Source organism: Cellulomonas palmilytica (assembly GCF_021590045.1).
Classification (GTDB): Bacteria; Actinomycetota; Actinomycetes; order Actinomycetales; family Cellulomonadaceae; genus Cellulomonas; species Cellulomonas palmilytica.
In genome coordinates, this window is sequence record NZ_CP062221.1 from 1,545,530 (window position 1) to 1,660,872 (window position 115,343).

The window sequence follows — 115,343 nt, forward strand, 5'->3', positions numbered from 1 at the left end:
CGCTGCCTCGTCTACTGGTTCCGCGACCCGCGCTACGCCGTCGCGCTCGCGATCGTGCCGTTCACGCCGGTGATCCTGTGGGTCGTGTCCCGCGGCGGGAGCAACGACCTGGTGCTGGCCTCGGGTGTGCTCGCTGCGTTCGTGGTCGGGTGGGGCGTGAGCGCCGACGTGTCGTACGACGGGTCGGCGTTCTGGATGCACGTGAGCGCCGGGGTGCGCGGCGTCGTCGACCGGCTGGGTCGCGTCATCGCGTCGGGCGTCGTCGGGGTCCCGCTCGTGGTGCTCGTCGTCGTGGTCACGGCGGTGCTCGCGGACCGGGCCGACGCCGTGCCCGCGCTGCTCGGTGCGGCCGCCGGCGTCATGCTCACGTCGTACGGCGGCGCGAGCATCGTCTCGGCGCTGTTCGTGCAGCCCGTGCAGCAGCCGGGCGAGAACCCGTTCCAGACCAAGCAGGGCGCGTCGATGTCCACGGTGCTCTCGCAGACCGCGGGCTGGCTGCTGGTGCTCGTCGCCGCGTCGCCGCCCGCGCTGCTCGCCTGGTTCGCGATCTCCCGTGCGTCGGCCGTGCTCGGCTGGGTCGCGCTCGTCCTCGGGGTCGTGCTCGGCGCGGTGTGGCTCACCGTCGGCGTGCGCGTCGGCGGGCGACTGCTCGACCGCCGCGCACCCGTGCTGCTGCAGCGCGTCATCGCGTTCGAGTAGGCCCCGGTCGGGCGCGGGCGCCCGCGCCCGTAGACTTGCCGCCCGTGGCACTCACCATCGGCATCGTCGGCCTGCCCAACGTCGGCAAGTCCACCCTCTTCAACGCCCTGACCCGCGCGCAGGTGCTCGCCGCGAACTACCCGTTCGCGACGATCGAGCCCAACGTCGGTGTCGTGCCGCTCCCGGACGAGCGCCTGACGAAGCTCGCCGAGGTGTTCGGCTCCGAGCGGATCGTCCCCGCGACGGTCTCGTTCGTCGACATCGCCGGCATCGTCAAGGGTGCGTCCGAGGGCGAGGGCCTGGGCAACAAGTTCCTCGCGAACATCCGCGAGGCCGACGCGATCTGCCAGGTCACGCGCGCGTTCGCGGACCCCGACGTCGTGCACGTCTCGGGCCAGGTGAACCCGAAGGACGACATCGAGATCATCTCGACCGAGCTCATCCTCGCCGACCTGCAGACCCTCGAGAACGCGATCCCGCGGCTCGAGAAGGAGGTCCGCGGCAAGAAGACCGACCCCGAGGTGCTCGCCGCCGCGCAGCGCGCCAAGGAGGTCCTCGAGACCGGCACCACGCTGTTCGCCGCGGGCCTGCGCGACGACGAGCACGTGCGCGCGCTGCAGCTCATGACGTCCAAGCCGTTCATCTACGTCTTCAACACCGACGACGAGGGCCTCGCGGACACCGCGATGCAGGACGAGCTGCGCGCGCTCGTCGCCCCCGCGGACGCGATCTTCCTCGACGCGAAGTTCGAGTCGGAGCTCGTCGAGCTCGACGAGGACGAGGCGCGCGAGATGCTCGAGGCGAACGGCCAGGACGAGGCGGGCCTCGACCAGCTCGCGCGCGTCGGCTTCCACACGCTCGGCCTGCAGACCTACCTGACGGCCGGACCCAAGGAGGCCCGCGCCTGGACGATCCGCCAGGGCTGGACCGCCCCCCAGGCCGCGGGCGTGATCCACACGGACTTCCAGAAGGGCTTCATCAAGGCCGAGGTCATCTCGTTCGACGACCTGGTCGAGGCAGGCTCCGTCGCCGCCGCCCGCTCGGCGGGCAAGGCCCGCGTCGAGGGCAAGGACTACGTGATGGTCGACGGCGACGTGGTCGAGTTCCGCTTCAACGTCTAGCCCCGCCCGGCGGGACCGAACGGTCGCCGCGGGCCCGTAGGCCCGCGGCGCGCGGTCAGACGGGCTGCTCGTCGCTGACGGGGTCGTCGGCCTGCTCGTCGGACTCCGGGGTGGTCGTCCGCGCGCCGCCGAGCCGCAGCGTCGTGAGGAACCCGACGACGAGCGCGACGACGGCCACCCACGCGGCGACGGAGACGCCGAGCGTGAGCGCCTCGCGGGCGGCGTCGGCGATCGCGGCGGACGAGGGTTCCTGCGACAGCGGTCCGATGAGCCCGCCGGAGCTCCCGGCGATGGCGTCGACGAGACCGTCGACCTGCTCGCCGGGGCCGAGCAGCGACGTGAGTCGGGACTCCGTGGACGCGCGCAGGGTGGTGAACAGCGCGGTCCCGAGGATGGCGATGCCGAGCGCGGACCCGACCTGCCGGGAGGTGGATTGCGTGGAGGACGCCTGGCCGGACTTGTCGACGGGCACGTCGGCGAGGATCAGCTGCGTGAGCTGCGCGGTCGCGAAGCCGACGCCCATGCCGTAGACGAGCAGCGGCACGCTCGTGACCCACAGCGACGAGCCGGGGCGGATGAGCAGCGCGAGCGAGGCGAGCGCGCCGATCTCGAGCCCGATGCCGAGGCGGACGATCTGCACGGGCGCCATGCGCTCGGACAGCGAGTGCACGCCGCCGCTCGCGAGGAAGGACCCGATCGCCAGTGGCAGCAGCGCGAGCCCGGCGTGCAGGGCGTCCATGTCCCGCACGTTCTGGAACCACAGGGGCAGCGACAGGATCAGGCCGAACTCACCGAGCGACACGGTTAGCGCGGTGATGTTGCCGTTGCTGAAGGAGCGGATGCGGAACAGCGTGACGTCGAGCAGGACGGACCGGCCCGCGGTCACGCGCGCCTTCTCCCACACGACGAGGAGCGCGAGCACGACGACGGCGACGACGAACAGCGGCGGGATGATGCTGAAGCTGCCGAGGCTCGCCGACGCGCCGTCGGCAGCCGACCACCAGCCGTAGGAGCGGCCCTCGATCAGGGCGAAGACGAGCACGCCGAACCCGAGCACGGACGCGGCGGCGCCGACCCAGTCGGTGAAGCGCTCGGCGCCGGGCTGCCGGGACTCCTGCACCGCGTACAGCAGGCCGACGATGACGGCGATGCCGAACGGCACGTTGATCCAGAACGCCCAGTGCCACGAGAACGACGAGGTGAGCCACCCGCCGAGCACCGGGCCGACCGCGGCCATGGAGCCGATCGTGGAGCCCCACACGGCGAACGCGATGCCGCGCTCCTTGCCGCGGAACGTGGCGTTGAGCAGCGCGAGCGTGGTCGGCAGGATCATCGACCCGCCGACTCCCTGCAGCGCGCGCGCCGCGATGAGCCACGCGCCGGACGTCGCGAACGCGCACAGGATGCTCGCGCCGATGAACACCACGAGCCCGATGAGGAGCAGGCGCCGCCGGCCGATCCGGTCGCTCGTCGTCCCCCAGACCATGAGGAGGGCCGCGAAGACCAGGGTGTAGACCTCCTGGACCCACTGCACCTGGGTGGTGGACAGGTCGAGGGAGGCGATGATCTCCGGCATCGCGACGGAGACGATGGTCGCGTCCATGACGATGAGGGCGACGCCCACCGAGATGGCGGCGAGGCCCCACCAGCGCAGGCGGTGGAAGCGTTCGGTGTCGACGGTCACGACGACTAGCGTACGACTTCCCGACACTGTGTCGGTAACTCTGGCCGATCGAACGGCCGACGATGCGTGGCGAGCGGCGTGCGTCAGGCGAGGTGGCGACGCCAGAACGGGTCGTCGGACCAGCCTGACGGCACACCCATGCCCGCGAGGTTCATCGCGGGTCGGGGGGCGACCAGGTCGTGGAGCCTCACCGCCCAACGGCTGCGCGGCGAGACGGTGTCCAGCACGGCCTGCAGGGAGACGAGGACGGGGTAGAGGCGCTGACGTGACCGCTCTGGCAGGGGGCCGTCGAGCCAGGAGATCCGGTCGGACGCCGGGATGACGGGATAGACCCCGAGCCCGACGTTCCACAGCCGTCCGTGGTGGGCACAGACGTTGCGCACTCGTACGTACGTCTGCAGCCATGACTCCAGGACCGGCGCTGTGAGCCCGAGAACCGCCGCGACGGCTGTTCGATCGGATCGGCGTGCAAGGTTGCGGTAGACGGTGCTCAGCTGGCCGATGGTGAGCTCTTCGACCATCACCCACGACGGCGGCAGCTCGGGCGATGCGTACGTGGTGAGGTAGTGCTCGAGCGATGGACGAGGGCGTCGCCGTGGCGTTCGGCCTTGGCCCCGAGCTGCTTGTCGCACCGGTCGCGCACGTCCTTCAGGAGGTTCGCGTGTCGCGACCGGTCGCGGAAGTGGTGCGGGTCGACGTACCAGTGCGGATCGCTCTGGGGTCTGCTGCACGGATAGGTGACACCTGACCTGTGGTGCCGAAGGGCACCGCTGGAAGGATGTGCACCGTGCCCAGGCCCTATCCCCAGGAGTTCCGCGCGGACGTCGTGGCGGTCGCTCGTCGCGGCGAGGCTCCGATCAAGCAGATCGCGGCCGACTTCGGCATCGCCGAGTCGTGTCTGCGGAACTGGCTGCGTGATGCGGACGTCGAGGACGGCAACCGCCCCGGCGTGACGATCAGTGAGTCGGCCGAGCTGCGTGAGCTGCGACGCCGCAACCGGCTCCTCGAGCAGGAGGTCGAGGTGCTGCGCCGTGCGACGGCCTACCTGTCCCAGGCGCACCTGCCGGGAAAATGATGTACCCGCTCGTGAAGGAGCTCGCCGGTGACGGGATCCCCGTCGCGGTGACGTGCCGGGTCCTCAAGCTCGCCCGACAGCCCTACTACCGCTGGCTCGCCGCCCCGGTGACCGCGCACGACCTGGACGAGGCATACCTGGCCAACGTGCTGTTCGACGCCCACGTCGACGACCCGGAGTTCGGGCACCGGCTCCTCGCCGACGAGGCTCACCGTGCGGGTCTGCGCGCGTGTGACCGGCGGGTCTGGCGAATCTGCCGGGACAACGCATGGTGGTCGGTCTTCGGCAAGAAGCGCGCCAGGAACGGCAAGAAGGCCGGCCCGCCGGCGCACGACGACCGGGTGCTGCGGATCTTCCGCGCCGATGCACCGAACCGGTTGTGGCTCTGGGACATCACCGAGCACGCCACGGCCGAGGGCAAGCTGTACCTGTGCGCGATCAAGGACGTCTACTCCAACCGGATCGTGGGGTACTCGATCAGCGACCGCATGAAGTCCCGGATCGCCGTGAACGCCCTGGCCAGTGCCGTGCAACGCCGTCGTGACGTGGCCGGTTGCATCGTGCACTCGGACCGGGGCAGCCAGTTCCGCAGCAGGAAGGTCCTGCGCGAACTGGACCGTCACGACCTGCTCGGATCCATGGGCCAGGTCGCATCGGCCGGGGACAACGCGGCCATGGAGAGCTTCTTCTCGCTGCTGCAGAAGAACGTTCTGGACCGCCGCCGCTGGGCCACCCGGGCGGAACTTCGCCTGGCGATCATCACCTGGATCGAACGGACCTACCACCGCCGCCGCAGGCAAGCCCGACTCGGCCGACTGACACCCATCGAGTTCGAGGCCATCATGACCACTCAGGTAGCACTCGCCGCCTGAGACCCGCTGTCACCTATCCGTGCAGCAGTCCCCTGCGTCGTCGACATGTGGTCGGTGAGCGCCGCGCGTACGGACACCTCCACGCGTTCGAGGGCATCCATCACGAGGAGGCGCAACGCGCGGTCGAAGACGTAGAGATCCAGGACGTCGTCGAACGCGGCTCCGGCGCGGAACCGGTGCTCGGCGCCTCGATCCTGGAAGGGGATCGTGTACGGCGAGAGCCGGTAGTACCCGATGTGTCGGAGGTACCGGGCGGCCTTGGTCTCGTCAGGGATCGCGAGCCCGCGCTCCTCGAGCCGGCCCACGAGTCCTTCGATGGTCATCGCAGGTTTGGTGTAGCGCAGCGAGCCTCGCGGTCGCACGGCCCTGCGAGCCGAATGGACCCCCTGGAGGACAGAGAAAATCCCCCAAGTGCGCTTCTGCGAGAGGCGTGGGGGATCTAGTGCGGCGAGGCTAGCACGGCGGCGAACCTGCGGGTGCGATATGGGCCTACGCTCGGTGGAGAAGCTGCGGAGGGGCGAGATGAGCAACGAGCGCGTGTTCCGGATGACGTTCGCGTCGATCTACCCGCTGTACGTGACGAAGGTCGAGCGCAAGGGGCGCACGGTCGACGAGCTGCACACGGTGCTGACGTGGCTCACGGGCTACGACGAGGCGGGGCTGCGCCGGGCGATCGACTCGGAGGTCGACCTGCGCACGTTCTTCGCGCAGGCCCCGGCGATGAACCCGAACGCGACCCTCATCACGGGCGTCATCTGCGGCTACCGGGTCGAGGAGATCGCCGACCCGCTCATGCAGCAGCTCCGCTGGATGGACAAGCTCGTCGACGAGCTGGCACGCGGCAAGAAGCTCGCCTCGATCCTGCGCGCGGAGAAGGTCGGCTGACGCGACGACGGGCGCCCGCGCGGGCGCCCGTCGCGTGCCGCGTCAGCTCGCCGCGCGCTTGACCAGGCTCGCGATCTGCGCCTCGACGTCCGGCGTCAGCTCGGTGACGGCGAACGTCGTCGCCCACATCGGGCCGTCGTCGAGGTTCGCGGGGTCGTTGAACCCGAGCGTGCCGTAGCGCGCCTTGAACTTCGACGCGGGCTGGAAGAACGCCAGCACCTTGCCGTCCTTCGCGTACGCCGGCATGCCGTACCAGGTGCGCGCGGTCAGGTGCGGGGCGTTCTCCTGGACGAGCCGGTGGATCGCCTCGGCGATCGCGCGGTCGTCGTCGGGGAACTCCGCGATCTTCGCGAGCACCTCCGCCTGCGCCTGCTCCGGGGTGAGCTTCTTCGCCGCGCGCGTCTCCCTGGCGCGCTCCTTGACCGCGGCCTTCTCCTCGTCGGTGAAGCCCGCGTCCTGCTCGTCGCGTCCCGCCATGGTCGTGTCCCTTCGTCGTCGGTTCACGGCCAGGCTAGGGACGACGAGCGGGCGCGTGCTTCTCGAATCCTGACCGGTTCGCGGCCCGCGCGATGGCGGCTCAGGTGGTGCCGTAGACCCGCGCGCGGTGGGCCGCGAAGCGCCGCCGTCCGACGAGGTGCCACACCACCCGTGCGGGCAGGGGCAGGTTGGTGCGCAGCCACCCGGCGCGCTCGGCGGTCGGCACCACGTCGAGGATCCAGCCGAGCTGCAGGAGCAGCCGGTCGCGCGGGACGGACGCCATGCCGTGCTCGTGCAGCGCGCCCCACTCGCGCTGTGACATGACGGTCGACGCGGTCGGCAGGATGGACGACTCCTCGTCGCCGAGGTGCGTCAGCAGCGTGTCGCGCACGGCGTCGAGGTGGTCGGCGACACGGTCGCGGTCGGCGGCGCTCGCGGTGGCCTGCCACGCGGGGACGGCCTCGTGCAGGTCGCGCAGCTGCTCGGCGGTCGTGGCGTGCTGCGCGCGCATCCGCCCGACGTGCAGCGCGCACGCGGGTGCCCGCTGCTCGAGCCTCTCCCAGAGCAGCTCGTCCTCGCCCGTGTGGTGGTGGTGCAGTGCGCCGGCGACCTCGAGCGTGTGCGCCGCGACGACCTGCGTGCGCGCGAGGTCGCCGTCGTCGACGCCGCGCACCAGGCCGGGCAGGTCGGTGAACGCGCGGCGGAACAGCGCGTGGATGGTCAGCATGTCGGACGTGTCGCAGCCGGGTCGGTCGTCCTGCGTCGCCCGCTGCCGAGTCGTGCGGGCGGCGGTCGGGCTCGTCGTCGGGGGAGTCATCAGGATCCTCGCATCACCGGTAAACATCTGACAGTGGTGACGACTATCGTGTGTCCCGTGCCGGACGTCAACACCCTCGAGCGGTGGACCACCCTCGGCGTCGAGCCGGGCGTCGCCCCCGGCGCGCTCGAGCGCGTCCGCGCGCTGCTCAACACCGACGACCGCTTCCACGGCGTCGAACGGCTGGCCGAGGCGCCCGCGGCGTGGCGCACGTTGCGCGACGCGCTGCGCGCGTTCGTCGTCGACGGGTCGGCCGACGCGCTCGACCGCGAGGCCTCGCGTCGCGCGCTCGTCGTCCGCGTCGGCGCCGACGGTCCGCGCCTCGTCCCCGTCGACGAGCACGACGAGGCCGCCGCGCTGCTGGCGACCGTGCTCGACGAGCACCGGGCCGGCCGCCTGCAACGGCTCAAGGCGTGCGCCAACCCCGACTGCCAGTGGGTGTACTACGACGCGTCGCGCAACCGCTCGGGCCGCTGGTGCTCGATGGGCGAGTGCGGCGACGTCATGAAGGCCCGCGCCTACCGCGCCCGCTCCCGCGCCTGAGCCTCCCACCCGTGAGCGCCGCTCGCGGTGCGCGTGTCGGAGGTGGGCGTCAGCATGGGGCGATGGAGACGCTGACGGGACAGCAGATCGCCGACGCGGGCCTGACGGGCTGGGTGTACCTGCCCGGCGGGCTGCACACCCGCATCGCCACGGGTGACTTCGCCGCGGGGCTCGCGCTCGTGAACCGGATCGGCGCCGCCGCCGAGGCGCAGGGCCACCACCCGGACGTCGACCTGCGCTACCCGTTCGTCGACGTGCGCCTCACGAGCCACGACGCGGGCGGCGTCACGGAGAAGGACGTGCGGCTCGCGCGGGACATCAGCGCGTTCGCCGCCGAGGCGGGGCACGCGTTGCGCGGGATCGAGCGCGCGGTCGTCGAGCTCGCGCTCGACAGCCCCGACCACACGCAGGTGCGTGCGTTCTACGAGGCCGTGCTCGCGTTCGCCGGGCGGGACGACGAGGTGCGCGACCCGGCCGAGGCGCTGCCGCCGGTCTGGTTCCAGCGGTCCGGCAGCGAGGAGCCCCGTCAGCGCTGGCACCTCGACGTGTGGGTCGACCCGAGCCAGGTGCAGCCCCGCCTGGACGCCGCGCTCGCGGCCGGCGGTCGGCTGGTCGACGACTCGCACGCACCCAGCTTCTGGGTCGTCGCGGACGCGCAGGGCAACCGCCTGTGCTTGTGCACGTGGCAGGACCGGGGCTCGGCGACCTGAGTCGACCCCGGCTAGGCGCGGCCGGGTACCCCGGTGGGCTGGTCGACGAGGCGCTGCTCGAGCTCGTCGTCGTCCGCGACGAACCACACGTGCCGGCCCCGGTTGGACTCGTGGACGTACCCGGCGAGCGCCTCGCTGGACCCGACCTGCTCGCTGACGTCGCCGACGACGACGAGGTGCAGGTGGTAGTTCACGAGCTTCTGCGCGATCTCCCCGGCGACGCGCGTGCTGAGGCGGAAGAAGTCGGGGTCGAGGCGCTGCGCGGGGACGGCGACGACGGACGCGTCGTAGCCCCACGCGTCGCCGACGAGGTCCGTCGCCTGCGCTGCACCGATCGCGGGACCGTCCGCGGGCAGCATGAGGACGCGACGGTCGCCGATGACCCGAACCTGCATGGCGTCACCGTAGCCGGTGGAACCGGTTCCGGCGACGACCGTCACCACCTCGTGACCCGCCCGTGACCCGCCTGTCGTCCAGGCGGGCCACGAACGCGTCATGAACCGGACATCACCGGCCGGGAACCGCTCAGGCCGTGATCGTGAAGCCCGCGACGAGCTGCCGTTCGCGGACCGACGACGGACCGACACGCAGCTCGAACGCGCCCGGCTCGACCACGCGGCGCGCGTGGGCGTCGACGATCGAGCACGCGGACGCCGGCAGCGCGAGGTCGACGACGACGCTCTCGCCCGCCGCGACCTCGACCTGGCGGTACGCCTTGAGCTCGCTCTCGGCCCACATGGTCGTCGTGACCAGGTCGGACACGTACACCTGCACGGTCTCGAGCGCGGGGCGCGAACCGGTGTTGCGCAGCGTGACCCGCGCGCGCACCTCGTCCGACGCGGTGAGTGACGGCGTGAGGACCTCGAGGTCGGCGTACTCGACGGTCGTGTAGCTCAGGCCCTCGCCGAACGCGAACGCGGGACGCTGCGTGAGGTCCGCGTACCGCGTGCCGTGCTGGCCGCGCAGCTGGTTGTAGAAGGTCGGCTGCTGGCCGACGTGCCGCGCGAACGTGATGGGCAGGCGTCCGGACGGCTCGACGAGGCCGAGCAGGATCTCGGCGATCGCCTGACCGCCGCGCATGCCCGGGTTGGCGGCCCAGACCACGGCGTCGGCGTCCAGCGCGGAGTCGGGCAGCACGTGCGGCTTGGACGCCACCAGCACGACGACGAGCGGCTTGCCGGTCGCGGCGAGCGCGTCGAGCAGCGCGACCTGACCGCCGATGAGCTCGAGCGTCGCGGTCGAGCGGCCCTCGCCGACGAGCTCGATGCGGTCGCCGACGACGGCGACGACGTAGTCGGACTCCTGAGCCGCGGCGACGGCCTCCGCGATGAGCGCCTCGTCGGGCTCGCACGGCATGACGACCTGCGGGCGCGGCTGCCCGTCGGGGAAGAACTCGCCCTCGGGGTCGGGCGCGAGCGTGAGGATGTCGGCGCCGCGCGCGTACGTGACGTCCCACCCCTCGGGGGTGCGGCGGCGCAGCCCGTCGAGCACGGTCTCGATCATGTGGCGCGGGTGGCCGTCGGGCAGCCAGTCCACCTGACCGGAGCGGCCGGCCCAGTCGCCGAGCTGCGCGTCGGTGTCGTCCGCGTTCGGGCCGACGACGAGCACGCGCTTGTGCTCGGCGCCCGCGGGGGCGACCGCGCGCTCGTCGTCGCCCGCGGTGCAGCCACCCGCGAGCGGCAGGACGCCCTCGTTGCGCAGCAGCACGACCGACCGGCGCGTGAGCTCGAGGTTGACGGCCTCGTGCTCGGGGACGCCGAGCACCTGGGCGATGCGCGCGTCGTCGGGGCGGCGCGGGTCCTCGAACAGCCCGAGTGAGAACTTGAGCGTGAGGATGCGCGAGACGGCGGCGTCGATCGCGGCCTCGTCGAGCAGCCCGGAGGCGACGGCCTCCTGCGCGCCCTCGAAGAACTGCGGCGTCGTCATGATGACGTCGTTGCCGGCCTTGACCGCAGCCGCGGCGGCGTGCGCGTAGTCGGGCTGGATCTGCTGCTCCCAGACCATGCGACCGACGTTGTCCCAGTCGGTCACGAGCGTGCCGGTGTAACCCCACTCGCCGCGCAGGACGTCGGTCAGCAACCAGTCGTTGACGGTGATGGGCGTGCCGTCCATCGACTGGTACCCGAGCATGAACGTCGCGCAGCCCTCGCGCGCGACGCGCTCGAACGGGGGCAGGAACCACGCGGTGAGCTTGCGGCGCGAGATGTCGGCCTCGGTCGCGTCACGCCCGCCCTGCGTCTCGGAGTAGCCGGCGAAGTGCTTGGCGGTCGCGAGGATCGCGGTCGGGTCGGTCAGACCGTCGCCCTGGTACCCCTTCACCATGGCCGAGGCGAGCTCGCCGATGAGGAACGGGTCCTCGCCGAACGTCTCGGACACGCGGCCCCAGCGCAGGTCGCGGCCGATGCACAGCACGGGGGAGAACGTCCAGTGGATGCCGGTCGCGGCGACCTCGACGGCCGTGATGCGGGCGGCGCGCTCGACGAGCCCGGGGTTCCAGGACGCCGCCATGCCGAGCTGGGTCGGGAAGATCGTCGCGCCCTCGAAGAACGAGTGACCGTGGATGCAGTCCTCGGCGATGAGCAGCGGGATGCGCAGCCGCGTGCCGGCGGTGATCTCGTGCGCCTCGCGCACCAGGGCGGGGGAGGTGTGCAGGATCGAGCCGACGTGCTGGTCCTCGATGAGGCCGCGCACGGAGCCGCGCGAGTCGAGCTGCATCATCTGCCCGACCTTCTCCGCCAGCGTCATGCGGCCGACGAGGTCGGCGACGCGCTCGGCGACGGGGAGCGTCGCGTCGAGGTAGGGCGCCGTGCCCGTCTCGGTGCGGCCGGCGGTCTCGAGGGGTGGGGTCACGACAGGTCCTTTACGACGGGGATCACGACGGCGGCGGCGCGAGCCGGTGGGTCCCGTAGCCGCACGACGAGCGTGCGGGAGCGATCCCACGCGGGCGAGCCTAACCGAAAAGACTTACCGCGTGGTAGGTGTGCGCACGCCTACCGGACGGGCTCGAGGACGAACAGGTGCAGGTCGCGGCCGGCGCGCTGCTCGTACGCCTCGTAGCCCGGCCAGGTCTCCCGCAGGCGGGGCAGGAGCACCCGTGACTCGGCAGGCGTGGCGAGACGCGCGGCCACCTCGTGCGTGGCCCCCTCGACGGTGACCCGGGCCCGCGGGTCGGCCAGCAGGTTGAGCGCCCACGCGGGGTGGTGGGCCTGGCCCCAGTTGGAGCCGAGCACCACCCAGGCGTCCTCGTGCCGCACGTGGAGCAGCACCACCTCGCGCGGCTCGCCCGAGCGGCGGCCGGTGGTCGTGAGCACGAGCTGCGGCAGGCGCGCGCGGCCGAGGACCGTCCACCGCCCGCCGGTCGCCCGCTGCAGGCGTCGGTCGAGCCGCGACGTCGCGCGGCCGAGCCGCGCGAACCAGCGGGTGCGTCCCGCACGGCGGGCGAGGTCGGTGAGGTTCACGCCCGCATTGTGCCGTCCTGCCGAGGCGTCGGCGGTCGGTCGTGTTGCCGGGACGTGTCCGGCAGGTGGCCGGTGTGTAACGGGGCCTTAACACATCGCGCGTGGGACCGTCGCCGATTTGACGGATGGTGGACAGCCTTCCCGCTGGAGAGAGGTGATTTTTCGGCATGAATCGCCGCCGCTGTCTCGAAAGTTGAGACGTACTGGTCAGTATCAATCGGGTAACGATCAGGGGTCGGCCGGGTCCCAGCCCGCTTTGCCCGAAAACGCTTGACTAACGTTGCGCCAAACCCTGGCGGTCTGCCTCACAGCCGTACCTCGTACGAGCGGTCCTGCGGACCTCCACCTTCCCTGGAGGAACATTGAAGATCAGGCGATCCCTGGCCGGTGTCGCGGCTCTCGCGACCACCGCGCTCGTGCTCACCGCGTGCTCCAACGCGCCTGGCGACTCGGACGACGACGCCACCGGCGCTCCGTCGGCCTCCGAGGCGGCCACCACCGGCGGCACGCTCACCGTTGCCGAGACGAACCAGTTCTTCTCGTTCAACCCGAACACGAGCAACGGCAACACGGACATCAACGCGAAGGTCACGACCTACCCGACGCGCGCGTGGTTCAACTACGTCGACGGGTCGAGCTTCGCCGCGGGCAACCCCGGTGTCGCCAAGGACGAGTCGTTCGGCACGTACGAGGTCGTCTCCGAGGACCCGCTGACCGTCAAGTACACGATCAACGAGGGTGTCGTCTGGTCGGACGGCGAGCCCGTCGACGCGGACGACCTGCTCCTGTCGTGGGCGGTCGACTCGGGCCACTACAACTCGGCCGACGGCAAGGTCTCCTACTTCGACTACGCCGGTGACACGGGCACGCTCGCGCTGACCGACTTCCCGGAGCTGGGTGAGGACGGTCGCTCGATGACCCTCACCTTCTCCGAGCCGGCCGCCGACTGGGAGTACGCGCTCGCCGCCGAGGCGCCCGCGCACGTCGTCGCCAAGAAGGCCGGCCTCGCGGACGGTCAGGCGCTGATCGACCTGTTCACCAAGCTCGCGCCGACCGCCAAGGACGCGACGGCCGACGACCCGGAGCTGCGCAAGGTCGCGGACTTCTGGAACACCGGCTTCGACTCCACGGTCCTCCCGAGCGACCCGGAGCTGTACCTCTCGTCCGGCCCGTACATCGTCTCCGAGGTCGTCGAGAACCAGTCCGTCACGCTCGTCCCGAACGAGAAGTACTCGGGCGACCTGACGCCGAAGCTGGACTCGATCGTCATGCGCACCATCCCGGACGCCACGGCGGCCGTGCAGGCGCTCAAGAACGGCGAGGTGGACGTCATCTCCCCGCAGCCGTCCGCTGACACGCTCGCGGCGCTCGAGGGCATCGACGGCATCACGGTCCACGAGGGCGACCAGCTCGCGTACGACCACGTCGACCTGACCTTCAACAACGGTGGTCCGTTCGACCCCGCGACCTACGGTGGCGACGAGGCCAAGGCCCTCAAGGTCCGCCAGGCGTTCCTCAAGGTCATCCCGCGCCAGGCGATCCTCGAGGCGATCGTCACGCCGCTCAAGGCGGACGCGTCGATCCTCAACTCGCAGCTCTTCGTCCCGGCCCAGGCCTCGTACGAGGACTCGGTCGCGAACAACGGGTCGGCCGACTTCCCGGGTGAGCCCGACGTCGCCGGCGCCAAGGCGCTGCTCGAGGAGGTCGGTGTCACGCCGACCGTGCGCATCCTCTACAACATCAACAACCCGAACCGCGTCAACGCCTACACGCTGATCGCGGCGCAGGCCACGGCCGCCGGCTTCAAGGTCGACGACCAGGGTGACGCCGAGTGGGGCTCGCGCCTCGCCGACGGCTCGTACGACGTCGCCATCTTCGGCTGGATCAACTCGGGTGTCGGCGTCTCCGGCGTCCCGCAGATCTTCTCCAGCACCGGTGGTGGCAACTACAACGGCTACAAGAACGCCGAGGTCGACCAGCTCGCCGCGACGCTCGTGAAGACGCTGGACCTCGACGAGCAGGCGAACATCCAGGAGCAGATCGACCCGCTCCTGTTCGCCGACGCGTACGGCCTGCCCCTGTTCCAGTCGGTCGGCATCGACGCGGTCGCCGACCGCGTGGGTGGCATCGAGGCCTACAACCCGAGCCAGTCGGGTGTCTGGTGGAACGTGTGGGACTGGACGGTCACCGACTGAGTCGGCTGACCTCCCCGGTATGACAGCCACCGGTGCCGGGACCCGGTCGTTCGGGTCCCGGCACCGGTGCGTCCCGGGGTCGTCGACGCACCGTCGACGACGGACCGGCGCGCGACGCGCGCTAGAGTCCCTCCTCAGAACGTCGTACTGACCAGTACGGCGGACCCGCCTTGAACGCGTCGCCCACGAGGCGCGGCGTTCCCGACCTTTGCGTCGCGACAGCGCGACGCCGACGCGGAGGCGTGCACCTCACCCGCGCACGCTCCCCACGCCCGAGAAGCGAGAATTGATGGCTTCCTACGTCTTGCGACGCCTCGGTGTGTCGCTGCTCATCCTGCTCGGGGCGTCGTTCCTCGTGTACCAGCTGGTCGCCGTGTCCGGTGACCCGCTGAGGGAGTACCGCGAGTCGAACCGCCCCAACAAAGAGGCCCTGATGCAGGCCCGCATCGACCTGCTCGACCTCGACACCCCCGCACCCCTGCGCTACTTCTCGTGGCTCAGCGGAGCCGTCAAGTGCGTGATCCCCGGTCAGTGCGACCTCGGCAAGACGCTCCAGGGCCAGGAGGTCACCGACGCGCTGAGCGCCGCGATCCCCTCGACGATCCAGCTGGTGCTCACCGCGACGATCCTCGCGGTCGTCATCGGCATCACGATCGGCATCGTCGTCGCGCTGCGCCAGTACTCGGTGCTCGACTACAGCGTCACGTTCATGACGTTCCTGTTCTTCTCGCTGCCGGTGTTCTGGGTCGCGGTGCTCCTCAAGGAGTTCGGCGCGATCGGCTTCAACGACTTCCTCCGGGACCCGTCGGTGAGCGTGACCGTCGCTCTCGCCGTCGGGCTGGTCGCCGGTGTCATCTGGACGGTCCTCATCGGCGGCTCGTGGAAGCGCCGCGGCATCGTGTTCGCGGGGTCCACGCTCCTCACCGCCGGCATCCTGTGGTACCTCGGCTGGTCGCAGTGGTTCAGCTACCCGGGTCTCGGGCCGGGCATCGTCGCCGGGCTCGGCGTCGGCATCGCGTTCGCGCTCACCGCGCTGCTCGCGGGCCTGCGCAACCGCAAGGCGCTGTACTCCGCGCTCATCATGGTCGGGCTCGCCGTCGTCGCGATGTTCGCGCTGCAGCCGCTGCTCGAGGACCCGTCGGTCTGGCTCGTCATCCTCCTCGGCATCGCCGCGGTCGGCGGCGGCCTGCTCGTCGGGCGCCTCATGGGCGGCTACGACCGCGGCCAGTCGATGAAGGTCGCGGCCCTCACCTCGTTCCTCGTCGCGGGCCTCGTGCTGCTCGACGGGTTCATGCAGGCGTGGCCCGAGTACTTCAAGCTCACGCGCGGCCGCCCGATCGCGACGATCGGCTCGGAGACGCCGAACCTCAACGGCGACTTCTGGATCACGGGCGTCGACAAGTACACGCACCTCGTCCTCCCGACGATCTCGCTCATCCTCATCTCGCTCGCCTCGTACACGCGCTACTCGCGTGCGTCGATGCTCGAGGTGATGGGTCAGGACTACGTCCGCACCGGCCGCGCCAAGGGCCTGCCGGAGCGCACGGTCGTCGTCCGGCACGCGTTCCGCAACGCGCTGATCCCGCTCGCGACGATCGTCGCGTTCGACATCGGCGGCCTGCTGGGTGGCGCCGTCATCACCGAGAACGTGTTCTCGTTCAAGGGCATGGGCCAGCTCTTCATCCAAGGCCTCGACCACCAGGACCCGAACCCCGTCATGGGCGTGTTCCTCGTCGTCGGCGTCACCGCGGTGACGTTCAACCTGGTCGCGGACCTCCTGTACTCCGCACTCGACCCGCGCGTGAGGGTGAAGGCATGACCGAGCAGACCACGGAGCGGATGACCGACTCCCTCGACTCCGGCGAGGTCGCGGCCGACCTCAAGGGCAAGAGCCAGGGCGCGCTGGTCCGCAAGCGCTTCTTCGGCCACACGGGCGCGATCGTCTCGCTCGTCGTCCTCGCGCTCGTCGTGATCCTCGCGCTCACCTCGGTGGGCATCGGCGGCTGGCACGGCTGGTGGAAGTTCCGCTGGACGGACACCCCGCCGCTGCAGAACGGCGGGCGACCCACGCTGAGCCTGTTCCCGTTCTCCCTGGGAGAGCACCCGTTCGGGCAGGACTCGGTCGGGCGCGACTACTTCGCGATGACGATGCGCGGCACCCAGATCTCGCTGCTCGTGACGTTCGTCGTCGGCGTCATCGCCGCGTTCGTCGGCGTCGTGTTCGGCGCGCTGTCCGGGTACTTCCGCGGCTGGGTCGAGGCGGTGCTCATGCGCCTGACCGACATGGTGATCATCATCCCGGTGCTGCTCATCGGCGCCGTGATCGGCTACAACACCAAGTCCGGTGTCGTCGTGCTCGGCCTGCTGCTCGGCCTGACGTACTGGACCGGCATGGCGCGGCTCGTCCGCGGTGACTTCCTGTCGCTGCGCGAGCGCGAGTTCGTCGACGCGGCCCGCCTCGCGGGCGCGTCCGACAAGCGGATCATCTTCAAGCACATCCTGCCGAACGCGGTCGGCGTCATCACGGTCAACACGACCCTGCTGATGTCCTCGGCGATCCTGCTGGAGACGTCGCTGTCCTACCTGAACATGGGCGTCAAGGCGCCGGACACGTCCCTGGGCCTGCTCATCAGCCAGAACCAGGCCGCGTTCGCCACGCGCCCCTGGCTGTTCTGGTGGCCCGGCCTGTTCATCGTCCTCATCTGCCTCTGCATCAACTTCATCGGCGACGGCCTGCGCGACGCGTTCGACCCGCGCCAGCGCAAGATCTCCCTGCGTCGCATGAAGGAGACGCCGCGCGAGGAGATCGACAACCGCCTCGAGGGCAGCCTGCTCGCCGCGAACGTCGCCACGCTCGGCGGGGTGCGCAGCGGGTGGGAGGTCGACGCTCCCGGCGGCCCGCTCGGGGAGACCCCCGGGGACGAGCACCGGTGATGCGCCCGGTCTCGCGGTGCACGCGCACGCACGCGGCGCGGTGCTCAGCCGACGAGCTGCAGCACCGCGCCCAGCGCGACGAGCGCGACCACCGTCACCAGGCCGGTCGTGTGCAGCTCGCGGCGCACCGGGACCTCGTCGGCGACGCCCAGCTCGAGCTCGCCGCCCTCGACCAGGCGCTCCCAGCGGCGGCGCGCCTCGGTCGCGACGACCGCGGACGGCGAGTGGCCGATCTCGCCGATGCTCACCGAGCGTGCGGGGTCGAACGCGGTGGCGTGCGCGTGCCGCAGGTCGACCGACGCGGCGCGCGTCGCGGCGTGCCGGCCGGGACCCGGGGCGGCGAACGCCTCGACCTTCCTGCCGGGCGTGACGAACGTGCACGTGAAGCGCGTGCGGATCTCGATGAGCGCCTCCCACGGCACGTGGTGCGTCACGAAGGGGTTCACCACGTGGATCCCCTCGTCGTCGAGGCGCACGTGCGGCAGGTAGGCCAGCAGCCACGTCACCAGTGCGGCGGCCGCGGTGAAGGGCACCGCACGCAGCAGCGCACCAGCACCCCCCTCGGCGACCGCGGCACCCGCGAAGCCCGCGACCACGAGCCACGTACCCCCCGTGATCCACGCCGCGCTGCGGGGCCGGAAGGTCCAGGTCTCGTCGTCGTCTCGCACGACCCCATGATCCCAGGAGCTCTGTCATGACCACGCCCACCACGACCCGCGAGCCCGTGCTGGAGGTGCGCGACCTGTCGGTCGACTTCGCGGTCGACCGCACGTGGGTGCCCGCGGCGATCAAGCTCAACTACTCCGTCGCCCCCGGCGAGGTCCTCGCGATCGTCGGCGAGTCCGGCTCGGGCAAGTCCGTGTCCTCGATGGCGATCCTCGACCTGCTGCCGCGCAACGCGCGCATCTCGGGCTCGATCAAGCTGCGTGGCACCGAGCTGCGCGGGCTGCCGAGCAAGCGCATGCGCGCGATCCGCGGCAACGACGTCGCGATGATCTTCCAGGAGCCGATGACCGCGCTGAACCCGGCGTACACGGTCGGCTCGCAGATCATCGAGACGCTGCGCCTGCACAGCGAGATGTCGCCCGCGCAGGCCCGCGAGCGCGCGCTCGAGCTGCTGTCGATGGTCGAGCTGCCGGACCCGGACAAGGCGTTCCGGTCGTACCCGCACCAGCTCTCGGGCGGCCAGCGCCAGCGCGCGATGATCGCGCAGTCGCTGTCCTGCGACCCGGCCCTGCTCATCGCCGACGAGCCGACGACCGCGCTCGACGTCACGGTGCAGGCCGAGATCCTCGACCTCATGCGCAACCTGCGCGACCGCCTCGACTCCGCGGTCATCCTCATCACGCACGACATGGGCGTGGTCGCGGACCTCGCGGACCGCATCGCCGTCATGCGGCGCGGCGTGATCGTCGAGATGGGCACGTCCGAGCAGATCTTCTCCGACCCGCAGCACCAGTACACGCAGGAGCTGCTCGCCGCGGTCCCGCACCTCGGCGGCCCGGAGATCGACCTGACGGCCGCGCTCGCGAGCGCGACCCACGCGGAGGACCTCGTCGTCGACGTGTCGCGCGAGGAGCTCGCGCGCCGCGAGGCCGAGAACGCGGCCAAGCTCGAGGCCGCGCGTCGCGAGGAGCGCGCCCGCGAGATGGCCGGCACCGAGCCGATCCTGCAGCTCAAGGACGTCGCGATCGAGTACCCCAAGCAGGGGCGCATGCCGGCGTTCCGCGCGGTCGAGGGCGCGAACCTCGTCGTGCGGCCCGGTGAGGTCGTGGGCCTCGTCGGCGAGTCCGGTTCCGGCAAGACGACGATCGGCCGCGCCGCGGTCGGCCTGCTGCCGGTGGCCGAGGGCACGCTCACGGTCGGCGACATCGACGTCTCGTCGAACGACCGCAAGACGATCGCGCGCCTGCGCCGCAAGGTCGGCATGGTGTTCCAGGACCCGTCGTCGAGCCTCAACCCGCGCCTGCCGATCGGTGAGTCGATCGGTGAGCCGCTGTACCTCGCGAAGATCGCCAAGGGTGGCGAGCTGCAGCGTCGCATCGAGGAGCTGCTCGACCAGGTCGAGCTGCCCCGCGCGTACCGCAACCGCTACCCGCACGAGCTGTCGGGCGGTCAGAAGCAGCGCGTCGGCATCGCGCGTGCGCTCGCGCTGTCGCCCGAGCTGCTTGTGGCCGACGAGCCGACGTCCGCGCTGGACGTGTCGGTGCAGGCCCACGTGCTCGAGCTGCTGCAGGAGCTGCAGGAGCGCCTGAAGTTCGCGTGCCTGTTCGTCACGCACGACCTCGCGGTGGTGGACCTGCTCGCGGACCGCATCGTCGTGATGCAGCGCGGCCGGATCGTCGAGCAGGGCTCGCGCGACGCGATCCTGCGCAACCCGCAGGACCCGTACACGCAGCGCCTCATCGCGGCCGTGCCGCTGCCCAACCCGGAGAAGCAGCGCGAGCGTCGCGAGCTGCGGGCGCTGCTCGCCGACCGCTCCTGACGCGCGGGTGACCTGCCCGTGACCCGTGCAGCGCAGGAGCGTGCGGCCGGTCGCCCTCGAGGCGGCCGCCGCGCGCTCCTCGCCGCTGCGGCGGGGTGTGCGGTCGCCCTGGTCCCGCTCGCGTGCTCGTCGTCGCCGGAGCCCGGGCCGGACCGGTCCGGCGACGCGGTCGTCACCGTCGGCGCCCCGTTCGGCTCGCTCAACGCGGGCACGCCCGAGGGCCGGCTGCCCGGGTCGGTGCTGGTGCGCGGGCTCGTGCAGGACGGGTTCGTCGCGCTCGACGCGACGGGCGCGGCCGTCATGGACCCCGTGTTCGGCACGGTCGAGAAGACGTCCGACGACCCCCTGACGGTCCGGTACACGGTCGGCCCCGACGTGCGCTGGTCGGACGGCACGCCCGTGACCGCGGCGGACCTGCTGCTCGAGTGGGCCGCCCGGTCGGGTGCGCTCGACGAGGTCGCGCCCGAGCTCGGCGAGGACGGCGAGGTCGTCAACCGCGACGCCCTGGACGCGGGCGTGGCGTTCGCGGCGACGTCGCGCGCGCTCGTGCACGTGCAGGCCGTCCCGGCCGTCGACGACGAGGGTCGCGTCACGTTGCGGTACGCGCAGCCGGTCGCGGACTGGCAGGTCGCGCTCGACGTCAACCTGCCCGCGCACGTGCTGGGCCGCACGGCGCTCGGGGTCGAGGACGCGCAGGAGGCGGCTGAGGCGGTCGTCGCAGCCGTGACCGCGCCCGCCGAGCACCACGACGACCTCGTCGCGCTGTCCCGCACGTGGCGGACCGCGTTCGACGAGGACGCCCTCGCGGCGAGCGCCGCCGACGCGGTGACGACCGGCCCGTACGCGGTCGCGGCCGTGACCGCCGGCGGCGTCGAGCTCGTGCGCAACGAGCACTACGCGGGATCGCGGCCCGCGCGGTTCGACTCGGTGCGGGTGCGCACGGACCTGCACCCCCTCGACCAGGTCGAGGCGCTGGCATCCGGTGAGGTCGACGTGGTCGCCCCGGTCGCGACCGAGGACGTGCGCGACGCGCTCACGGACGCCGAGGCGGACGTCGTCACCGGCGGTGACGCGGCGTGGCAGCTCGTCGCGCAGACCGCGGGCACGGGACCGCTCGCGGGCGCCGATCGCGCCCCGGCCGTGCGACGCGCGTTGTGGCTGACCGTCCCGCGCGAGCAGGTGGTGACCGACGTCGTCGCGCCGCTGTGGCCCGACGCGGTCGTCGACACCGCGGTGCTGGCCACGGTGGGCGAGGGTGCCGGCGGTGCGGTCGCGACCGCCCGGCCCGACCCGGACTCCGCCGCGACGCTGCTCGCGGACGCGGGGGTCGACACGCCCGTCGCGGTGCGGGTGCTCGCGAACACCACCGACCCGCTGCGCGAGCAGACGGTCGCGCTGCTCACCGACGCGGCCCGCGCCGCGGGCCTCGAGCTGACGGCGTCCACGGCCGACCCGACCACGGCGCTGTGGGCCGAGCCCGACGCGTGGGACGTCGCGCTCGTGCCGACCGTTCAGGACGAGCTCCCCGTCGCCTCCCTCGTCGGCCGGTGGGGGACCGACGGCACGTCGAACGTGACCGGCTGGTCCGACGAGGCCACCGACGCGGCGCTCGCGGCGCTCGCCGCGCAGACCGACCCCGCCGGGCTCGCCGCGGGACAGGCCACGCTCGCCGCGCGGCTGGTCGAGGCCGGTGCGGTGCTGCCGCTCGTGCACGCACCCGCGCTCACGGCGACGCGCGCCGAGCCGGCCGAGGGGGCACCGCGGGTGGGCGAGGTCCCGCTGCTGCGGCTCTCGCGCGCCGACCTGACCGACTGGTGGTCCTGGGCCACGCAGGCCTGAGCCCGCAGGGCCCGTGGCGCCGCGCACCGGCCCGCGCGGCGCACGTCACGTGTGGCGAGCGCCACGCGACCGGCCGGTGACTGGCTCGGTGCGGGTAGGATCGATCGGCGCCGCCGTCGGCGTCTCCCCCTTTTCCTCCACTCGAGAAGAGCTCGCATGCCCTCGTCCGTCACCGGAACTGCCGTTCGCGGCGACCTGCGCAACGTCGCGATCGTCGCGCACGTCGACCACGGCAAGACCACGCTCGTCGACGCCATGCTCTGGCAGTCGGGCGCGTTCGGCGCGCACGACCACGTCGACGAGCGCGCGATGGACTCGGGCGACCTCGAGCGCGAGAAGGGCATCACGATCCTCGCGAAGAACACCGCGGTCCGGTACCTGGGCCCCGCGGCGGCCGCGGCGGGTCAGCCCGACGGCATCACGATCAACGTCATCGACACCCCCGGGCACGCGGACTTCGGTGGCGAGGTCGAGCGCGGCCTGTCGATGGTCGACGGCGTCGTCCTGCTGGTCGACGCGTCGGAGGGCCCGCTCCCGCAGACGCGCTTCGTGCTGCGCAAGGCGCTCGCCGCGAAGCTGCCCGTCATCCTCGTCGTGAACAAGGTCGACCGCCCCGACGCGCGCATCTCCGAGGTCGTGCACGAGGCGACCGACCTGCTGCTCGGCCTCGCGTCCGACCTGCACGAGGACGTCCCGGACCTCGACCTCGACGCGATCCTCGACGTCCCGGTCGTGTACGCCTCCGCCAAGGCGGGCCGCGCGTCGCTCGAGCAGCCGGCCGACGGCGCGCTCCCGGACAGCGAGAACCTCGAGCCCCTGTTCGCGACCATCCTCGAGAAGATCCCCGCGCCGACGTACGACGAGTCCGCGCCGCTGCAGGCGCACGTCACGAACCTCGACGCGTCCCCGTTCCTCGGCCGCCTCGCGCTGCTGCGCGTGTTCAACGGCACGCTGCGCAAGGGGCAGACGGTCGCGTGGGTGCGCAACGACGGCTCGCAGCAGAGCGTGCGCATCACGGAGCTGCTGGAGACCAAGGCGCTCGAGCGCGTCCCCACGGAGTCCGCGGGCCCCGGTGACATCGTCGCGGTCGCGGGCATCGAGAACATCACCATCGGCGAGACGCTGACCGACCCCGACGACCCGCGCCCGCTGCCGCCCATCACGGTCGACGACCCGGCGATCTCGATGACGATCGGCATCAACACCAGCCCGCTCGCGGGCAAGGGCGGCAAGGGCCACAAGGTCACCGCGCGCCAGGTCAAGGACCGCCTCGACAAGGAGCTCATCGGCAACGTGTCGCTGCGCGTGGTCCCCACGGACCGCCCCGACGCGTGGGAGGTCCAGGGCCGTGGTGAGCTCGCGCTCGCGATCCTCGTCGAGCAGATGCGCCGCGAGGGCTTCGAGCTGACGGTCGGCAAGCCGCAGGTCGTCACCAAGGTCATCGACGGCAAGGTCCACGAGCCGATGGAGCGCATGACGATCGACGTGCCCGAGGAGTACCTCGGCTCGGTCACGCAGCTCCTCGCGCAGCGCAAGGGCCGCATGGAGACCATGAGCAACCACGGCACGGGCTGGGTGCGCATGGAGTTCCTCGTCCCCGCGCGCGGTCTCATCGGGTTCCGCACGCGGTTCCTCACCGAGACGCGCGGCACGGGCATCGCGTCGTCCATCGCCGAGGGCTTCGAGCCGTGGGCGGGTGTCATCGAGACGCGCCTGACCGGCTCGCTCGTCGCCGACCGCGCGGGCGTCGCGACGCCGTTCGCGATGCTCAACCTCCAGGACCGCGGCACGTTCTTCGTCGAGCCGACCGCCGAGGTGTACGAGGGCATGGTCGTCGGCGAGAACTCGCGCAACGAGGACATGGACGTCAACATCGCCAAGGAGAAGAAGCTCAACAACATCCGCTCCTCCACGGCGGAGTCGTTCGAGAACGTCGTCCCGCCGCGCAAGCTCACGCTCGAGGAGTCGCTCGAGTTCGCGCGCGAGGACGAGTGCGTCGAGGTGACGCCCGAGATCGTGCGCATCCGCAAGGTCGTGCTCGACCAGACGGAGCGCGCGCGCATCTGGGCCCGCACCAAGAAGGGCTGACCCACGGTGGCGCCCGGCGGCCTGCTCGCGGTGCACGCGCACCCCGACGACGAGACCCTCGCGACGGGAGCGCTGCTCGCGACGTGGGCCGCGGCCGGGCGGCCCGTGACGCTGGTGACGTGCACGCGCGGTGAGCGCGGCGAGGTGATCGGCGCCCCGCTCGCGCACCTGCAGGGCGACGGCCCGGCGCTCGCGGCGCACCGCGAGACCGAGCTCACGGCCGCGCTCGCGGCGCTCGGCGTGACCGACCGCGTGTTCCTCGACGCGCTCACCGGCGCGCGGTACGAGGACTCGGGCATGGCGTGGGCCGACGAGGGCCGCCGCGCGGTCGCCGCCCCCGAGGCGGTCGCCGCGGGCACGGCCCTGGCCGCGCAGCCGCTCGACGACCTGGCCGCACCGCTCGCCGCGCTCGTCGTCGAGCGGCGTCCCGACGTCGTCGTGACGTACGAGCCGAACGGCGGCTACGGCCACCCGGACCACGTGTACGCGCACCACGTGACGCACCGCGCGCTCGAGCTCGCGGCCCGCGACGGCCACCGCGTGCCCGTCGTGCTGTGGGCCGCGCAGGGCCGGGAGCGGGCGCGGGCCGCCCGCGCCGCGCTGCGCCGCCTCGTCGGGCCGGGGGACCCGTTGACCGCACCCGCGGCGGACGACGTGTTCGCGTCGGTCGTCGTCGACGACGACGAGGTCGCGCTCGAGGTCGACACCCGCGCCGTCCGCGACGCGGTGCTGGACGCGCTGCGCGCGCACGCGACCCAGGTCCAGGACGTCGCCCCCGTCGACGACGAGCCCGCGCTCGCCGGCCGCTACGCCCTCAGCCTCGGCCTGGCCGAGCCGGTGCTGCCGGTCGAGCAGTACCGCCTCGCGGCCGGCGTGACCCCGGCCGACCTCGCGGGCGTCGCGTGGCCCGCAGGGGTGCGGCCGGTAGCCTGACCGCGTGCAGCCGCTGACCCCGCAGACGCTCCTGCGGGCCCTCCTGTCGTTCGTCCTCGGCCTCGTGATCGGCGCGCTCGGGACCGTCGTCCACCGCGGCGCGATCCCGTGGGGGCTGCTCGCCGCGCTCGCCCTGGTGCTCGCCGCGACCGTCATGGTCCGCGCGTGGGCCGGGTGGCCCGCCTACGTCGGGATCGTCGGCGGGGTGTTCCTGGCGGTCGTCGTGCTCGCGCAGACCGGTCCCGGCGGTGACGTGCTCCTGCCCGGCGGCGACCGCGTCAACGCGCCGTGGCTCGGGTTCGCGTGGCTCGGTGGCGTCGTGGTCGTCCTCGCGCTCGGGGCGCTCGCGCCGCGCCGCTGGTTCGACGACACGCCCCGCCCGCCCCGGGCGGCCGCACCCGTCACGCCACCCCCGGCGCAGCAGGAGGGCGCGGCGTCGACCGACGGACCCGCTGCGGCCGACGCGTGAGCGCGCAGCCCGACGACTTCCGCACCGCCGTCGCGGCCCTGCCCGCGGGTGTCGCCGTCGTCACCACGACCTGGCGGCGCACCGTGTGGGCCATGACGGTCAGCTCCGCCACGTCGGTGTCCCTCGACCCGCCGCTCCTGCTGTTCTGCGTGCACACCGACGCGCGCCTGCGCGACGCGCTCGACGAGGCCGACACCTGGACCGTCTCCGTGCTCGGCGCCGACCAGGCGCCCGTCGCCGACTGGCTCGCGTCCGCCGGCCGCCCCGCCGTCGACCAGCTCACGCGCGTCCCGCACCACGCGCCCGACGTCGCCGCGGGCGTCCGCCTCGACGGCGCCGCCGCGTGGTTCGAGTGCCGCACCAGCGCGATCCACCCCGCGGGGGACCACGACGTCGTCGTCGGCGACGTGCTCGTCGCGCAGCGGGCCGCCCCCGAGGTCGGCGGCCTCGTGCACCTCGAAGGGCGCCTGCGCGGCGTGCGCTGAGGTCACGATCTCGTCACAGGTCGCTCCCGCGCGGCCAGGCACGCGTGCGCGTGCGCGAACCCTAAAGCACAGCGACGTAGACTCGCCGGGCGTAACACGACCGAGCAGGGGAAGCGATGACCGACCGTACCGATTCCGACAGCCCCGCACCGCAGGAGCCGTCGGGCGGGAGATCGGCCGACGACGTCGTCTGGCCCGTCTGGGGTGCGACCACGGGTCGTCCCGCCCTGGGTGACGAGACCCGCCCGAACCCCGTGGTCCCGGCGGCGTCCGAGCGCGCCGACAGGTCTGCGTCCGACGAGGCGCCCGAGCCCGACGTCGCTGAGCCCGACGTCGCCACCGTCGAGGCGGCGTCGGACGAGCCCGCGCCCGACGAGCCCGCGCCCGACGAGGCTGTGCCCGACGAGGCCGCGTCCGACGAGGCTGTGTCCGACGAGCCCGCGCCCGACGAGGCTGTGTCCGAGGTGGCGGTGTCCGACGAGCCCGGCACGGACGAGAGCACGACCGACGAGGGTGCCGGCGACGAGGTGCCGGTCGACGCGCCGGAGGAGTCGCCTGCGGAGCACGGCGGCGTCGCGGAGGTCGACGAGCCCGTGGTCGACGAGCCCGTCGTGGACGAGCCCGCGGTCGACGAGCCCGTCGTGGACGAGCCCGCGGTCGACGAGCCCGCAGTCGACGAGCCCGCGGTCGACGAGCCCGCGGTGGACCAGGCGCTGCCCGTCGACGAGACCACCGAGACCGAGCCCACGCACGAGCCGGTCGCCGCGGACGCGGCCGACGAGGCCTCGCCCGTCGAGACGACGCCCGACGACGCCCAGGCCGACGAGCCGGCGGTCGACGACGCCGAGGTCGACGAGCCGGCGGTCGACCACGCCGAGGCCGACGAGGCGGGCGGGGACGCGGACGCCCGCGACGACGCCGAGGCGGGCGCCCCGCAGGAGCAGGAGCTCGTCGACGAGTCGGAGCCCGTCGCGGCGGAGGCCGCGGACGCGGACACCACCGAGGGCGTGTCGGCCCGAGCAGCCGAGGCGACCGAGGTCGCCGCGACCGCGACGCCCGAGCCGGAGGCGGCACCGACGATCGTCGTGCCCGCGATCTTCTCCGACGAGACGGTCGCGCCGAAGCCCGCCGCCCGGGAGCCCGAGGCTGCCACGGAGACCGGTGCCGCGGTCGTCGGCGCCGACGAGGCCGCACCCGCGCCGGCCCAGGTCGAGGAGCCGGAGGTCGACGAGCCTCAGGCCGACGACGCCGCGGTCGACGAGCCCGACGCGAGCGAGCCCGAGTCCGCCGCGAGCGAGCCCGAGGTCGACGAGCCCGAGGCCGACGACGCCGCAGTCGACGAGTCCGACGCGAGCGAGCCCGACGCCGGAGAGCCGGAGACGGACGGACCGGAGACCGTCGCGTCGTCGAGCGCCGAGCCGCAGGACGAGCAGACTGCCGAGCCCGCGACCGCGGAGGCTGCCGTCGGCGAGCCCGCCGCGGACGCGGCTGACGTCGGCGGCGCCGCGACCGCAGTCGCGAGTGCGCCTGCACAGGCCGAGACGGTCGTCCTGCCGGTGACGCCCGCCGCCCCGGCGCAGCCGGCCGCGCAGGCCGAGCCCGCGACGCCCACGGCCACGCCCACGGCCACGCCCACGGCCACGCCCACCGCCACGCCCACGGCCACGCCCGCGGCTCCGGCCGCCGAGACGGCCGCACCGAGCGCACCCGCGCGCGACTCGGTCTTCCAGCGGCGCGAGCCGGCGGCGCCGTCGGCCCCCGCGCAGGACGCGACGGTCGTCCTGCCCGCGGCGGGCGCGACGCCCGAGGAGCCGGCCGCGCCGGTCCCGCCCGCGCTCAGCGGCGCGGCGCGCGTGTCCGCAGGCCCGGTGCCGACGACGCCGCGCGACCCCTCGCCGTTCGACGACTTCGAGTCCGAGGAGCACGTGCGGCGCTGGCCGCGGCGCCTCGCGATCGGTGCGGGCGTCGTCGTGCTGCTCGGCGCGGCGTACGTGGGCGCGAGCTACGCGACGGCCGACCGCGTGCCGCGTGGTGCGACGGTCGCGGGGGTCGAGATCGGCGGACTGTCGGCGGACGAGGCTGCGGAGCGCCTGGACACCGAGCTCGCGCCGCGGACGCAGGACGCGGTCGAGGTGCTCGCGAACGACGCGCAGGCGACGCTCGAGCCGCAGGCGGCGGGCCTGTCGTTCGACGCACGCGCGACCGTCGACCGGCTCACGGGGGTCGACCTCGCGCAGCCGCGCCGGCTGTGGGACCAGATCGTCGGAGTCGGGGCGCAGGAGCCTGTCACGCAGGTCGACGAGACGAAGCTGGTGGGCGCGCTCGAGGCGCTCGGCACGTCGCTGTCACTCGCGCCGGTGGACGGTGCGGTGCTGTTCGTCGACGGCGCGGCGGTCATGACGGACGCGTCCGACGGCTGGAGCATCGACCAGGACGCGGCCGCCGAGCGCGTCGCGCGTGACTGGCTGGTCGCGGCGCAGCCGCTCGAGCTGCCGACGGTCGTCGTCGAGCCGGAGATCACGCAGGCCGAGGCGCAGGCGGCGCTGGACGACGTGGCGGAGCCGCTGGTGTCCGCGCCCATCTCGGTCGTGGTGTCCGAGAAGCTCGCGGTGCTGCAGCCGGCGACGCTCGCGGCCGCGGCGGCGATGCAGCCGGTGGACGGCGAGCTCGAGCTGCAGCTCGACGGCGAGGCGCTCGCGGCGGAGGTCGTCGAGCAGCTGCCCGAGGGCGTGCTGACGTCCGCGTCGGACGCGCACTTCGAGTTCCAGGACGACAAGCCGGTGCTCGTGCCGGGCGAGCCGGGCACGACGGTCTCGCCGGAGGACGTCGCGGAGGCGGTCGCGGCGGTCGCGGGGGCGCAGGACCGCACGGCGAACGTCGAGCTGTCGCAGACGGACCCGGCGGAGACCACGCAGGCGCTCGAGGAGCTGGGCGTCAAGGAGGTCGTGTCGGAGTTCTCGACGCCGCTGACGAGCGAGCCGCGGCGCACGCAGAACATCCGGCAGGGCCTGGCGAACATCACGGGCGTGCTGATCCGCCCGGGGGAGACGTTCAGCCTCACGGAGTCGCTCGGCCCGATCGACGCGGCCCACGGGTTCGTGCAGGCCGGCGCGATCGTCAACGGCGAGCACTCGGACGCGTGGGGCGGCGGCCTGTCGCAGGTGTCGACGACGACGTACAACGCGGCGTTCCTCGCGGGCATGGAGGACGTCGAGCACACGCCGCACAGCGAGTGGTTCGCGCGCTACCCCGAGGGCCGCGAGGCGACGATCTTCACCGGCGTGATCGACATGAAGTGGAAGAACACCACGCCGTACGGGGCGCTCGTGCAGGGCTGGGTCGCGAACGGGCGCGCGTACGTGCGCATCTGGGGCACCAAGTACTGGACGGTCGAGGAGTCGACGAGCGGCCGATCGGGCGTCGTGCAGCCGTCGACGGTCTACTCAACGTCGCGCACGTGCACGCCGCAGGCCGCGGGGAACCCGGGCTTCTCGGTGACGGTGACGCGCCGGCTGCTGCTCGACGGCGTGCTCAAGGAGACGACGTCGAACACGTGGCGCTACAAGCCGCAGAACCGCGTGATCTGCGGGTCGCCGCCGAGCAAGGACAAGGACAAGGACAAGGACGAGGAGTCCGACGAGAAGGACGCCGCCCGGCGCTGAGCGTCGGCCCTCGGTGCGGACGGTCAGTGCCGTCGGGCGCGGCGCTCGGGCGGTGGGGGGATCGGCTTCCACAGCACGACGTCCGCGCCGGCGATCCGGGCGGGCCCGCGTGACGTGTCCAGCGTGAGGCCGTCGTCGTCGACGCGCAGCACCACGCCGAGCACGTCGGTGAGGTGCGGCCCGTCCGGCGGGGCCGGCACGAGGCGGCGTCGCACGACGACGCGCGTGCCGGCGGCGGCCTCCTGCCACGGCCGCGCCGGGGTGGCGCTCATCGTCCGTCCGCGGTGACGTCGGCCGATGCGTCGGTGGGTGGACACGGGATCGTGCGCGTGCGCATGTGGGGAATACTAGGGACGACCCGTCAAGTGGAGGACGACCGTGACGTATGTGATCGCTGAGCCCTGCGTGGACGTCAAGGACAAGGCGTGCATCGAGGAATGTCCCGTGGACTGCATCTACGAGGGCAAGCGGTCGCTCTACATCCACCCGGACGAGTGCGTGGACTGCGGCGCGTGCGAGCCGGTCTGCCCGGTCGAGGCCATCTACTACGAGGACGACGTCCCCGAGCAGTGGAGCGAGTACTACAAGGCCAACGTCGAGTTCTTCGACGATCTGGGCTCGCCGGGTGGTGCCGCCAAGATGGGGCAGATCGACAAGGACCACCCGATCATCGCGACGCTGCCGCTGCGCGTGCACGGCGACTGACGCGCGCCACCGGTGGGCCTGCTGACCGGCGCGCTGCCGGATTTCCCGTGGGACACGCTCGTGCCGTTCGCGCAGCAGGCGCGTGCGCACGAGCGGGGCATCGTCGACCTCTCGGTCGGCACGCCCGTCGACCCGACCCCGGCGGTGGTGCGCGACGCGCTCGTCGCGGCCGCGGACTCGCCGGGCTACCCGACGACCTGGGGGACCGCCGACCTGCGTGAGGCGGTCGTGCGGTGGTTCGAGCGGCGGCGCGGCGTGCCGGGCCTGGACCCGGCGGGCGTGCTGCCGACGGTCGGCTCGAAGGAGCTGGTCGCGCTGCTGCCCGCTCTGCTCGGGCTGGGCGAGGGCGACACGGTGCTGCACCCCGCGGTGGCGTACCCGACGTACGACGTGGGCGCGCGGCTCGCGGGCGCGACTCCCGAGCCGTGCGAGGACCCGGCGGCGCGGCTCGCGCAGGGGCGCGGTGACGTGCGCCTGGTGTGGCTGAACTCGCCCGCGAACCCGCACGGCGCGGTGCTGGGCGCCGACGAGCTCACGGCGGTCGTCGCGGCGGCACGGGAGGCCGCGCGGCGGGACGGCCGCCCGGTCGTCGTCGCCTCGGACGAGTGCTACGCCGAGCTGGCGTGGGACGAGCCGTGGGCGGGCGACGGCGTGCCGAGCGTGCTCGACCCGCGCGTCACGGGGGGCGACGTCACCGGGCTGCTGGCGGTGTACTCGCTGTCGAAGCAGTCGAACCTCGCGGGGTACCGCGCGGCGTTCGTCGCGGGCGACCCGGCGCTGGTCGCGGGGCTGCTCGAGGCGCGCAAGCACGCGGGGATGATCGTGCCGGGACCGGTGCAGGCGGCGATGACGGTCGCGCTGGACGACGACGCGCACGTCGCGGCGCAGCGCGAGCGGTACCGCGCGCGGCGCGGGCTGCTGCGTGCGGCGCTCGAGGAGGCCGGGTACGTGGTCGACGAGTCCGCGGCGGGCCTGTACCTGTGGGTGCGCCCCGCGGGTGGCGGGCAGGACTGCTGGCAGACGGTCGCGGACCTGGCGGGGCTGGGCATCCTCGTCGCGCCGGGTGCGTTCTACGGGCCGGCGGGGCAGGGGCACGTGCGGGTCGCGCTGACGGCGTCCGACGAGGCGGTCGCGGAGGCCGCGGCGCGGTTGCGCGGCGCCTGACCAGGTCGATGTGACTTGATTCACAGCGGATCAGGTCGTCCCAGGATTCGTCTCTGCGCGCCGGGCGCAGGTACCGTCGTCGGCAGGCCAACGGAGGCCACCGCTGCGGCCGCAGGGCCGACGTCGGCGACGACCCGGGCGCGAGCGCGCGCCGGTCGTGGCAGGAAGGAACGCCATGTCCGAGACCATCACCTCCCCGGTCCAGCTGGTCGTGAACGGCCAGGCCAAGGACCTGCCGGTCGTCACCGCGACCGAGGGGAACGACGGAGTGGTGGTCTCCACCCTGCTGCGTGACACCGGCCTGGTCACGGTCGACCCGGGGTTCATGAACACCGCGTCGTGCGAGTCGAAGATCACCTACATCGACGGTGACGAGGGCATCCTGCGCTACCGGGGCTACCCGATCGAGCAGCTCGCGGAGTCCTCGACGTTCCTCGAGGTCGCGTACCTGCTGATCCACGGCGAGCTGCCGTCGCCGACCGAGCTCGACGCGTTCAGCGAGCGCGTGAACCGGCACACGCTCGTGCACGAGGACTTCCGCACGTTCATGGGGACGTTCCCGCGCGGCGCGCACCCGATGGCCGTGATGTCGTCGGCGATCAACGCGCTGTCGACGTTCTACCCGGAGTCGCTCGACCCGTTCGACCCGGAGACGGTCGAGCTCGCGACGGTCCTCATCCTCGCGAAGACCCGCACGATCACGTCGTACGTGCACCGCACCTCGAAGGGCGAGCCGCTGCTCTACCCGGACTACAGCCGCGGGTACGTCGAGGACTTCCTGCGCATGACGTTCGCGGTGCCGTACCAGCAGTACGAGCCCGACCCGGTCGTGGTCGAGGCGCTCGACAAGCTGCTCATCCTGCACGCCGACCACGAGCAGAACTGCTCGACGTCGACGGTCCGCATCGTCGGCTCGTCGCACGCGAACCTGTACGCGTCGGTCGCGGCCGGCATCAACGCGCTGTCCGGCCCGCTGCACGGCGGGGCGAACGAGGCCGTGCTCACGATGCTCGACGAGATCAAGGCCAACGGCGGCGACGCGACCGACTTCATGCGCCGCGTGAAGAACAAGGAGCAGGGCGTCCGCCTCATGGGGTTCGGGCACCGCGTCTACAAGAACTACGACCCGCGCGCCGCGATCGTGAAGAAGAGCGCGCACGCCGTGCTCGAGGCGCTGGGCGCGGCCGACGAGCTGCTCGACATCGCCATGAAGCTCGAGGACATCGCGCTCAACGACGACTACTTCATCTCGCGCAAGCTGTACCCGAACGTCGACTTCTACACGGGCCTCATCTACAAGGCGATGGGCTTCGACCGGGCGATGTTCACGCCGCTGTTCGCGCTGGGCCGCATGCCGGGCTGGATCGCGCAGTGGCGCGAGATGATGACCGACCCGGCGACGAAGATCGGGCGCCCGCGCCAGGTCTACACGGGCGAGGTCTCGCGCGACTACGTCCCCGCCGACCAGCGCTGACGTGACCGGCACCGGCGGACGCGACGCGCGCCGCGCCGGTGCGCCCCTTCCGCCCGGGGTGGCCGGGCCGTTGTCGGTCGTCGCGTTCGTGTGCGAGCTCGGGCTGCTGGTGCTCGCGGGCGTCACGGGGTGGCGTCTGGGGCAGCGGCTGGACGTGCCGGGGCAGGACGCGCTCGCGGCCGTGCTCGCGGTGCTGCTCGTCGCGGTCGTCGTGATCGTCTGGGCGCGGTGGAACGCGCCGCGCTCGCCCTCGCGACTGCGGTGGCCCTGGCGCTACCTCACGCAGCTCGCGCCGTTCGTCGGCGTCGCGCTGCTCGCGTCGCTCGTCGGGCTGGGCTGGTGGGGTGCGGTGCTCGCGGTCCTCGCCGCGGTCGCGTTCGGCTTCTCGCGCGGCGGGCAGGACGCGGCGACGACGAGCCCGCCGCCCCGCTGACTACAGGTCGAGGCGGACCGAGCCCGCCTCGCGCGTGCCGCGGTCGTTCGTCGTCCACTCGCCGCTCTCGCGGGTCCATGTGCGGTCCGCGACGTCGACGCGCTGCGTGCCGAGCTCCTGCGCGGTCGCCACGGCCCATGCCGCGAGCGCCCAGCCCGACCGCGCGGCGTCGTCGCCCAGCCCGCTCACGTCGACGACCACGCCCGCAGGCTCGTCGTCGCCGCCGAACCGCCGCGTGGGGACGTCGCCCAGGTCCCGCTCGACGCGAGCGAGCACGGCGTCCGGGTCGCCGCCGTCGCTCCGGGGGAGCGTGCACGCGATCGTCGCGGGGGAGTGGCCCGTGAGGCCCGACGCCCACGCGCGCGCCCGCACCTCGTGCTGCGCGTACGCCTTCGGGAACGCGGAGCGCTGCACGGCCTGCGCGGCGTCCGTGACGTCCATGTCCTCGTAGCGGTCGACCTTCACGAGCCCGTCGTAGAACTTCCCGACCGAGTAGACGGGGTCCATGATCTCCTCGACCGTGCCCCAGCCCTGCGACGGCCGCTGCTGGAACAGGCCGATCGAGTCCCGGTCGCCGTAGTCGATGTTCTCGAGCCGCGACTCCTGCAGCGCGGTCGCGATCGCGATCGTCACGGCACGTGCGGGCAGGCCGCGACGCTGCGCGACCGCCGCGAACAGCGCCGCGTGCTGCGCCTGGTCCGCGCTCAGCGTCCACGCGGTGCCGTCGAGCGTGGCGGTGCACCGGGCGACCACGGGCAGGTCGGGCTCGAGGCGCTGGAGCGCGGTCACGACGAGCGCGACCGCGCCGGCCAGCACACCGACGACGACGAGCAGCCCGACGAACGCGCGCCCCGCACGGCGCCGCCGCCGTGCGCGTGCCGGGCGCCGACCAGCGGCCACCGCGCTCAGTTGGCGTGCAGCGACGCGTTGAGCTGGACGCCCGAGCCCGTGCGCGCCACCGCCTCGACCCCGCCCGTGAGCGAGTTGCGGCGGAACAGGACGCCGTCCGCGCCGGACAGTGCGTGCGCCTTGACGACCTTCCCGTCGTCGTCGCCGAAGCCGACGAGCGTGACCTTCGTGCCCGCGGTGACGTAGAGCCCGGCCTCGACCACGCAGTCGTCGCCGAGCGCGATGCCGAGCCCCGCGTTCGCGCCGAGCAGCGTGCGCCGCCCGATCGAGACGACCTCGCGGCCGCCGCCGGACAGCGTGCCCATGATCGACGCGCCGCCGCCGACGTCGGAGCCGTCGCCCACGACGACGCCCTGCGAGATGCGGCCCTCGACCATCGACGTGCCGAGCGTCCCGGCGTTGAAGTTCACGAAGCCCTCGTGCATGACGGTCGTGCCCGCGGCGAGGTGCGCGCCGAGGCGCACGCGGTCCGCGTCGGCGATCCGCACGCCCGCCGGGAGCACGTAGTCGACCATGCGCGGGAACTTGTCGACGCCGTACACGGTCGGCGCGACCTGGTTCGCAGCGCGCAGCCGGGCGCGCGTGAGCTCGAAGCCGTCGACCGCGCACGGGCCGCGGTCGGTCCACACGACGTTCGGCAGCGCGGCGAAGATGCCCTCGAGGTTGAGGTCGTTCGGCCGGACCAGGCGGTGCGACAGCAGGTGCAGGCGCAGGTACGCGTCCGACGTGCCCGCGGGCGGCGCGTCGAGGTCGATGAGGGTACGCACGACGTGCACGCGCACGCGGCGTGCCTCGTCGACGTGCTCGTGCAGGTCGGCGGGCGGCTGGACGTCGTCGTCCGGCTCGCCGAGCGCGGGAGCGGGGTACCAGGTGTCGAGGGTGATGCCGTCGAGGGTCGTGGTCGCGAGACCGAACCCCCAGGCGGGGCGAGAGCTCATGGCGACAAGCGTACGGGCGCCTGAATCGTTACCGGTCGGTAGCCGACCCGCGGCGCGGCTCGGGCGGCCTAGGCTCGAGGACCGTGACGCATCCTGCCCTCGACCCCCGCGGCGACCTGGTCGCCCTCACCCGCGCGATCTGCGACGTCCCCTCCGTGAGCGGCGACGAGCGCGCGCTCGCCGACCTCGTCGAGGCCGCGCTGCGCAGCGCGCCCCACCTCGAGGTCCTGCGCGACGGCGACACGGTCGTCGCGCGCACGCACCTCGGGCGCGACCAGCGCGTCGTCGTCGCCGGTCACCTCGACACCGTGCCGATCGCGGACAACCTGCCGACGCGCCTCGTGGACGACGAGCTGTGGGGGCGTGGGACGGTCGACATGAAGGGCGGCGTCGCGGTCGCGCTCGCGCTCGCGGTCCGGCTCGAGGAGCCGACGCGCGACGTGACGTGGGTCTTCTACGACCACGAGGAGGTCGCGGCGGAGCTCAACGGGCTGGGCCGCCTCGTGCGGCACCGTCCCGACTGGCTCGCGTGCGACTTCGCGGTGCTCGGCGAGCCGTCGAACGGCGGCCTCGAGGGCGGCTGCAACGGCACGCTGCGGGCGGAGGTCCGGCTGGCCGGCGTCGCGGCGCACTCGGCGCGAGCGTGGGCGGGCGTCAACGCGGTGCACGCCGCGGGCGAGGTGCTGCGCCGGCTCGAGGCGTACGAGCCGCGCACGGTCGACGTCGACGGGCTCGCCTACCGCGAGAGCCTGGGCGCGGTCCTCATCAGCGGCGGGACCGCGACGAACGTCGTCCCCGACGCCTGCGTCGTCACCGTCAACTACCGGTTCGCGCCGTCGTCGTCCGTCGCCGACGCCGAGGCGCACGTGCGCGAGCTGTTCGACGGCTACGACGTCGTGATCACCGACGCCGCGCCCGGCGCGCGCCCGGGTCTCGACGCGCCCGCCGCGCGGGAGTTCGCCGCCGCGGTGCTCGCGGTGACGGGCGGCGCGCCCGCACCCAAGTACGGCTGGACGGACGTCGCCCGGTTCTCCGAGCTCGGCATCCCCGCGGTGAACTTCGGCCCCGGTGACCCGATGCTCGCGCACAAGGCCGACGAGCGCTGCCCGGTCGCGCAGCTCGACTCGTCGTACGAGGCCATGCGCGTCTGGCTCACCTCCTAGGCTGCGGGCATGAGCGACGACGGACAGCCCGCACCCGGCCGCGGCTACCGCAAGGGACCCGTGCTGCTGCGCGGGCAGCAGATCCCGACGACGACGTCGGACCAGCGCCTGCTCAGCCGCCCTGTCGGCGGCGCGAGCTGGCTGCACGACGACCCGTGGCGCGTCATGCGCATCCAGTCGGAGTTCGTCGAGGGGTTCGGCGCGCTCGCCGAGGTCGGGCCCGCGGTGAGCGTGTTCGGCTCGGCGCGCACGCCCGCCGGCTCGCCCGCGTACGTGCTGGCCACCGAGGTCGCGCGGCAGCTCGTCGAGGCCGGGTACGCGGTGATCACCGGTGGCGGCCCCGGGATCATGGAGGCCGCCAACCGCGGCGCCAAGGAGGCCGGCGGGGTCTCGATCGGGCTCGGCATCGAGCTGCCGTTCGAGCAGGGCATGAACGACTGGGTCGACCTCGGGGTCAACTTCCGGTACTTCTTCGCGCGCAAGACGATGTTCGTGAAGTACTCCGAGGGGTTCATCGTGCTGCCCGGCGGGTTCGGGACGCTCGACGAGCTGTTCGAGGCCCTCACGCTCGTGCAGACGCACAAGGTCATCGAGTTCCCGATCGTCCTCGTCGGGCGCGAGCACTGGCAGGGGCTGCTCGACTGGATCAACGGGCCGGTCGTCGCGGCGGGGCTCATCTCGCCCGTCGACCGGGAGCTCATCCAGGTGGTCGACACCGCGGAGGAGGCCGTGCAGGTGGTGCTGCAGCGCGGCGCCGAGCTGCGCGCCGCCGAGGAGGCCGCGACCGCCGCGGCCGAGGCCGCGCAGCAGGCCGCGGACGCGTCGTCCGACGAGCCGTGACGCCGGGCCCCGGCACGACCGGTCGCGCCGCGCCCGAGCCCGCGCCCGGCGTCGCGACCGGGCTGGGGACCGGGCTCGCGGGCGTGCCCGCGGCCGGGGCCGCGCTGCGCCTGCGTGACCGCGTGCTGGGGCCCGACCACCCCGTGGTGATGGCGGTCGTCAACCGCACGCCGGACTCGTTCTACGCGCCCGCCCGGTACGACGACGCGGGGGCCGACGCCGCGGTCGCGCGCGCCGAGGAGGAGGGCGCGGACGTCGTCGACCTCGGCGGCGTGCGCGCCGGGCGCGGGCCGCGGGTCGAGCCCGACGAGGAGATCGCGCGGGTCGTGCCGCTGGTCGAGCGCGTGCGTCGGCGGCACCCCGACCTGCTCGTCAGCGTCGACACGTGGCGCTCGTCGGTCGCGCGCGCGGCCGCGCTCGCGGGCGCGGACCTGGTGAACGACACGTGGGCCGGTCACGACCCGGAGCTCGTCGCGGTCGCCGCGGAGCACAGGCTGGGCGTCGTGTGCTCGCACACGGGCGGCGCCCGACCGCGCACCGACCCGTTCCGCGTGGCCTACCCGCGCACGTCACCACGGCTGTCCGACGAGCACGCGTCCGACGAGCGCGCGTCCGACGAGCACGCATCCGACCCGCTCGACGGGGTCGTGGACGACGTCGTCGCGACGCTCGCCGCCGCCGCACGGCGGGCCGTGGACCTCGGGATCGACCCGGCGAGCGTGCTCGTCGACCCGACGCACGACTTCGGCAAGAACACCTGGCACTCGCTGCACCTCGTGCGCCGCACGTCCGCGCTCGTCGCGCTCGGCCACCCCGTGCTCATGGCGTTCTCGCGCAAGGACTTCGTGGGCGAGACGCTCGGGCTGCCCGCCGAGGAGCGGCTCGAGGGCACGCTCGCGGCGACCGCGGTGGCCGCGTGGCTCGGGGCGCGGGTCTTCCGCGCGCACGACGTGCGGGCCACGCGCCGCACGCTCGACATGGTCGCCGCGATCCGCGCCGACCGCGCACCCGAGCTCGCGGTCCGGGGGATGGCATGAGGGACGAGCTGACCGCGCAGGGCGCGGGCGACGCCGCGCCGACCGCCGCGACGGACGACGACGCCCGCGCACAGTCCGAGCCGCAGGCAGAACCTCAGGCGGAGCAGCAGGTCGGGCTGCGGGCCGAGGGGCGGCCCGCGGCCGTGCGCACGCGGCCGCGGTGGGACCCGCGCACGTGGGCGTGGTGGGTGCAGGTGCTCGCGGTGTACGCGCTCGCGCGCGGGGCCACCGCGCTGCTGCTCCTGCAGGCGGCCGCGCACCAGGGCCCCACCCCGTGGGCCGACGAGCACCCGTCGTACGCGCAGATGACGGGGCTGTTCTGGGACGCGGGCTGGTACCACCGCATCGCCGAGGAGGGCTACCCCGACACCCTGCCCGTCGACGAGTCCGGCAACGTGCGGCAGAGCGCGTGGGCGTTCTTCCCGCTGTACCCGATGCTCGTGCGCGGTCTCATGGCGGTGACCACGCTCGGCTGGGAGGTCGTCGCGCCGACGACGTCGCTGCTGCTCGGCGCGGGCGCGGTGCTGCTGGTGCACCGGGCCGTGGTGCACGGCGCGCCCCGGGCGTGCGCCGCGTGGCCGGGGCTGCCGCTCGCGACCGTGGTGCTCGTCGCGGTGTTCCCGACGTCGCCGGTGCTGCAGGTCGCGTACACCGAGTCCCTCGCGCTCCTGCTCGTCGCCGCCGCGCTCCTGCTGCTGGTCCGCCGGCACTACCTCGCGTGCGCGGGCGTGCTCGTGCTGCTCGGGCTGACGCGCGCGGTCGCGCTGCCCATGGCGGTCGTCGTCGGCGTGCACCTGCTGGCGCGGTGGGCCGGGGCGCGCCGCGGCCGCGAGGCGTTCCCCGCCCGGGACGTCGCCCAGGTGCTGGGGCTCGGGGTCGTCGCGGTCGTCTCGGGCTTCCTGTGGCCCGCGGTGTGCGGCTGGGTCACGGGCGTGCCGCAGGGGTACCTGCGCACGCAGGAGGCGTGGCGCGGGGTCCGCGAGGTCACGCCGTTCGGCGGCTGGGACTACGTGCTGCAGTTCTGGTTCGGCGACGCGGGCTGGTGGGTGCTCGCGGCGGCCGCGGGGTTCGTCGTCGCGCTGCTCGTCGTGCCCGCCGCGTGGCGGCTGGGACCCGAGCTGCACGTGTGGCCCGCGGCCTACGTGCTCTACCTCGCCGCGGCGATCGAGCCGGGAAGCAGCCTCGCCCGGTTCCTCGTCCTCGCCTTCCCGGCGGGCGCGATCACCGCGGGCGTGGTGCGTCGCCCGACCGCCGCGCGGTGGGCCTGGTTCGCAGCCGTGGTCGTGCTCATGCTCGTCCTGCAGGCGGTCTGGGTGTGGCGGTTCTGGCGCCTGACGAGCGGCTGGCCGCCGTGATGTCCGGCCTGTGAACTAGGATGGTCCCCGGACATCCGGCACCACGGGATCGCAGGTGGTGCGGGCACGAGCGGCGCGCAGGCGCCGCACCGCGACCGCACCGGGGCACCCGGTCGGGACGCACGAGGCGAAGGAGAGGCCACGCATGGCCGCGATGAAGCCGAGGACCGGAGACGGACCGCTCGAGGTGACGAAGGAAGGACGCGGCATCGTCATGCGCGTCCCGCTCGAGGGTGGTGGTCGTCTCGTGGTCGAGCTGAACGCGACCGAGGCCGCCGAGCTGGGCGAGGCACTGACCTCCGTCGCAGGCTGACGTGGCCGCTGGTCGTCCCCTGACGATCGGCCGGAGGCTGCCGGCCGTCTCGCTCGTCGGCGGTGTGGTGGCGGACAGCCCGCTGCTGACGGAGCCCGACGTCGACGCGGTCGCCGTCCCCGTCGCGCCCGCCGTCGCGGGCGACGAGGACGAGGGGCCTCAGCCGCGCCGTGGCGCGGCGTCGACCGCGGCGCGCTACGGCATCGACCTCGCCGAGCTCGCCGAGCGCGCCGGGCTGACCGGCGCCGCGGGCGAGGCGTCCGTCGTGCAGCTGCCGCGCCCCGCGGGGTCCGGCGTGACGCTGCCGTGGGCCGGTCTGCCCCCGCGCATCGTGCTCGTCGGCATCGGGGCGAGCACCGACACCGACCTGCGCCGCGCGGGTGCCGCGCTGGCCCGGGCGACGCGCGGGCTCTCGCGCGTCGTGACGACGATCGGCGACGACGCGGGCTACAGCGCGTCCCAGGCGGCGCGCGCGGCGCGTGCGCTCGTCGAGGGGTACCTGCTCGCGGCTTACGTGCCGCTGAGCCTGGCGAAGACCCCCGCGGTCAAGCCGTCGGCCGACCTGGTGCTGCTCGGGCGCGACGGCACGCGCGCGGGCGCGGCCGTCGACGCGGCGCGCACGGCCGCCTCGGCCACCTGGCTCGTGCGCGAGCTCGCGTCGACGCCGTCGAGCATCAAGAACCCCGCCTGGCTCGCCGACCAGGCGCGCCGCCTCGCGACCGAGGCGGGCCTCGAGGTGACCGTGCGCGGCCCCCGCGAGCTCGCGGCCGAGGGCTTCGGCGGCATCCTCGCCGTCGGCTCGGGCTCCGCGTCGCCCCCGCGCCTCGTGACCGTCACGTACACGCCGCCGACGTTCGCCGCGGACGGCAAGCACGTCGTGCTGGTCGGCAAGGGCATCACGTACGACACGGGCGGCCTGTCGATCAAGCCGCGCGAGGCCATGGTCCCCATGAAGACCGACATGGCCGGCGCCGCGGTCGCGCTCGCGACGGTGCTCGCCGCGGCCCGGGCCGGCGTGCTGCACAAGGTCACCGCGGTCCTGCCGCTCGCCGAGAACCACTTCGGCGCCGCGTCCTACCGGCCCGGCGACGTGCTCACGATGTACGGCGGCACGACGGTCGAGATCGCCAACACCGACGCCGAGGGTCGGCTCGTCCTGGCCGACGCGCTCGCGTGGGCCGACGCGGCGCTCGACCCGGACCTCCTCGTCGACGTCGCGACGCTCACGGGCGCCGCGACCGTGGGGCTCGGCAAGCAGTACGCCGCGCTGTACGGCACGGACGCCGCGCTCGTCGCGGCGCTCCGGCAGGCCGGCGCAGACTCGGGCGAGCTCGCGTGGCCCATGCCGCTCGTCGGCGAGTACGACGAGGCCGTGCGCAGCTCCGTCGCGGACCTGCGGCACGTGCCCGAGGACGGCAAGATCGGCGCGGGCTCGGTGACCGCGGCGCTGTTCCTGCGGCGCTTCGCGGGCGAGCGCGCCTGGGCGCACCTCGACATCGCCGGCACCGCGCGCGCGACCGCCGACAAGCACGAGGTCACGGAGGGCGCGACCGGCTACGGCGCGCGCCTGCTCCTGCGCTTCCTCAGCGACCTGCGCTGAGCCGACCTGCGCTGAGCCGACCAGCGCTGAGCCGACTTGCGCTGAGCGTCAGCGGCGGACCGCGACCAGCAGGCCGTCGCCCACCGGCAGCAGGGCGGGCTGCAGGCGCTCGTCGGCCCGCACGGCGCGGCCCAGCTCGCGCACGATCGTCGTCGCCTCGTCACGCCGTGCCGGGTCGGCGACCCGGTCGTGCCACAGCGCGTGGTCCACGACGAGCACGCCGCCCTGGCGCAGCAGGCGCACGGCCTGCGCGAGGTACTCGGGAGCGGACTCGAGGAGCCCGCCGACGCTCGTGAGGCCGAGCAGCACCAGGTCGTAGGCGCCGTCGGTGAGGCGCGGCAGGACCTCGAGCGGGCGGCCCGAGATGGTGCGGGTCCGCGTGGGGCGGAAGCCCGCGTCGGCGAACGACTCCTTCGCGGCGCGGTGGTGCTCGACCTCGGAGTCGATCGTCGTCAGCACACCGTCCTCGGGCATGCCGCGCAGCAGGAACAGCGACGCGACGCCCGTGCCCGTGCCGATCTCGACGACGGCACGCGCCTTGGACGCGGCGGCGAGCAGCGTGAGCACCGCGCCCGTGCCCGGGGTCACGGCGCTCGCGCCGAGCTGTGCGGCGCGCTCACGTGCGGCGAGCACCGCGTCGTCCTCGGGGAGGAACTCCTCGGCGTAGACCCAGCTGCTGGCCTTGTCGGCGGAGATGATGGACCTCCCGGCGGTGGCGCGGCGTGCGCGCGGCGTGCGCCCACGGTCGCGGGCTCGCCCCAGCCTAGTGCGGCACGGCCCAGGGGCCAGCCCCACGGCGAGGTGCCGACGACCGACCCGGGAACGAATCGCGCGGGTGCGGCGTTGGCACACACGTCACGGACCTCCTCACCGGTCGCGGGCACCGTGCGGGGCCTGGGACACTGGGCGGTCGGTCGCGGCAGGAGTCGCGGGCGACCGGACGAGTCCGACCACCGAGCGATGAGGGAGCGCGTGCCGAGCGACCAGGCCACCCCCACCACCCCCACGTGGCAGGCGCCGTCGTGGGAGGAGATCGTGCGCGAGCACTCGGCGCGCGTGTACCGGCTCGCCTACCGACTGACGGGCAACCAGCACGACGCCGAGGACCTCACGCAGGAGACGTTCGTGCGCGTGTTCCGCTCGCTGCACACGTACTCGCCCGGCACGTTCGAGGGCTGGCTGCACCGCATCACGACGAACCTGTTCCTGGACCAGGCACGTCGGCGTCAGCGCATCCGCATGGACGCGATGGGCGACGACGACGAGCGCTACGAGAACACCGACGGGCTCGCGACGCCCGAGCGCGCGTTCGAGCACGGGAACCTGGACCACGACGTGCAGCGGGCACTGGCGGACCTGCCGCCCGAGTACCGTGCGGCCGTGGTGCTGTGCGACATCGAGGGCCTGTCCTACGAGGAGATCGCCGTCACGCTCGGGATCAAGATCGGCACGGTCCGGTCCCGCATCCACCGGGCCCGTGCGCGGCTGCGCGAGTCGCTCGAGCACCGTGCTCCCACGGCTCCCACGGCTCCCACGGCTCCCACGGCTCCCACGGCTCCCACGGCTCCCACGGCTCCCACGTCCTCGTCGTCCCCGGTGGCGCCGCTGGCGCACGGCGAGGTGGTCGCGCGGTGACGCACCACCTCGGCTCCCAGCTCAGCGCGCTCGTCGACGGGCGGCTCTCGGCCGCCGCGACCGAGCGGGTGCTCACGCACGTCGCCCGCTGCCCGCAGTGCGCGGACGAGCTCTCGGCGGCCCGTCTCGCCCGGCGCGCCCTGGCCGCGGCCGCGAGCGACGACGTGCCGCTCGCGCCCGACCTCACGGCCCGCCTCATGTCGCTCGCGGGGTCCGTCCCCGCGCCCGCCCCCGCTCCCGTGCCCGCACCGCGCGACCCGTTCGCGCAGCCCGCGATCGGGGTCCCGGAGCTGCACGGCCGCCGGGCGCGCGCGCTGCGCGGCGAGGTCGCCCAGCGGCGGCAGGTCTCGCGGCTCGCGGCGGGGTCGCTCGCGGGTGTCGGCGCGATCGCGGCGATGCTGTTCGTGCTGGGGGACCGGCCCGCGGTCTCGCCCGTCGGGCATCCCGGGGAGGACCTCGACCTGCTCGGCAGCGCGTCGGCCGCCTCGGTGCTCGCGGCGGCAGCGCAGGGCGAGCCCGACCGGCAGGACGAGCCCGGGCTGGCCCAGTCCCTGCGGGCGCGCGGGTGGGCGTTCCCCGACACGCTGCCCGCCGGCTGGAGCATCACCGGGACGCGGTGGGACGACGAGGCGCGCGAGCTCGAGATCGACCTCGCCGGGCCGCAGGGCACGCTCGTCGTGACCGAGCAGGAGGGGCGCCTCGACACGACTGCCCTGCGCGGTGCGGAGCGCGTGACGATCGGGGAGCACCAGGCGTACGTGCTGTCGTACGCGCCGTGGCACGTCGTCTGGCAGTGCGACTCGACGGTCGTGCAGGTCGTCTCGGGCGGTGACGCCTCCGCGATCGTCGAGGCGTTCCCCGCCAAGGCGTTCGACGGCGGGCTGCCCGCGCGCATGTCGCGCGGGTGGTCGACCGTGGCCGGGGTGATCGGCCGCCCATGAGCACGTCCGACGAGCCCGCGCGCCCGGCCGGCGCGCACCCCGAGCCCGCCCTGGAGCCGACCGTGCCCGAGCCGGAGACCGCCGCGCCGCCCGCCACCGACGCCCCGACCCCCGCACCCCCGGCGTCGGTCGCGGACGCCGCGACGCCGGCACCTGCCGCCCCCAGCCTGTTCGCCGAGCCCTACGGACGGCCCGCGAACCCGTACGGCCCGCCCGCGACGTACCCGCAGCTCGGCCACTCGCAGCCGCCGGCCGCGCCGCACCCGCCGGCCGTGCGCGTCGGTGCGCAGCCGCACGGTCTGACACCGCCCGGGCTGCACGGCCCGCAGGGCGCGCAGCCGCCGTACGCGCCCGGCCCGCAGCCCGCGCCCTGGTACGCGCCGTACGGCGCCGCCGGACCGCAGCCCGGGGTCGTCGGTGCGCCGGGTCAGCAGGGCTCGCCGGAGACCGGGGAGAGCCGGCGCCGGGCGCGGCGTGGCCTGTCGGCCGGGTGGGTCGCGGGGCTCGTCGCGCTCGCGCTCGGTGCGGGGCTCGTCGGTGGGCTCGCGGGGGCGCGGCTGCTCGACCGGGACGACCGGCTCGCGGACGCGGGCCTGCCCGCCACCGTCACGCGGCCGACGGACGCCGCGGGGAACCCCGTGGGCGGGGCGATGGTGGACGGCTCGGTCGCCGAGATCGCGGCGGCCGTGCTGCCGAGCGTCGTGTCGATCCAGTCGTCGGGCTCGTCGGGCACGGCCACGGGCTCGGGCTTCGTGCTGCGGCAGGACGGGTACCTGCTGACCAACAACCACGTGGTCGCGGGCGGCACCGGGTCGGGCGGCTCGCTCGTCGTGACGTTCGCCGACGGGCGCGAGGCGGACGCGACGCTCGTCGGGAGCACCGCGGACTACGACCTCGCGGTCATCAAGGTCGACGTCGAGGGGCTGGTCCCGCTCGCGCTCGGCGACTCCGACGCGGTGCGCGTGGGCGACCCCGTGGTGGCGGTCGGTGCGCCGCTCGGGCTCGAGGGGACCGTGACGACGGGCATCGTCTCGGCGCTCAACCGGCCGGTCTCGGCGGGCGACGAGGCTGACACCGCCTTCATCAACGCGATCCAGACGGACGCCGCGATCAACCCGGGCAACTCCGGCGGGCCGCTCGTGAACGCCGCGGGCGAGGTCATCGGCATCAACTCCGCGATCGCGCAGCCGCCGGGCCAGACCGCGCAGACGGGCGGGAGCATCGGGCTCGGCTTCGCGATCGGCTCGAACCAGGCGCGGCGCACCGCGACGCAGCTCATCGAGACGGGCCGCGCGACGTACCCGATCATCGGTGTGCTGCTCGACCGCCAGTACACGGGCGAGGGCGTGCGCGTCTCGTCGCAGGCGCAGCAGGGCCAGGACCCGGTGACGGCCGGGGGGCCGGCGCAGGACGCCGGGATCCGGCCGGGCGACGTGATCGTCGCGATCGACGGACGGCCCGTGACGGACCCCGACGAGCTCATCGTCGCGATCCGCGCGCACGAGCCCGGCGAGGTGATCGAGCTGACCGTCCGCTCGCGCGGCGAGGACCGGACGCTGCAGGTGGAGCTCGACGAGTCCGAGTGACGCCCGGGCGACGCCGTGGCCCGTCCGAGCCTTCTCCGGGCCGTCTCCGAGCCCGTCCGTGGCCCCGGGATCGAGTCAACGGGCGGTTGCGGTCGGGGTAGCCTGAGCCGGTGTTCGACATCAACGGCGGCGAGCTGATCGTGCTCCTCGTCGTCGCGGCCCTCGTGGTCGGGCCGCAGCGGCTGCCGGCGTACGCCGAGCAGCTCGGGGCGCTGGTGCGCCGGGGACGCGACTGGATCACGCAGGCGCGCACCCGGCTCGACGAGGAGACCGGCGACCTCGGTGTCGACTGGGAGGCGCTCGACCCCCGTAAGTACGACCCGCGGCGCATCGTGCGCGACGCGCTCCTCGAGGAGCCCGCCGCGCCCGCTCGTCGCGGAGCGGTGCCCACGGCGTCCACCACGGGCGCCGCCGTGCCCCGCCCGGCCCCGCTCGTCGGGCCGCCCCCGTTCGACGACCAGGCGACCTGAGCCGCCGGACCCGTCCGCTCCCGCACCCGTCCGTCCCCGCACCCGTCCACGCTCGTCGCCGACGAGCCGCACAGATCGGACCCGCAGTGTCACAGCCCGCGCGCATCTTCTCCGGCATGCAGCCCACGTCGGACTCGCTCCACCTCGGCAACTACCTGGGTGCGCTGACGCAGTGGGTGGCGCTGCAGGACGGCAACGACGCGATCTACTGCGTCGTGGACCTGCACGCGCTGACGGTGGGCCCGGACCCGGCGGTGCTGCGCGAGCGCACGCGACGCACGGCCGCGCAGTACCTGGCGGGCGGCGTCGACCCGGAGCGGTCCACCCTGTTCGTGCAGTCGCACGTGGCGGAGCACGCGGAGCTGGCGTGGATCCTGTCGTGCCACACGGGCTTCGGCGAGGCGTCGCGCATGACGCAGTTCAAGGACAAGTCCGCGAAGCAGGGTGCCGAGGGCACCACCGTCGGGCTGTTCACGTACCCCGTGCTCATGGCCGCGGACATCCTGCTGTACGACACCGCGAAGGTCCCGGTGGGCGAGGACCAGCGCCAGCACCTCGAGCTGACGCGCGACCTCGCGCAGCGGCTGAACTCGAGGTTCGGCGCGGGCACGTTCGTCGTGCCCGAGGCGCACATCGTCAAGGAGACCGCGAAGATCTACGACCTGCAGGACCCGACCGCGAAGATGAGCAAGTCGGCGGGCTCGCCCAACGGCCTCATCGAGCTGCTCGACAACCCGAAGACGATCGCGAAGCGGATCCGCTCGGCCGTCACGGACGCGGGCCGTGAGATCCGGTTCGACCCGGAGAACAAGGCCGGCGTGTCGAACCTGCTCACGATCTTCTCCGCGCTGTCGGGCCGCAGCATCCCCGAGCTCGAGGCGGACTTCGACGGCAAGGGCTACGGGGACCTGAAGGTCGCGCTCGCGGACCTCGTCGTCGAGTGGGTCACGCCGTTCCAGGCCCGCGTGCACGAGTACCTGGACGACCCGGCGGCGCTCGACGCGGTGCTCGCGGCGGGTGCCGAGAAGGCGCGCGAGATCGCCGCGCCCACGCTCGACCGCGTGTACGAGCGCTCCGGGCTGCTCGCGCGGCGGGCACGCGCGTGAAGCTGCCCGAGCTCGTCGGCGACCAGGTGATCGTGGGGGTCGCGATCACCGTCCCGGAGCCGTACGGCACCCAGCTGCAGGACGCGCGTGCGCGCCTCGGCGACCCGATGGCGGCGTACATCCCGCCGCACATCACGCTGCTCGGTCCCACGGCCCTCGCGCCGCGGGACGCCGAGCGGGTCGACGCGCACCTCGAGCAGGTCGCGGCCTCCCACGCGCCGTTCGTCGTGCGGCTGCGCGGGACGGCGACGTTCCGCCCGGTCTCGCCCGTCGCGTTCGTGCAGGTCGCCGACGGCATCGCGGGGTGCGAGGCGCTCGAGACCGCGGTGCGCACCGGGCCGCTCGCGCAGGACCTGCGGTTCCACTACCACCCGCACGTCACGGTCGCGCACGAGCTGTCCGACGAACAGCTCGACGAGGCGATGGACTCCCTCGCGGACTACGACGCCACGTTCGTCGTGACGCGCTTCCACTGCTACCTGCGGGGCGACGACGAGGTCTGGCGTCCGCGGTCGGAGTACCGGCTCACGGGCCGCGCGGCGCAGCGCGGCGCGCGCGCGTGACGCGTCGGCGTCGCGGCCAGGCTCGTCGTTAGCCGGCTAACGCCCCAGACGGCCGGGGGATCCCTCGAGGTGCCGGGCCGTGCGGGCCCACCTAGCCTCGTGAGGTGGGACGACAGCCAGACGTGGTGGAACCGGCAGCAGGCTCGGGCTCGGCGCACGTGCGCGCCGCGGCGGGCGTCGGCGAGGAGATCGGCGCGCCGCGCCGCTCCCTCGTGACGCGCGTCGTCGACCGGGCGAAGGCGCTGCTCGCATGGTGGCAGGGGACGCGGGCCGCGCGCGCGAACGCGCGGTTCGGCGCGCAAGGCGGGGGCGTGCTCACCGGCGGCATCGCGTACGCCGCGCTGTTCTCCGTGTTCGCGGCCCTCACGATCGGCTGGACCGTGTTCATGGCCGTCCTCGGTGGGAACGACGAGCTGCGCACGCAGGTCGTCGACGCGATCAACGACGCCGTGCCCGGCCTGCTGAGCACCGGCAGCACCGAGGGCCTGGTCGACCCGGACTCGCTGCGCCTCAGCTCCGGGCTGACGGTCGCGGGGGCGGTCGCGTTCGTCGTGCTGCTGCTGTCCGCGCTGTCCGCGACGGCTGCGCTGCGCACCGGCGTGCGGGCGATGTTCGACGAGCAGGGCGGCGGCAACGCGGTGGTCGGCAAGCTGCGCGAGCTCGGCGGGCTCGCGGGCCTCGCGGTGGCGATCCTGCTGTCCGCGGTCATGACGACCGCCGCGGCGGCCGCGGTCGGCTGGCTGCTGCGGACGCTCGGCTGGGGCGGTGCGGCGGTCGCGCTGCAGGTCGTCGGCGTCCTCGTGGCGTTCGTCGTCGACGCGGCCGTGTTCGTGCTCGTCGTCAAGGTCCTGGCGGGGGAGTCGCCGCCCTGGCCCGACCTGCGGGGCGGCGCGCTCATCGCGGGCGTCGGCATGGGGGTCGTGCGGATCCTCGGGACCTCCGTGGTGGCGGGCAGCGCGACGAGGAACCCGGTCCTCGCGTCGTTCGCGCTCGTCGTGACCCTGCTCGTGTGGGTCAACCTCATCTCGCGCATCGTGCTGCTCGCTGCGGCCTGGACCGCGAACCCTCCCGCGAGCCCGTCCCCGGCGGCCGACGCGCACGCCTGACGCGCACACACCTGACGGACCGACCGCAGAGGCCCCGCGAGGGGTCAGCCGCGCGCGAGGGCCGCGACGATCTCGTCGGTCCGTGCGACGAGCAGGCGCAGCCGCCGCAGCGTCGAGGCCGGCTCGTCGCGCTCGCCGAGGCGCAGCATCCCCGCGTCGCCCGCGCGCTGGCCCGCGGTGATCCGGTCCGCCGAGTCCGTGACCCGACGCTCGACGTGGCGCAGCAGCGTCTCAGGGTCGACGCCGCCGTACGCGTCGGCGATCACGCGCAGCCCGTGCGCGAGACGGGCCGCGTCCGCGTCGGGGAACAGCAGGGGCGACACCCACGCGAACATCGCGAGGTCGTCGAGCGGGACGCCAGGGCCGGCGGTGTCCCAGTCGAACACGCCCGCGAGCGCGTCGCCGTCGAACACGAGGTTGTACATCGCGAAGTCGTGGTGGCACACGATCTCGCCGGGGCCCAGCGCCCGCTCGACGAACCGCCAGCGCCGTGACGAGCGCGGGAAACCCGCGACCACGCGGTGGTAGTCGCGCAGCCACCGTGCCGCGGAGGCGAGCTGCGCGTCGGTGAGCTCGACCCGGCCGACCGGCACGACCTCGCCCGGCAGGTAGTCCAGGACCTCGCGGCCGCGGTCGTCGACGCCGTGCGGGCGCGGGACGCCCGCCAGGCCCTCGTCGGCCAGGAACCCCAGCAGCTCGTGCACCGCGGGCGTCCACGGCCCCGTCGGGCGGCGCACCGTGGCGCCCACGCGCACGGCCCCACCCACGTTGCCGCCAGGGAGCACGACCTCCTCGTGCAGCTCGTCGTGCAGCTCGTCGTCCCGCTCGTCCTCCAGCACGGCGACCACCCAACCACACACGACGACGCCCGCCGACCCGTGTCCGGGGTGGCGGGCGTCGGCCGGCTCAGCGGGTCAGAACGCGCGTGTGATCATGGCGCGCTTGACCTCCTGGATCGCCTTGGTGACCTCGATGCCGCGCGGGCAGGCCTCGGTGCAGTTGAAGGTCGTGCGGCAGCGCCACACGCCCTCCTTGTCGTTGAGGATCTCCAGGCGCTGCGCGCCGCCCTCGTCGCGGCTGTCGAAGATGAACCGGTGCGCGTTGACGATCGCCGCCGGGCCGAAGTACTGGCCGTCGGTCCAGAACACCGGGCACGACGACGTGCACGACGCGCACAGGATGCACTTGGTCGTGTCGTCGAACCGCGCGCGCTGCTCGGGCGACTGCAGCCGTTCCTTGCTCGGCTCGTTCCCCGTGGTGATGAGGAACGGCATGATCTCGCGGTAGGACGCGAAGAACGGCTCCATGTCGACCACGAGGTCCTTGATCACCGGCAGGCCCTTGATGGGCTCGACCGTGATCGGCTTGCTCGGGTCCAGGTCCTTGAGCAGCGTCTTGCACGCGAGCCGGTTGCGGCCGTTGATCCGCATCGCGTCCGAGCCGCAGATCCCGTGCGCGCACGAGCGGCGGAACGTCAGCGAGCCGTCGTGCTCCCACTTGATCTTGTGCAGCGCGTCCAGCACGCGGTCCGTGCCGTGCACCTCGAGCTCGAACTCGTCGAACCGCGTGACGGCCGTGCCGTCGTCGGCGGGCAGGTGACGCAGCACGCGCAGGGTGACCGTGAACGACGGCACGGCACCGGCCTTGGCGGGGGCGTCCTCGAGCGTGGCAGTCATCAGTACTTACGCTCCATCGGCTGGTAGCGGGTCACGGTGACGGACTTGGAGCCGAGCACCAGCTGGTAGTCGTCGAACGTCTCGACGTGGTGGAACGAGCCCTCCGCGTCGCCGTCGGTGACGGGGGCGTCGAGCGGGCGACGGTAGGCCATCGTGTGCCGCATGAAGCCCGCGTCGTCGCGGTCCGGGAAGTCCTCGCGGAAGTGGCCGCCGCGCGACTCCTCGCGGTTGAGCGCGCCGACGACGACCGTCTCGGAGATGTCCAGCAGGAAGCCGAGCTCGACGGCCTCGAGCAGGTCGGTGTTGAACGTGCGCGACTTGTCCTGCACGGAGACCGCCTGGAACCGCTTGCGCAGCGCCTTGATGTCGGCGAGGGCCTGCGCGAGCGACTCGGCCGTGCGGAACACCTGGGCGTTCGCGTCCATCGTCTCCTGCAGCGCGCGGCGGATGTCCGCGACGCGCTCGCCGTCCGGGCGCGTGCGGATCGTCTCGAGCTCGTCCTCGACGACCACCGCGGGGTTCTCCGGGAGCTCGACGAACGACGCGTCCGCGGCGTACGCGGCGGCCGAGCGGCCGGCGCGCTTGCCGAACACGTTGATGTCGAGCAGGGAGTTGGTGCCCAGGCGGTTCGAGCCGTGCACGGACACGCACGCGACCTCGCCGGCCGCGTACAGGCCCTTGATGACGTCGCGCTCGTTGCGCAGCACCTCGCCCTCGATGTTCGTGGGGATGCCACCCATCGCGTAGTGCGCGGTCGGGTACACGGGGACGGGCTCGGTGTACGGCTCGATGCCGAGGTACGTGCGCGCGAACTCGGTGATGTCCGGGAGCTTCGCGTCGATGTGCGCGGGCTCCAGGTGCGTGAGGTCGAGCAGCACGTAGTCCTTGTTCGGCCCCGCGCCGCGGCCCTCGCGGACCTCGTTCGCCATGGACCGGGCGACGATGTCGCGCGGCGCGAGGTCCTTGATCGTCGGGGCGTAGCGCTCCATGAAGCGCTCGCCGTCGGCGTTGCGCAGGATGCCGCCCTCGCCGCGGGCCGCCTCCGACAGCAGGATGCCCAGGCCCGCGAGGCCCGTCGGGTGGAACTGGAAGAACTCCATGTCCTCGAGCGGGATGCCGCGGCGGTACGCGAGCGCCATGCCGTCGCCCGTGAGCGTGTGCGCGTTCGACGTGGTCTTGAAGATCTTGCCCGCGCCGCCCGTCGCGAACACGACGGCCTTCGCCTGGAAGACGTGGATCTCCCCGGTCGCGAGCTCGTACGCGACGACGCCCGAGACGTTGACCTCCTCGCCGTCGGGCACGTGGCCCGCCGCGAGGTCGTGGTCCACGAGCAGGTCCAGCACGTAGAACTCGTTGAAGAACTCGACGTCGTTCTTCACGCACTGCTGGTAGAGCGTCTGCAGGATCATGTGACCCGTGCGGTCCGCGGCGTAGCACGCGCGGCGCACGGCGGCCTCGCCGTGGTTGCGCGTGTGGCCGCCGAACCGGCGCTGGTCGATGCGGCCCTCGGGCGTCCGGTTGAACGGCAGGCCCATCTTCTCGAGGTCGAGCACCGCGTCGATGGCCTCCTTGGCCATCACCTCGGCGGCGTCCTGGTCGACCAGGTAGTCACCGCCCTTGACGGTGTCGAACGTGTGCCACTCCCAGTTGTCCTCCTCGACGTTGGCGAGGGCGGCGCACATGCCGCCCTGTGCCGCGCCGGTGTGGGAACGCGTGGGGTAGAGCTTGGAGATGACGGCGGTGCGCACGCGTGTCGAGGACTCGAGGGCGGCGCGCATCCCGGCGCCGCCCGCGCCGACGATGACGACGTCGTACTGGTGCGTCTGCATGAGGGTCAGGGCTTCCTTCGGGGCGTCAGGCGGTGCAGAACGAGGGCAGCAGGTCCAGCGGCGCGTCGGCCGGGCACGCGTCGAACGTGAAGATCACGAGCGTGCCGAGGACGACCACGATGACGAACGCGAAGTACAGCAGGCCCTTGAGCACCAGGCGGGTGGTGTCCTTGGACGCGTAGTCGTTCACGAGCGTGCGCATGCCGTTGGTGCCGTGGATCATCGCGAGCCACAGCATCAGCAGGTCCCAGACCTGCCACAGCGGCGACGCCCACTTGCCGGCGACGAACCCGAAGTCGATCGCCGAGATGCCCTCGCCGTCGACGAGGTTCATGAACAGGTGCCCGAAGATCAGCACGATCAGCAGTGCGCCGGAGGCGCGCATGAACACCCAGCCGTACAGCTCGGTGTTGCCGCGCGTGGTCAGGCGCGACGGACGGGCGCGCGGCGGGCGAGGGGCCTTGGGGTCGGCGATCGTCGTCATCACTCACCCCCGAAGACGTGCATGAGGTGCCGCGGCAGGAAGCCCGCCATGGTCACGACGAACAGGCCGATCACGACCCAGAGCATGACCCGCTGGTACTTCGGGCCCTTGGCCCAGAAGTCCACGAGGATGATCCGGATGCCGTTGAAGGCGTGGAACACGATCGCCGCCACGAGGCCGGCCTCGCCGAGTCCCATGACCGGGTTCTTGTACGTGCCGATGACCTCGTTGTACGCCTCGGGCGAGACGCGCACGAGCGAGGTGTCGAGCACGTGGACGAGAAGGAAGAAGAAGATGGCGACGCCGGTCACGCGGTGCGCGACCCACGACCACATTCCTTCACGCCCGCGGTAGAGGGTGCCGACGGGCGCCTTCTTCCTCGCCGGGGGCGAGGCGGGCGCGGTGGGCGCTGCGGACACGGGAAGTGCCTCCTGGCGAGTCAGGGGGTGGGACGGCCTCGTCCCTGGGTGTTTCCCCTCACTGTATAGACCCCCCCAAGGCCGATCGCACGGGGCTGGGCCCAAGGTCCTGCCTGTGAGAAAGTCCACAGACTGGGACGACGAGGGTCGATCGCGGGGGCTTGTGCCCGGTTGTCCCCGCCCCCCCCGCGCGGGTCGGTCGCGCACCCGGCTCGACCGTCGGCTCGACGGTCGGCTCCCGCGGCCGGGGGCGGCCGACGGGCTCGGGCTAACCTGTCGCGCATGTCCGATACCGCCGCACCGTCGTCCGGCCGCATCCCCGGTTTCCACGCCGTCGTCCCCGCGGGCGGGGCCGGTACGCGCCTGTGGCCGCTGTCGCGCGCGGGCCACCCCAAGTTCCTGCTCGACCTCACGGGCTCGGGCCGCACGCTGCTGCAGGCCACCGTGGACCGGCTCGCGCCGCTCACGGGCGAGTCCGGGGTCGTCGTCGTGACGGGCGTGCGGCACGCGCGGGCCGTCGCGGAGCAGGTCCCCACCCTCGGCGCAGGCGAGGACGGCGGGCGGCTGCTCGTCGAGCCTTCTCCGCGCGACTCGATGGCGGCGATCGGGCTCGCCGCGGCCGTGCTGCTCGAGCGGCACGGCGAGGACGTCGTGATCGGCTCGTTCGCCGCGGACCACGTGATCGACGGGACGCAGGCGTTCGAGCGCACGGTGCGCGAGGCCGTCGCGGCCGCGCGCGAGGGGTTCGTCGTGACGATCGGCATCACCGCGACGGGTCCGTCGACCGCGTTCGGCTACATCCGGTCGGCCGACGACCTGGGGGTCGCGGACGCGCCGAGCGCGCGGCACGTCGCGGGCTTCACCGAGAAGCCCGACGCGCAGACCGCCGCCGAGTACCTGGCAACCGGCGACTACCGGTGGAACGCGGGCATGTTCGTCGTGAAGGCCGCGGTCCTGCTCGACCACCTGGCGCAGCAGATCCCGGCGCTCGCTGCGGGCCTGCGCGAGATCGGCGCCGCGTGGGACACCGCCGAGCGCGACGCCGTGCTCGAGCGCGTGTGGCCGGGGCTGACGAAGATCGCGATCGACCACGCGATCGCCGAGCCGGTCGCCGCGGCGGGCGGCGTGGCCGTCGTGCCGGGGGACTTCGGGTGGGACGACGTGGGCGACTTCGCGTCGCTCGCGGAGCTGCTGCCGTCGGCGACGCTCGGCGACGACGCCGCCGTGCTGCGCGTCGGGTCGGACGACGCGTTCGTCGTGCCGGCCGCGGGACGCACGGTCGCGGTCGTCGGGCTCGCCGACGCGGTCGTCGTCGACACGCCCGACGCGCTGCTCGTGACGACGCGCGCCCACGCGCAGCAGGTCAAGTCGGCCGTCGACGGCTGGCGCGCGGCGGGCCGCGAGGACCTGCTCTGACCCGACGCGTGCGCGCTCGCGGACACCTCGGGCAGTGCCGCAGCGGGCGGGGATAACCTCGCCACGTGCCCACCTCGTCGTCCGTCGTCGTCCCGTCGCTCGACTCGCTGCGCCCGGCGCCCACGTCCGCGCCGGTGCTGCGCCTGACGCGGCTGATGGACTCGCTGCGCGACGAGCTCGTCGAGATCCGCCGTGACCTGCACGCGCACCCCGAGCTCGCCCGCACCGAGGAGCGCACGACGCGCGTGGTCGCCGAGCGGCTGCGCCTCGCGGGGCTGACGCCGCACGTGCTGCCGGGCAGCGGGCTCGTGTGCGACATCGGCCCGTCGCACGCGCAGACCGGACGCGGGCGGATCGCGCTGCGCGCCGATCTCGACGCGCTGCCCGTCACCGACGAGTGCGGGCTGCCGTGGCACTCGACCCACCGGTCGGTCGCGCATGCGTGCGGCCACGACGTGCACGCGACCGTCGTGCTCGGCGCGGGGCTCGCGCTCGCGGAGCTCGCCGCCGCGGGCGAGCTCGCGACCGGCGTGCGGCTCGTCTTCCAGCCGGCCGAGGAGGTGCAGCCGGGCGGCTCGCTCGACGTGATCGCGGCGGGTGCGCTCGACGGCGTGTCCCAGATCTTCGCGGTGCACTGCGACCCGAAGGTCGACGTCGGTCAGGTGGGCACGCGCATCGGACCCATCACGTCGGCGAGCGACGAGGTCACGGTCGTGTTCTCGGGTGCGGGCGGGCACACGTCGCGCCCGCACCTCACGGGCGACCTGGTGTTCGCGCTCGCGCAGGTCGTCACGCAGGTCCCCGCGATCCTCGGGCGCCGGCTCGACCCGCGCTCGGGCGTCAACCTCACGTGGGGCGCGGTGCAGGCCGGCGTCGCGCACAACGTCATCCCCGGCACCGGGACGGTGCGCGGCACGCTGCGCTGCCTCGACGTGCGCGCGTGGGAGGCGGCGTCGCAGGTGTTCCACGACGCGGTCGAGCAGGTCGTCGCGCCGTACGACGTCGAGGTCGAGATCCGCCACCAGCGCGGCGTCCCGCCGGTGGAGAACGACGAGCGTGCCACCGGTGTGCTCGAGGCGGCCGCGCGCGACGTGCTCGGACCCGACTCGGTGAACCTCACCGAGCAGTCGCTCGGGGGTGAGGACTTCGCCTGGTACCTGACGAAGGTGCCGGGCGCGATGGCGCGCCTGGGCACCCGCACGCCCGGGGGCCGGACGTACGACATCCACCAGGGCGACCTCGTGGTCGACGAGCGCGCGGTCGAGGCCGGTGCGCTGCTCCTGGCGCGTGCCGCGGTGGTCGCGGGGACGCCGCGCACCTGACGTCCTGTGGCTGCGTCCTGCGCGGCGTCCTGCGTCGCGTCCGGATCGTCTCGGTCGGGGTGGACCCGCACGGGTTGACACGAGTGACCCCCGGCGTCCGGAAGGTCCGTCACGGACCGGTCCGCGGCGGCCGCATCGTGAGACGGCACGTCCGTCACCTGGGCTGATGTCCCAACTCGGTAACGGAACCTGCAGCGATACTCGCCGGTAACATGCGCGTCATCCGGCGCTCACTAGAGTCCGAACCATCGACCGGCCCGTGCGACCTCGCCGTGCACCCGCCGCGCAGCGACCGCACGTGCCCCGCACGTGCGCCCCTGAGCGGCCCGTTCCCCCGAGGCGCAGGGTCGGTGCTCTGACGAGAACCCAGGAGACACGCGTGAAGAAGCTCATCCGTGTGGCCGCGCTCAGCGGGGCGGTCGCCCTCGCGCTCACGGCCTGTGGCAGCGCCCCCGACGACGACGACACGACGCCCGGGGCGGGGGCGACCGGCGGCGAGACCACCGCGGCCGCGCCCGAGGAGGTCGACTTCAAGGCCTGCATGGTCTCCGACTCCGGCGGCTTCGAGGACAAGTCGTTCAACCAGTCCGGTGCCGAGGGCCTGCAGCGTGCGGCCGACGAGCTGGGCGTCCAGATCAACATGGTCGAGTCGACCGCGGCGACGGACTTCACGCCCAACATCGACCAGATGATCGCGGACGACTGCGACCTCATCATCGGCGTCGGCTTCCTCCTCGAGGACCCGATCCAGGCCGCGGCCGAGGCGAACCCCGACGTGCACTTCGCGCTCATCGACTCCTCGTTCAGCGACGCCGAGTTCAACCCGGTGACCCTGGACAACGCCAAGCCCCTGCTGTTCAACACGCAGGAGGCCGCGTTCCTCGCCGGCTACGTCGCCGCGGGCACGAGCACCACGGGCACGGTCGCGACGTTCGGCGGCATCCAGCTGCCGTCGGTCTCGATCTTCATGGACGGCTTCGCCGACGGTGTCGCGCAGTACAACACCGACGCCGGCAAGACGGTCAAGGTGCTCGGCTGGGACAAGGACAAGCAGACCGGCTCGTTCACGGGTGACTTCGAGAACCAGTCGAACGGCCAGAACCTCGCCAAGGGCTTCATCGACCAGGGCGCGGACGTCATCATGCCGGTCGCGGGCCCCGTGGGCCTCGGCGCCGCCGCCGCCGCGAAGGACGCCGGCGACGTCGCGTTCATCGGCGTCGACGCCGACTGGTTCCTCACCGCCCCCGACTACTCGGGCATCGTCCTGACCTCCGTCATGAAGGAGATCGGCGCGGCCGTCTTCGACACGGTCAAGGAGTCGGCCGAGGGCAGCTTCTCCGCCGAGCCGTACGTCGGCACGCTGGAGAACGGTGGCATCGGCATCGCGCCGTTCCACGACTTCGACTCGAAGGTCTCCGACGAGGTCAAGACCCGCGTCGAGGAGCTCAAGCAGCAGATCATCAGCGGTGAGCTGAAGGTCGAGTCGCCGAGCCAGAACTGACGGTGACGACGGTGGCCCGGGCGGGTGCCCGGGCCACCGTCGTGCCCTGCGGCTAATCTGCACAGCAACGACGCGAAGGAGCGTGACCTCGTGAAGCTCGAGCTGCGGGGCATCACCAAGCGGTTCGGCGCGCTGGTGGCGAACGACCACATCGACCTCGTGATCGAGCCCGGCGAGATCCACGCCCTGCTCGGCGAGAACGGCGCCGGCAAGAGCACCCTCATGAACGTCCTCTACGGGCTGTACGACCCGGACGAGGGCGAGATCCTGCTCGACGACACGACACGCACGTTCGTCGGACCCGGCGACGCGATGGCGGCCGGGATCGGCATGGTGCACCAGCACTTCATGCTCGTGCCGGTGTTCACGGTCGCGGAGAACGTCGCCCTCGGGCACGAGCCCGTCAAGGGCGGCGGCATCCTCGACCTCGCGCAGGCCCGCCGCACGGTGCGGGAGATCTCCGACCGCTTCGGGTTCGACGTGGACCCCGACGCGCTCGTCGAGGACCTGCCCGTGGGCGCGCAGCAGCGCGTCGAGATCATCAAGGCGCTCTCGCGCCGCGCCGAGGTCCTCATCCTCGACGAGCCCACCGCGGTCCTCACGCCGCAGGAGACCGACGAGCTGATCGCGATCATGCGCCAGCTCAAGGAGTCGGGCACGTCCATCGTCTTCATCACGCACAAGCTGCGCGAGGTGCGCGCGGTCGCCGACAAGATCACCGTGATCCGCCGCGGGAAGGTCGTCGGCACCGCCGAGCCCACCTCGACCGAGACCGAGCTCGCGTCCCTCATGGTCGGGCGCTCGGTCTCCCTCGGCGTCGACAAGGCCCCGGCCCGACCGGGCGAGGTCGGCCTCGAGGTGAGCCACCTGACCGTCATCGACCCCGCGGGCGTCCGCCAGGTCGACGACGTGAGCTTCGACGTCGCGCGCGGCGAGATCGTCGCGATCGCCGGCGTCCAGGGCAACGGGCAGACCGAGCTCACCGAGGTGATCCTCGGCCTGCAGAAGCCCGTCACCGGGTCCGTGCGGCTCGACGGCGCCGACCTGGTCGGCCGCAGCGTCAAGGAGGTCCTGCGCGCGGGCGTCGGGTTCGTGCCCGAGGACCGCACGGTCGACGGGCTCGTCGCCGAGTTCTCCGTCGCCGAGAACCTGGTCCTCGACCTGCACGACGAGGAGCCGTTCGCCAAGGGCGTGCAGATGGACCTCGCGAAGGTCCGCGCGAACGCCGAGCACCGCACGGTCGAGTTCGACGTGCGCACCCCGTCGATCGAGGCGGCAGCAGGCACCCTGTCGGGCGGCAACCAGCAGAAGGTCGTGCTCGCGCGCGAGATGAGCCGCCCGCTGCGGCTGTTCATCGCGTCGCAGCCCACGCGCGGCCTCGACGTCGGGTCGATCGAGTTCGTGCACAAGAGGGTCGTCGCGGAGCGCGACAACGGCACCCCCGTGATCATCGTGTCCACCGAGCTCGACGAGGTGCTCGCGCTGGCCGACCGGATCGTCGTGATGTACCGCGGGCGGATCGTCGGCACCGTGCCCGGCGACACCGACCGCGACGTCCTCGGCCTGATGATGGCGGGCGTGCCGCTCGCCGAGGCCCAGGTCCAGGCGGCCACGCACCACACGGCGCTGGGCGAGGCGGACCTCGTGGCCGACGCCGCCCCCGACGTCCCGGCCGCCGACGACGCGCAGCAGGACCCCACCCAGGAGGCAGACCGGTGAGCACCACGCCGCCACTTCCCGACGCGCAGGTGCCGCCGCCGGCGGACGCGGGCACGCCGGCCGTCACGACGACGAAGGAGCAGCCCGAGCCGCGCAGCAGCACGGTGCTGCGGGAGATCCTGTCGAGCGGGTGGCTCGTCACGGTCCTCGCGGTCGTGCTCGCGCTCGTCCTGTCGGGCCTGCTCATCGCCGCGGCGGACGAGGAGGTCCAGAAGGCCGCCGGCTACTTCTTCTCCAAGCCGATGGACACGATCAGCGCCGCGTGGGACGCCGTGTCCAGCGCGTACGTCGCGCTGTTCCACGGTGCGGTGTACGACCCGAGCAAGGACACGTTCGCGGCGTCGATCAAGCCGCTGACGGAGACGATGACGACGTCGGTGCCGCTGATCCTCGCGGGACTCGGCCTCGGCATCGGGTTCCGCGCCGGCCTGTTCAACATCGGTGCGCAGGGCCAGATCATCCTCGGCGCGATCGGTGCCGGGTGGGTCGCGTTCCACCTCGACCTGCCGCCCGTGCTGCACCTGCTCGTCGCGATGCTGGCCGCAGCGGTCGCCGGTGGTCTGTGGGCCGGGATCGCGGGCTTCCTCAAGGCGCGCACGGGTGCGCACGAGGTGATCGTCACGATCATGCTCAACAACATCGCGATCTACCTGGTCGCGTACCTGCTGACGACGTCGGTGCTGAAGAACCCCGGCAGCACCAACCCGATCTCGCCGCCCGTGCCGGGCTCGGCGCAGTACCCGGCGCTGCTGGGCGGGCAGTTCCGCCTGCACGGGGGCTTCGTGGTCGCGGTGCTCGCGGCGGTCTTCGTCTGGTGGCTCATGAGCCGCTCGACCATCGGTTTCAAGTTCCGTGCGGTGGGCTCCAACGCGCACGCCGCACGCACCGCCGGCATCTCGGTGAACTCGTCGTACGTGTGGGTCATGGTCGTCGCGGGCGCGCTCGCCGGCCTCGGCGGCTCCGCGCAGGTGCTCGGCACCGACAAGGTCCTCACGGCCGACGTGGCCGCCAGCTTCGGCTTCGACGCGATCACGGTCGCGCTGCTCGGCCGGTCCAAGCCGCTCGGCACGTTCTTCGCCGGTCTGCTGTTCGGCGCGCTGCGTGCGGGCGGGTTCGCGATGCAGGCGCGCACGGGCACGCCGATCGACGTCGTGCTCGTCGTGCAGTCGCTCGTCGTGCTGTTCATCGCGGCGCCGCCGCTGGTCCGCTCGGTCTTCCACCTGCCGGCCCCTGGCAGCAAGCGCGAGCGCACGCCCCGCGCGACGACGAAGGAGGTGGCCGCGTGAGCGCCCCGACGACCGACCGTCCGACGCCCTCGGGCGCCGCGCCGGTTCAGGCCAAGCCGCTGCCCCCGATCTCCTGGAAGGCCCCGATCGGGTACGGCGTCGTCGGCGTCCTGTCGCTCGTGCTGTTCGGGCTGCTGCCCGACGGCGGGCAGGACTCGACGTTCACGGTCTCGACGAGCAAGGACTTCGTCACGATCGACCCGATCACGGTGCCGTCCAAGCTCACCGCGATCGTCCTGTCGCTCGTCGCGATCGCGCTCGCCGCGTACTCGTACTGGGCGACCAGCCGGCGCCGGAAGGTCGGCGTGTGGCTGCCGATCCTGTTCGGCATCGCCGTCGTGCTGGCTTTCCTCACGTGGGCCGACGCCGGCAAGGCGTCGCCCATGCCGCTCACGGGTCTGCTGCAGGGCTCGCTGTTCCTCGCGATCCCGCTGGTGTTCGGCGCGCTCGCGGGCACGCTGTGCGAGCGGTCCGGCATCGTCAACGTCGCCATCGAGGGCCAGCTGCTCGCGGGCGCGTTCCTCGCGGCGGTGGTCGCCTCGATCACGCAGTCCGCGTACGCGGGCCTGGTCGCCGCGCCGATCGCCGGTGCGCTCGTCGGTGCGCTGCTCGTGCTGTTCTCGATCCGCTACGTGGTGAACCAGATCATCGTCGGCGTCGTGCTCAACGTGCTGGTCGTCGGCGTGACCAGCTACCTGTTCTCCACGGTGCTGAAGAACGACGCGGCCACGTTCAACTCGCCGCCGAAGCTGCAGTCGATCGACATCCCGGTGCTGAGCCAGATCCCGGTCGTCGGGCCCGTGCTGTTCCGGCAGACCGCGCTGGTCTACGTCATGTACGTCGTCGTGATCCTGCTGCAGGTGTTCCTGTTCCGCAGCCGCTGGGGCCTGCGCCTGCGGTCCGTCGGCGAGCACCCCAAGGCCGCGGACACGGTCGGCATCAAGGTCAACCGCACGCGCATGCGCGCCACGCTGCTCGGCGGCGCGGTCGCCGGTCTCGGCGGTGCGTTCTTCACCGTCGCGGCGGGCCTCGCGTTCGGCAAGGAGATGACCGGTGGCAAGGGGTTCATCGCGCTGGCCGCGATGATCCTCGGCCGGTGGAACCCCGTCGGGGCGCTCGCCGCCGCGCTGCTGTTCGGCTTCTCCGACAACCTGCAGGTGGTGCTCGGCATCATCGGCACTCCCATCCCGTCGCAGATCATGCTCATGACGCCGTACGTCGTGACGATCTTCGCGGTCGCCGGGCTCGTCGGCCGGGTGCGCCCGCCGGCGGCCGAGGGCATCCCGTACGTCAAGTGAGGCAGGCAGTGCAGTGACGCAGGCAGAGGTGGACTGGGACGCGCTGCGCGCGGTCGCCACGGAGGCGATGGGCAAGGCGTACGTCCCGTACTCGAGGTTCCCCGTCGGGGCCGCCGCGATCGTCGACGACGGTCGCGTGGTCTGCGGGGCGAACATCGAGAACGCGAGCTACGGCGTCACGCTGTGCGCGGAGTGCTCGCTGGTCTCGGCGCTCGTCATGTCGGGCGGCGGTCGGCTGGTGGCGTTCACGTGCGTGGACGGGCACGGCAACGTGCTCATGCCGTGCGGGCGCTGCCGCCAGCTCCTGTTCGAGCACGGCGGCCCGGGTCTCGTCCTGGAGACCGTCTCGGGCATCCGGACCATGGACCAGGTGCTGCCCGACGCGTTCGGGCCCGCCGACCTGGAGGAGCGGGCATGAGCGAGCAGTTCGACGCGGTCGACGTCATCGTCGCGAAGCGTGACGGGCGGCGGCTGAGCGACGCGCAGATCGACTGGGTCATCGACGCGTACACGCGCGGCGTGGTGGCCGACGAGCAGATGTCCGCGCTCAACATGGCGATCCTGCTCAACGGGATGGACCGCGCCGAGATCGCGCGGTGGACCGCCGCGATGATCGCGTCGGGCGAGCGCATGTCGTTCGCGGACCTCGGCCGGCCGACCGCCGACAAGCACTCGACCGGCGGCGTGGGCGACAAGATCACGCTGCCGCTCGCGCCGCTCGTCGCGGTGTTCGGCGTCGCGGTGCCGCAGCTCTCGGGCCGCGGACTGGGCCACACGGGCGGCACGCTCGACAAGCTCGAGTCCATCCCCGGCTGGCGGGCCGCGCTCAGCAACGACGAGATGATGCGCCAGCTCGCCGACGTCGGTGCGGTCATCTGCCAGGCCGGCTCGGGTCTCGCACCCGCGGACCGCAAGCTGTACGCGCTGCGCGACGTCACAGGCACGGTCGAGGCGATCCCGCTGATCGCGTCGTCGATCATGAGCAAGAAGATCGCCGAGGGCACGGGCTCGCTCGTGCTCGACGTCAAGGTCGGCTCGGGTGCCTTCATGAAGGACCTCGACCGCGCGACCGAGCTCGCGCGCACCATGGTCGAGCTCGGCACCGACGCGGGCGTCACGACCGTCGCGCTGCTCACCGACATGTCGACGCCGCTGGGTCTCACCGCGGGCAACGCGCTCGAGGTCCGCGAGTCCGTCGAGGTGCTCGCGGGCGGGGGACCGGCCGACGTCGTGGAGCTCACGCTCGCCCTGGCGCGCGAGATGCTCGACGCCGCGGGCCGCCCCGACGCGGACCCGGAGGCGGCGCTCGCCGACGGTCGCGCGATGGACGTGTGGCGCCGCATGATCGCCGCGCAGGGCGGCGACCCGGACGCGACGCTTCCGGTCGCCCGCGAGACGCAGGACGTGGTCGCGGAGGCCGACGGCGTGCTCACCACGCTGGACGCGTACGCGGTCGGCATCGCGGCGTGGCGGCTCGGTGCGGGCCGCGCGCGCAAGGAGGACCCGGTGCAGGCCGGTGCGGGCGTGCAGATCCACGTCCGACCGGGCGAGCGGGTCACCGCGGGCCAGAAGCTGCTCACGCTGCACACGGACACCCCGGAGCGGTTCGCCCGCGCGCGCGAGGCGCTCGACGGCGGCGTCGTCGTCGACCCCGCCGGGACGCCCGGCGCGGGGCCGCTGGTGCTCGGCCGCATCACCGCCTGAGAGCCGCCGGACCGGCTCCTGACCAGGGCCGAAGGCCCACTGGCGGCGGGCAGGGCACGGGAGAAGGATGGGCAGGACGACCCGGCGACGAGGAGGACGCGATGAGCACGCTGCCTGGACCTGACGCCTGGCGAGACGCGGGGCTCGAGCCCGCGGACCCGGCCGTCCCCGCCCGGCTGACCGACGACGAGACAGACCGGCCCACCGACGCGCCGGACCCGGAGGAGTACGTGCCGGACTTCGCGCGGCCGGACCGTGACGGCGCCGCCGACGAGGCGGACGTCGTCGAGCAGGACACCGAGGTCCCCCTGGACGACGACGAGGACGAGGCGTGACGAAGAAGAAGGACGAGAAGCAGCACGAGCAGAAGGACGAGCCGGCCGGCGAGCAGCCGGGGGAGCAGGCGGGCGTCGCCGACGAGGCGGTGCGGGCGCTCGTCGGCCTGATCCCCTCCCTGCCGAAGGTGCTGCTGCACGACCACCTCGACGGCGGGCTGCGCCCCGCGACGATCGTCGAGCTGGCCGCGCAGGTCGGGCACGAGCTGCCCGCCACGGATCCCGACGAGCTCGCGGCGTGGTTCGTCGACGCGGCCTCGGCCGGGTCCCTGGAGCGGTACCTCGAGACGTTCACGCACACCGTCGCGGTGCTGCAGACGGCCGACGCGCTGCGCCGGGTCGCGCGCGAGGCGGTGCTCGACCTCGCCGCGGACGGCGTCGTGTACGCCGAGCTGCGCTACGCGCCCGAGCAGCACCTGGCCGGCGGGCTGAGCCTGCAGGACGTCGTGGACGCCGTGCGCGCGGGTGTCGACGAGGGCGTCGCGCAGGTGCGCGAGGCCGGCACACCGATCCGCGCGCAGACCGTGCTGTGCGCGATGCGCCACCTCGACCGGTGGGCGGAGGTCGCCGAGCTGGCGATCGCGAACCGTGACGAGGGTGTGGTCGGGTTCGACCTTGCCGGGCCTGAGGACGGGTTCCCCGCGTCCGCGCACCCCGAGGTGTTCGCGATGCTGCGCAGGGCGCACCTGCCGTTCACGCTGCACGCGGGCGAGGCCGCGGGCGTCGGGTCCGTGTCCGACGCGGTCGCGGAGGGCGCGCTGCGCCTGGGCCACGGCGTGCGGCTCGTCGACGACGTGAGCGCCGACGACCTGGGCGACCGGTTCGGGACGGTCGCGCACTGGGTGCGCGACCAGCGCCTCGCGCTCGAGGTCTGCCCGTCGTCGAACGTCCAGACGGGCGCCGCGGCCTCGGTCGCGGAGCACCCCGTGACGCGGCTGCGACGCCTCGGCTTCGCGGTGACCGTCAACACCGACAACCGGCTGCAGTCCGGCACGACGCTCGGCCGCGAGCTCACGCTCCTGGTCGAGCAGGCCGGGTGGACGCTGCACGACCTGGAGGACGTCGCGGTCACCGCGGCCGCGCAGGCGTTCCTCCACCACGACGAGCGCGCCGCGCTCATCGACCAAGTGATCCGGCCCGCGTACGCCGCGGCCCGGGGAGGAAGGCACCGCGCATGACCCACGACCCGCTCGACGCAGCGGCCCTCGCCCAGTTCGTCGACCACACGCTGCTCAAGCCCGAGGCCACCCGGGCGGACGTCGACGCGCTCGTCGCCGAGGCGGCCCGCCTCGGCGTGTACTCGATCTGCGTGTCGCCGTCGTTCCTGCCCGTCGACGTCTCGGGTGCGCCCGGGCTGAAGGTCGCCACGGTGTGCGGCTTCCCGTCGGGCAAGCACCACAGCGAGGTCAAGGCCGCCGAGGCCGCGCGTGCGGTCGCGGACGGCGCCGACGAGGTCGACATGGTGATCGACGTCGGCGCGGCCAAGGAGCAGCGGTTCGAGGACGTGCAGGCGGACATCGCCGCGGTGCGCGCCGCGATCCCCGCGCCCGCGGTGCTCAAGGTCATCATCGAGTCCGCCGCGCTGACGGACCACGAGATCGTGCACGTGTGCAAGGCCGCCGCGGCGGCCGGCGCGGACTTCGTCAAGACGTCCACGGGCTTCCACCCGGCGGGCGGTGCGTCGGTGCACGCGGTGCGCATCATGGCCGACACGGTGGGCGGCCGCCTGGGCGTCAAGGCGTCCGGCGGCATCCGCACCGCGGGCGACGCGCTGGCGATGATCCAGGCGGGCGCGACGCGCCTCGGCCTCTCGGGCACGGCGGCGGTCCTCGCGGGCCTGGAGTCCGAGTCGGCCTACTGAGCCGACCCGCTCGCGCGACGGGTGGAGAAACGCTCACCAGGCGAGCGGTTCTCCACCCGTCGCGTCTCAGGCGATGCCGAGGGCCTGCCGGACGTCGGCCGCGACCGCGTCCAGGCGCTCGCGCGCGTGGTGGCGGGCCTTGCCCACGGCGGCGTCGTCCGCGTCGGGGAGGACCGGCTCGATGACCTCGAGGTAGCACTTCACCTTGGGCTCGGTGCCCGACGGGCGCACGACCACGCGCGTGCCGTCCGCGGCGTCGAGCCGCAGCCCCTCGGTCGGCGGGAGGCCGCCGCGCTCCTCGTCGGTGCCGCGCGCGAGGTCGACGACGCGCGTCACGGCCGCCCCGCCCAGCGTCGTCGGCGGCTCGGCACGGACCCGCCCGACGGTCGCGGGGATGGCCGCGAGGTCGTCGTAGCGGGCCGACACCTGGCCGGTGAGGTACAGGCCGTGCGCGCGCGCCAGGTCGTCAAGCGCGTCGACCAGCGAGCTCCCGGACGCCTTGAGCCGCGCGGCGAGGCCCGCGACGAGCAGCGCGGCGGAGATGCCGTCCTTGTCACGCACCGTCCCGGGCGCGACGCAGTAGCCGAGCGCCTCCTCGTAGCCGAACACGAGCCCATCGACGCGCGAGAGCCACTTGAAGCCCGTGAGCGTCTGCACGTGGCGCACGCCGGCGGCCTGCGCGATCTGCGCGAGCTGCCGCGAGGACACGATCGAGCTCGCGAACGCCGCCTCGGGGTCGAGCGGACCGCCGTCGGCCGCGAGGCGGTCGGCCATCGCCTGGCCGAGCAGCGCGCCGGTCTCGTCGCCGTGCAGCATGCGCCATCCCTCGGCGGCCGCGGTGTCCGGGCCGCGGTACGCGCGCGCCCGCGGGTCCTGCACCGCGACGGCGCACCGGTCGGCGTCCGGGTCGAGCGCGATCACCAGGTCCGCACCCTCGTCGGACGCCAGGCCCAGCGCGAGGTCGATCGCACCCGGCTCCTCCGGGTTGGGGAACGCGACCGTGGGGAACCGGCCGTCAGGCTCGGCCTGCTCCGGGACGACGAGCACGTCGGTGAACCCGGCCTCGGCGAGCACCCGCTGCGCGACCGCCCCGCCCACGCCGTGCAGCGGGGTCAGGACGATCTTGAGGTCCCCGGCCACCGCGCGCGTCGTCGGGTCCGCGAGCCGCAGCGTCGCGTCCACGTACGCGTCGACGACGTCGTCGCCCAGCACGGTCCAGCCGTGGTCGGCCCGCGGCACCGACGCGACGGACGGCACCCGCGCGATCTCGGCGGCGATCGCCGCGTCCGCGGGCGGCACGATCTGCGCGCCCTGGCCGCTGTCCGTCACGACGCGTCCGCCCAGGTAGACCTTGTAGCCGTTGTCCTGCGGCGGGTTGTGCGACGCGGTGACCATGACACCCGCGTCGGCGTCGAACCGGCGCACGGAGAACGCGAGCAGCGGGGTCGGCAGCGGGCGGGGGAGCAGCAGCACCTCGATGCCGACGGCCGTCAGCACGGACGCGGTGTCCCGTGCGAGCTGCTCGGACTTGCGACGCGCGTCGTAGCCGACGACGACGCGCGGCGGCGGCGTGAGGCCGTCGAGCTCGCCCAGCAGGTAGTCCGCGAGTCCGGACGCGGCGCGGATGACGACCGCGTGGTTCATCCGGTGCGGGCCGCCCGCGATCGCGCCGCGCAGCCCCGCCGTGCCGAACTGCAGCAGGCCGGAGAACCGGTCGGCGAGCTCGGCGCGCGCGTGCCTCGCGGCGCGCAGCACCGTGAGCTGCTCGAGGTCCGGCTCGGCGCCCTCCTGCAGCCCGGGCGGTGACTCCTGCGCGAGCCGCAGCAGCTCGCGCAGCTCGTCCGCCGTCTCGGGGTCCGGGTCGTCGGCGATCCATGCCTCGACCCGGGCCTTGAGGTCCTCCCACGCGTCGTCGGCGCTCATGGCTCCCAACGTACTGACCAGTACGGCTGCGCACGAACCGAACGTCCCGCCCCGCCGCGCGGCGCGCGCGGTAGCGGCTCGCGAGGTCCGGTCAGAGGCGCCGGATGATGTCGGCGAGCAGCGCGCTGATGCGCGGACCGGCCGCCAGACCCGCCTCGAGGACCTCCTCGTGGGACAGCGGCTGCTCGCTGATGCCGGCCGCGAGGTTCGTCACGAGCGAGATGCCCAGGACCTCGAGCCCCGCCTGGCGCGCCGCGATCGCCTCGAGCGTCGTCGACATCCCGACGAGGTCACCGCCGAGCCGCCCGGCCATCCGCACCTCGGCGGGCGTCTCGTAGTGCGGCCCGCGGAACTGGACGTACACGCCCTCGTCGAGCGACGGGTCGACCTCGCGCGCGAGGCCGCGCAGACGCGCGGAGTACAGGTCGGTGAGGTCGACGAACGTCGCGCCCTCCAGGGGCGACGTCGCCGTGAGGTTGAGGTGGTCGCTGATGAGCACGGGCGTGCCCGGGCCCCACGCGGGGTTGAGGCCCCCGCAGCCGTTGGTCAGGACGACCGTCGTCGCGCCCGTGGCCGCGGCCGTGCGCATCCCGTGCACGACGCGCCGCACGCCCTTGCCCTCGTACAGGTGCGTGCGCGAGCCCAGGACCAGCGCGTGCCTGCCCGTGTCGCCGATGCGCACCGAGCGGATCGTGCCGACGTGGCCGTGCACCGCCGCGGCCGAGAACCCCGGGACGTCGGTGCTCGCGACCTCGGCGACCGTCTCGCCCAGCAGGTCGGCCGCGCCACCCCAGCCCGAGCCGAGCACGAGCGCCACGTCGTGGCGCGCCACCCCCGTCGCCTGCGCGAGGTGCTCCGCGGCCGCGCGGGCCACGTCGAACGGGTCGGTGGTCGGGTCGTCGAGGTCCAGGACGTCGCTCATGACGAGAACGCTAACCCTCGTCGTACCCGGTGACGCGTCCGCGGCGCGCGGGACGTGCCGAGCCTCACGCGGGTGCTCACCAGGAGGTGGGGGCGGTGACCGGGCAGAATTGCCGACGTGAGCACACCCCCCGGCACCAACGCCCTGCCCGACACCCGCGTCGTCATCGTCGGGGGCGGCCCCGGAGGCTACGAGGCCGCCCTCGTCGCGCGGCGCCTGGGCGCGGACGTCACGGTCGTCGAGGAGAAGGGGCTCGGCGGGTCCGCGGTGCTCACGGACGTGGTCCCGTCCAAGACGCTCATCGCGACCGCGGAGTGGATGACGATCGCCGACCGCGCGCCCGAGCTCGGGATCCGCAGCGGCCTGAGCCAGGACCACGGCCACCACATCGACCTCGGCGCCGTGAACACGCGCGTCAAGGCGCTCGCGGCCGCGCAGTCCGCGGACATCCGCGGGCGCCTGGAGAAGGAGGGCGTGCACGTCGTGCTCGGCCGCGGGCGGCTCGACGGCCCGCAGCGCGTCGTCGTCGACCTCGTCGACGGCGGCGGCGAGAGGACGCTGGACGCGGACGTCGTGCTCGTCGCGACCGGCGCGCGCCCGCGCGAGCTGCCCGAGGCGCGACCCGACGGCGAGCGCATCCTCACCTGGACGCAGCTGTACGACCTGCCCGCGCTGCCCGAGAAGCTCGTCGTCGTCGGCTCGGGCGTCACGGGTGCCGAGTTCGCGGGCGCGTACACGTCGCTCGGCGCGGACGTCACCCTCGTCTCGTCGCGCGACCGCGTGCTCCCCGGCGAGGACGGCGACGCCGCCGAGCTCATCGAGCAGGTGTTCAAGCAGCGCGGCATGACGGTGCTGTCGCGCTCGCGGGCCGCGGGCGCGCGCCGCACCGCCGACGGGGTCGTCGTGACGCTCGCCGACGGGCGCGAGGTCGAGGGCACACACGTGCTGTTCGCGGTCGGGTCGATCCCGACGACGAGCGGGCTCGGCCTCGAGGAGTCGGGCGTGCGTCTGTCGCCGTCGGGGCACATCGAGGTCGACAAGGTCTCGCGCACGAGCGTGCGCGGCGTGTACGCGGCGGGCGACGTCACGGGCGTGCTGCCGCTCGCGTCGGTCGCGGCGACGCAGGGGCGTATCGCGATGTCGCACGCGCTGGGCGACGCGGTCATGCCGCTGTCCCTGCGCGCGGTCGCGGCGAACATCTTCACCGCGCCCGAGATCGCGACCGTCGGCTACTCGGAGCAGCGCCTCCAGGAGGAGGGGCTCGCGTACGAGGTCAGCACGCTGCCGCTGACCCGCAACCCGCGGGCGAAGATGCTCGGCGTGCGCGAGGGCTTCGTCAAGATCTTCGCGACCCGCGGCGCGGGCATCGTGCTCGGCGCGGTGCTCGTCGGGCCGCGCGCGTCGGAGTCGGTGTTCCCGCTCGCGCTCGCGATCACGCACCGCCTGTCGGCCGACCAGGTCGCGCAGGTCATCACGGTGTACCCGTCGATGTCCGGCACGCTCGCGGAGGTCGCGCGCACGCTGCACCACCGCGCGGCGGACTGACGCGCCGCCGGTTCAGGGGATCGTCACGCGCACGACGAGCGGGAAGTGGTCGCTCGTCGTGACGTCGGTCAGCACGTCCGCCGACGCGAACGCGACCTGCTGGCCGAACACCCAGTCGATCCGCTCGGCGGGCGCGTCCGACGGCGACGTCAGCACGTCCGGGTCGCCGACCTCGTCGACCGCGCTGACCCAGCCCGCATCGGTGAGCAGCTCGATCTCCGGCCAGCCGGGCTGGGCGTTGAGGTCGCCGCCGAGCACGCTCGGCCCGGTGACGGGCTCGGCGTCGAGCAGCGTCGCGAGCTGGTCGAGGCGCGTCGGGGTGTTCTCGGCGCGGTGCTGCAGGTGCACCGACGTCACGCGCACGGTCTCGCCCGCGGCGGTCGTCACGGTCGCAGAGACCGCCGAGCGGCCCTGCGGCCCGGCGCCGTACGGGAGCACGGTCACCGCGACGTCCGTCAGGCCCGAGCGGGCCAGCACCGCGTTGCCGAACTGGCGGTCCGCGGCGGGCGCGTACTCGACGGTCATGCCGAGGCGCCGCGCGAGCCACGTCGCCATGTCCGCGCCGCCGCCCAGCACCCAGCCACGCTCGACCTCCTGGAGCAGCACCACGTCGGCGCCCGCGTCCTCGATGGTCGCCGCGGCGGCCTCGAGGTCGACGCCGCCGAACGGCGAGACGCCGTAGTGCAGGTTCCAGCTCACGACCGTGAGCTCGTCGCCTGCGGCCCGCGCGGGCACGTCGGAGCCGTGCGTGCTCGTCGTCGACGGCACGAGGCCGACGAGCGCGAGCACGACCGGCGGGACGAGCAGCAGGCGCGAGGCGCGCACGCGCGCGGGCTGCTGCAGCTCGGGCTCGGGCTGCGTCCCCGAGGGCAGCGGCGTGCGGTGGTGCAGACCCGTGACCGCGACGACCACGGCGGCGGCGACCAGCACGTACGCGTTGTCGAACGGCAGCGGGACGTCGTAGTCGATCATGTAGCCCAGCAGCGGCACGATCACACCGAGCCCGGCGAGTGCCGCGGCCCCCGCGGCGCGCCACGTCCCGAGCGGCGCGGGACGACGCACGGACAGCGTCCCGACGAGCACGACGGCGAGCACCACGTCCAGCACGACGACGGCGACGAGCGCGGCGACGCCCGAGGCGAGCATCGCGAGCGCGACGGCCACGACGACGAGCACGGCGGCCCCGACGCGCACCGCACCCGGCCAGCGGTCGGGCCGCAGCAGCAGCCAGCCGCCCAGCCCGGTCGCGGCGACCACCGCGACCCCGGCCCAGCCGAGCGCGATGCCGGACTGCGACGCGAGGAACGCGGGGTTCGCGCCGATCATCACGGCGATCGCGAGGAACGGCCCGACGGCCCACAGCCGGCGCGGGCAGCTCGTCGCGGGGGCGCCCGCTCCCGTGCCGCCGGCCGTGACGCGGAACGCGGCCAGCGGCGCGAGCGCGACGACGACCGCGACGACCCACCCGACCCACGACGAGCGCCACACCGCGTCCCACGTGCCCAGCAGCACCTGCAGCCCCGCGGACAGCCCGCAGCCGACGACGAGCCCGAGCGCGGCGTGCCGCGGGCCGGACGTGCGGCCCGCGACGAACGCGGTCGCGAGGACGAGCACGCCCACGGCCCAGGCGACGGACACCAGCCCCAGCCAGTACCGCGCGTCGCCGTCGAGCGCCTGCAGCACGACCCGCAGGACCGCCAGGACGGCCGCGCCCGCGATCACCGTGCGGCCGCTCGGGATCCCGCCCGGCGCGCGCGTGGCGAGCAGCAGCCCGCCCGCGACGAGCCCCGCGGCGGCGTAGGTGGCGAGCGCGGTGACGCCCACGGTGACGACGCCCGACGCGAACGCGTGGTCGAGCAGCGGGCCGCTCGCGCGCACGAGCTCGAGCGTCGCGACGACGAGCGCCGCGAGCAGCCAGACGCGCGTCGGGGTGCCGTCGTCCGGCGGGCGGGCCGTGAGGCCGTCGGGGGTGCGTCCGTCGTCGGAACCCGGTGCACGCTCCTCGTGCGTCTCGTCGCTCGTCACGGGCCGAAGGCTACGCGCCGCCGCTGCCCACGGCCGTCGCGGGACGCACGTCCCGGTCCGGACCACCCGGATGGGCCCATGATGCGGCCTATGCGCCCGCACGGCCCCGTCGTCCGAACCGTCCGCCACGACCCGGCGGACCGGCCGCTCCTGGTGATCTGGGAGGCGACGCGTGCGTGCGCGCTGTCGTGCGTGCACTGCCGGGCCGAGGCGCAGCCGCGCCGGCACCCGCGCGAGCTCGACACCGACGAGGCCACCGAGCTCATGCGCCAGGTCGCCGCGTTCGGGCGGCCGTCGCCGATCTTCGTCATCACGGGCGGCGACTGCTTCGAGCGCGAGGACCTCGACGAGCTCGTGCGTCGGGGCCGGGCGCTCGGGCTCGCCGTCGCGGTGTCGCCGTCGGGCACGGCGAAGCTGGACCGTGCCGCGCTCGTGCGCCTCCAGGAGGCGGGCGTGACCGCGATGTCGCTGTCGCTCGACGGCGCGACGGCCGAGGTGCACGACGGGTTCCGGCGCGTGCCGGGGACGTTCGAGCGGACGGTGCAGGCGTGGGCGACGGCGCGCGAGCTCGGGATGAAGGTCCAGGTCAACTCGACGATGTCGAGCCGGACGGTGCACGAGCTGCCGGACCTCGCAGCGCTCGTGCGCGAGCACGGCGCGATGACGTGGAGCGCGTTCATGCTCGTCCCGATGGGCCGCGGCGTGGACCTCGGCGCGCTGAGCGCGCAGCAGGCCGAGGACGTCATGAACTACCTGTACGACCTGGGCCCCTACGTCCCCGTCAAGACCACCGAGGGCCACCACTTCCGGCGCGTGTCGCTGCAGCGCGCGGTGCTCGCCGAGCGCGGTGCGGACCACGTCGCGGTGCTCGGGCTGGGCGACCTGTACGCCGAGCTCACCGAGCGCACGGCGGCGTTCGGCTGGGGCGACGGCGTGCGCGCGCGGCGGCCCCCGGTCAACGTCAACGCGGGCTACGGGTTCGTGTTCGTCTCGCACGTCGGCACCGTGCACCCGTCGGGGTTCCTGCCCGTCTCGGCGGGTGACGTGCGCGAGCAGCCGCTCACGGAGATCTACCGCTCCTCCGAGCTGTTCACCGGGCTGCGGGACTCCACGCGGCTGACGGGGCGGTGCGGCGCGTGCGAGTTCTCCCGCGTGTGCGGCGGCTCGCGGTCGCGTGCCTACGCGACGGCCGGCGACCCGTACGCGTCCGACCCGCTGTGCGCCTACGAGCCCGGCTCGTTCCCGTACGCCGACGACGTCGCGGCGCTGCTGGCGTCCTGACCTGCGGGACGACGCCCCTGAGCGGGTGCGCGGTCCGGGTGCTGCCCGCACACTCGTCGTCATGCTGCGCGACGTCTCCGCCCACCTGACGCTCGACGTGTCCGCCCCCGCGACGCTGGCCCTCGCCGTCGCGGTCGCCGCGGGCCACGACGCCGACGAGCGCCTCGACATCACGCTCGACGGTGCCCCGCTCACCGCCCGCGAGGTGCCCGACGAGCACGGCACGCGGCTGCACGTGCTCGACGCCGACCCCGGCACGCTCGTCGTCGACTACTCCGCGACCGTGCGCGGCCGCGCCACGCCGCCCGAGGCGAGCGAGGCCGAGCGCCTGCGCTACCTGCGGCCCAGCCGGTACTGCGAGTCCGACTCGCTCGGACCGACCGCGCGCGCCGAGTTCGCCGGGCTCGTGGGGCAGGACCTGCTCGCCGCCGTGTCGTCGTGGGTCGGCACGCGCCTGGCGTACGTGCCCGGGTCGAGCCTTCCGACCGACGGCGCGGTGCGCACGCTGCTCGCGCGGCAGGGCGTGTGCCGGGACTTCGCGCACCTCGTCGTCGCGCTGCTGCGGGCGCTCGACGTGCCCGCGCGGCTCGTCGGCGTGTACGCGCCCGGTCTGGACCCGATGGACCTGCACGCGGTCGCGGAGGCGTGGGTCGACGACGCGTGGCGCGTCGTCGACGCGACGACGCTCGCGCCGCGCTCGACGCTGGTCCGCGTCGCGACCGGGCGCGACGCGTCGGACACCGCCTTCCTGTCCGTGCACGGAGGCGCGGCGGACCTCACGGACTTCCACGTCAGCGCGGTCGTCGACGACCTGCCCGACGACGACGTGCGCACGCTCGTGACGCTCGGCTGAGCCCGCCTCAGGAGAAGAGGGCCTGCCCGACGAACGGGCTGTCGCTCGTCGTGATCGGCGTGCCGTCGCTGCCCGTGCGCAGCGACCCGTCCGGGATGCCCGGCGGCACCGCGAACAGCCCCGAGCCCGTGTGCTGCAGGTACTCCATGAGCCCGTCGTCACGCGACAGCGTGGTCTGCATCGGGATGTAGTGCGTGCGCGGGTCGCGCACGAACGCGATGAAGAACAGCCCCGCGTCGAGCCGCCCGAGCGAGTCGTTGCCGTCGGTGAAGTTGTAGCCGCGGCGCAGCATCCGCACCCCGTCGTTCTGCGTGGGGTGCGCGAGCCGGACGTGGCTGTTCAGCGCGACGAGCGGTGCGCCCTCGCGCCCGGTGACCTCGAAGTCGGGCTCGGTGAACTCCTCGCCGCCGGAGAGGGGAGCGCCCTCGCCCTTGGTGCGCCCGACGAGCGCCTCCTGCTCGCGCAGCGACGTGCGGTCCCACGTCTCGATCTGCATGCGGATGCGTCGCGCGACCAGGTACGTGCCGTCCACGAGCCACGACGAGTCGTGCGAGTCGGCCGCGGCGGCGTCCTCGCCCACCCACACGTGCCGCTCGAGGGCGTCGCCCTCCTCGGCCTTGAGGTTGGCGGTGCCGTCCTTGAACCCGAACAGGTTGCGCGGCGTGCTCTGCGCGGTCGTCGTCGACGACGTGCGCCCGTACCCGAGCTGCGTCCAGCGGATCGTCGCGGCCCCGAACGCGGCGCGCGACAGGTTGCGGATCGCGTGCACCGCGACCTGCGGGTCGTCCGCGCACGCCTGCACGACGAGGTCGCCGTCGCTGCGTGCCGGGTCGAGCGCGTCGGCGGGGAAGTGCGGGAGCTCGACGAGCGCGTCGGGCAGGCGGTCCGCGAGGCCGAACCGGTCGGTGCCGTCCGCCGCGACGAACAGCGAGCGGCCGAACCCGAACGTGATCGTCAGCCCCGCGGCCGGCAGGTCGGCGGCCTCGCCCGTGTCGTCGGGCGGCGCGTCGTACGGGCCGGACGCCGCGCCGAACGGACCGGCGGACAGGCCCTGCGTGAGGCGGGCCGCGATGGTCGTCCAGCGCTGCAGCAGCGCGACGAGGTCCTCGCGGTCGTCGGTCGTCACGTCGAACGCGGCGAGGTACAGGCGGTCCTGCGCGGGTGTGACGATGCCCGCCTGGTGGCGGCCGGTGAACGGGTACGTCCCGGCCGCGGCGGTGCCCGACGCGGTGCCGTCGCCGGTCGTGGCGGTCGCGCGCCCGCCGACGAACCCCGCGGCGCCGACGGCGGCGGCACCGAGCAGCCCGCCGCCGAGCAGCGCGCGACGCGTGACGCCGCGCGGGCCGGGTTCGGGGGTCTGCTCGGTGCCGGTCACGTCAGACCCCCGTGACGACGGCGGTGAGCCGGGACAGCGGCTCGGAGAGCGCGTCGACCGCGGTCGAGAGCTCCTTGACCTGCTGCGCGGTCAGCTCGTCGTAGGACGTGAAGCCCTCCTCGACCGAGCCGTGCTCGGCGAGCAGCCCCTCGAGCGCGGCGAACCGCTCGGTCAGCGTCGCCGCGAGGTCCGGGTCGGCCTCCTCGACGACGTCCTCGAGCACCTCGTACGCGAGGCGCGCCCCGTCGACGTTCGCCTGGAAGTCCCACAGGTCGGTGTGCGACCAGATCTCCTCCTCGCCCGTGACCTTGCCGGTCGCGACCTCGTCGAGCAGCTCCTTGGCGCCGTTGGAGATCTGGAACGCCTCGAACGTGAACGCCGGGTCGTTGACCTGGTCGACGAGGTCCTGCGTCCAGCCGACGAGGTCGTCGGCCGCCTTCGTGCGCTCCGCGTCGGTCAGCGGCACGTACTCGGTGCCGCCGTTGTCCGCCGCGAGCGGGGGCCACAGGTCCTTCTCGATGTAGTGCCAGCCGCTCCACGTCTGGCCGTCCTCGAGGTCGGCCTCGCGCGCGTCGGTCAGCGGGTCGAGGTCGCCGAACGACTCCGCGACGGGCTCGACACGCTCCCAGTGCACGCGCGTCGCCGCGTAGAGCTCACGCGCCTTCTCGTCGTCGCCGGCCTTGTACGCGTCCGCGAACTCCTGCGTCCCCGCGATGAGCGCGCCGACCTGGTCCTTGACGTACGCGACGTACTGGTCCTCCGCGGCGGCGAGCTGCTCGGCGGCGTCGCCCGTGGGGCCGACCGCCTCACCCGAGTCGGTCACGGTGAACTCCGCGCGGATGCCGTCGCCCACCATGCCGGGCTTGCAGGCCGTGTAGTAGGTACCGGGGCGCACCTGCACGACGAGGTCGCGCGTGAGGCCCGGGCCGATGTTCTCCACCTCGGAGACGACGCGCAGGCCGTCCTCGCCGAGCAGGTAGAACTCGGTGACGTCGGAGCCGTCGTTCGTCACCGCGAACGTCAGCGTGCCGCTCGGCGCCGTGGCCGACGAGACGTCGCACGCGTCCTGCGTGCTGCTCACGGTCAGCGCGCGCTCGGGCGCGCCCGACGCGGCCGGGCCCGGGTCGTTGTCGACGCACGCGGCGAGCGGCAGGACGAGGGCGACGAGCGCGAGCGCGCCGACGCGTGAGCGGGACATGGGTCTCCTCAGGGTGCTGGTGCGGTGTTCAGGGAGCAGGCGTCAGGACGTCGCGGCGGAGGCGACGGCGGCGGGCGCCGTGGGCTTCGGTGCGGGCGAACGGCCCCACGTGGTGCGGACGAACACCGTCAGGACGACGGACACGTAGGCGGTCCACGCGACGAGCTGCAGCCAGGTGGTCGCGGGCGTGAAGTTGAAGATCCCCTTGGCGAGCGTCGCGTACCAGGACGACGGCGGGATGCTCGCGGAGACGTCGAACGCGAGGGAGCTCAGGCCCGGCAGGATGCCCGCCTCCTGCAGGTCGTGCACGCCGTAGGACAGCACGCCGGCCGCGACGAGGACCAGGAACAGCCCCGTCCACGCGAAGAACCGGCGCAGGTCGAGCCGCACCGCGCCGCGGTACATGAGCCACGCCGCCACGACCGACACCGCGATGCCGAGCGCGGCGCCGACGAGCGGCGCGCTCGTGCCCGTCGACGTCGCCTGCGCGCCGGCCCAGAGGAACAGCGCGGTCTCGAGGCCCTCGCGGCCCACGGCGAGCAGCGCCATGACGACGACCGCGCCCTTGCCGGCCGCGATCGCGTCGTCGAGCTTGTGCTGCAGGTCCGCCTTGAGGTGGCGGGCCGTCTTCGCCATCCAGAAGATCATCCAGGTGATGAGCCCGACCGCGACGATCGACAACGTGCCGCCGATCGCCTCCTGCGCCTCGAACGACAACCCCTTGGGGCCGAACGTGAGCAGCGCGCCGAACGCGAGCGAGACGCCCCCGGCGACGGCGACGCCGCCCCACAGCGCGGGCAGCAGGTCGCGCCTGCCGGTCTTGACCAGGTAGGCCACGAGGATGCTGACGACGAGGGCGGCTTCGAGCCCCTCGCGCAGGCCGATGAGGAAGTTCGCGACCATGGTGACCGTTCGGGTGCGTGCGTCCGCGGCGCCGACCGCCGCGAGGTGAGGTCAGGCTTACCTCACACGATTCGCGAGGTTACACCCGGCGCACGGCGCGACGGGAGCCCGTGGAGCACCCTCGGGATGTGTCTCCTGTCACGCGGGACCGCAGGCCCCGTCGCCGTCCGATGCCCCGGGGACGTTCGGGACCGCGGCGAGCAGTGCGGGCCAGGCGTCCGCGAACGCGGGGAGCAGGTCGAGCGTCGCGACCTGCTCGACCGGGACCCACGCGATCGCGAGCGACTCGGCGTCCGTGGGCCGCGCGTCGAGCTCGCGCACCTCGTCGGCCAGCACCGTCGTGTACGACCAGTCCGGGTGCCGGAGCACGTGCGACGCGTAGGGGCGCACCGCGTCCGCGGGGACGCCGGCCTCCTCGCCCGCCTCACGCAGCGCGGCAGCGGTCGCGTCCTCGTGCGGCTGGCGCGCGCCGCCCGGGATGCCCCACGTGCCGCCGTGGTGGCTCCACGGCGCGCGGTGCTGCAGCAGCACGTGCGTGAGCCGCCCGTCCGCCGCGCGGCGCCCGACCAGCAGGCCCGCGGCGCCGTGCAGCCCCCAGTGCCGTGCGCCGCACGCGCACTCGACCCAGCCGTCGCCCGGCGCGGGCGCGTGGCGGGGCAGGTCGGTCATCCGGCGGGGCTCGTCGTCCGGGTCACCGGGCTCAGTCGACGATCTCGCAGATCGCGGTCCCGGCGCTCACGCTCGCGCCGACGGCCGCGGCGAGGCCCGTCACCTTCCCGGCGCGGTGCGCCACCAGCGGCTGCTCCATCTTCATGGCCTCGAGCACGACGACGAGGTCGCCCTCCGCCACGGTCGCGCCGTCCTCGACGGCGACCTTGACGATGGTGCCCTGCATGGGGGACGCGAGCGTCGTGCCGTTGGCCGTGGCCTTCGGGCCGCCGCCGCTGCGGCGGGCCGGGCGGCGCGGTGCGCCCGCGGCCCGGGCGGCACCGGGGCGGCCCAGGCCGAGCGCGGCAGGCAGGACGACCTCGAGCCGCTTGCCGCCGACCTCGACGACCACGCGCTCGAGCGCGGGCGAGTCCTCCTCGGGCGCGGGCGTCGCGGCGGGCGCCTTGCCGAGCGTCGCGAGCGTGCCCGCGAACTCGGTCTCGATCCAGCGCGTGTGCACCGCGAACGGCGTGGAGCCGTCCGCCGGGGCGAACGCCTCGTCCTCGAGGACCGCGCGGTGGAACGGCACGACGGTCGGGATGCCGACGACCTCGAGCTCGGCCAGCGCGCGCTTGGCGCGCGCGATCGCCTGCTGCCGGTCGGCGCCCGTGACGATGAGCTTGGCGATCATCGAGTCGAACGCGCCCGAGACCGTGTCGCCCTCGACGACGCCCGAGTCGACGCGCACACCGGGGCCCGACGGGAACCGCAGCGTCGAGATGTGGCCCGGAGCGGGCAGGAAGTTCGCGGCAGGGTCCTCGCCGTTGATGCGGAACTCGATCGAGTGCCCGCGCGTCACGACCTCGTCGTACCCGAGCGGCTCGCCCGACGCGATGCGCAGCTGCTCGCGCACCAGGTCGATCCCGGAGATCTCCTCGGTCACGGGGTGCTCGACCTGCAGGCGCGTGTTGACCTCGAGGAACGACACCGTGCCGTCGGCGCCGACGAGGAACTCGCACGTCGCGGCCCCGACGTACCCGGCCTCGCGCAGGATCGCCTTGCTGGACGTGACGAGCTGCTCGCGCTGCGCGTCGGTGAGGAACGGCGCGGGCGCCTCCTCGACGAGCTTCTGGTGGCGGCGCTGCAGCGAGCAGTCGCGCGTGCTGACCACGACGACCGTGCCGTGCGCGTCCGCGAGGCACTGCGTCTCCACGTGCCGCGGCTTGTCCAGGTACCGCTCGACGAAGCACTCGCCGCGCCCGAACGCCGCGACCGCCTCGCGCACCGCGGACTCGTACAGCTCGTCGACCTCGTCCGACGTCCGCGCGACCTTCAGGCCGCGGCCGCCACCGCCGAACGCCGCCTTGATCGCGATCGGCAGGCCGTGCTCCGCGACGAACGCGTGGATCTCGTCCGTGCCCTCCACCGGGTCGGGCGTGCCCGCGACGAGCGGCGCTCCCGCCTTCTGCGCGATGTGCCGCGCGCTGACCTTGTCGCCCAGCGCCTCGATCGCGTCCGGCGACGGGCCGACCCACACCAGGCCCGCGTCGAGCACCGCGCGGGCGAAGTCCGCGTTCTCCGCGAGGAAGCCGTACCCGGGGTGCACCGAGTCCGCGCCCGAGCGGGCCGCGACGTCGAGGATCTTCTCGATCGACAGGTACGTGTCCGCGGCGCGCGCACCGTCGAGCGCGAACGCCTCGTCGGCGAGGGTCACGTGCAGCGCGGTGCGGTCCTGGTCGGCGTAGACGGCGACGGACCCGACGCCCGCGTCACGGCACGCACGGGCGATACGCACGGCGATCTCGCCGCGGTTGGCGATGAGGACCTTGCGCAGCGGGCGCACGGCAGGGGCGGACAGGCTGGAGGGCACGGCTCACCGTAACGCCCGCCACCGGGCCGGGCCGTGCTGCCGCCGCCGCTGCGGACAAGATTGGGATTCCGCCCAACCTGCCCGGCACCGGTTTTGTAGGAACCCGACGACGACCGGTGCCCACCCGGGTCTCCCTGTCCGGACCGCGCTGCACGATCCCCACAACCCCGCGCCCGCGACCCCGCACTTCCTCCGGCTCCGACCGTCGTATCCCGGAGCGATGACGGTCGCGGCGGAAGGGGCTTCGCCGAGGCGGGGGTTGCTCCGGCTCCGGGGGCTGTGAGCCGGACGAAGGGCGGGGTCGGGGCGGCGGCGCGGGCCCGGAGGGCGGTGGGGGGTCAGGGGGTCCAGAGGGTGGGGAGGGGGAGGTCGATCTGGAGCAGGAGGGAACGCAGGAGCGGCAGCGAGAGGCCGACGACGCCGTGGTGGTCACCCTCGACGCGCTCGACGAACGGGCCCCCGAGCCCGTCGATCGTGAACGCCCCCGCGACGGCCAGCGGCTCGCCCGTCGCGACGTACGCCGCGATCTCGTCGTCGGACACGTCCGCGAAGTGCACGACCGTCGACGACGTCGCCCCCAGCACGGCACCGCGTCCCGCGCCGAGAGAGCCGGGACGAGGCTCGGGCGCGTCGTCGTCCACCTCGCGCAGGTCGACCACCCAGTGACCGGTGTGCAGCGTGCCCGCGCGGCCGCGCATCGACCGCCAGCGCGCGACCGCGTCGTCCGCGTCGCGCGGCTTGCCCAGGACCTCGCCGTCGAGCTCGAGCATGGAGTCGCAGCCGAGCACGACGAGGTCGTCGGCGTCCGCGAGCGCGTCGGGCAGGTGCGCGGCCACGTCGTGCGCCTTCGCCTGCGCCAGCACCAGCACCGCGTCCGCCGGGTCGAGGCGGCCGTCCGCGTCGACGTAGCGCTCGCGGGCCTGCGCCAGCACCGCGTCCTCGTCGACCGAGGAGACCGCCACCAGCGGCTCGATGCCGGCCGCGCGGAGCGTGGCGCGACGGGCGGGGGACGCGGACGCGAGCAGGAGGCGAGGCACGGCCCGACCCTACCGACCGGTTCACCCGCTGACCGCGGCCGATCCGCGTGGCCGGGGGACGAATGTCGGGGTTCGCCCACAGGAACGTGGGTCACAATGGCGAACGCGCGCTTGCGCAGCGTCGGGTGACCGGCGGCGGACGCCGGGGATGCCTCAGGGAGGGCACGTGAGCAAGCAGAACACGGTGGTCGACGTGGACGGCGTGGACGACGACGACCTCGAGCTCGACGACGTCGTCGACGACGACCCCGAGCTCCTCGCCCCCCCGGACCCGGCGTGGCGCCGCCGGACCGCGATCGAGATGATCATCTCGGGCCTGATCGGGCTCTACGCCTCGTTCGTCCTGTCGGTCGAGGCCCTCGTGCTCGCGGCCGACGAGGACGCGGACCTCAGCTGCAGCTTCAACGACAAGATCAACTGCGCGACGGTCGCGAAGCACTGGGCGGCCGAGCTGCTGGGCTTCCCGAACGCGTTCCTCGGCATCGCCGCCGAGGCGGTGGTGCTGACGGTCGCGGTCGCGCTGCTCGGCGGCGTGGTGTTCCCGCGCTGGTTCATGCGCACCGCGCAGGCGATCTACACGGTCGGCTTCCTGTTCGCGTGGTGGCTGTTCTACATGTCGTTCTTCGAGATCGGCGCGCTGTGCCCGTGGTGCCTGCTCATCACGGTCACGACGACGCTCGTGTGGGCCGGTCTGACGCGCATCAACATCCGTGAGGGCCACATCGCGCTCCCCGGCCGTGCGGGGGTGTGGGGCCGCCGGTTCGTCGAGGAGGGCAACGACTGGTTCGTGACGATCGCGCTGCTCGTCGTCATGGCGGGAATGATCATGGTCAAGTACGGCTACACCCTGTTCTGAGCCGCATCCGCTGCGACGAAGGCCCGGTCCCTCGTGGGGACCGGGCCTTCGTCGTCGGCGGTGCCGGGACCGTCAGAACGCGAGCTTGAGCACGTCCAGCGGGAGCGAGCCGAGGTTCAGCGCCTTGGCGTGGAACGCGCGCAGGTCGAACGCGTCGCCCGCCGCGGCCCGCGCCTCGTCGCGCGTCTGCTCCCACAGGCGCTGACCGACCTTGTAGGACGGCGCCTGCCCGGGCCAGCCCAGGTAGCGCATCCACTCGAACCGCACGAACGACTCGGGCATGTTGACGTTCGCGAGCAGGAACGCCAGCGCCTTGTCCGCGTCCCACCGGCCACCGCCCCACTGCTCGGGAGCGGGCAGGCCCAGGTGCACGCCGATGTCGAACACGACGCGCGCCGCGCGCATCCGCTGGCCGTCGAGCATGCCGAGGCGGTCGCCGGGGTCGTCGAGGAAGCCCAGGTCGGCCATGAGGCGCTCGGCGTACAGCGCCCAGCCCTCGCCGTGGCCGGAGATCCAGCACGCGAGGCGGCGCCACGTGTTGAGGTCCGCGCGGTTGTGCACGGCGGCGCCGACCTGCAGGTGATGCCCCGGGACGCCCTCGTGGTAGACGGTCGTCTTCTCGCGCCACGTGTTGAACGTCGTCACGTCGGCCGGCACCGACCACCACATGCGGCCGGGGCGGGAGAAGTCGTCCGACGGGCCCGTGTAGTAGATCCCGCCGGACTGCGTCGGGGCGATGAGGCACTCGAGCGTGTGCAGCGGCTCAGGGATGTCGAAGTGCGTCCCGTCGAGCGCGGCGATCGCCGCGTCCGACGTCTCCTGCATCCAGCGGCGCAGCTCGTCCTTGCCGTGCAGCGTGCGGGACGGGTCCGCGTCGAGCGCGGCGACGGCCTGCTCGACCGTGGCGCCCGGGCCGGCGATCTGCGCGGCCACGGCCTCCTGCTCGGCGACGACGCGCGCGAGCTCCTCGACACCCCACGCGTAGGTCTCCTCGAGGTCCACGGTCGCGCCGAGGAACGCGCGGGAGAACAGCTGGTAGCGCTCGCGGCCCGCGGCGTCGTCGGCCGGGGCCTGCGGCGCGAGCTCGTCGCGCAGGAACTCCGCGAGGCGGCCGTACGCCTCGCGCGCACCCGCGGCGCCGCGCTCGAGCTCGGCGCGCACGAGCGCGCACGACGACGAGTCGTCCAGCGCGGCCGCGGCGGCCTGGCCGTGCACGAACTCCGTGAAGAACGAGCCGTCGGCCGCGAGCTCGACGGCCTGCGTCACGCCCTCGGCGACCTGGCGGGCGGCGGGGACCAGCCCGCGCGCGGCGCCCGCGCGCAGCGACTCGACGTAGCCGTCGATCGCCTGCGGCAGCGCCGTGAGGCGCGACGCGATGTTCTCCCACGCCTCGATGTCGCCCGTCGGCATGATGTCGAACACGTCGCGCAGGCCCTGGACGGGCGAGGCGATGTTGTTGAGGTCGCGCAAGTGCTCGCCGGCCGCGTGCAGCTCGAGCTCGAGCCCGAGCCGCTCGCGCATGGCCGCGACGGTGATGCGGTCGACCTCGTCGACCGGCGCGAGCGCGTCGAGCTCGAGGAGCGTGGACCGCGTGAGGTCCGCGCGCGCGTCGTGCCCCGCGGGGGACAGGTCGGTCATCTCGTGGTCGTGGCCCGCCAGACCCATCCCTGTCGCGGACAGCGGGTCGAGCGAGGCGTAGGAGCTGACGTACTTCTCGGCGACGGCGTCGACGGCCGTGGGTTCACGCATGCGCCCGACCCTACTCGCCGGTAGCCCCGGGCATGCGAGCGGAAACCCCCGCGCAGCAGGGGCGGCCGGTCAGCCGCGCAGGCTCCAGCGCCAGGAGTCGGGACCGGGAGCCGGGGCCGGCGCCGGACGGAGCTGGCGGCGCCGGTCCGCCCACGCCGCACGCGGCGTCGCCGGCTGGTCGGCCGGTGCGGCCGTCGCGGCGGCCATGATGCCCGCGACGAGCGCCGCGAGCTCGACGTCGTCGGGCGCGCCGCGCACCACGTGGAGCTGGGCGTCCTCGCTCACTCGTCGTCCTCGTCGTCGTGCTCGTCGCCGAAGTCCACGTGGGAGCCGCGCGCGACGCCCCACTCCGCGACGTCGAAGCCCGCGTCGACGAGCGACTGCGTGAGGTCGCCCGCGGCGGACTCGACGATGTCGAGCGCCGAGTCGAGCGTGCGGTCGCCCGCACGCGGTGTGCGCACCACGACGAGGCCCACGTGGAACGAGTCGGTCTCCTCCGCCTCGGCGAGCGCGTCGTCGTCAAAGTCGCCGTCGTCGTCCTGCCAGGTCATCCCGGTGAGGTCCGAGTGCATGCCCAGGCGCTCGTGGATGCGGTCGTAGAGCGCGGCGTTCAGGGTCCCGACACGCGCCTCGAGCGCGAGGATGCGCGGGTCCTCGTCCGCCTCGGTCGAGCCGAACTCGGCGCGCACGCCCACCGCGACGTCGACGTACTCGTGCAGCGCTGCGGCGAGCGCGTCGACCGCGGCGTGCAGGTCGGCCGGGTCCACGTCCGTCAGCGGGGCGGGGCCGTGCGAGGGCGAGTCGTGGCCGTCGTCGTGCGCGTGCTCGTCGTGCGCGTGCTCGTCGTGCTCGTGCGTCATCGTGAGGTCCAGTCTCTACAGCGGGATGTTGCCGTGCTTCTTGGGCGGCAGGGCCGCGCGCTTGGTGCGCAGCAGGCGCAGCGCCCTGGTGATCTCGGCGCGCGTCGCGGACGGCTCGATCACCGCGTCCACGTAGCCCCGGTCAGCAGCGTCCCACGGGTTGACGATCGCGTCCTCGTACTCGGCGGTCAGGCGCCGACGCTCGGCCTCGACGTCGCCGCCGGCGTCCGCGACCTTCTTCAGCGCGCCGCGCTGCAGGATGTTCACCGCGCCGCCCGCGCCCATCACCGCGATCTGCGCGGTCGGCCACGCGAGGTTCACGTCCGCGCCGAGCTGCTTGGACCCCATGACGATGTACGCGCCGCCGTACGCCTTGCGCGTGATGACCGTGACCAGGGGGACCGTCGCCTCGGCGTACGCGTAGATGAGCTTCGCGCCGCGGCGGATGATGCCGTTCCACTCCTGGTCCGTGCCGGGCAGGAAGCCGGGGACGTCGACGAACGTCAGCACCGGGATGTTGAACGCGTCGCACGTGCGCACGAACCGCGCGGCCTTCTCCGCGGCGTTGATGTCGAGCGTGCCCGCCATCTGCTGCGGCTGGTTCGCGACGACCCCCACGGGGTGGCCCTCGACGTGCCCGAACCCGACGACGACGTTGCCCGCGTACAGCGGCTGCACCTCGAGCAGCACGCCGTCGTCGAGGACCGTCTCGACGACCGTGCGCATGTCGTACGGCTGGTTGTCCGAGTCGGGGACCAGCGCGTCGAGCGCGAGGTCCTCGTCCGAGGGCTCCAGGTCGCTCTCGTGCGGGTACAGCGGCGGGTCCGACAGGTTGTTCTGGGGCAGGTAGCTCAGCAGCGATCGCACGTAGTCGATCGCGTCGTCCTCGTCGGACGCGAGGTAGTGCGCGACGCCCGAGCGCGTGTTGTGCGTGGTCGCCCCGCCCAGCTCCTCGAAGCCCACGTCCTCGCCCGTGACCGCGCGGATCACGTCCGGGCCGGTGATGAACATGTTCGACGTGCCGTCGGCCATGACGATGAAGTCCGTGAGCGCGGGGGAGTACACCGCGCCGCCCGCCGACGGGCCCAGGATGAGGCTGATCTGCGGGATCACGCCCGACGCCGCGACGTTCCGGCGGAAGATCTCCGCGAACTGCGTCAGGCCCGCGACGCCCTCCTGGATGCGCGCGCCGCCGCCGTCGCTGATGCCGATCAGCGGGACGCCCGTGCGCAGCGCGAGGTCCATGACCTTGGTGATCTTCTGGCCGTGCACCTCGCCGAGGCTCCCACCGAACACCGTGAAGTCCTGCGAGTACACCGCGACCGGGCGGCCGTCGACCGTGCCGTGCCCGACGACGACGCCGTCGCCCGGGATGCGCTTCTTCTCGAGCCCGAAGTTCGTCGAGCGGTGCCGCACGAGCGCGTCGATCTCGGTGAACGAGCCCGGGTCGAGCAGCTGGTCGATGCGCTCGCGCGCGGTCTTCTTGCCGCGGGCGTGCTGCTTGTCCACCGCCGCCGCCTCGGCGCTCGCCTGCGCCTCGCGGCGGGCCGCGAGGTCGGCGAGCTTGCCGGCGGTCGTGCGTGCGGGCGCGCTCGGGCTGGTCGCGTCTGTCTGCGTCACCCGACCGAGGCTAGTTGTCGGCACGCTCCAACGTGGTGCAGGGCGCGGACGGGTTTGCGCGTCGATCGTCGTGCCGATCCCACAACGCGCCGACGACGCGTCCGGTCCCGCGGCGGTTCGGGGGCAGGATGGGGGGACCGGTACGACGTGAGGACTGGGCGATGACGACGCGACCAGCGCTGGACCCCGACGAGGTGCGCGCGCTGCTGCAGCAGCCGCACGGACCGCTCGCGCGCGTCGAGGTGGTCGCGACCACCGGCTCGACGAACGCCGACGTGGTGCGCGACCTGCGCGCCGACCCCGCGTCCTGGCCGGACCGCAGCCTGCTGGTGGCCGACCACCAGGTCGCGGGCAGGGGTCGGCGCGACCGGACGTGGCAGACGCCCGCCGGGACCGCGGTGACCTGCTCGTTCGTCGTGCACCTCGACATGCCCGCCGACCGGTACGGGTGGCTGCCGCTGCTCGCCGGGCTCGGCGCGGTGCGGGCCGTGCGCGCCACCGCAGGCGTCGCGGCCTCGCTCAAGTGGCCCAACGACGTGCTCGTGCCCGCGTCGAGCGAGGTCGAGGGCTGGGGCCCGGCGCGCAAGGTGGGCGGGGTGCTGAGCGAGCTCGTGCCGCTCGCCGACGGGACGACGGCCGCGGTGGTCGGGATCGGCCTCAACGTGCTGCAGGCCGCCGACGAGCTGCCCGTGCCGTCCGCGGGGTCGCTCGCGCTCGCGGGGGCGCGGCACGTCGACCGGCTCGCGGTGCTCGTCGGCCTCGTCGAGGCGCTGGAGGCGATCGAGACGCGATGGGACGCGTCCGGCGGTGCGGTGCACGACTCCGGACTGGCCGACGAGGTCGCCTCGGTCCTGTCGACGCTCGGCACCGGGGTCGCGGTCGACCTGCCCGGCGGCGACGTGGTGGAGGGTGTCGCGGTGCGCCTGGACGACGACGGCGCGCTCGTCGTGCGGACGGCCGCCGACGACGAGCGGCGTGTCCTCGCGGGTGACGTGCGTCACCTGCGGGCCCTGGCGTGAACTACCCTCGACCCGTGCCCGATCCAGCCGCCGACGCCCCGGAGGAGCACGCCGCTCTGGCGTCGACCGTCGAGGAGATCGACGACGCCCTCCTGGGTGGCACGCGCCGCTACTCCGCGCGCGACCTGGCCGATCGCGCCGACATGTCGCTCGACTTCGTCTCGACGTTCTGGTCGACGCTCGGCCTGCCGCACCTCGACCCGGACGACGAGTACTTCTCCGAGAACGACGCCGACGCGATCGGCCGCGCCGCGTCGCTCGTGCGGGACCACGGCCTCGACCTGCGCACCGTCCTGACCGTGACGCGCGCGCTCGGGCACACCTCCGACCGGCTCGCGCTGTGGCAGGTCGAGGCGCTCGTGGAGGACATGTCCTCGCGCTACGAGCTCGACGACACCACGGCGCGCCTGCTCGTGCTCGACCGCCTCGCGGACCTCGCGCCCGTGCTCGAGGCGCAGCTCGTGCACTCCTACCGCCGTCAGCTCGCGGCGATCGCCGGCCGGTACGCCGCCGAGTTCGGCGACCTGGGCCGGCCCGGCGACGAGCCCGGTGCGCTGCCGCTCGCGCGCGCCGTCGGGTTCGCGGACATGGTGTCGTTCACGCGCCGCACCGCGGGTCTCGGGTCCACGGACCTGTCGGCGTTCGTGCAGCGGTTCGAGGCCGAGGCGCGCGACGTGGTCACCGCGGCCGGCGGGCGGGTCGTCAAGACGATCGGCGACGCCGTGCTGTTCGTCTCCGACACGCCGCAGGTCGGTGCGCTCGTCGCGCTGGGTCTCGCCGACGCGCTCGGACGCGAGCTCGACGTGTCGTCCGTGCAGGGGGCGGGCGGCCTCGCCGAGGGGGCGCGCGGGGTCACGCCCGTGCGGGTCGGGTTCGTGTGGGGGCGGGTCCTGTCGCGGTTCGGGGACGTGTTCGGGCCGTCGGTGAACCTCGCCGCGCGGCTGACGGACATCGCCGAGCCGTCGACCGTCCTCATGGACCAGGGCACGGCCGCGGTGCTCGCAGCCGACCCGCGGTTCGTCTGCGAGGAGCAGCCGGTCCGCGAGCTCCAGGGCCTGGGCACGGTCACCCCGGTCCGCCTGCGCGTCGCGACGAGCTGAGCTCGCGCTAGGCGGCTTCCGGGTCGGGCAGCAGGAGGTCGGGGCCGTTGTTGCGGACCGCGTTGACCAGCGGGCGCACCGGGGTGGGTTCGAGGGCCGGCGGGGTCGCGGCGAGCAGGTCGCTCGCGCCCGCGGCGTCGACGGCCGGGTCGAGCCACGCGTCCCACGCGGCGTGCGGGAGCATCACGGGCTGGCGGTCGTGGATGAACGCGAGCCGCTCGCTCGCGGGACGCGTGAGGATCGTCGCCGAGACGAGCCACCGGTCCGGGTCGTCGTCGGCCTTGGCGGGGTCGCGCCAGAACTCGTACAGCCCGGCGAGCGCGACGAGCGAGCCGTCGTCGGGGTGGATGTAGTACGGCTGCTTGCGCTGCACGGGGGAGTCCGGGCCGGGCTTGCGCCACTCGTAGTAGCCGTCCGCGGGGATCAGCGCGCGGCGCTGCGCGAACGGGCGGGCGAACGCCGACTTCTCGGCGACGCTCTCGACGCGCGCGTTGATCATGCGGTTGCCGACCGACGGGTCCTTGGCCCATGACGGGACCAGGCCCCACCGGGCGACGCGGAGCTGGCGGGTGATCTCGCCCGTCTCGCGGTCCGCGCGCTCGACGACCATGCGCACGCCGTCCGTCGGGGCGACGTTCCATGACGGCGGCAGCAGGCGCACGTCGTCGGCGACGACCGCCACCGCGAACTCGTCGGCGATGGCCTGGTCCTCGCGGAAGGAGGCGTAACGACCGCACATGGGGCACACCCTGCCACCTGCCGCCCACATCCGACGCGCCGCGCGTGCCCGATTCGGGCGCTCCGACCGGTTCCCGGGTCAAGCGAAGGTCAGCGCGGGGCCGTGCCCAGGTCAGAACATCGAATCGATTCGCGTCCGGCCCGCGAGAGTGCCACCATGGACGCCGCGACAGCCGACGTCGGACGCCGGCCGAGCACCCGGAGCACACGTCCTCGTCGGACCGCGGACCCCCACCACGACCCCGACGACGGACCCCTGTGACCCTCACCCACGCACCCAGCACCCGCGCGACGATCGACGACCCCCACGTGAACCCCAGCGCCCAGCCCGCCGCCTCCGACGAACGCCTCACCGCACCCGCCGCAGCCGCCGAGACCGTCCCGGTCGGCGGCACCACGCCGAGCGGGACCCCGGCGTACCGCCCGAACGCCAAGTACGTCCTGCTGCTCGGCATGATGTGCGCGCTCCCGGCGATCTCCAACGACATCTACCTGCCGTCGCTGCCGGACGTCGCGCGCGACCTCGGCACCTCCGCCACCGCCGCGCAGCTCACGATGACCGCGATGATGCTCGGCGGCGCCGTCGGGCAGCTCGTCATCGGCCCGCTGTCCGACCGGTTCGGCCGCCGAGCGCCCGTGCTCGTCGGCGTGGCGCTGCACATCGTCACGTCGCTGCTGTGCGCCGTGGTCACCGGCGTCGAGATGCTCATCGCGCTGCGCGTCGCGCAGGGCTTCTTCAACGCGTCCGCGACCGTCGTCGCGATGGCCGTGATCCGCGACCGGTTCGTCGGCGCCGACGCCTCGCGCCTCATCTCGCGGCTCATGCTCGTCATCGGCATCGCGCCGCTGTTCGCACCGTCCGTCGGCGGGCTCATCGCGGGCGAGTGGGGCTGGCGGGCCGTGTTCGTCGGGCTCGGCGCGTTCGGTGCGTTCCTGTGGGTCGTGTGCTGCCGGCGCCTGCCCGAGACGCTGCCCGCCGCGCGCCGCCGCGACGGCGGTCTGCGCACCGCGCTGCGCGGCTACCGCTCGCTCCTGCGTGACCGGCACTTCCTCGCCCTGGCGATCATGCCGGGCCTCGGCAACGCCGTGCTCATGAGCTACGTGATCGGCTCGCCGTTCGTCCTGCAGGAGGGGTTCGGGCTCTCGTCGCACGAGTTCTCGCTGCTGTTCGCGCTCAACGGCATCGGGCTCGTCGCGGGCGCGCAGGTCAACGCCGCGCTCGTCCGCAAGGTCGCGCCCATCCGGATCATCCGCGTGGTGCTGCCCGCGTCGCTCGGCATGACGCTGGCGCTGCTCGTCGTGTGCGCCACCGGGTTCGGCGGGCTGCCGCTGCTGCTCGTCATGCTGTGGCTCGTCCTGGCCCTGGTGAACTTCGCGCCGCCGAACGCGTCCGCGCTCGCCCTGTCCCGGCACGGCGAGATCGCGGGCACCGCCGCTGCCATGATCGGCGCGACCCAGGCGGCGATCTCGGGCCTCATCTCGCCGCTGTCCGGCTTCCTCGGCGGCGACGCCGTGGCCATGGCCGCCGTCATGGTCGGGTCGTCGATGGCCGCGCTCGCGGTCCTCGCCCTGGCGACCCCCGCGTACCGCCGCGGCGGCGGCTGGACCGGCTGAGTCAGGCCCCGAGCCGCGCGAGGCGGTCGACCGCCTCGGCGAGCACGTCGTCGCGCTTGACGAACGTGAACCGCACCCAGGACCGCAGGGCCTCGTCGGTGGGCGAGCCGGGACGTGTGAACGCGCTGACCGGCACCCCCACCACCCCGCACAGCCGCGGCAGGTCCCGGCACAGCGCCACGCCGTCGTCGTAGCCCAGCGGGGCAGCGTCGGCGACGACGAAGTACGTGCCTTGCGGCCGCGCGACCGCGAAGCCCGCCGCGCGCAGCCCCTCGCTCAGCAGGTCCCGACGCCGCGCGAGCGACGCCGCGAGCTCGTCGACCCACGCCGCCACACCCTCGTCCTGCAGCGCGAACGCGATCGCCGGCTGGAACGGCGCACCGTTCACGTACGTGAGGAACTGCTTGACGGTCCGCACCGCCGTGAGGATCTCGGCCGGCCCGCTGACCCAGCCGATCTTCCAGCCCGTGAACGAGAACGTCTTGCCCGCCGACGAGATCGTCAGCGTCCGCTCCGCCAGGCCCGGCAGCGACGCCATGGGCATGTGCCGCGGCCGCGCCCCGTCCGGGCCCGGCAGCGTCAGGTGCTCGTACACCTCGTCGGTCACGACGAGCGCGTCGTGCTCGCGCGCGAGCCGGCCGACCAGCTCGAGCTCCGCGAGGGTGAGCACCGCACCCGTCGGGTTGTGCGGGGTGTTCACGACGACGAGGCGCGTGCGGGATGTGAACGCGGCGGTGAGCGCCTGCTCGTCGAGCCGGAACCCGTCGGGCGTCGCGCGCAGGGGAGCGGTCGTGTGCGTCGCACCCGACAGCGCGATCACCGCCGCGTACGCGTCGTAGAACGGCTCGAGCGTGAGGACCTCGTCGCCGGGCCCGGCCAGCGCGAGCACCGTGGCCGCCATCGCCTCCGTGGCCCCCGCGGTGACGAGCACCTGGGTGTCCGGGTCCAGCTCGATGCCGTAGTGGCGTGACTGGTGCGCTGCGACCGCGTGCCGCAGCTCGGGGATCCCCGGACCCGGCGGGTACTGGTTCACCCCCCTGGCGATCGACTCCGCCGCGACGCGCGCCACGGACTCCGGCCCGTCGACGTCCGGGAACCCCTGGCCGAGGTTCACCGCGCCCGTGGCCGCCGCGAGCGCCGACATCTCGGCGAAGATCGTCGCGCGCGGCCTGCCGTCCGCTCCGAGCAGGTTGGCAGCGCGGGCGACATCGACCCAACGGGGAGTGCTCATGGCAACGGAGCGTAGGTCGCACGTCGGCAGAGCGCGGACGCGTCTCGTCGTCCGTGAGGTGTCGTGTTCCCGAACGACATCCCTCGAGGCCGCAGTGCCCTCCCTGCTTGCGGAACTGGGTGGTGGGTTCGATCGGCCGTCGTAACACCTCGAGCGAGGGGTGGAGCGGGTATGCCGTACGGCAAGAGGCAGAAGCATGTGCGGGCCTACCGGGAGCAGATCCCGTCGCCAGGGCGATCGACGGTGGCGAGGAGCCTGACCCGGTTTGCCGGACAGTTCGGTTGGGTGATCATGCCGCCGCGGTAGCGGCGGTGTGAAGGTCCTCAAAGTCGTTCGGGGACCGGTAGCCGAGGCCGGAATGGCGCCGGAGCGGGTTGTAGAAGCCCTCGATCCACTCGAAGATCGCCGAGGCGAGCTCCTCGCGGGATGCCCAGGCGCGACGATCGAGCAGCTCGCGCTGCAGGGTCGACCAGAACGACTCCATCATCGTGTTGTCCACGCTCGAGGCGACCCGGCCCATGGATCCGAGCAGGCCGGCGGAGCGCAGCCGGTGCCCGAACACCCAGGAGGTGTACTGACTGGGTTCAACCGGTCGATGCAACACCTGCCCGTTGGAGCGACCGTAGCTGCTCATCGAGGTCCTCGGCCGGTGTTCTCCAGCCGAGGACCTTGCGGGGTCTGCTGTTGATCGCGGCCTGGACGGCCAGGAGGTCCTCGGCCGGCCAGCGGGACAGGTCGGTGCCCTTGGGGAAGTACTGGCGCAGCAGCCCGTTGGTGTTCTCGTTCGTGCCGCGCTGCCAGGGTGAGTGCGGGTCGGCGAAGTAGACGGCGATCCCGGTGTCGATCTTGAACTGCGCGTGGGCGGACAGCTCCTTGCCGCGGTCCCAAGTCAACGACCGCAACAGCTCGGACGGCATCGTGGTCATCGTCGCGGTCAGGGCGTCCTTCATCGCGATGGCGCCGTAGCCGCCAAGCGCGGGCCCGTTCTTGACCGGTGGGACTGTCCCGTAGCCCTCGAGACGTGGCAGGTGGACCAGCAGGGTGTAGCGGCTCGTGCGTTCCACGACGGTGCCGATCGCGGACCGGTTCAGCCCGATCATCAAGTCGCCCTCCCAGTGCCCGGGCACTGCCCGGTCCTCGGCCTCGGCGGGCCGCTCGGCCAGGACGACGTCAGCCGTGACGTGCCCCTGGGGCCTGTTGCGGGCCCGCTCCCGGGGCTTGCGCAGCGCCCGGCCGGTCCGCAGGCAGGTCACCAGCTCGCGCTGCAGCGCCCCGCGTCCCTGGATGTAGAGCGCCTGGTAGATCGCCTCGTGGCTGATGCGCATGTCCTCATCGTCGGGGAAGTCGATGACCAGCCGCCGCGAAATCTGCTCCGGGCTCCAGGCCGTCGCCCACCGCCGGTCGCTGCGGTGCGGCTTGTTCAGGCCCTTCCAGGTCGTCGCCGGCCCTGCCGCCAGCGTCCCGTCCGGTCGGCGCAACTGGCCGCTCAGCCGGACCTGGACGTACTCCTGCAGACGAGCGTTGATGACGAGCTTGGCTGGCTTGGGGCGCCGGGCGGCGGTCTGCGCCTTCCACTGCGCGACCGTCGCCCGGTACTCGGGCTTGCCGCCCCGGGTCGCCGCGTTGCGTCGCAGCTCCCGCGAGATCGTCCCCGGATCACGCCCCAGCTCGCGGGCGATCGCGCGAACACCAAGCCCGCGCGCTTTGAGAAGTGCGAGCTCCTCGCGCTCGTGGAACGACAGGTAGCGGCCGGTCGGCTCGGCCAGCGGCAACGGCGCCATCCCGCCAGCGTGACGAAACCACCGCGACCCGACCGGCCACGACACACCAACCCCGGCCGCGGCCTCCTCGGAACTCTTGCCCGCCGCGATCAACCGCCAGAACTCCCGCTCCACATGCCGAGCGGGAATCGGCCGCCCCGGTGAACGCATCGCCGGTCGCAACGCCCGGTCCGCCTGCTGCTGCCGTCGCACCACCTGACACCTCCGTGATCACGAGGTGTTGCGACGACCGGTTGAGTCCGCCCTGGCTGCCTCGGTCCGCGTGCACGATCGCACCGGGTGCGGGCTGGCGGCGCCATATGGCCATCTGCAGGGCGTCGACGAGCAGCTCGGAGCGCATGTGGTCGGCGATCGACCAGCCCACGATCTTGCGGGTGAACACGTCCAGGACGGCAGCGCAGTAGACCTTCCCGGTGCTCGTGGGGTGCTCGGTGCTGTCCGTGCACCACAACCGGTCCGGGCCATCGGCGCTGAACCGGCGCTGCACGAGGTCATCGTGCGGCGCCGGCAGCGGTCGCTGGCCACGGCGTTTGCGTCGGTGACACACCCCGGCCAGCCCCGCCGCGCGCATCAACCTGGCCACGCGCTTGCGCCCGCAGGAGACCCCGAGCCCGAGGCGCAACTCCGCGTGAACTCTGGGGGCACCGTAGGTCGCGCGCGACCCGTGGTGGATCGCCACGATCGTCGCGGTCAAGGCCTGGTCGGCGACCGCGCGAGCACTCGGCGGCCGACGAATGGCGTCGTAGAGCCCGGAGCGGGAGATGCCGAGCACCCGGCAGGTCAGCGCGACGGGCACCCCGTCGGCCGCCAGCTCCTGGACCAGCCGGGCAGTCATTTTGGGAGGACGTTCTCCCGGGCGAAGAACGCCGAGACGCGCTTGAGGATCTCGACCTCCATCTCCAGCACCCGGTTGCGGCGGCGCAGCTCGACCAGCTCACGGCGCTCGTCCGTGCTGATGCCTTCACGGCGGCCCGTATCGACGTCGCCCTGGGCCATCCACCGGCGCAGGCATGACTCGCTGATCCCCAGATCGGACGCGACCTTCCTGACGGGCTGCTGGCCGCTACGGGCCAGGTCGACCGCTCGACGCCGGAACTCCGGCGGCTTGGCTGCAGGCACAAGGACTCCTCTCGGAGATGACATCGTCACCTCAGGGCAGGTGTCCGGGGAAGCGGGTCAGGCTCCCCTGGCCGCCGGCGGGCTGATCACATAGTCCCCACCCGAACGGCGAAGAGCCAAGCAAAGGTGTCCACGGAAGCGGGTCAGCCTCCAGCCGTCAATCCACCGGGAGGGGCGTCATCCACCAGCCGATGTCCCGGGAATTAGCCCGGAACGACCGTGTACTGGGCGTTTGCGCCGTACGCCTTTTCGACATTGTAAATGCGCGTGTAGACAACCTTCCACGGCATGTCAATGGTGGGTCTGCACTCACCGGTCAGGAGGCCGGCGGCCAGTACCGTCCCGTAGGGGTAGAACACAGGCCCGCCGGAGTCGCCGCCGGCGGCGGTGAAAGTCGCGGTACCGTACCCACACCACGTGCCGTCGTCGTAGCCGCATGTCTTGCCCGTCGTTGCGCCCTTCTTGCAGCGCAAGTCTCCAGTCCAAGTCGATCGCCACGGGCCATCAACCGAGTGAATCTCGTTCGACGAGACGTAGATCTTGCCGATGGCCGGAGCCACGGGGGAGGGCACAGAGAGGAATGCCCAGTCTTGGTCTGGGAGGTAGTTGGGTTCCCCCATGGCGGAACCACTCGCGTATGCGGGGAGGATGGTGCCGCTGCGTCGGATCGTGCCAGCATCCACGCAATGTGCAGCGGTTGTCGAGTATGTGGTACCTGTCGAGATCTTCTTCATCGCATACCCGCTCGTACAGTGCGTATAGCCGCCGACGTCAAGGAATACGCCTGAGGCGAGCGAGTGGCTTTTCACTTCAGGTTGCGCGGGGATCAGGACGACTGGACCTGCGACCACGTACCCGCCTGTCGCTAGCGCGGAGGTCATCGCCTTGGCGAGTTGGTCCACCTGACTCTCAGGCAGTTCGGCGGCCCGGGTCACGTTCGCAGCCAAGACGGTGGGGTCGGACCTGATCTGGTCCGGGTCGAGGTTGACCCACCACCGCTCTGCGATCGACGACCCGCTAATTGATCCGAGAGCCAGTTCTGTGAGGGCGCTCTCCACTCGGGTCTTGTACGCATGCGTGAATGGCAACGAGACAAACTCGTACTCAATGTCTGGCGCCAGATCCTTTATTGCTCTTTCCAGCGCGCTGGCATTGTCGCCAACTACGCCGATATATGCGATGGCGCGAAGCGGGTCAACGGCACCGCCGCCGAAGGCGTCGGGATGCTTCTCTGCAAGCAGGTCGAACGACTCGTACGCGGTGCGCGTGAAGGCGTCGCGATCATACCCCCAGAAGGGTGTTTTGTCGGGGAGGTGGCCGTCGTCGGCATTCTGCATCGCCACCGAGTACTGGGCAATGACTTCGCCAGCCTTCTCGCGTACCGGCTCGGTGAGTCTGTCGAACGTTTCTGGGTCGATCTCGTCCACGATCCGGACAGTGTCGTCTGCGGCCCGTACCGGCCCTCCGATAACTGACGCCCCGATCGCAATCGTCAGTCCCGCCAACGCGCTGATGCTCCTGAATCGTTGCAACGCTCCTCCTCCAGAAAAGTTGCCCAAAGGATGCCAGCGGCGAGAGTGCTGCAGCAAAAGTCCGGGGCTCTGACGTGGACGCCGTGGTCGTGACGGGTCAGGTCGCTGTGGTGCGTAGGGATTCCGGGGTCGGCTCAGGTGCGGGCGACCTCGGCGGGGGTGCGAGGCCAGTCCGGAGTGGGGCCTGTGGTGGTAGGTGTCGATGTACGAAGCGATCTCGTGATGTGAGTCCGAGCTGATCCATCACGAAGGCCCCTCGCGCGACCTGAACCAGGTCGAGGCCGCGACCGCGTCGTGGGTGCTGTGGTTCAACAGCGAGCGCACCCACACCGTGATCGACGACCTGACCCGGATCGAGGCCGAACAGGTCGACTACTCTCGCAGCGAACCCCTCGAACGAGCGAGCTGACACCACAAACCAGCCCTCCGGACACGCCGGCCAAGGCGACGGCCTTGAGGTTCTCGGCGGACCAGCGCGACAGGTCGGTGCCCTTCGACGAGGACCCCGTTGGCTCGTTGACACTTCCCGGAGCCGTCGGGCTTGGGGACGGTGGTCGCTCTGATCACCCGAGGAGGGTGATGAGCGATAAGCGCAAGTACTGGCAGTCGCGCCCGAGCAGGCGACCGAGGTCGTGCGACCCTCTGCTACGCCAGTGGTGACTCAACTTGCAGGCGGTTCATGGCGCTTGGGGAAGAGCGTCTGTAACAGTTCGACACGCCGGGCCCGTCTATGTCTGTAGAACTAGCAGTGAGGAAGGGGCGTCATGGCGGTCGAGCCGCTGGACTCGGTGGACGACATCGGCGGCTTTGTCGCGCGCTATCGACCCGCGATGCTTCGCCTGGCGCTGGGGCTCTGCCGCGACCTCGACACGGCTGAGGACGTGGTTCAGGAGACACTCGCCCGACTAGTTCCTCGGTGGTCTATGGTCTGCGCCGCCACTTACCCGTGGGCCTACGTCCGCCAGGCCACCGTGCGGGTGTTCCTTAGTTCGCGCGACGAGCGCACCGTATACGTGTCGGAACACGCCGACGTAGCGGACGGCCACGACGCGATGGCGGGCGTCGACGACCTGGACGCCGCAGTGCGCCGGATCCGGTCACTGCCTGCCCGTAGCCGGGCGGTGCTCGCGCTGCGGTACATCGAAGAGCTTGACGATCAGACGATCGCGGACGTGCTGGGGACGACACGCGCCGCGGTTCGCGTCGCTGCGCACCGCGCCCTTCGACAGCTCGCTGTCCAAACGGAGAGGCACAGGGAGATCAAGTGATCAACGAACGAGCGTTCGCCGACAAGTTTCGCGTGACGGTCCAGCGCGAGCTCGCGCAAGCCTTGCGGTGCGATGCGTGCTCGGACTCTCGCGAGCATGTCGAAGTCCTGCCCGTGGTAACGCTTCCCCCAGGACGACAGCCGCGCCGCGCTTTGCTCATCGCGGGTGTCGCGGCGTCCGCGGCGCTGGCCGCTGCACTCGCCGGAGCAGTGTCGCACCAGGTTGGGAGGGAAGCTTCGACGAATCTTGCAGACACGACGAGCGTGGGCGGACAGGAACCCCGCGCCACAGCGCCGCCCAGCCCCCACAAGGTCGAGGCGGTTGTGTCCGAGGGAATCCGCACGTTCCTGGGACCGTCGCTGTACACACTGGCAAGTCGCGACGGATGCCTGGTCGACGAGGCGCGAGGGTTCGTCCTTGCACTCGACACGAGCTGGCGCTGGGATGCGCAGACGGCGACGCTGACCTCCGTGGCCACGGGAAAGAGCTATGGCCTCGGTGACGACGTCGAGATGGCGGGCAACGGGTACGGACGGCTGACGATTCCGGAGGCATGCGCTCACGTCGATCTGCCGCTTCGCGGCGTCTGGGACCCAGCGGCAGGAGGCCGATAGCCTGGTGAACTCATGGCTGCCCTGTGGCGTGACTTCTGGCCCAGGTAACGAAGATCGTGCTGGAGTCCGCGCTCGAGGGTGAAATCACCGCTCACCTGGGTTACGAGAAGCAAGAGAAGGACGCCTCGCGGGGAGGGTAACGCCCGTAACGGCACCCGGGCGGAGACAGTGCTGATCAAGGGTGGCCCGGTGCAGATCGAGGTCCCCAGGGACCGGGCTGGCACGTTCGAGGCGGTGCGGCGTGCCGCGGACCGCCCGATCGACCGCGGTGAGGCACCTCGTACTTGACGGTCGGTCGGGTCGATGCTCCATCACGCCGACGAGCTCGTGCGCGCGATGGATGCACGGACAGGCCGCTGAGCCACCTTCCGTGCCGGCCTGACCGCGCACGGCGCCGATGACGGCGACGAGCGCGCCGGGTCAGAAGGTGCCGGCGGCGGCGGTGAGGCCGGCGATGACCATGAGGGCCAACGACGACCATGCAGCGACGACCCACCACTCGACGTGGTGGCGTCGAACTGCTCGACGGTCTGCCATGTCTCTCAAGATCGGCACCCGCAGCCGCAGAGACAACGTCCCGCGCCGAACGGTCGAGAAATCACCCGAACGGGCGCCATTCGCCGTGCAAGACGGCGCGGCCGCGTGATTCAGGAACCGGAGGCCGAGCGCAGATCGTCCGCGACGTCCTGGAGCTGACCCGCCAGGGCGCTCAGACCGTCCGCGGCGTCGCCGCCCGCGTCCGCCGCGGCGTCGTCGAGGGCCTCCTTCGCCTCGTCCACGCGGGCGCGCGCGTCGTCCAGCGCCCGCTGCGACCCGGACGACGCGTCGTCCTTCGCGGCCTCGGCGGCGGCCTTCGCGTCGGCGAGCGCGGCCGTGGCCTCGTCGAGCGCCGCCTGCGCCTCCTTCTTCTTCTCCGGCGTCAGGTCGGCGAGCTGGTCGCGGACCTCGTCGGCCCGGGCGCGGGCGTCGTCGACCGTGCTGCGCAGGCCGTCGATGGCCTCGCGAGCCTTGTCGACCTGCGCCTTGGCCTGGGAGGCGGCGTCGCTCACCGCCTTGCGGGCGTCGTCCGCCTCGGAGCAACCCGCGAGCGTGAAGGACGCGGTCAGCGACGCGGTCAGGACGAGAGCAGCGGCGAGACGTCGGGGGGTCGTCGTGGTCACGCGGACACGCTTCCCGACGAATCGCCCCCGCGCAACCCGTTCTCGGGCATCCGTCCGGCTCATCCGTCGAGGTGCCCGCGCAGCTCGACGACCTCGAAGGCGGGGGTCGTGGACGTGGTGAGGGCGTTGCCGTCGATCTCGCGCCACTTGTGCAGAGGGTCGACGTCCACCCGGTAGCGGCCCGTCCACGTCGTCGTGAGCGTGATCCGGGCCGTGCCCGGGTGGAAGTACGTGCTGAACACGTCGTGGTCGGGGTAGCGGTGGCCCTGTGACGTCGTGACCAACGGCGGCTGACCGTCGGCGAAGTCCCACGAGTACGACACGGGCGTCGCCTCGATGTCGACGCCGTAGCCCAGCAGATCGGTGCGCAGGTTCTGCACCTCGGCCTCGGTGTAGACGATCGTCTTCTTGTTCACGAGCACCGGGCCGCCGTCGGGCTGCATCCGCGCGGGCGCGGCCGGGATCGTCAGCCGCCGGAAGTCCTCCTGCGTCACGCGCGGGATCAGGTCCTCGGGGCAGTGCCAGCCGACCTGCTGGTGCCAGGTCTCCTCGGTGCGCAGGCGGCGCCAGATGGGCATGAGCGGTGCGCCGTCCTCGCACTGGGGCGGGTCGTGCTGGATGGCGGACCCGCCCCAGCACGCCTCGTTCGAGTCCTTGTCGATCTCGGGGAACCGGCTCCAGCACGGCAGGTCCCGCTTCCACACGTAGGGCCCCGCGTCCGGGTTGGACTCATAGGCACTCAGGCCCGCGGTGGCTGCACTCGCGGCGAGGAAGAAGTCACCGTCCTCGACGCCAGACTCGATGCCCGCGCTCGCGCTCGTCGCTGCTGCGAAGGAGAGCAGGAGCGCCGACCCCACCAGCGCGACGAGCCGGGCTGCCGCCGGTGCTCTCACGCGTGAGTCACCGACATCACGAGCCACGCGCCGTCGTACCACTTCAGGCCGACGTCGTACACCATGTCGTCGAGGCCAGGACTCTCGTCCACCACGGTCCCGTCCGGGGCGACATCACGCGTGGGGCTCTCGGAGAGCGTCACCGTGGCGTTGAAGGCGTTGCCGTAGATCTCGCCGGCCACCGCCGAATGCACGATGATCGCGCCGCCCTCCGTCTCGACGCCCGTCGCCTCGTACTCGCGAAACTTGTCGAGCGACCGGTTGCAGAACCCGCAGTCGTTGTACGAGAGCTCGTCGAACACCGTTGTGTCGTGCGTCGCTGCCGCGTAGGGGTACATCAGGATGAAGTAGCGGGCGACCTCGGCGGCTGCTTCATCGCTCGGCGGTCCGTCCAGGGCGTCCGGGCGAGGCGGGGGGACCGTCAGGTCGATCGACGAGAAGTCCTCCGCGCTGCTCGGGAGGGCGGTCGGCGTGGGCGTCGCCGACGGGGTGGGTGAGGCGCTCGCGGTCGGGGCGACCGTCGTCGGAACCGTGGCGGACGCGGTCGGTGCGGCCGTGCCGCCGCCCGTGCAGCCGGTGAGCGCGGCAGCCAGGGTGAGCGCGACCGCGCCGGACGCGAGCACGCGGCGGGCGGGGCGCGGGGTCGGAGGCGTCGTGGTCGTCGCAGTCGGGTGCACGGCCGTGAACATACCCAAACCGGACAGGCGGACGGGGGCGGTTCCACGAGGCTGTGGACAACCGTCCGAGCGCGCGGTGGGCGGGGAACGCGTGCGGGGAAAGGGTGCGGGAAAAGGTCGACGCCCCGTCCGGCGAGGGATGAGCCGGACGGGGCGTCGCGAGCGGGCGGGGCTCTACCGGCGGCCGGAGCCGCGGGAGCCCCCGGAGGTGGTCAGCCCTCCTGCCCGCTCTTGCGGCCTCGGACGTCCTCCAGCGACGTTCCGTAGTAGGCCGCAGTCATGATGTCCTTCATGTCGTCGATCATCGGCATCCGCGGGTTGGCGGGGGCGCACTGGTCCTCGTAGGCACCCATGGCGACCTCGTCGAGACGGGACATGAACTCCTGCTCGTCGACGCCCTGCGCCTGGAAGGACGACGGGATGCCGACCTTCGCGCGCAGCGCCTCGACGGCAAGGGCGTAGGACTCGACGCCCTGCTCCGGCGTCGCCGCCGGCAGACCGAGCGTCTGGGCGATCTGCTGGAACCGCTCGGGCGCGACGTAGCTCTCGTACTTGGGCCAGCTGGTGAGCTTCGTCGGGACCGTGCCGTTGTAGCGGATCACGTGGGGGAGCAGCGTGGCGTTCGTCCGGCCGTGCACCAGGTGGTAGGTCGAGCCGATGACGTGCGCCATCGCGTGCACGATGCCGAGGAACGCGTTGCCGAACGCCATGCCGGCGATCGTCCCGGCGTTGTGCATCTTCTCGCGGGCGTCCTGCGTGGCCGGGTCGGCCGGGTCGCCGTTCACCGACTGCGCGAGGTTGTCGAAGATCAGGCGGATCGCCTGCAGCGCCATGCCGTCGGTGAAGTCGTTCGCGTAGACCGCGACGAACGCCTCGGTGGCGTGCGTGAGGGCGTCGAAGCCCGAGTCGGCGGCGAGCGAGCGCGGCATCTTCGAGGTCAGGACCGGGTCGATGATCGCGACGGTCGGGGTCAGCGCGTAGTCCGCGAGCGGGTACTTCTTGCCCGCGTCGGGGTCGGAGATGACCGCGAACGGCGTGACCTCGGCGCCCGTGCCCGACGTCGTCGGGATGCAGACGAGCTTGGCCAGGTCACCGAGGACGGGGAACTTGAACGCGCGCTTGCGGACGTCGAAGAACTTCTGCTTGAGGTCGGAGAAGACGATCTCCGGGTGCTCGTACAGCAGCCACATGACCTTCGCGGCGTCCATGGGCGAGCCGCCGCCCAGGGCGATGATCGTGTCCGGCTTGAAGTGCCGCATGTTCGCGGCGCCCTTCTGCACGGTGCGGACCGACGGCTCGGGCTCGACCTCGTCGATGATCTGCACGGCCACCGAGTTGGAGCGGCGGCGCAGCACGTCGAGGACCTTGTCGACGAAGCCGAGGGCGGTCATCGTCGTGTCGGTGACGATGGTGACGCGCTCGATGCCGGCCATGTCGGCGAGGTAGCGGATCGCGTTGGGCTCGAAGTAGGTCTTCGCCGGGACCTTGAACCACTGCAGGTTGTTGTTCCGACGACCGACGCGCTTGACGTTGATGAGGTTCACCGCCGAGACGTTGTTGGACACCGAGTTGTGGCCGTAGGAGCCGCAGCCGAGGGTCAGCGAGGGGATGAAGGCGTTGTAGATGTCGCCGATGCCGCCGAGCGACGAGGGCGCGTTGCAGATGACGCGGATCGCCTTGACGCGCTTGCCGAACTCGACGGTCAGGGCGTCGTCGCGCGTGTGGATCGCGGCGGAGTGGCCCAGGCCGTCGAACTCGACCATGCGCTCGGCGAGCGTGATGCCCTCCTCGGTGGAGTGCGCGCGCAGGACCGCGAGGACGGGGCAGAGCTTCTCGCGCGTCAGGGGCTCGTCGGGACCGACGCCCGAGACCTCCGCGAGGATGATGGACGTGTCCGCGGGGACGGTGAACCCGGCCTGCTCGGCGATCCACACGGGCGACTTGCCGACGACCGCGGGGTTGAGCTTCGCGCCGGCGCAGTTCTCGCCGCCGGCCTCGACGCCGAAGATGAACTGCTCGAGCTTGGCCTTCTCCGCCGGGGTGGCGCGGTACGCGTGCAGCTTGGCGAACTCGACCATGGCGGCGTCGTAGATCTCGTCGTCCAGGATCGCGGCCTGCTCGGACGCGCAGATCACGCCGTTGTCGAACGCCTTGCTCAGCACGATGTCGTTGATCGCGCGGGCGAGCTTGGCGGTCTTCTCGACGTACGCCGGGACGTTGCCGGCGCCGACACCCAGGGCGGGCTTGCCGCACGAGTACGCGGCCTTGACCATGGCGTTGCCGCCGGTCGCGAGGATCGTCGCGACGCCCGGGTGGTTCATGAGCGCGCTCGTCGCGGTGAGGGACGGCGTCTCGACCCACTGGATGCAGTGCTCGGGCGCACCTGCGGCCACCGCGGCGTCGCGCACCACGCGGGCCGCCGCGATCGACGACTGCTGCGCGTTCGGGTGGAACGCGAAGATGATCGGGTTGCGGGTCTTCAGCGAGATGAGCGACTTGAAGATCGCGGTCGACGTCGGGTTGGTGACCGGCGTGATGCCCGCGATGACCCCGACGGGCTCGGCGATCTCGGTGATGCCGTTGAGCTCGTCGACGTTGATGACGCCGACGGTCTTGAGGTTCGACATCGAGTGGGTCACGTGCTCGCACGCGAAGATGTTCTTGACGGCCTTGTCCTCGAAGACGCCGCGGCCCGTCTCGTCGACCGCGAGCTTGGCCAGCTGACCGTGCTGGTCGAGCGCCGCGACCGCGCCCTTCTTGACGAAGCGGTCGACGTCCTCCTGCGTCATGGACTCGAACTCGGCGAGGGCCTTGGCGGCGTTCGCGACGAGCGCGTCGATCGCGGCGTGGACCTGCTCGTCGGACTGCACGGCGAGCGCCGGGGCGTCGGCCGGCTTGCGGCCCTTGGCGGGGCGGTTCGTGCTGGTGGTGGTCACGAGGGGACTCCCTGGTCGATGCGGAGTCGGCGAACCGGACGGGTGCTGGAGGTCCGTCCGAACCGACACCTCGACGCTAGGGACGGGGTCGCCGGAAGTGGTGGGATGAAAGTCCCCCGAGGTCAGGAGGGTGCTCGGCAGTCGTCCGCGGGCGGGCCGCGAAGGGGACCTGGGTCCCAGTCCGTCCCTTTCGTTCCGCCGGGTCGGTCACCCGGCGGTCCGACGAGGAGTCAGTCCCGCAGCCGCGTGACCCACGACGACGCGAGCGACTCCTCCTCGAGGTCGAGCTCGCGCATCATGCGGCGCATCACGGCCTCGTCGAGATCGCCCGCGTCACGGTGCTCCATGAGCACCTCCCGCTGCACGGCGATGACCCGCCGGCGCATCGACTGGAGCTTGCGACCCGCGGCGGCGGACGTCGCGGCCTTGCCGCCGAGCAGCCCGAGCCCGCGTGCCGCCTCGGCCTGGACGCCGAGCTCGTCGGCGGTCGCGGGGTCGAGCATCACGGCCGCGGCGGTCGCCCGGGCCCGCCAGCCCTTCGACAGCTTCTCGACGACCTCGGCGGCGCGCTCGTCGCCCATGCTGCTCGCGAGCCGCGGGCGCTGCTCCTCGAAGTACTCCTGCACCGCCTCGGCCGTCGCGACGCGCATCGCGGCCTCCTGCTTCGCGTCCTCGACCTCCTCCTGCGCGGACCCGATGCGCAGGCGCTGAATCAGCCACGGCAGGGTCGTCCCCTGCAGCAGCAGGGTGCCGAGCGCGACGGTGTACGCGGCGAGCTGGATCGTCGCGCGGTGCGCGAACGGCTCGCCGTCCATCGTCGCCGGGATCGCGGCGGCCGCCGCGAGCGTCACCACACCGCGCATGCCCGCCCACGAGACGACCGCGGACTCGCGCGACGTGAGCGCGTCGTCCTCGGGTCGGTGCGAGCCGGGCAGGCGCACGTTGTCGAACCACGCCGTCGAGAAGATGTACAGCGGACGCACGAGCATCGTCACGGCGAGCACGACGAGCGAGACCGTCAGCCCGTGCCCGAACCCCTGGTCGGAGTCGACGACGTCACGGACGACCCACGGCAGCTGCACGCCGATCAGCGCGAACGTGAACGACTCGAGCACGAGGTCGAGCGTCGACCAGATGGGCTCCTCGAACAGGCGCGTCGCGAACCCCGCGCGCGGGGACGTGTGGCCCAGGTACAGGCCCGCGGCGACGACCGCGAGCACCCCCGAGCCGTGCACGGCCTCCGCGCTCCAGTACGCCGCGAACGGCGTGAGGATCCCGATCGCGGACGCGACCACCGCGTCGTCGAGGTGCGTGCGCACCAGGTGCACGACGACCCCGAGCACGAGCCCCACGCCCACGCCCGCGACCACCGCGAGCGTGAACGTCCACAGCCCCGCGCCGAGCGCCCACGCGCCGCTCGCCACCCCGGCGAGCGCGACCTTGTAGAGCGTCAGGGACGTCGCGTCGTTGATGAGGCTCTCGCCCGACAGCAGCGTCATGACGCGCCGCGGCAGCCCGAGCCGCCGGCCGACCGCGGCGGCGGCGACGGCGTCCGGCGGCGCGACCACGGCGCCGAGCACGAGCGCCGCGGCGAACGGCACGTCGTCCAGCACGGTGAACACCGCGGCGACCGCGAGCGCCGTCACGATCACGAGCCCCACGCCGAGACGCGTGATCGAGTTCAGCGACGCACGGAAGTCCCGGTACGACGACGAGAGGGCCGCGGAGTACAGCAGCGGGGGCAGCACGAACTCGAGCAGCAGCTCCGGGTTCACCTCGTAGCGCGGGACGCCCGGCACGAGCGAGACCAGCAGGGCGACGGCCACGACGACGAGCGGTGCGGGCCACCCGCGGCGGCGGCACACCGCCGCGACGAGGACGGCCGCAGCAGCCAGGGCGAAGACCTCGACGTGGTGCACGCGTCCTCCGCAGCTCGCCGGACGGGATGCTCAGACCCTAGTCGAGAAGCCCTGGCGGGCCCGTCCCGCCGTGCGCCTCGTCGTGCGCGAGCAGGCCCCACGGGACGGGCTCCTTGCCGGCCTCGTGGCACGCCCGCACGTACGCGCGGTGCAGCAGGTCGCGGTCCGTGCCCGGGACCCACGCGACCGAGCGCCGGACCTCGAACTCCAGCGCGAACGCCGAGTCCGGGTCGGCCGCGAGGGCGTCGAGCGCGTGCCCGAGGTGCGCGACGACCTCGTCCTCTCCCGCGTTCGTCGCGGCGAGCAGCACCGCGAGCCGTGCGCTCACCCGCGCGGCGAGCGGCGGGTCGACGACGAGCTGCACGGCCTGCTCGGCCGCGCGTGTCGACGCCAGCGCGAGCTGCGGGGAGTCCGCCGCCTCGCGCATCGCGAGCCACAGGTTCACCTGCGCGCACGTGCTCGGGTCGGGGTGCTGGGCGGACTCGCGGAGCACGTCGAGCGCGGCCTCGGGGTCGCCCCGGTTGTCGTACGCCTCCGCCAGGGCCATCGCGGCGGTCGGGTACGGCGAGACGTCGTCGCGCGCGAGCACCTCGTGCAGGAGGCGGACGGTGCCGACGTCGCCCTCCGCGACCGCCTCGGCGAGCCGGGCCCGCTGCACGTCGTGCAGGGCGCGCAGCGCGTCGGGGCCGAAGGGCGACGCCGCGAGCCGGCGGTACCAGTCGGCGGCCTCGTCGAGCGACCCGCGCTCCCGCAGGCGTCGCGCGTGCACGGCGGTGAGCGCGACGAGCGCGCCGGTGTCGTCCTCGTACTCGTCGACGAGCCGCAGCTGCTCGGCATCGTCGCCCGGCGGGTCGACCTCGGCGTCGCGGACGAGCGCACGCGCGCGCTCGAGCGTCCGGGCGGCGTGCGCGGTCGCCGGGTCGGCACCGAGCAGGGCCGCGCTCTCGGTCCACAGGTCGTGCGCGTCCTCGAGCTCGCCGGGCCGGGTCGCGAGCCGCGGCATCTCGGCGGCGTAGGCGAGCGCCGCCTCGTCGTTGCCGCGCACGGCCTCGGCGACGACGAGGTGCGCACGCCGGTCCACGCGCTCGTGCGTCGCGAGCAGCCGCAGGTCGTCGTCCAGGCCGTCCACGCCGTCGAGGAGGAGTCGCGCGTTGAGCCGGTAGAGCGCCGCGTCGTCCGTCAGGCCCTCGCGGGCGGCGAGGCGCGCGAGGGCCTCGCGCGCGGCAGGCACGTCGTCCACGCCCGCGAGCGTGCGGCGCTGGTGCAACGACGCCCAGAGCGCGTCGACGTACCAGCTCGTCTCGTCGGCGAACCAGGCCGTCTGCTGCACCGCGACGAGGTCGTGCTCGGCCCCGTCCAGGTCGTCGGTCTCGATGCGGCACCACGCACGCACCAGGCGCTCGCCGGGCGAGAGGTCGTCCAGCTCCGCGAGCGCCTCGAGCGCCTCGAGCGGCTCGTGCGAGCGCGTCAGGTCCTTCAGCCGCTCGAACCTGGCCTCGGCGTTGTCCGGACCGATCTCGAGCGCGCGTCTGCGCGCCTCGCGGGCGGCGACCGTCAGGCCGACGCCGTACAGCAGGCGCGCCGCGGTGGCCCAGTAGCTCGGCTCGCTCGGCTCGAGCAGGAGCGCCTTCTCCGCGCGGACGAGCGCGTCCCACACCTCGTGCGGCACGCGCGGGACCGCGTACGGGTCGGTGTCGGCCGGGACCGGCGACGTGGCCGCGAGGTCCTCGGCGATGTTCGCGCCGCTCCAGTAGACCCACGACTCCTCGGGGCCCGTGGGAGGGTTCGTCGGCACCGTCGCCACCCAGACCCGCTCGGCCTCGTACGCCTCGCCCCGGCCCGGGGGCATGCCGCCGAACCAACCGCGCAGCCGCAGCGCCTCCGCGAGGTACCACCCGGTGGTCGGCGGCGGGGGATCGAGCTCGATGAGCTCCTCCAGCAGCCTGATGGCCTCCTCGACGGCGGTCGGCTCGCCGAGCCCACGCCACACGCCGCGCTTGGCCACCTCCAGGGTCGCCTCGCACCACAGCTGGGACCCCCGGCGCCCGACCTGCTCGAGGGCCCGCGCGCGCACGCGGTGCACCACCTTGTCCGGGAACGACTCCGGGCCGCGCACCCCTTGCGCGAACGCCTCCGCGCACGCGGCCAGGGCCTCCTCGGGCAGCCCCGCCGCGAGACGAGCGGACGCGAGCTCACGCCAGTACAGCCCGCTCTCGCGACGCATCGAGACGAGCTCGGTGTACGCGAGGCGGGTCACCGGCCACCGCGCGAACGCCTGCGCGAACCGCCGGGCGGCGGTCTCCAGGTCGCCCTCGACCTCCGCGACGAGCCCCAGCGCGAGCGTGCAGTCGCCCGTCGGGTCCGCGTCGTCGTCCCCCGCGTCGACGAGCGCGTGCCGCCGTGCCTCGTCGACCTCGCCGCGCCACAGGAGCGTGGCGGCGAGCTCGGCGCGCATGCGCGGGGTCGGGCGCACCCGCACGCGGTCCTCGAGCACCTGCTCCGCCTCGCCGTTGCGGTTCAGCCGCATGAACGCGAACGCCCGCAGGACCGCGAGGTCCTCCTCCGCCTCGCCGCCGCCCCGGCCGCGCCGCGACCACCCGTACGCGCGCTTCTGCAGGTCCGCGGCGCGATGCTCGACCTCGGCCGCCGCGTCGTGCTCGATCGCCCGCAGGAGCGCGTCGAGCGCGGCGACCGGGTCGTCGGGCGACGGGTCGCGCGGCTCGCCCTCGCGCTGGGCCTCGCGCAGACGGTCGACGAGCAGCTCGGCGGGTGCCGGCCCCACGGTGACCAGGGTCTGCAGGACCTCCTCGACGACGGGCCGCGCCGCCCGGCGGGGGTCCTTGCGCAGCGTCGCGTCGAGGCGCGCGGCCGTGGCCGTGAGTCCCTCGGCGGACCAGCGCTCGCGGGCGTCGGCGAGCCGGCCCGCGGCGTCGTACCGCTCGAGGAACGTGGCCAGGTCGTGCGTGAGCTGCTCCGCGAGCTGGGCGAGCCCCTGGCGGGCGTCGTCGTCGTCGTCGGACGCCAGCGCGTCCAGCGGCTGTCCCGGGTCGCCGGCGACCCGGGACAGGGCGTCGCGGGCGGCCGCCAGCGCGCCCCGGAGGCGGTCCGGCTCGGTGCTCATCGCCCACCGTCCCGATCGGCGCGGCCCTCGCCGGGGCGGCGCAGGACGATCGGGCCCGGACGGGCCGTCACCAGCACCGGGAACGACCAGGGCCGTCGGGCCTGCTCGAGCCGCCGCCGGCCGTGCTGCACCGCGACCTGCACGGACGTGCCCCGCGCGAGCTGCCCGTACAGCTCGGTGAAGAACGCGCGCCCCGCCTCCGGGTCCACGGGCAGCGGGAACGCGAGCACCGCGCTCACACCCGCCTCCAGGAGGTCCTGCGCGAAGACCGTGAGGTCGGCCGGCAGCTCGGACTCCGCGACGCGCACGGGCTGGAGCACGACGAGCCGAGGCGCGTCGGCCCCTGCGCGGTCCCGCACGAACGCCGCGAGCTCGGGCGAGTCGAAGCTCACCGCGGTCGACCACGGCCGGTCGTCCAGGTCGACGACGTCGCGCATGTTGTCCACCCGTGCCCGCAGCACCAGGTGCAGCACGTGCGGTCCGCTGCGCACCACGTCCGCCAGCGCGGTCGTCGTCGCCGTGCTCGTCTCGTCCAGCGGCGTCGCGACGACCTGCCCGAGCACGCGCGCGGCGGTGGCCGCGGCCTCGGTCGAGCGCGACACCCGCTGCTGCTGGTCGCCCTCGTCGTCCGGCGACCGGAACACGCTGATGCGGCAGTCCGCCGGCGGCGGGGCGATGTCGCCGGGCTCGGTGTCGAGCGTGCGCACGAGCGTCGCGCGCTCGTGCGTGCCGAGCGAGACGCCGGGCCCGCCGTCCGCGGCGGGCAGCTGCAGGCACTCCCACGGCAGGTAGAGCAGGTCCTCGTCGACGCCCGGGCCGAAGTGCAGCTCGATGTCGAGCGACTGCCCGCCCGCGGCGAGCATGGCGCGCAGCCGCTCCTGCGCGGTGGTCGACCACAGGGTCTTGGCCAGCGCGCCTCCGACGACCGGGTACTGCAGGTTGTGCGAGACGCGGTTGGTGGCCTTGAGCATGCGGAACAGGCGCGCCACGTCGAGCCGCAGCACGTTGAGGTCGACCTGGGTCTGGTCGTGCCACGCGTCCTGCGCGCTGGGCGACGAGATCGTCACGGTCCAGCGCTCGTCCTGCTGCCCGACGTCGACGAGGAGGCGGCGGCCCGTCGTGGCGGGCGCCGCGTCGAGGCCCGCGAGCATCTCGCGCTGCACCTCGGTGAGGCACGCGTCCCACCGCGGGTCGAGCCGCCGTGCGTCGAGGTTGTCGACCCGCAGCCGCTCGAACGCCCCGAACGCCGCGTCGATCGGCACGGCGAGGCCGCCGAGGTCGGTGTCCACGTCCCGTGAGCGCCGCACGACCGCGACGACCGTGCCGGTCTTCAGGTCGAGCACGGGCGCGCCGCTGAACCCCGACTGCACCTGCCCCGCCTTGATGCGCAGGAGGCGCGGCGGACCGTTCTCCGGGCCCTCGTAGTGGTACGTGCCCGACGTGCCGCCCGGCTTGGTGGGCGGGAAGCCGTAGACGTACAGCTTGTCGTCGATGCGCGGCACGCCGCCCAGCGAGACGACGGGCTGGCGGCTCGACGTGTCGAGCGTGAGCAACGCGAGGTCGTTCGTCTCGTCGACCGAGGGACGCGTGACGGGCCGCGCCGTCACGCCGCGGCCCGCGTCGAGGACGACCTCGATGAGGTCGTGTCCCGCACTGCGGTCCAGGGCGCGCTTCACGACGTGGTGGCACGTCAGCACCTTGCCGGGGGCGACCACGAACCCCGTCCCCGACAGCTCGCCGCCGACGTCGATGCGCACCGTCGCCTTGGCGAGCAGGTCCGCCAGGTCGTCGGTCACGACCCGCCTCCCTCCGGCGGGGGCGGGTCGCCCTCCGGCGGGGGCGGGTCGACATCCGGCGTCGCGCCGTCGCGCGGGGACGCCTTCCACAGCAGCCGCACGCCGAACGTCGCGGTCGCGCCGCCCTTGACGAGCAGCGACGTGAGCCGCCCGGCCTCGACCGCGACGTCGACGCCGAACGTCACCTCGGCCTCGTCGGGCCGGGCGCGCCGCAGCGCGTCCGTCATCGACCGGGAGATCCGGGCGACCGACTCCGCGAGGTCGTCGAACGACAGGACGTCGCTCAGCGCGGAGACGTCCTCCTCACGGTCGTCCTGCCGGGAGATCTCGACCATGACGCGTGGCGCGCCCGGCTCCAGCTCGGTGCTGACGATCCGCGTCATCGCTCCGCCCCCGGGAGACGAGAGGAAAAGGGACTTCTCGGACACGGTAACGCCGCGCGCGCGGTGTGGCACGGGTGAGAAGCCTCGGCGACGGGCGCCGCGGCCGCGGCCCGATGGGCGATACGCCCGATCTCGCGGCCGGTCGCGAGGCTAGGTTCGCTCACCTGGGCTCGGGCAGGGCGAGCACCGAACGAGGGGGAGTCGGATGACGCAGGGGACGCGCGGGGTCGCGCTGGTGACGGGGGCCGCCGGGGGCATCGGGTCGGCGGTCGTGGGCGTGCTGCGGGCGCGCGGGTACACGGTCGTCGGGACCGACCGGACGGCGCACGACGACGTGCGCGCGCTCGACATCACGGACGGCGACGCCGTCGCGGCGTTCGTCGCACGGCTCGAGAGCGAGGACGGCCCGGTCGAGGTGCTCGTCAACGCCGCCGGCCTGCTGCGGACGGGTCCCGCGCTGGACGACGACGACGACCTCGTGGCGCTGGTCGCGGTGAACGTGCTCGGCACCGCGACGGTCACCCGCGCCGTGGTGCGGCGCATGGTCGAGCGCGGCCGCGGATCCGTGGTGACGGTCGCGTCCAACGCGGCGCGCGTGCCCCGCACGGGCATGGCCGCGTACGGCGCGTCGAAGGCGGCGCTCACGGCGTGGACCAAGTCGCTCGGGCTCGAGGTCGCCGAGCACGGTGTGCGGTGCAACGTCGTGCACCCGGGCACCACGCGCACGCGGATGCTCGACGGGCTCGGGGACACCGAGCAGGTCGTGGCGGCGGCGATCAACGGGACGCCGGAGGCCTACAAGGTGGGGATCCCGCTGCGCCGGGTCGCGGAGCCGGACGACGTCGCGGCCGCGGTGGCGTTCCTGGCGTCCGACGACGCGCGCCACCTCACGATGCACGAGCTCTACGTCGACGGGGGCGCGTCGCTGCGCTGACTCCTGCCCGCGCGGCCGTCGCGCCGGGTCAGCGGGGGAGCGCGAGCGCGGTGACCAGCAGGTCCTCGCCGACGGCCCAGCGGCCGCGCAGCTCGTCGACCCCGAGCCCCGGCTTCAGCAGCCGGACGACGAACGCGTCGTCCTCGAGGTGCACGCGCACGTCCTCGAACCCGAGCCACGCACCCGTGATGGGCGACCAGAGCTTGTACACCGACTCCTTCGCGCTGAACAGCACGCGGTCGGCGCACAGCGCGGGGTCGAGCTCGGCCAGCGGAGCGCGCTCGGACTCGTCGAGCACGAGGGCCGCGACCTCGGGCGGCAGCGGGGCGCGGGGCTCGGCGTCGATGCCCAGCCCCGCCCACGCGTCGGCGCGCGCGACCGCTGCGGCGCGGTAGCCCGCGCAGTGCGTCATGCTCCCGACGACGCCCGCCGGCCACACCGGCGCACGGTTCGGCGCGCTCGGCACCGCGAGCGTCGTGACGGCCAGACGGCTCAGCGCCTCGCGGGCGCACCCGCGCACGGCCGCGTACTCCGCCCGACGAGCGGGCACGGCCTGCGCGACCGCGCGCTCCTCGTCGGCGAACAGCGGGACGGTCACCGGCGGGCCGTGCCGCTCGGTGACCTCGACGCCCGGGGGCAGCAGGTCGGCGAGCACGGGGTCACTGTGCCCGACATGTCTGTGCCTGCGCCGAGTCGTCCACGCCCACGCGCGTCCGCTCGGCTCCGTCGTCGCTGCGGCGCAGCCGCCGGACGGCCGCCACGAACCCTCCCTGTCGAGTGCGCACGTTCCTGCGTGAGTGCGCACGTCCTGCGTCCGCACTCAGGCACGACCGTGCGCACTCGGCGGTGTGGGGGCGGGTGCGGTGGGACGGGGGGAGGACGGGAGGGGGATGGAGGGGGACGGGAGGGGCGACGAAGGCCCGTGACCGAGGGTCACGGGCCTTCGTCTCGTGTGCGCCCGAAAGGATTCGAACCTTCGACCTTCTGCTCCGGAGGCAGACGCTCTATCCGCTGAGCTACGGGCGCGAGATGCGCGAACGCATCGGCCAGCGAGCCTACCAGTCCTCCACCCCCACCCCGACCCCGCGATCGCTCCGGCTCCGCCGAGCGATACCCGGAGCAACCACGGGGTCGGGGGACTGCCTCTGCGTGAACCCGTGGTTGCTCCGGGTATGGCTCGCGAGTGCCGGAGGAAAGGTGGGGTCGTCCGTGGGGAGCGGGGTGGGTCAGGACTCGCCGAGGAGGGCGGAGAGGTACGTCGTCGTCTCCGCGACGGCCTTGGCCGCGTCGCCCGCGACGATCGCCTCGACGAGCGCGTCGTGCGCGGTCTGCCCGTGGTAGTCGGTGACGAAGTTGAACCGGATGTTCTCGCCGATCGCGTCGATGAGGTTCTCGTACAGCGACGCGAGCACGGGGTTCGCCGCGGCGCGCACGATCGTCGTGTGCAGCGCGAGGTCGGTCGCGACCATCGCGTCGAGGTCGCCCGACACGTACGCGGCGGCGCGCTCGTCGCGGCGGTCGAGCAGCGTGCTCGCGTCGAGCGCGGTGCGCCGGCGTGCGGCCAGGCGCGCCGCCTCGATCTCGAGCGCGCGGCGGACCTCGACGACGTCGCGCTGGCGCGCCTCGGCGATCTGGCGGCCCATGGTCGCGGCGAGCTCGGACGACGAGAGCACGTACGTGCCCGAGCCCTGGCGGCGCTCGAGCAGGCCGGCGTGCACGAGCGACTGCACGGCCTCGCGGACCGTGTTGCGACCGACGCCGAGGAGCTCGACGAGCTGCGGCTCGGGCGGGATCCGGGAGCCGACGGGCCACTCGCCGCTCGTGATGCGCGCGCGTAGCTCCTGTACGGTCGAATCGATCAGACCGGTCCGTCGCGTCATCGGGACAGGACTCCGTGTGCAGGCATGCGGTGCAGTCAACACGAGCGAAGCGCCTGCGTGCCAGGGGTGTCCGTCGTGCCGGTCGTCCCATCCTTGACGATTCACCCTGCGGAGTGTCGTGACGCCCGATTCGCTCGCTCCCGCTCCGTGGCGTGGGCGGCTCGTGGTGCTCGCGGGCATCGTGCTGGTGGCGCTGAACCTGCGCATCGCGGTCGCGGCGGTCTCGCCGATCGTCGACGTGGTGCGCGAGGACGTCGCGCTGTCGCCCGCGCAGGTGGGCGTGCTGGGGACGGTGCCGCTGCTGTCCTTCGCGGTGTTCGGCGCCCTGGCCTCGCCGCTCGGGCGGCGTCTCGGACTCGAGCCGACGCTCGTGCTGGCGCTCGCTCTCTCGGTCGCGGGGGAGGCGGCGCGGGCGCTGTCGTCGACCGCTCCGGCGTTCCTGGCGTGGTCGGTGCTCGCGCTCGCGGGCATGGGCATGGGCAACGTGCTGCTGCCGCCGCTCGTCAAGCGGTACTTCCCGGACCGCATCGGCGTGGTCACGGCGTCGTACGCGGTGATGCTGTCGGTGAGCACCGCGGTGCCGCCGCTCGTGGCGCTGCCGTTCGCGCAGGCCGCGGGGTGGCGCTGGGCCGTGGGCGCGTGGGCGGCGCTCGGCGTGGTGGCGGCCGTGCCGTGGCTCGTCGTGATCGTCCGCTCGGTCGCGGCACGCGCGCACCTGCGCGAGCTGCTGCGCCGCGCGGGGACCCGGAGCCCCGCCGGCTCGCGCGTCGCTCCCACCGGGGACCGCGGCGACGTGCGACTGGTGTGGCGCTCGCCGCTGGCGTGGGCGATGGCCCTGACGTTCGCGGTCAACTCGCTCGGCACGTACACGGTGTTCGCGTGGCTGCCGCAGATGCTCGACGACCTCGGGCTCGGTACGGAGGCCGGCGGGCGGTGGCTCGCGCTGTTCGCGATCCTCGGGCTGCCCGCCTCGCTCGTGGTCCCCGTGCTGACGGCACGCATGCGCTCACCGTTCCCGCTCGTGGCCGGCTTCGTCGCGAGCTGGGCGGTCGGCTACCTCGGGCTGCTCCTCGCGCCCACGCACGGCACGGTCGTCTGGATGGTGCTGCTGGGACTGGGCACGAGCACGTTCCCCGTGCTGCTCGCCCTGATCGGGCTGCGCACCGCGACTCCGGGGCTGGCGGTGGTGCTGTCGGGCATGGTGCAGGGCGTGGGGTACGCGCTCGCGGCGCTCGGCCCGGTGACGATCGGCCTCGTGCACGAGGCGACCGGTGGCTGGGACGCCCCGATCGTGGTGCTGCTGGGCCTGCTCGTCGTGCTGCTCGCGGCAGGGTGGCGCGCGTG

The 115,343-nt window shown here is 73.3% G+C and carries 102 protein-coding genes, 1 tRNA gene and 2 pseudogenes (2 of these 105 running past the window's edge); 56 read left to right on the forward strand and 49 right to left on the reverse strand.

The genetic code is table 11. From position 1 onward, the window contains the following. Together F1D97_RS07175 and ychF are read left to right on the forward strand one after the other, a co-directional pair. A protein-coding gene (locus tag F1D97_RS07175) for a hypothetical protein (protein WP_236123165.1) crosses the window boundary here: on the forward strand, positions 1-699 show its 3' portion. The gene continues 870 nt to the left of window position 1, outside the view; the window shows 699 of its 1,569 coding nt (coding positions 871-1,569); its start codon lies off the left edge, out of view; its stop codon occupies positions 697-699. Between the two features lie 44 nt (positions 700-743). After that, a complete protein-coding gene (gene ychF, locus F1D97_RS07180) occupies positions 744-1,820 on the forward strand; it encodes a redox-regulated ATPase YchF (RefSeq protein WP_236123166.1) in 1,077 nt (358 codons plus the stop codon). A 55-nt stretch (positions 1,821-1,875) separates the two neighbouring features. On the opposite strand, the gene F1D97_RS07185 is transcribed toward ychF, so the two are convergent. Next, complete coding sequence (locus tag F1D97_RS07185; RefSeq protein ID WP_236123167.1) at positions 1,876-3,504, reverse strand: MFS transporter; 1,629 nt, start codon at positions 3,502-3,504, stop codon at positions 1,876-1,878. Positions 3,505-3,587: 83 nt separating this feature from the next. Beyond that, entirely contained in the window at positions 3,588-4,235 is a 648-nt protein-coding gene (locus tag F1D97_RS07190) for an Abi family protein (RefSeq protein WP_317618970.1), read from the reverse strand. A 56-nt stretch (positions 4,236-4,291) separates the two neighbouring features. On the opposite strand from F1D97_RS07190, the gene F1D97_RS07195 reads away from it, so the two are divergent. Beyond that, positions 4,292-5,451, forward strand: a protein-coding gene (locus tag F1D97_RS07195; RefSeq protein WP_236123169.1) for an IS3 family transposase whose coding sequence is annotated in 2 segments (ribosomal slippage) — positions 4,292-4,570 and positions 4,573-5,451 — 1,158 coding nt in all. Because the reading frame shifts where the segments join, the coding sequence is not laid out codon by codon here. On the opposite strand, the gene F1D97_RS07200 is transcribed toward F1D97_RS07195, so the two are convergent. Then, positions 5,430-5,756, reverse strand: a complete 327-nt coding sequence (locus tag F1D97_RS07200) for an Abi family protein (RefSeq protein WP_236123170.1) — start codon at positions 5,754-5,756, stop codon at positions 5,430-5,432. The two genes, F1D97_RS07195 and F1D97_RS07200, sit on opposite strands and share 22 nt — an antisense overlap. A gap of 217 nt (positions 5,757-5,973) precedes the next feature. Here F1D97_RS07200 and F1D97_RS07205 point away from each other — a divergent pair, with 217 nt between their 5' ends. Continuing rightward, positions 5,974-6,336: a DUF2200 domain-containing protein gene (locus F1D97_RS07205; protein WP_236123171.1), complete on the forward strand. Its 363-nt coding sequence runs from the start codon at positions 5,974-5,976 to the stop codon at positions 6,334-6,336. Between the two features lie 42 nt (positions 6,337-6,378). On the opposite strand, the gene F1D97_RS07210 is transcribed toward F1D97_RS07205, so the two are convergent. Next, positions 6,379-6,813 (reverse strand): iron chaperone, encoded by a 435-nt coding sequence (locus F1D97_RS07210; RefSeq protein WP_236123172.1) that lies wholly within the window; start codon positions 6,811-6,813, stop codon positions 6,379-6,381. A gap of 100 nt (positions 6,814-6,913) precedes the next feature. After that, on the reverse strand, positions 6,914-7,540 hold the full coding sequence (locus F1D97_RS07215) for a hemerythrin domain-containing protein (RefSeq protein WP_236123173.1): 627 nt from the start codon (positions 7,538-7,540) through the stop codon (positions 6,914-6,916). 147 nt (positions 7,541-7,687) lie between these two features. On the opposite strand from F1D97_RS07215, the gene F1D97_RS07220 reads away from it, so the two are divergent. Beyond that, positions 7,688-8,173, forward strand: coding sequence for a CGNR zinc finger domain-containing protein (locus tag F1D97_RS07220; protein ID WP_236123174.1), 486 nt, complete (start codon positions 7,688-7,690; stop codon positions 8,171-8,173). Positions 8,174-8,235: 62 nt separating this feature from the next. Next, complete coding sequence (locus F1D97_RS07225; RefSeq protein WP_236123175.1) at positions 8,236-8,883, forward strand: 4a-hydroxytetrahydrobiopterin dehydratase; 648 nt, start codon at positions 8,236-8,238, stop codon at positions 8,881-8,883. Positions 8,884-8,894: 11 nt separating this feature from the next. On the opposite strand, the gene F1D97_RS07230 is transcribed toward F1D97_RS07225, so the two are convergent. The 3 genes from F1D97_RS07230 to F1D97_RS07240 form a co-directional block, all read right to left on the reverse strand. Beyond that, complete coding sequence (locus F1D97_RS07230; protein ID WP_236123176.1) at positions 8,895-9,278, reverse strand: DUF4180 domain-containing protein; 384 nt, start codon at positions 9,276-9,278, stop codon at positions 8,895-8,897. 130 nt (positions 9,279-9,408) lie between these two features. Beyond that, on the reverse strand, positions 9,409-11,733 hold the full coding sequence (locus tag F1D97_RS07235) for an exo-beta-d-1,3/1,6-glucosidase (protein ID WP_236123177.1): 2,325 nt from the start codon (positions 11,731-11,733) through the stop codon (positions 9,409-9,411). A 140-nt stretch (positions 11,734-11,873) separates the two neighbouring features. Next, complete coding sequence (locus F1D97_RS07240) at positions 11,874-12,341, reverse strand: nitroreductase family deazaflavin-dependent oxidoreductase (RefSeq protein WP_094179337.1); 468 nt, start codon at positions 12,339-12,341, stop codon at positions 11,874-11,876. A gap of 362 nt (positions 12,342-12,703) precedes the next feature. Here F1D97_RS07240 and F1D97_RS07245 point away from each other — a divergent pair, with 362 nt between their 5' ends. The 3 genes from F1D97_RS07245 (at position 12,704) to F1D97_RS07255 (ending at position 17,470) form a co-directional block, all read left to right on the forward strand. Next, positions 12,704-14,536, forward strand: coding sequence for an ABC transporter family substrate-binding protein (locus F1D97_RS07245; protein ID WP_094179338.1), 1,833 nt, complete (start codon positions 12,704-12,706; stop codon positions 14,534-14,536). Between the two features lie 289 nt (positions 14,537-14,825). After that, positions 14,826-16,355 carry an ABC transporter permease gene (locus tag F1D97_RS07250; RefSeq protein WP_094179339.1) on the forward strand — a complete coding sequence of 510 codons (1,530 nt, stop codon included), beginning with the start codon at positions 14,826-14,828 and terminating at the stop codon, positions 16,353-16,355. Then, positions 16,352-17,470 carry an ABC transporter permease gene (locus F1D97_RS07255; protein WP_236123178.1) on the forward strand — a complete coding sequence of 373 codons (1,119 nt, stop codon included), beginning with the start codon at positions 16,352-16,354 and terminating at the stop codon, positions 17,468-17,470. Before F1D97_RS07250 ends, F1D97_RS07255 begins: the two co-directional genes overlap by 4 nt. Positions 17,471-17,514: 44 nt before the next feature. On the opposite strand, the gene F1D97_RS07260 is transcribed toward F1D97_RS07255, so the two are convergent. Continuing rightward, on the reverse strand, positions 17,515-18,138 hold the full coding sequence (locus F1D97_RS07260; RefSeq protein WP_236123179.1) for a PH domain-containing protein: 624 nt from the start codon (positions 18,136-18,138) through the stop codon (positions 17,515-17,517). A gap of 26 nt (positions 18,139-18,164) precedes the next feature. Between F1D97_RS07260 and F1D97_RS07265 the strand changes: the two genes are divergently transcribed. The 7 genes from F1D97_RS07265 (at position 18,165) to F1D97_RS07295 (ending at position 29,431) form a co-directional block, all read left to right on the forward strand. Then, a complete protein-coding gene (locus F1D97_RS07265; protein ID WP_236123180.1) occupies positions 18,165-19,955 on the forward strand; it encodes an ABC transporter ATP-binding protein in 1,791 nt (596 codons plus the stop codon). Positions 19,956-19,973: 18 nt separating this feature from the next. Beyond that, a complete protein-coding gene (locus F1D97_RS07270) occupies positions 19,974-21,794 on the forward strand; it encodes an ABC transporter substrate-binding protein (protein WP_236123181.1) in 1,821 nt (606 codons plus the stop codon). A 156-nt stretch (positions 21,795-21,950) separates the two neighbouring features. Beyond that, positions 21,951-23,882, forward strand: coding sequence for a translational GTPase TypA (gene typA, locus F1D97_RS07275; protein ID WP_236123182.1), 1,932 nt, complete (start codon positions 21,951-21,953; stop codon positions 23,880-23,882). 6 nt (positions 23,883-23,888) lie between these two features. Next, positions 23,889-24,815, forward strand: a complete 927-nt coding sequence (locus F1D97_RS07280) for a PIG-L family deacetylase (RefSeq protein WP_236123183.1) — start codon at positions 23,889-23,891, stop codon at positions 24,813-24,815. Positions 24,816-24,819: 4 nt separating this feature from the next. Continuing rightward, a complete protein-coding gene (locus F1D97_RS07285) occupies positions 24,820-25,284 on the forward strand; it encodes a hypothetical protein (protein ID WP_236123184.1) in 465 nt (154 codons plus the stop codon). After that, positions 25,281-25,769, forward strand: a complete 489-nt coding sequence (locus tag F1D97_RS07290) for a flavin reductase family protein (protein ID WP_236123185.1) — start codon at positions 25,281-25,283, stop codon at positions 25,767-25,769. Before F1D97_RS07285 ends, F1D97_RS07290 begins: the two co-directional genes overlap by 4 nt. Before the next feature lie 116 nt (positions 25,770-25,885). After that, entirely contained in the window at positions 25,886-29,431 is a 3,546-nt protein-coding gene (locus tag F1D97_RS07295) for a VanW family protein (RefSeq protein WP_236123186.1), read from the forward strand. Positions 29,432-29,454: 23 nt separating this feature from the next. Here the strand turns inward: F1D97_RS07295 and F1D97_RS07300 are convergent, their stop codons facing one another. After that, entirely contained in the window at positions 29,455-29,703 is a 249-nt protein-coding gene (locus F1D97_RS07300) for a hypothetical protein (RefSeq protein WP_236123187.1), read from the reverse strand. A 106-nt stretch (positions 29,704-29,809) separates the two neighbouring features. Between F1D97_RS07300 and fdxA the strand changes: the two genes are divergently transcribed. The 4 genes from fdxA to F1D97_RS07320 all read left to right on the forward strand — a co-directional run bounded on the left by fdxA (position 29,810) and on the right by F1D97_RS07320 (position 33,207). Continuing rightward, positions 29,810-30,136, forward strand: a complete 327-nt coding sequence (fdxA, locus tag F1D97_RS07305; RefSeq protein WP_094179349.1) for a ferredoxin — start codon at positions 29,810-29,812, stop codon at positions 30,134-30,136. A 12-nt stretch (positions 30,137-30,148) separates the two neighbouring features. After that, a complete protein-coding gene (gene dapC, locus F1D97_RS07310) occupies positions 30,149-31,300 on the forward strand; it encodes a succinyldiaminopimelate transaminase (protein ID WP_236123188.1) in 1,152 nt (383 codons plus the stop codon). 175 nt (positions 31,301-31,475) lie between these two features. After that, a complete protein-coding gene (locus tag F1D97_RS07315) occupies positions 31,476-32,774 on the forward strand; it encodes a citrate synthase (protein ID WP_236123189.1) in 1,299 nt (432 codons plus the stop codon). Between the two features lies 1 nt (position 32,775). Beyond that, a complete protein-coding gene (locus F1D97_RS07320; protein WP_236123190.1) occupies positions 32,776-33,207 on the forward strand; it encodes a YrdB family protein in 432 nt (143 codons plus the stop codon). Here the strand turns inward: F1D97_RS07320 and F1D97_RS07325 are convergent, their stop codons facing one another. Both F1D97_RS07325 and dapD read right to left on the reverse strand, forming a co-directional pair. Continuing rightward, entirely contained in the window at positions 33,208-34,107 is a 900-nt protein-coding gene (locus F1D97_RS07325; RefSeq protein WP_236123191.1) for a hypothetical protein, read from the reverse strand. A 5-nt stretch (positions 34,108-34,112) separates the two neighbouring features. Then, positions 34,113-35,054, reverse strand: a complete 942-nt coding sequence (gene dapD, locus F1D97_RS07330) for a 2,3,4,5-tetrahydropyridine-2,6-dicarboxylate N-succinyltransferase (RefSeq protein WP_236123192.1) — start codon at positions 35,052-35,054, stop codon at positions 34,113-34,115. Between the two features lie 83 nt (positions 35,055-35,137). Here dapD and dapE point away from each other — a divergent pair, with 83 nt between their 5' ends. From dapE to F1D97_RS07360, 6 genes are all read left to right on the forward strand, one after another. After that, positions 35,138-36,217, forward strand: a complete 1,080-nt coding sequence (dapE, locus tag F1D97_RS07335) for a succinyl-diaminopimelate desuccinylase (RefSeq protein WP_236123193.1) — start codon at positions 35,138-35,140, stop codon at positions 36,215-36,217. A 9-nt stretch (positions 36,218-36,226) separates the two neighbouring features. Further along, positions 36,227-37,057: an LOG family protein gene (locus F1D97_RS07340; RefSeq protein WP_236123194.1), complete on the forward strand. Its 831-nt coding sequence runs from the start codon at positions 36,227-36,229 to the stop codon at positions 37,055-37,057. Positions 37,058-37,119: 62 nt separating this feature from the next. Next, positions 37,120-38,094 (forward strand): dihydropteroate synthase, encoded by a 975-nt coding sequence (locus F1D97_RS07345; RefSeq protein WP_396022582.1) that lies wholly within the window; start codon positions 37,120-37,122, stop codon positions 38,092-38,094. Further along, on the forward strand, positions 38,091-39,449 hold the full coding sequence (locus F1D97_RS07350; RefSeq protein ID WP_236123195.1) for a hypothetical protein: 1,359 nt from the start codon (positions 38,091-38,093) through the stop codon (positions 39,447-39,449). Before F1D97_RS07345 ends, F1D97_RS07350 begins: the two co-directional genes overlap by 4 nt. Before the next feature lie 145 nt (positions 39,450-39,594). Next, entirely contained in the window at positions 39,595-39,762 is a 168-nt protein-coding gene (locus tag F1D97_RS07355) for a DUF3117 domain-containing protein (RefSeq protein ID WP_013884554.1), read from the forward strand. Between the two features lies 1 nt (position 39,763). Continuing rightward, positions 39,764-41,362, forward strand: coding sequence for a leucyl aminopeptidase family protein (locus F1D97_RS07360; protein ID WP_236123196.1), 1,599 nt, complete (start codon positions 39,764-39,766; stop codon positions 41,360-41,362). Between the two features lie 48 nt (positions 41,363-41,410). Here F1D97_RS07360 and F1D97_RS07365 read toward each other — a convergent pair whose 3' ends face one another. Then, the gene (locus tag F1D97_RS07365; protein ID WP_236123520.1) at positions 41,411-42,058 is read right to left on the reverse strand and encodes an O-methyltransferase; all 648 of its coding nucleotides are present in this window, start codon (positions 42,056-42,058) and stop codon (positions 41,411-41,413) included. 264 nt (positions 42,059-42,322) lie between these two features. Here F1D97_RS07365 and sigE point away from each other — a divergent pair, with 264 nt between their 5' ends. The 7 genes from sigE (at position 42,323) to F1D97_RS07400 (ending at position 48,769) form a co-directional block, all read left to right on the forward strand. Then, positions 42,323-42,997, forward strand: a complete 675-nt coding sequence (gene sigE, locus F1D97_RS07370) for an RNA polymerase sigma factor SigE (RefSeq protein WP_236123197.1) — start codon at positions 42,323-42,325, stop codon at positions 42,995-42,997. Next, positions 42,994-43,938, forward strand: coding sequence for an anti-sigma factor family protein (locus tag F1D97_RS07375; protein WP_236123198.1), 945 nt, complete (start codon positions 42,994-42,996; stop codon positions 43,936-43,938). Before sigE ends, F1D97_RS07375 begins: the two co-directional genes overlap by 4 nt. Then, positions 43,935-45,524: a S1C family serine protease gene (locus tag F1D97_RS07380; RefSeq protein ID WP_236123199.1), complete on the forward strand. Its 1,590-nt coding sequence runs from the start codon at positions 43,935-43,937 to the stop codon at positions 45,522-45,524. Before F1D97_RS07375 ends, F1D97_RS07380 begins: the two co-directional genes overlap by 4 nt. 110 nt (positions 45,525-45,634) lie before the next feature. After that, positions 45,635-45,994 carry a twin-arginine translocase TatA/TatE family subunit gene (locus F1D97_RS07385; protein WP_236123200.1) on the forward strand — a complete coding sequence of 120 codons (360 nt, stop codon included), beginning with the start codon at positions 45,635-45,637 and terminating at the stop codon, positions 45,992-45,994. Between the two features lie 116 nt (positions 45,995-46,110). Next, complete coding sequence (trpS, locus tag F1D97_RS07390; RefSeq protein WP_236123201.1) at positions 46,111-47,100, forward strand: tryptophan--tRNA ligase; 990 nt, start codon at positions 46,111-46,113, stop codon at positions 47,098-47,100. Next, entirely contained in the window at positions 47,097-47,663 is a 567-nt protein-coding gene (locus tag F1D97_RS07395; protein ID WP_236123202.1) for a 2'-5' RNA ligase family protein, read from the forward strand. The genes trpS and F1D97_RS07395 overlap by 4 nt, the downstream gene beginning before the upstream one ends. Positions 47,664-47,767: 104 nt before the next feature. After that, entirely contained in the window at positions 47,768-48,769 is a 1,002-nt protein-coding gene (locus F1D97_RS07400) for a YihY/virulence factor BrkB family protein (protein WP_236123203.1), read from the forward strand. Between the two features lie 44 nt (positions 48,770-48,813). Here F1D97_RS07400 and F1D97_RS07405 read toward each other — a convergent pair whose 3' ends face one another. From F1D97_RS07405 to sdhC, 5 genes are all read right to left on the reverse strand, one after another. Further along, the gene (locus tag F1D97_RS07405) at positions 48,814-49,608 is read right to left on the reverse strand and encodes a phosphotransferase (RefSeq protein WP_236123204.1); all 795 of its coding nucleotides are present in this window, start codon (positions 49,606-49,608) and stop codon (positions 48,814-48,816) included. A 75-nt stretch (positions 49,609-49,683) separates the two neighbouring features. After that, entirely contained in the window at positions 49,684-50,445 is a 762-nt protein-coding gene (locus F1D97_RS07410) for a succinate dehydrogenase iron-sulfur subunit (RefSeq protein ID WP_236123205.1), read from the reverse strand. After that, positions 50,445-52,274: a succinate dehydrogenase flavoprotein subunit gene (gene sdhA / locus F1D97_RS07415; RefSeq protein ID WP_236123206.1), complete on the reverse strand. Its 1,830-nt coding sequence runs from the start codon at positions 52,272-52,274 to the stop codon at positions 50,445-50,447. Before sdhA ends, F1D97_RS07410 begins: the two co-directional genes overlap by 1 nt. A 25-nt stretch (positions 52,275-52,299) precedes the next feature. Then, on the reverse strand, positions 52,300-52,758 hold the full coding sequence (locus F1D97_RS07420; RefSeq protein WP_236123207.1) for a succinate dehydrogenase hydrophobic membrane anchor subunit: 459 nt from the start codon (positions 52,756-52,758) through the stop codon (positions 52,300-52,302). Then, entirely contained in the window at positions 52,758-53,093 is a 336-nt protein-coding gene (gene sdhC / locus F1D97_RS07425) for a succinate dehydrogenase, cytochrome b556 subunit (RefSeq protein ID WP_232514820.1), read from the reverse strand. Before sdhC ends, F1D97_RS07420 begins: the two co-directional genes overlap by 1 nt. Before the next feature lie 366 nt (positions 53,094-53,459). On the opposite strand from sdhC, the gene F1D97_RS07430 reads away from it, so the two are divergent. The 11 genes from F1D97_RS07430 (at position 53,460) to deoC (ending at position 65,619) form a co-directional block, all read left to right on the forward strand. Next, positions 53,460-54,593, forward strand: a complete 1,134-nt coding sequence (locus F1D97_RS07430; RefSeq protein WP_236123208.1) for a mannose-1-phosphate guanylyltransferase — start codon at positions 53,460-53,462, stop codon at positions 54,591-54,593. Positions 54,594-54,748: 155 nt separating this feature from the next. Then, positions 54,749-55,915 (forward strand): amidohydrolase, encoded by a 1,167-nt coding sequence (locus F1D97_RS07435; RefSeq protein ID WP_236123521.1) that lies wholly within the window; start codon positions 54,749-54,751, stop codon positions 55,913-55,915. Between the two features lie 379 nt (positions 55,916-56,294). After that, positions 56,295-57,416, forward strand: coding sequence for a BMP family lipoprotein (locus tag F1D97_RS07440; protein ID WP_236123209.1), 1,122 nt, complete (start codon positions 56,295-56,297; stop codon positions 57,414-57,416). A gap of 90 nt (positions 57,417-57,506) precedes the next feature. Continuing rightward, positions 57,507-59,135 (forward strand): ABC transporter ATP-binding protein, encoded by a 1,629-nt coding sequence (locus F1D97_RS07445; RefSeq protein ID WP_236123210.1) that lies wholly within the window; start codon positions 57,507-57,509, stop codon positions 59,133-59,135. Next, positions 59,132-60,421 (forward strand): ABC transporter permease, encoded by a 1,290-nt coding sequence (locus F1D97_RS07450; RefSeq protein WP_396022566.1) that lies wholly within the window; start codon positions 59,132-59,134, stop codon positions 60,419-60,421. The genes F1D97_RS07445 and F1D97_RS07450 overlap by 4 nt, the downstream gene beginning before the upstream one ends. Continuing rightward, positions 60,418-61,719 carry an ABC transporter permease gene (locus F1D97_RS07455; RefSeq protein ID WP_236123211.1) on the forward strand — a complete coding sequence of 434 codons (1,302 nt, stop codon included), beginning with the start codon at positions 60,418-60,420 and terminating at the stop codon, positions 61,717-61,719. Before F1D97_RS07450 ends, F1D97_RS07455 begins: the two co-directional genes overlap by 4 nt. Positions 61,720-61,786: 67 nt before the next feature. Then, a complete protein-coding gene (locus F1D97_RS07460) occupies positions 61,787-62,137 on the forward strand; it encodes a cytidine deaminase (protein ID WP_236123523.1) in 351 nt (116 codons plus the stop codon). Next, positions 62,134-63,423, forward strand: coding sequence for a thymidine phosphorylase (locus F1D97_RS07465; protein ID WP_236123212.1), 1,290 nt, complete (start codon positions 62,134-62,136; stop codon positions 63,421-63,423). Before F1D97_RS07460 ends, F1D97_RS07465 begins: the two co-directional genes overlap by 4 nt. Before the next feature lie 101 nt (positions 63,424-63,524). Beyond that, positions 63,525-63,758, forward strand: a complete 234-nt coding sequence (locus F1D97_RS07470) for a hypothetical protein (RefSeq protein ID WP_236123213.1) — start codon at positions 63,525-63,527, stop codon at positions 63,756-63,758. 89 nt (positions 63,759-63,847) lie between these two features. Beyond that, complete coding sequence (locus F1D97_RS07475) at positions 63,848-64,936, forward strand: adenosine deaminase (protein ID WP_236123524.1); 1,089 nt, start codon at positions 63,848-63,850, stop codon at positions 64,934-64,936. Beyond that, positions 64,933-65,619, forward strand: a complete 687-nt coding sequence (gene deoC / locus F1D97_RS07480; RefSeq protein ID WP_236123214.1) for a deoxyribose-phosphate aldolase — start codon at positions 64,933-64,935, stop codon at positions 65,617-65,619. Before F1D97_RS07475 ends, deoC begins: the two co-directional genes overlap by 4 nt. Before the next feature lie 66 nt (positions 65,620-65,685). On the opposite strand, the gene F1D97_RS07485 is transcribed toward deoC, so the two are convergent. Further along, a complete protein-coding gene (locus tag F1D97_RS07485) occupies positions 65,686-67,542 on the reverse strand; it encodes a phospho-sugar mutase (protein ID WP_236123215.1) in 1,857 nt (618 codons plus the stop codon). Positions 67,543-67,633: 91 nt separating this feature from the next. After that, entirely contained in the window at positions 67,634-68,464 is an 831-nt protein-coding gene (locus tag F1D97_RS07490; RefSeq protein WP_236123216.1) for a purine-nucleoside phosphorylase, read from the reverse strand. A 117-nt stretch (positions 68,465-68,581) separates the two neighbouring features. Between F1D97_RS07490 and F1D97_RS07495 the strand changes: the two genes are divergently transcribed. Next, positions 68,582-70,009 (forward strand): NAD(P)H-quinone dehydrogenase, encoded by a 1,428-nt coding sequence (locus tag F1D97_RS07495; protein ID WP_236123217.1) that lies wholly within the window; start codon positions 68,582-68,584, stop codon positions 70,007-70,009. A gap of 12 nt (positions 70,010-70,021) precedes the next feature. On the opposite strand, the gene F1D97_RS07500 is transcribed toward F1D97_RS07495, so the two are convergent. Continuing rightward, positions 70,022-72,034, reverse strand: a complete 2,013-nt coding sequence (locus tag F1D97_RS07500; protein ID WP_236123218.1) for an endonuclease/exonuclease/phosphatase family protein — start codon at positions 72,032-72,034, stop codon at positions 70,022-70,024. A 90-nt stretch (positions 72,035-72,124) separates the two neighbouring features. Here F1D97_RS07500 and F1D97_RS07505 point away from each other — a divergent pair, with 90 nt between their 5' ends. Continuing rightward, a complete protein-coding gene (locus F1D97_RS07505; protein ID WP_317618972.1) occupies positions 72,125-73,315 on the forward strand; it encodes a TIGR04053 family radical SAM/SPASM domain-containing protein in 1,191 nt (396 codons plus the stop codon). A 61-nt stretch (positions 73,316-73,376) separates the two neighbouring features. After that, a complete protein-coding gene (locus F1D97_RS07510; RefSeq protein WP_236123219.1) occupies positions 73,377-74,168 on the forward strand; it encodes a transglutaminase-like domain-containing protein in 792 nt (263 codons plus the stop codon). 7 nt (positions 74,169-74,175) lie between these two features. Here F1D97_RS07510 and efeB read toward each other — a convergent pair whose 3' ends face one another. The 6 genes from efeB to F1D97_RS07540 all read right to left on the reverse strand — a co-directional run bounded on the left by efeB (position 74,176) and on the right by F1D97_RS07540 (position 81,199). Beyond that, the gene (efeB, locus tag F1D97_RS07515) at positions 74,176-75,543 is read right to left on the reverse strand and encodes an iron uptake transporter deferrochelatase/peroxidase subunit (RefSeq protein ID WP_236123220.1); all 1,368 of its coding nucleotides are present in this window, start codon (positions 75,541-75,543) and stop codon (positions 74,176-74,178) included. A 1-nt stretch (position 75,544) separates the two neighbouring features. Beyond that, positions 75,545-76,741, reverse strand: a complete 1,197-nt coding sequence (efeO, locus tag F1D97_RS07520; protein WP_236123221.1) for an iron uptake system protein EfeO — start codon at positions 76,739-76,741, stop codon at positions 75,545-75,547. A 42-nt stretch (positions 76,742-76,783) separates the two neighbouring features. Beyond that, on the reverse strand, positions 76,784-77,644 hold the full coding sequence (gene efeU / locus F1D97_RS07525; RefSeq protein WP_236123222.1) for an iron uptake transporter permease EfeU: 861 nt from the start codon (positions 77,642-77,644) through the stop codon (positions 76,784-76,786). 138 nt (positions 77,645-77,782) lie between these two features. Beyond that, positions 77,783-78,313: an NUDIX hydrolase gene (locus tag F1D97_RS07530; protein ID WP_236123223.1), complete on the reverse strand. Its 531-nt coding sequence runs from the start codon at positions 78,311-78,313 to the stop codon at positions 77,783-77,785. 31 nt (positions 78,314-78,344) lie between these two features. Beyond that, positions 78,345-80,162 (reverse strand): acetyl/propionyl/methylcrotonyl-CoA carboxylase subunit alpha, encoded by a 1,818-nt coding sequence (locus tag F1D97_RS07535; RefSeq protein WP_236123224.1) that lies wholly within the window; start codon positions 80,160-80,162, stop codon positions 78,345-78,347. 338 nt (positions 80,163-80,500) lie between these two features. Beyond that, positions 80,501-81,199 carry a Maf family protein gene (locus tag F1D97_RS07540; RefSeq protein ID WP_236123225.1) on the reverse strand — a complete coding sequence of 233 codons (699 nt, stop codon included), beginning with the start codon at positions 81,197-81,199 and terminating at the stop codon, positions 80,501-80,503. A gap of 166 nt (positions 81,200-81,365) precedes the next feature. Between F1D97_RS07540 and F1D97_RS07545 the strand changes: the two genes are divergently transcribed. After that, the gene (locus tag F1D97_RS07545; RefSeq protein WP_236123226.1) at positions 81,366-82,055 is read left to right on the forward strand and encodes a vitamin K epoxide reductase family protein; all 690 of its coding nucleotides are present in this window, start codon (positions 81,366-81,368) and stop codon (positions 82,053-82,055) included. 72 nt (positions 82,056-82,127) lie between these two features. Here the strand turns inward: F1D97_RS07545 and F1D97_RS07550 are convergent, their stop codons facing one another. From F1D97_RS07550 to F1D97_RS07565, 4 genes are all read right to left on the reverse strand, one after another. Beyond that, positions 82,128-83,804: a DUF885 domain-containing protein gene (locus F1D97_RS07550; protein WP_236123227.1), complete on the reverse strand. Its 1,677-nt coding sequence runs from the start codon at positions 83,802-83,804 to the stop codon at positions 82,128-82,130. A 69-nt stretch (positions 83,805-83,873) separates the two neighbouring features. Then, a complete protein-coding gene (locus F1D97_RS07555; protein ID WP_236123228.1) occupies positions 83,874-84,089 on the reverse strand; it encodes an acyl-CoA carboxylase subunit epsilon in 216 nt (71 codons plus the stop codon). Then, entirely contained in the window at positions 84,086-84,664 is a 579-nt protein-coding gene (locus tag F1D97_RS07560; RefSeq protein WP_236123229.1) for a hypothetical protein, read from the reverse strand. Before F1D97_RS07560 ends, F1D97_RS07555 begins: the two co-directional genes overlap by 4 nt. Before the next feature lie 15 nt (positions 84,665-84,679). Further along, positions 84,680-86,284, reverse strand: a complete 1,605-nt coding sequence (locus tag F1D97_RS07565) for an acyl-CoA carboxylase subunit beta (protein WP_236123230.1) — start codon at positions 86,282-86,284, stop codon at positions 84,680-84,682. A 161-nt stretch (positions 86,285-86,445) separates the two neighbouring features. Between F1D97_RS07565 and F1D97_RS07570 the strand changes: the two genes are divergently transcribed. After that, a complete protein-coding gene (locus F1D97_RS07570) occupies positions 86,446-87,303 on the forward strand; it encodes a biotin--[acetyl-CoA-carboxylase] ligase (RefSeq protein ID WP_236123231.1) in 858 nt (285 codons plus the stop codon). Positions 87,304-87,317: 14 nt separating this feature from the next. Next, on the forward strand, positions 87,318-88,403 hold the full coding sequence (locus F1D97_RS07575) for an adenylate/guanylate cyclase domain-containing protein (RefSeq protein WP_236123232.1): 1,086 nt from the start codon (positions 87,318-87,320) through the stop codon (positions 88,401-88,403). Positions 88,404-88,410: 7 nt separating this feature from the next. Here F1D97_RS07575 and F1D97_RS07580 read toward each other — a convergent pair whose 3' ends face one another. Then, a complete protein-coding gene (locus F1D97_RS07580) occupies positions 88,411-89,142 on the reverse strand; it encodes an SOS response-associated peptidase (protein WP_236123233.1) in 732 nt (243 codons plus the stop codon). Between the two features lie 257 nt (positions 89,143-89,399). Between F1D97_RS07580 and F1D97_RS07585 the strand changes: the two genes are divergently transcribed. Further along, positions 89,400-90,755 (forward strand): multidrug effflux MFS transporter, encoded by a 1,356-nt coding sequence (locus F1D97_RS07585; RefSeq protein ID WP_396022567.1) that lies wholly within the window; start codon positions 89,400-89,402, stop codon positions 90,753-90,755. Between the two features lies 1 nt (position 90,756). Here the strand turns inward: F1D97_RS07585 and F1D97_RS07590 are convergent, their stop codons facing one another. The 6 genes and pseudogenes from F1D97_RS07590 to F1D97_RS07610 all read right to left on the reverse strand — a co-directional run bounded on the left by F1D97_RS07590 (position 90,757) and on the right by F1D97_RS07610 (position 96,313). Next, positions 90,757-91,986, reverse strand: coding sequence for a pyridoxal phosphate-dependent aminotransferase (locus F1D97_RS07590; protein WP_236123234.1), 1,230 nt, complete (start codon positions 91,984-91,986; stop codon positions 90,757-90,759). A 289-nt stretch (positions 91,987-92,275) separates the two neighbouring features. Next, positions 92,276-92,620 (reverse strand): integrase core domain-containing protein, encoded by a 345-nt coding sequence (locus F1D97_RS07595; RefSeq protein WP_236123235.1) that lies wholly within the window; start codon positions 92,618-92,620, stop codon positions 92,276-92,278. Continuing rightward, complete coding sequence (locus F1D97_RS07600) at positions 92,571-93,917, reverse strand: IS30 family transposase (RefSeq protein ID WP_236123527.1); 1,347 nt, start codon at positions 93,915-93,917, stop codon at positions 92,571-92,573. Before F1D97_RS07600 ends, F1D97_RS07595 begins: the two co-directional genes overlap by 50 nt. 148 nt (positions 93,918-94,065) lie before the next feature. Beyond that, positions 94,066-94,602 (reverse strand): annotated as a pseudogene (locus F1D97_RS17565) (IS3 family transposase); the annotation flags it as partial. Next, positions 94,599-94,886 carry a transposase gene (locus F1D97_RS07605; protein WP_157732454.1) on the reverse strand — a complete coding sequence of 96 codons (288 nt, stop codon included), beginning with the start codon at positions 94,884-94,886 and terminating at the stop codon, positions 94,599-94,601. The pseudogene F1D97_RS17565 and the gene F1D97_RS07605, both read right to left, overlap by 4 nt. Positions 94,887-95,089: 203 nt before the next feature. Continuing rightward, positions 95,090-96,313: a chymotrypsin family serine protease gene (locus F1D97_RS07610; protein WP_094179401.1), complete on the reverse strand. Its 1,224-nt coding sequence runs from the start codon at positions 96,311-96,313 to the stop codon at positions 95,090-95,092. Between the two features lie 869 nt (positions 96,314-97,182). On the opposite strand from F1D97_RS07610, the gene F1D97_RS07615 reads away from it, so the two are divergent. The 3 genes and pseudogenes from F1D97_RS07615 to F1D97_RS17570 all read left to right on the forward strand — a co-directional run. Beyond that, positions 97,183-97,686 (forward strand): sigma-70 family RNA polymerase sigma factor, encoded by a 504-nt coding sequence (locus F1D97_RS07615; RefSeq protein WP_094179402.1) that lies wholly within the window; start codon positions 97,183-97,185, stop codon positions 97,684-97,686. Further along, positions 97,683-98,300: a hypothetical protein gene (locus F1D97_RS07620; protein WP_141319598.1), complete on the forward strand. Its 618-nt coding sequence runs from the start codon at positions 97,683-97,685 to the stop codon at positions 98,298-98,300. Before F1D97_RS07615 ends, F1D97_RS07620 begins: the two co-directional genes overlap by 4 nt. A gap of 129 nt (positions 98,301-98,429) precedes the next feature. Beyond that, positions 98,430-98,531 (forward strand): annotated as a pseudogene (locus F1D97_RS17570) (transposase); the annotation flags it as partial. Positions 98,532-98,947: 416 nt separating this feature from the next. Here the strand turns inward: F1D97_RS17570 and F1D97_RS07630 are convergent. The 8 genes from F1D97_RS07630 to F1D97_RS07665 form a co-directional block, all read right to left on the reverse strand. Continuing rightward, a complete protein-coding gene (locus F1D97_RS07630) occupies positions 98,948-99,460 on the reverse strand; it encodes a hypothetical protein (RefSeq protein ID WP_094179404.1) in 513 nt (170 codons plus the stop codon). A gap of 59 nt (positions 99,461-99,519) precedes the next feature. Continuing rightward, positions 99,520-100,353 carry a hypothetical protein gene (locus F1D97_RS07635; protein ID WP_157732455.1) on the reverse strand — a complete coding sequence of 278 codons (834 nt, stop codon included), beginning with the start codon at positions 100,351-100,353 and terminating at the stop codon, positions 99,520-99,522. After that, the gene (locus tag F1D97_RS07640) at positions 100,350-101,030 is read right to left on the reverse strand and encodes a DUF6318 family protein (protein ID WP_236123236.1); all 681 of its coding nucleotides are present in this window, start codon (positions 101,028-101,030) and stop codon (positions 100,350-100,352) included. Before F1D97_RS07640 ends, F1D97_RS07635 begins: the two co-directional genes overlap by 4 nt. A gap of 212 nt (positions 101,031-101,242) precedes the next feature. Beyond that, positions 101,243-103,966, reverse strand: a complete 2,724-nt coding sequence (adhE, locus tag F1D97_RS07645; RefSeq protein WP_236123237.1) for a bifunctional acetaldehyde-CoA/alcohol dehydrogenase — start codon at positions 103,964-103,966, stop codon at positions 101,243-101,245. A 230-nt stretch (positions 103,967-104,196) separates the two neighbouring features. Further along, a complete protein-coding gene (locus tag F1D97_RS07650; RefSeq protein WP_236123238.1) occupies positions 104,197-105,885 on the reverse strand; it encodes a cation:proton antiporter in 1,689 nt (562 codons plus the stop codon). A 37-nt stretch (positions 105,886-105,922) separates the two neighbouring features. Then, on the reverse strand, positions 105,923-109,006 hold the full coding sequence (locus F1D97_RS07655; RefSeq protein WP_236123239.1) for a tetratricopeptide repeat protein: 3,084 nt from the start codon (positions 109,004-109,006) through the stop codon (positions 105,923-105,925). Further along, positions 109,003-110,802 carry a trypsin-like peptidase domain-containing protein gene (locus F1D97_RS07660; protein WP_236123240.1) on the reverse strand — a complete coding sequence of 600 codons (1,800 nt, stop codon included), beginning with the start codon at positions 110,800-110,802 and terminating at the stop codon, positions 109,003-109,005. The genes F1D97_RS07655 and F1D97_RS07660 overlap by 4 nt, the downstream gene beginning before the upstream one ends. Next, positions 110,799-111,185, reverse strand: a complete 387-nt coding sequence (locus tag F1D97_RS07665; protein ID WP_236123241.1) for a CU044_2847 family protein — start codon at positions 111,183-111,185, stop codon at positions 110,799-110,801. Before F1D97_RS07665 ends, F1D97_RS07660 begins: the two co-directional genes overlap by 4 nt. A gap of 205 nt (positions 111,186-111,390) precedes the next feature. On the opposite strand from F1D97_RS07665, the gene F1D97_RS07670 reads away from it, so the two are divergent. After that, the gene (locus tag F1D97_RS07670; protein ID WP_236123242.1) at positions 111,391-112,119 is read left to right on the forward strand and encodes an SDR family oxidoreductase; all 729 of its coding nucleotides are present in this window, start codon (positions 111,391-111,393) and stop codon (positions 112,117-112,119) included. A 28-nt stretch (positions 112,120-112,147) separates the two neighbouring features. Here the strand turns inward: F1D97_RS07670 and F1D97_RS07675 are convergent, their stop codons facing one another. The 3 genes from F1D97_RS07675 to F1D97_RS07685 form a co-directional block, all read right to left on the reverse strand. Then, positions 112,148-112,774, reverse strand: coding sequence for a 4'-phosphopantetheinyl transferase family protein (locus F1D97_RS07675; protein WP_236123243.1), 627 nt, complete (start codon positions 112,772-112,774; stop codon positions 112,148-112,150). Between the two features lie 298 nt (positions 112,775-113,072). Next, positions 113,073-113,145 (reverse strand) — tRNA-Arg (locus F1D97_RS07680). Positions 113,146-113,345: 200 nt separating this feature from the next. Then, complete coding sequence (locus F1D97_RS07685; RefSeq protein WP_236123244.1) at positions 113,346-113,999, reverse strand: FadR/GntR family transcriptional regulator; 654 nt, start codon at positions 113,997-113,999, stop codon at positions 113,346-113,348. Positions 114,000-114,117: 118 nt separating this feature from the next. Here F1D97_RS07685 and F1D97_RS07690 point away from each other — a divergent pair, with 118 nt between their 5' ends. Beyond that, positions 114,118-115,343, forward strand: partial view of an MFS transporter gene (locus tag F1D97_RS07690; RefSeq protein ID WP_236123245.1) — the 5' portion only. The gene runs 94 nt beyond the window's last position; only the first 1,226 of its 1,320 coding nucleotides appear in the window; the start codon lies at positions 114,118-114,120; its stop codon lies off the right edge, out of view.

Coding starts and splice junctions, on each gene's coding strand:
- F1D97_RS07350 (WP_236123195.1), top strand. CDS start 38,091: ATGAGGGACGAGCTGACCGCGCAGGGCGCGGGCGACGCCGCGCCGACC.
- sdhC (WP_232514820.1), bottom strand. CDS start 53,093: ATGTGGTCGTGGGTCGCGCACCGCGTGACCGGCGTCGCCATCTTCTTC.
- F1D97_RS07655 (WP_236123239.1), bottom strand. CDS start 109,006: ATGAGCACCGAGCCGGACCGCCTCCGGGGCGCGCTGGCGGCCGCCCGC.
- F1D97_RS07215 (WP_236123173.1), bottom strand. CDS start 7,540: ATGCTGACCATCCACGCGCTGTTCCGCCGCGCGTTCACCGACCTGCCC.
- F1D97_RS07615 (WP_094179402.1), top strand. CDS start 97,183: ATGGCGGTCGAGCCGCTGGACTCGGTGGACGACATCGGCGGCTTTGTC.
- F1D97_RS07355 (WP_013884554.1), top strand. CDS start 39,595: ATGGCCGCGATGAAGCCGAGGACCGGAGACGGACCGCTCGAGGTGACG.
- F1D97_RS07420 (WP_236123207.1), bottom strand. CDS start 52,758: ATGACGACGATCGCCGACCCCAAGGCCCCTCGCCCGCCGCGCGCCCGT.
- F1D97_RS07430 (WP_236123208.1), top strand. CDS start 53,460: ATGTCCGATACCGCCGCACCGTCGTCCGGCCGCATCCCCGGTTTCCAC.
- sdhA (WP_236123206.1), bottom strand. CDS start 52,274: ATGCAGACGCACCAGTACGACGTCGTCATCGTCGGCGCGGGCGGCGCC.
- F1D97_RS07490 (WP_236123216.1), bottom strand. CDS start 68,464: ATGAGCGACGTCCTGGACCTCGACGACCCGACCACCGACCCGTTCGAC.
- deoC (WP_236123214.1), top strand. CDS start 64,933: ATGACCCACGACCCGCTCGACGCAGCGGCCCTCGCCCAGTTCGTCGAC.
- F1D97_RS07210 (WP_236123172.1), bottom strand. CDS start 6,813: ATGGCGGGACGCGACGAGCAGGACGCGGGCTTCACCGACGAGGAGAAG.
- F1D97_RS07410 (WP_236123205.1), bottom strand. CDS start 50,445: ATGACTGCCACGCTCGAGGACGCCCCCGCCAAGGCCGGTGCCGTGCCG.
- F1D97_RS07485 (WP_236123215.1), bottom strand. CDS start 67,542: ATGAGCGCCGACGACGCGTGGGAGGACCTCAAGGCCCGGGTCGAGGCA.
- F1D97_RS07460 (WP_236123523.1), top strand. CDS start 61,787: ATGGGCAAGGCGTACGTCCCGTACTCGAGGTTCCCCGTCGGGGCCGCC.
- F1D97_RS07465 (WP_236123212.1), top strand. CDS start 62,134: ATGAGCGAGCAGTTCGACGCGGTCGACGTCATCGTCGCGAAGCGTGAC.
- F1D97_RS07300 (WP_236123187.1), bottom strand. CDS start 29,703: ATGAGCGCCACCCCGGCGCGGCCGTGGCAGGAGGCCGCCGCCGGCACG.
- F1D97_RS07580 (WP_236123233.1), bottom strand. CDS start 89,142: ATGTGCGGTCGTTACGCCTCCTTCCGCGAGGACCAGGCCATCGCCGAC.
- efeO (WP_236123221.1), bottom strand. CDS start 76,741: ATGTCCCGCTCACGCGTCGGCGCGCTCGCGCTCGTCGCCCTCGTCCTG.
- F1D97_RS07560 (WP_236123229.1), bottom strand. CDS start 84,664: ATGACGCACGAGCACGACGAGCACGCGCACGACGAGCACGCGCACGAC.
- F1D97_RS07250 (WP_094179339.1), top strand. CDS start 14,826: ATGGCTTCCTACGTCTTGCGACGCCTCGGTGTGTCGCTGCTCATCCTG.
- F1D97_RS07435 (WP_236123521.1), top strand. CDS start 54,749: ATGGACTCGCTGCGCGACGAGCTCGTCGAGATCCGCCGTGACCTGCAC.
- dapD (WP_236123192.1), bottom strand. CDS start 35,054: ATGAGCTCTCGCCCCGCCTGGGGGTTCGGTCTCGCGACCACGACCCTC.
- F1D97_RS07665 (WP_236123241.1), bottom strand. CDS start 111,185: ATGACGCGGATCGTCAGCACCGAGCTGGAGCCGGGCGCGCCACGCGTC.
- F1D97_RS07590 (WP_236123234.1), bottom strand. CDS start 91,986: ATGAGCACTCCCCGTTGGGTCGATGTCGCCCGCGCTGCCAACCTGCTC.
- F1D97_RS07265 (WP_236123180.1), top strand. CDS start 18,165: ATGACCACGCCCACCACGACCCGCGAGCCCGTGCTGGAGGTGCGCGAC.
- trpS (WP_236123201.1), top strand. CDS start 46,111: ATGCAGCCCACGTCGGACTCGCTCCACCTCGGCAACTACCTGGGTGCG.
- F1D97_RS07510 (WP_236123219.1), top strand. CDS start 73,377: ATGCTGCGCGACGTCTCCGCCCACCTGACGCTCGACGTGTCCGCCCCC.
- F1D97_RS07315 (WP_236123189.1), top strand. CDS start 31,476: ATGTCCGAGACCATCACCTCCCCGGTCCAGCTGGTCGTGAACGGCCAG.
- F1D97_RS07550 (WP_236123227.1), bottom strand. CDS start 83,804: ATGCGTGAACCCACGGCCGTCGACGCCGTCGCCGAGAAGTACGTCAGC.
- F1D97_RS07230 (WP_236123176.1), bottom strand. CDS start 9,278: ATGCAGGTTCGGGTCATCGGCGACCGTCGCGTCCTCATGCTGCCCGCG.
- F1D97_RS07670 (WP_236123242.1), top strand. CDS start 111,391: ATGACGCAGGGGACGCGCGGGGTCGCGCTGGTGACGGGGGCCGCCGGG.
- F1D97_RS07295 (WP_236123186.1), top strand. CDS start 25,886: ATGACCGACCGTACCGATTCCGACAGCCCCGCACCGCAGGAGCCGTCG.
- sigE (WP_236123197.1), top strand. CDS start 42,323: ATGAGGGAGCGCGTGCCGAGCGACCAGGCCACCCCCACCACCCCCACG.
- F1D97_RS07255 (WP_236123178.1), top strand. CDS start 16,352: ATGACCGAGCAGACCACGGAGCGGATGACCGACTCCCTCGACTCCGGC.
- F1D97_RS07685 (WP_236123244.1), bottom strand. CDS start 113,999: ATGACGCGACGGACCGGTCTGATCGATTCGACCGTACAGGAGCTACGC.
- F1D97_RS07470 (WP_236123213.1), top strand. CDS start 63,525: ATGAGCACGCTGCCTGGACCTGACGCCTGGCGAGACGCGGGGCTCGAG.
- typA (WP_236123182.1), top strand. CDS start 21,951: ATGCCCTCGTCCGTCACCGGAACTGCCGTTCGCGGCGACCTGCGCAAC.
- F1D97_RS07600 (WP_236123527.1), bottom strand. CDS start 93,917: ATGCGTTCACCGGGGCGGCCGATTCCCGCTCGGCATGTGGAGCGGGAG.
- F1D97_RS07530 (WP_236123223.1), bottom strand. CDS start 78,313: ATGACCGACCTGCCCCGCCACGCGCCCGCGCCGGGCGACGGCTGGGTC.
- F1D97_RS07505 (WP_317618972.1), top strand. CDS start 72,125: ATGCGCCCGCACGGCCCCGTCGTCCGAACCGTCCGCCACGACCCGGCG.
- F1D97_RS07205 (WP_236123171.1), top strand. CDS start 5,974: ATGAGCAACGAGCGCGTGTTCCGGATGACGTTCGCGTCGATCTACCCG.
- F1D97_RS07595 (WP_236123235.1), bottom strand. CDS start 92,620: ATGAGCAGCTACGGTCGCTCCAACGGGCAGGTGTTGCATCGACCGGTT.
- F1D97_RS07340 (WP_236123194.1), top strand. CDS start 36,227: ATGAGCGACGACGGACAGCCCGCACCCGGCCGCGGCTACCGCAAGGGA.
- efeU (WP_236123222.1), bottom strand. CDS start 77,644: ATGGTCGCGAACTTCCTCATCGGCCTGCGCGAGGGGCTCGAAGCCGCC.
- F1D97_RS07570 (WP_236123231.1), top strand. CDS start 86,446: ATGACGACGCGACCAGCGCTGGACCCCGACGAGGTGCGCGCGCTGCTG.
- F1D97_RS07380 (WP_236123199.1), top strand. CDS start 43,935: ATGAGCACGTCCGACGAGCCCGCGCGCCCGGCCGGCGCGCACCCCGAG.
- F1D97_RS07225 (WP_236123175.1), top strand. CDS start 8,236: ATGGAGACGCTGACGGGACAGCAGATCGCCGACGCGGGCCTGACGGGC.